80 protein-coding genes, 3 tRNA genes and 4 pseudogenes (2 of these 87 cut by a window edge) are annotated in these 115,343 nt (G+C 53.3%); 35 read left to right on the forward strand and 52 right to left on the reverse strand.

Annotated features, from left to right (window positions below; genetic code table 11):
* Together BN4609_RS00555 and pta are read right to left on the reverse strand one after the other, a co-directional pair.
* Positions 1-274, reverse strand: the start of a protein-coding gene (locus BN4609_RS00555; RefSeq protein ID WP_068854877.1) for an acetate kinase. The gene continues 923 nt to the left of window position 1, outside the view; the window shows 274 of its 1,197 coding nt (coding positions 1-274); its start codon is at positions 272-274; its stop codon lies off the left edge, out of view.
* Positions 275-374: 100 nt separating this feature from the next.
* Positions 375-1,382 (reverse strand): phosphate acetyltransferase, encoded by a 1,008-nt coding sequence (gene pta, locus BN4609_RS00560; RefSeq protein WP_068854878.1) that lies wholly within the window; start codon positions 1,380-1,382, stop codon positions 375-377.
* Positions 1,383-2,115: 733 nt separating this feature from the next.
* On the opposite strand from pta, the gene BN4609_RS00565 reads away from it, so the two are divergent.
* The 3 genes from BN4609_RS00565 (at position 2,116) to BN4609_RS00575 (ending at position 4,332) form a co-directional block, all read left to right on the forward strand.
* Positions 2,116-2,322 (forward strand): hypothetical protein, encoded by a 207-nt coding sequence (locus BN4609_RS00565; RefSeq protein WP_068854880.1) that lies wholly within the window; start codon positions 2,116-2,118, stop codon positions 2,320-2,322.
* A 111-nt stretch (positions 2,323-2,433) separates the two neighbouring features.
* Positions 2,434-3,354 carry a hypothetical protein gene (locus BN4609_RS00570; RefSeq protein WP_164071536.1) on the forward strand — a complete coding sequence of 307 codons (921 nt, stop codon included), beginning with the start codon at positions 2,434-2,436 and terminating at the stop codon, positions 3,352-3,354.
* A 114-nt stretch (positions 3,355-3,468) separates the two neighbouring features.
* A complete protein-coding gene (locus tag BN4609_RS00575; RefSeq protein ID WP_068854885.1) occupies positions 3,469-4,332 on the forward strand; it encodes a hypothetical protein in 864 nt (287 codons plus the stop codon).
* A 166-nt stretch (positions 4,333-4,498) separates the two neighbouring features.
* Here BN4609_RS00575 and cdaA read toward each other — a convergent pair whose 3' ends face one another.
* Positions 4,499-5,275 carry a diadenylate cyclase CdaA gene (gene cdaA / locus BN4609_RS00580; RefSeq protein ID WP_068854886.1) on the reverse strand — a complete coding sequence of 259 codons (777 nt, stop codon included), beginning with the start codon at positions 5,273-5,275 and terminating at the stop codon, positions 4,499-4,501.
* A 48-nt stretch (positions 5,276-5,323) separates the two neighbouring features.
* A complete protein-coding gene (folP, locus tag BN4609_RS00585; protein ID WP_068854888.1) occupies positions 5,324-6,175 on the reverse strand; it encodes a dihydropteroate synthase in 852 nt (283 codons plus the stop codon).
* 1,190 nt (positions 6,176-7,365) lie between these two features.
* Here folP and BN4609_RS00600 point away from each other — a divergent pair.
* Together BN4609_RS00600 and BN4609_RS00605 are read left to right on the forward strand one after the other, a co-directional pair.
* Positions 7,366-9,141 carry a translocation/assembly module TamB domain-containing protein gene (locus tag BN4609_RS00600; protein ID WP_164071537.1) on the forward strand — a complete coding sequence of 592 codons (1,776 nt, stop codon included), beginning with the start codon at positions 7,366-7,368 and terminating at the stop codon, positions 9,139-9,141.
* 22 nt (positions 9,142-9,163) lie between these two features.
* Entirely contained in the window at positions 9,164-10,570 is a 1,407-nt protein-coding gene (locus tag BN4609_RS00605) for a DUF5723 family protein (RefSeq protein ID WP_068854892.1), read from the forward strand.
* 158 nt (positions 10,571-10,728) lie between these two features.
* Here BN4609_RS00605 and BN4609_RS00610 read toward each other — a convergent pair whose 3' ends face one another.
* Complete coding sequence (locus BN4609_RS00610) at positions 10,729-13,998, reverse strand: S41 family peptidase (protein ID WP_068854893.1); 3,270 nt, start codon at positions 13,996-13,998, stop codon at positions 10,729-10,731.
* Between the two features lie 428 nt (positions 13,999-14,426).
* Here BN4609_RS00610 and BN4609_RS00615 point away from each other — a divergent pair, with 428 nt between their 5' ends.
* Positions 14,427-15,722, forward strand: coding sequence for a UDP-N-acetylmuramoyl-tripeptide--D-alanyl-D-alanine ligase (locus tag BN4609_RS00615; protein ID WP_068854894.1), 1,296 nt, complete (start codon positions 14,427-14,429; stop codon positions 15,720-15,722).
* Here BN4609_RS00615 and BN4609_RS00620 read toward each other — a convergent pair.
* Both BN4609_RS00620 and BN4609_RS00625 read right to left on the reverse strand, forming a co-directional pair.
* Positions 15,701-17,047, reverse strand: a complete 1,347-nt coding sequence (locus BN4609_RS00620) for an MATE family efflux transporter (RefSeq protein WP_068854895.1) — start codon at positions 17,045-17,047, stop codon at positions 15,701-15,703. The two genes, BN4609_RS00615 and BN4609_RS00620, sit on opposite strands and share 22 nt — an antisense overlap.
* Before the next feature lie 80 nt (positions 17,048-17,127).
* Positions 17,128-17,304: a DUF4250 domain-containing protein gene (locus BN4609_RS00625; RefSeq protein WP_021993561.1), complete on the reverse strand. Its 177-nt coding sequence runs from the start codon at positions 17,302-17,304 to the stop codon at positions 17,128-17,130.
* A gap of 301 nt (positions 17,305-17,605) precedes the next feature.
* On the opposite strand from BN4609_RS00625, the gene BN4609_RS00630 reads away from it, so the two are divergent.
* A complete protein-coding gene (locus BN4609_RS00630) occupies positions 17,606-18,490 on the forward strand; it encodes a mechanosensitive ion channel family protein (RefSeq protein WP_164071538.1) in 885 nt (294 codons plus the stop codon).
* Between the two features lie 1,167 nt (positions 18,491-19,657).
* On the opposite strand, the gene BN4609_RS00635 is transcribed toward BN4609_RS00630, so the two are convergent.
* The 3 genes and pseudogenes from BN4609_RS00635 to BN4609_RS00650 all read right to left on the reverse strand — a co-directional run bounded on the left by BN4609_RS00635 (position 19,658) and on the right by BN4609_RS00650 (position 28,017).
* The gene (locus tag BN4609_RS00635; RefSeq protein WP_068854896.1) at positions 19,658-22,363 is read right to left on the reverse strand and encodes a glutaminase family protein; all 2,706 of its coding nucleotides are present in this window, start codon (positions 22,361-22,363) and stop codon (positions 19,658-19,660) included.
* Between the two features lie 275 nt (positions 22,364-22,638).
* Positions 22,639-26,940: pseudogene (locus BN4609_RS16810) on the reverse strand (glutaminase domain-containing protein); the annotation flags it as partial.
* Between the two features lie 1,004 nt (positions 26,941-27,944).
* A tRNA-Phe gene (locus BN4609_RS00650) sits at positions 27,945-28,017 on the reverse strand.
* Between the two features lie 124 nt (positions 28,018-28,141).
* On the opposite strand from BN4609_RS00650, the gene BN4609_RS00655 reads away from it, so the two are divergent.
* Positions 28,142-28,214 (forward strand) — tRNA-Pro (locus BN4609_RS00655).
* A 100-nt stretch (positions 28,215-28,314) separates the two neighbouring features.
* Here the strand turns inward: BN4609_RS00655 and BN4609_RS00660 are convergent.
* Both BN4609_RS00660 and BN4609_RS00665 read right to left on the reverse strand, forming a co-directional pair.
* Positions 28,315-29,211, reverse strand: a complete 897-nt coding sequence (locus BN4609_RS00660) for a ComEA family DNA-binding protein (protein ID WP_068854899.1) — start codon at positions 29,209-29,211, stop codon at positions 28,315-28,317.
* A 39-nt stretch (positions 29,212-29,250) separates the two neighbouring features.
* The gene (locus BN4609_RS00665; RefSeq protein ID WP_021993678.1) at positions 29,251-30,612 is read right to left on the reverse strand and encodes a sodium-dependent transporter; all 1,362 of its coding nucleotides are present in this window, start codon (positions 30,610-30,612) and stop codon (positions 29,251-29,253) included.
* Positions 30,613-30,685: 73 nt separating this feature from the next.
* Here BN4609_RS00665 and BN4609_RS00670 point away from each other — a divergent pair, with 73 nt between their 5' ends.
* Entirely contained in the window at positions 30,686-31,090 is a 405-nt protein-coding gene (locus BN4609_RS00670; RefSeq protein WP_068854900.1) for a VanZ family protein, read from the forward strand.
* Here BN4609_RS00670 and BN4609_RS00675 read toward each other — a convergent pair.
* The 5 genes from BN4609_RS00675 to rpsT all read right to left on the reverse strand — a co-directional run bounded on the left by BN4609_RS00675 (position 31,041) and on the right by rpsT (position 35,198).
* Entirely contained in the window at positions 31,041-31,541 is a 501-nt protein-coding gene (locus BN4609_RS00675) for a CYTH domain-containing protein (protein WP_068854901.1), read from the reverse strand. The genes BN4609_RS00670 and BN4609_RS00675 overlap by 50 nt on opposite strands.
* Entirely contained in the window at positions 31,538-31,678 is a 141-nt protein-coding gene (locus tag BN4609_RS16355; protein ID WP_164071539.1) for a hypothetical protein, read from the reverse strand. Before BN4609_RS16355 ends, BN4609_RS00675 begins: the two co-directional genes overlap by 4 nt.
* Positions 31,679-31,740: 62 nt before the next feature.
* On the reverse strand, positions 31,741-32,862 hold the full coding sequence (prfB, locus tag BN4609_RS00680) for a peptide chain release factor 2 (protein WP_021993682.1): 1,122 nt from the start codon (positions 32,860-32,862) through the stop codon (positions 31,741-31,743).
* Between the two features lie 102 nt (positions 32,863-32,964).
* Positions 32,965-34,773, reverse strand: coding sequence for an AMP-dependent synthetase/ligase (locus BN4609_RS00685; protein ID WP_068854902.1), 1,809 nt, complete (start codon positions 34,771-34,773; stop codon positions 32,965-32,967).
* A 170-nt stretch (positions 34,774-34,943) separates the two neighbouring features.
* Complete coding sequence (gene rpsT / locus BN4609_RS00690) at positions 34,944-35,198, reverse strand: 30S ribosomal protein S20 (RefSeq protein WP_021993686.1); 255 nt, start codon at positions 35,196-35,198, stop codon at positions 34,944-34,946.
* 229 nt (positions 35,199-35,427) lie between these two features.
* Between rpsT and recO the strand changes: the two genes are divergently transcribed.
* Together recO and BN4609_RS00700 are read left to right on the forward strand one after the other, a co-directional pair.
* Positions 35,428-36,153: a DNA repair protein RecO gene (gene recO / locus BN4609_RS00695; RefSeq protein WP_068854903.1), complete on the forward strand. Its 726-nt coding sequence runs from the start codon at positions 35,428-35,430 to the stop codon at positions 36,151-36,153.
* A gap of 900 nt (positions 36,154-37,053) precedes the next feature.
* A complete protein-coding gene (locus tag BN4609_RS00700; RefSeq protein WP_084791296.1) occupies positions 37,054-37,839 on the forward strand; it encodes a 4Fe-4S binding protein in 786 nt (261 codons plus the stop codon).
* 356 nt (positions 37,840-38,195) lie between these two features.
* Here the strand turns inward: BN4609_RS00700 and BN4609_RS00705 are convergent, their stop codons facing one another.
* The 8 genes from BN4609_RS00705 to BN4609_RS00740 form a co-directional block, all read right to left on the reverse strand.
* Entirely contained in the window at positions 38,196-38,924 is a 729-nt protein-coding gene (locus BN4609_RS00705; RefSeq protein WP_068854991.1) for a 3-keto-disaccharide hydrolase, read from the reverse strand.
* 121 nt (positions 38,925-39,045) lie between these two features.
* A complete protein-coding gene (locus BN4609_RS00710) occupies positions 39,046-39,969 on the reverse strand; it encodes a sugar phosphate isomerase/epimerase family protein (RefSeq protein ID WP_068854904.1) in 924 nt (307 codons plus the stop codon).
* A 109-nt stretch (positions 39,970-40,078) separates the two neighbouring features.
* Positions 40,079-40,969, reverse strand: a complete 891-nt coding sequence (locus BN4609_RS00715; protein ID WP_068854905.1) for a 3-keto-disaccharide hydrolase — start codon at positions 40,967-40,969, stop codon at positions 40,079-40,081.
* Between the two features lie 34 nt (positions 40,970-41,003).
* Complete coding sequence (locus tag BN4609_RS00720) at positions 41,004-41,825, reverse strand: 3-keto-disaccharide hydrolase (RefSeq protein ID WP_021993692.1); 822 nt, start codon at positions 41,823-41,825, stop codon at positions 41,004-41,006.
* 41 nt (positions 41,826-41,866) lie between these two features.
* The gene (locus BN4609_RS00725; protein ID WP_021993693.1) at positions 41,867-43,339 is read right to left on the reverse strand and encodes a glycoside 3-dehydrogenase; all 1,473 of its coding nucleotides are present in this window, start codon (positions 43,337-43,339) and stop codon (positions 41,867-41,869) included.
* A gap of 76 nt (positions 43,340-43,415) precedes the next feature.
* Entirely contained in the window at positions 43,416-44,507 is a 1,092-nt protein-coding gene (locus BN4609_RS00730) for a disaccharide 3-dehydrogenase (protein ID WP_068854906.1), read from the reverse strand.
* 6 nt (positions 44,508-44,513) lie between these two features.
* Positions 44,514-45,356, reverse strand: coding sequence for a twin-arginine translocase subunit TatC (gene tatC, locus BN4609_RS00735; RefSeq protein ID WP_021993695.1), 843 nt, complete (start codon positions 45,354-45,356; stop codon positions 44,514-44,516).
* Positions 45,357-45,374: 18 nt separating this feature from the next.
* Positions 45,375-45,587 carry a Sec-independent protein translocase subunit TatA/TatB gene (locus BN4609_RS00740; protein WP_068854992.1) on the reverse strand — a complete coding sequence of 71 codons (213 nt, stop codon included), beginning with the start codon at positions 45,585-45,587 and terminating at the stop codon, positions 45,375-45,377.
* Positions 45,588-45,921: 334 nt separating this feature from the next.
* Here BN4609_RS00740 and BN4609_RS00745 point away from each other — a divergent pair, with 334 nt between their 5' ends.
* Positions 45,922-46,884 carry a glycoside hydrolase family 43 protein gene (locus tag BN4609_RS00745; RefSeq protein WP_241033157.1) on the forward strand — a complete coding sequence of 321 codons (963 nt, stop codon included), beginning with the start codon at positions 45,922-45,924 and terminating at the stop codon, positions 46,882-46,884.
* 720 nt (positions 46,885-47,604) lie between these two features.
* Here BN4609_RS00745 and BN4609_RS16815 read toward each other — a convergent pair.
* The 3 genes and pseudogenes from BN4609_RS16815 to BN4609_RS00760 all read right to left on the reverse strand — a co-directional run bounded on the left by BN4609_RS16815 (position 47,605) and on the right by BN4609_RS00760 (position 51,543).
* Positions 47,605-48,507, reverse strand: coding sequence for a glycoside hydrolase family 43 protein (locus tag BN4609_RS16815; RefSeq protein WP_241033158.1), 903 nt, complete (start codon positions 48,505-48,507; stop codon positions 47,605-47,607).
* Positions 48,481-49,440 (reverse strand): annotated as a pseudogene (locus BN4609_RS16820) (family 43 glycosylhydrolase); the annotation flags it as partial. The pseudogene BN4609_RS16820 and the gene BN4609_RS16815, both read right to left, overlap by 27 nt.
* Before the next feature lie 129 nt (positions 49,441-49,569).
* Entirely contained in the window at positions 49,570-51,543 is a 1,974-nt protein-coding gene (locus tag BN4609_RS00760) for a hypothetical protein (protein ID WP_438360812.1), read from the reverse strand.
* A gap of 532 nt (positions 51,544-52,075) precedes the next feature.
* Here BN4609_RS00760 and BN4609_RS00770 point away from each other — a divergent pair.
* Positions 52,076-53,362 carry a Gfo/Idh/MocA family oxidoreductase gene (locus BN4609_RS00770; protein WP_068854910.1) on the forward strand — a complete coding sequence of 429 codons (1,287 nt, stop codon included), beginning with the start codon at positions 52,076-52,078 and terminating at the stop codon, positions 53,360-53,362.
* Positions 53,363-53,434: 72 nt separating this feature from the next.
* A complete protein-coding gene (locus BN4609_RS00775) occupies positions 53,435-56,641 on the forward strand; it encodes a 3-keto-alpha-glucoside-1,2-lyase-like domain-containing protein (RefSeq protein ID WP_068854911.1) in 3,207 nt (1,068 codons plus the stop codon).
* A 287-nt stretch (positions 56,642-56,928) separates the two neighbouring features.
* On the opposite strand, the gene BN4609_RS00780 is transcribed toward BN4609_RS00775, so the two are convergent.
* On the reverse strand, positions 56,929-59,421 hold the full coding sequence (locus BN4609_RS00780; protein WP_068854912.1) for a TonB-dependent receptor: 2,493 nt from the start codon (positions 59,419-59,421) through the stop codon (positions 56,929-56,931).
* Between the two features lie 131 nt (positions 59,422-59,552).
* Here BN4609_RS00780 and BN4609_RS00785 point away from each other — a divergent pair.
* From BN4609_RS00785 to BN4609_RS00810, 6 genes and pseudogenes are all read left to right on the forward strand, one after another.
* Positions 59,553-59,627: transfer RNA gene (locus BN4609_RS00785), tRNA-Arg, on the forward strand.
* Positions 59,628-60,545: 918 nt separating this feature from the next.
* Complete coding sequence (locus BN4609_RS00790) at positions 60,546-61,139, forward strand: LemA family protein (RefSeq protein ID WP_021993033.1); 594 nt, start codon at positions 60,546-60,548, stop codon at positions 61,137-61,139.
* 11 nt (positions 61,140-61,150) lie between these two features.
* Positions 61,151-62,080 (forward strand): TPM domain-containing protein, encoded by a 930-nt coding sequence (locus BN4609_RS00795; protein WP_068854994.1) that lies wholly within the window; start codon positions 61,151-61,153, stop codon positions 62,078-62,080.
* Positions 62,081-62,193: 113 nt separating this feature from the next.
* Positions 62,194-62,763, forward strand: a complete 570-nt coding sequence (locus BN4609_RS00800; RefSeq protein ID WP_084791300.1) for a DNA alkylation repair protein — start codon at positions 62,194-62,196, stop codon at positions 62,761-62,763.
* Between the two features lie 220 nt (positions 62,764-62,983).
* Positions 62,984-63,181 (forward strand): annotated as a pseudogene (locus tag BN4609_RS17290) (transposase); the annotation flags it as partial.
* The gene (locus BN4609_RS00810; protein ID WP_068854915.1) at positions 63,165-63,431 is read left to right on the forward strand and encodes a DNA alkylation repair protein; all 267 of its coding nucleotides are present in this window, start codon (positions 63,165-63,167) and stop codon (positions 63,429-63,431) included. The pseudogene BN4609_RS17290 and the gene BN4609_RS00810, both read left to right, overlap by 17 nt.
* Positions 63,432-63,513: 82 nt before the next feature.
* On the opposite strand, the gene BN4609_RS00815 is transcribed toward BN4609_RS00810, so the two are convergent.
* The 17 genes from BN4609_RS00815 to mraZ all read right to left on the reverse strand — a co-directional run bounded on the left by BN4609_RS00815 (position 63,514) and on the right by mraZ (position 82,715).
* Complete coding sequence (locus BN4609_RS00815; protein WP_068854916.1) at positions 63,514-64,935, reverse strand: T9SS type A sorting domain-containing protein; 1,422 nt, start codon at positions 64,933-64,935, stop codon at positions 63,514-63,516.
* Positions 64,936-64,959: 24 nt separating this feature from the next.
* Complete coding sequence (locus BN4609_RS00820) at positions 64,960-65,598, reverse strand: O-methyltransferase (RefSeq protein ID WP_021993037.1); 639 nt, start codon at positions 65,596-65,598, stop codon at positions 64,960-64,962.
* Between the two features lie 40 nt (positions 65,599-65,638).
* Positions 65,639-66,076 (reverse strand): type II 3-dehydroquinate dehydratase, encoded by a 438-nt coding sequence (gene aroQ, locus BN4609_RS00825; RefSeq protein WP_068854917.1) that lies wholly within the window; start codon positions 66,074-66,076, stop codon positions 65,639-65,641.
* A gap of 264 nt (positions 66,077-66,340) precedes the next feature.
* Complete coding sequence (locus BN4609_RS00830; protein ID WP_021993039.1) at positions 66,341-66,790, reverse strand: GatB/YqeY domain-containing protein; 450 nt, start codon at positions 66,788-66,790, stop codon at positions 66,341-66,343.
* 12 nt (positions 66,791-66,802) lie between these two features.
* Positions 66,803-68,134 carry a cell division protein FtsZ gene (ftsZ, locus tag BN4609_RS00835; RefSeq protein ID WP_068854918.1) on the reverse strand — a complete coding sequence of 444 codons (1,332 nt, stop codon included), beginning with the start codon at positions 68,132-68,134 and terminating at the stop codon, positions 66,803-66,805.
* Between the two features lie 20 nt (positions 68,135-68,154).
* Positions 68,155-69,600 carry a cell division protein FtsA gene (gene ftsA, locus BN4609_RS00840; protein WP_068854919.1) on the reverse strand — a complete coding sequence of 482 codons (1,446 nt, stop codon included), beginning with the start codon at positions 69,598-69,600 and terminating at the stop codon, positions 68,155-68,157.
* 30 nt (positions 69,601-69,630) lie between these two features.
* Positions 69,631-70,533: a cell division protein FtsQ/DivIB gene (locus tag BN4609_RS00845; RefSeq protein ID WP_068854920.1), complete on the reverse strand. Its 903-nt coding sequence runs from the start codon at positions 70,531-70,533 to the stop codon at positions 69,631-69,633.
* Positions 70,530-71,906: a UDP-N-acetylmuramate--L-alanine ligase gene (gene murC / locus BN4609_RS00850; protein ID WP_021993043.1), complete on the reverse strand. Its 1,377-nt coding sequence runs from the start codon at positions 71,904-71,906 to the stop codon at positions 70,530-70,532. The genes BN4609_RS00845 and murC overlap by 4 nt, the downstream gene beginning before the upstream one ends.
* Before the next feature lie 25 nt (positions 71,907-71,931).
* A complete protein-coding gene (murG, locus tag BN4609_RS00855) occupies positions 71,932-73,050 on the reverse strand; it encodes an undecaprenyldiphospho-muramoylpentapeptide beta-N-acetylglucosaminyltransferase (protein WP_068854921.1) in 1,119 nt (372 codons plus the stop codon).
* 58 nt (positions 73,051-73,108) lie between these two features.
* Complete coding sequence (locus tag BN4609_RS00860; protein ID WP_068854922.1) at positions 73,109-74,413, reverse strand: FtsW/RodA/SpoVE family cell cycle protein; 1,305 nt, start codon at positions 74,411-74,413, stop codon at positions 73,109-73,111.
* Positions 74,414-74,453: 40 nt separating this feature from the next.
* The gene (gene murD, locus BN4609_RS00865) at positions 74,454-75,785 is read right to left on the reverse strand and encodes a UDP-N-acetylmuramoyl-L-alanine--D-glutamate ligase (protein ID WP_068854923.1); all 1,332 of its coding nucleotides are present in this window, start codon (positions 75,783-75,785) and stop codon (positions 74,454-74,456) included.
* A 30-nt stretch (positions 75,786-75,815) separates the two neighbouring features.
* Positions 75,816-77,084, reverse strand: a complete 1,269-nt coding sequence (mraY, locus tag BN4609_RS00870; protein ID WP_021993047.1) for a phospho-N-acetylmuramoyl-pentapeptide-transferase — start codon at positions 77,082-77,084, stop codon at positions 75,816-75,818.
* 64 nt (positions 77,085-77,148) lie between these two features.
* On the reverse strand, positions 77,149-78,615 hold the full coding sequence (locus BN4609_RS00875; RefSeq protein WP_068854924.1) for a UDP-N-acetylmuramoyl-L-alanyl-D-glutamate--2,6-diaminopimelate ligase: 1,467 nt from the start codon (positions 78,613-78,615) through the stop codon (positions 77,149-77,151).
* 34 nt (positions 78,616-78,649) lie between these two features.
* Positions 78,650-80,803 (reverse strand): penicillin-binding protein, encoded by a 2,154-nt coding sequence (locus BN4609_RS00880; protein WP_068854925.1) that lies wholly within the window; start codon positions 80,801-80,803, stop codon positions 78,650-78,652.
* Positions 80,796-81,308, reverse strand: a complete 513-nt coding sequence (locus BN4609_RS00885; RefSeq protein WP_068854926.1) for an FtsL-like putative cell division protein — start codon at positions 81,306-81,308, stop codon at positions 80,796-80,798. The genes BN4609_RS00880 and BN4609_RS00885 overlap by 8 nt, the downstream gene beginning before the upstream one ends.
* Positions 81,305-82,258 carry a 16S rRNA (cytosine(1402)-N(4))-methyltransferase RsmH gene (gene rsmH / locus BN4609_RS00890; protein WP_068854927.1) on the reverse strand — a complete coding sequence of 318 codons (954 nt, stop codon included), beginning with the start codon at positions 82,256-82,258 and terminating at the stop codon, positions 81,305-81,307. The genes BN4609_RS00885 and rsmH overlap by 4 nt, the downstream gene beginning before the upstream one ends.
* Positions 82,230-82,715 carry a division/cell wall cluster transcriptional repressor MraZ gene (gene mraZ / locus BN4609_RS00895; RefSeq protein ID WP_068854995.1) on the reverse strand — a complete coding sequence of 162 codons (486 nt, stop codon included), beginning with the start codon at positions 82,713-82,715 and terminating at the stop codon, positions 82,230-82,232. Before mraZ ends, rsmH begins: the two co-directional genes overlap by 29 nt.
* 290 nt (positions 82,716-83,005) lie before the next feature.
* On the opposite strand from mraZ, the gene BN4609_RS00900 reads away from it, so the two are divergent.
* The 4 genes from BN4609_RS00900 (at position 83,006) to BN4609_RS00915 (ending at position 87,561) form a co-directional block, all read left to right on the forward strand.
* On the forward strand, positions 83,006-83,311 hold the full coding sequence (locus tag BN4609_RS00900) for a hypothetical protein (RefSeq protein WP_068854928.1): 306 nt from the start codon (positions 83,006-83,008) through the stop codon (positions 83,309-83,311).
* A 228-nt stretch (positions 83,312-83,539) separates the two neighbouring features.
* Complete coding sequence (gene glsA / locus BN4609_RS00905; RefSeq protein ID WP_068854929.1) at positions 83,540-84,367, forward strand: lyso-glycine lipid O-acyltransferase GlsA; 828 nt, start codon at positions 83,540-83,542, stop codon at positions 84,365-84,367.
* 61 nt (positions 84,368-84,428) lie between these two features.
* Positions 84,429-85,421: a glycine N(alpha)-acyltransferase GlsB gene (glsB, locus tag BN4609_RS00910; RefSeq protein ID WP_068854930.1), complete on the forward strand. Its 993-nt coding sequence runs from the start codon at positions 84,429-84,431 to the stop codon at positions 85,419-85,421.
* 307 nt (positions 85,422-85,728) lie between these two features.
* Positions 85,729-87,561, forward strand: coding sequence for a glycoside hydrolase family 2 protein (locus BN4609_RS00915; protein ID WP_068854996.1), 1,833 nt, complete (start codon positions 85,729-85,731; stop codon positions 87,559-87,561).
* 164 nt (positions 87,562-87,725) lie between these two features.
* Here BN4609_RS00915 and dgt read toward each other — a convergent pair whose 3' ends face one another.
* Entirely contained in the window at positions 87,726-89,063 is a 1,338-nt protein-coding gene (gene dgt, locus BN4609_RS00920) for a dGTP triphosphohydrolase (RefSeq protein ID WP_068854997.1), read from the reverse strand.
* Between the two features lie 250 nt (positions 89,064-89,313).
* On the opposite strand from dgt, the gene dut reads away from it, so the two are divergent.
* The 4 genes from dut to BN4609_RS00940 all read left to right on the forward strand — a co-directional run bounded on the left by dut (position 89,314) and on the right by BN4609_RS00940 (position 94,108).
* Positions 89,314-89,751 (forward strand): dUTP diphosphatase, encoded by a 438-nt coding sequence (dut, locus tag BN4609_RS00925; protein ID WP_021992515.1) that lies wholly within the window; start codon positions 89,314-89,316, stop codon positions 89,749-89,751.
* 5 nt (positions 89,752-89,756) lie between these two features.
* Positions 89,757-91,535: a tetratricopeptide repeat protein gene (locus BN4609_RS00930; protein ID WP_068854931.1), complete on the forward strand. Its 1,779-nt coding sequence runs from the start codon at positions 89,757-89,759 to the stop codon at positions 91,533-91,535.
* 80 nt (positions 91,536-91,615) lie between these two features.
* Positions 91,616-92,500 carry a lipoprotein insertase outer membrane protein LolB1 gene (gene lolB1, locus BN4609_RS00935; protein ID WP_068854932.1) on the forward strand — a complete coding sequence of 295 codons (885 nt, stop codon included), beginning with the start codon at positions 91,616-91,618 and terminating at the stop codon, positions 92,498-92,500.
* Positions 92,501-94,108 carry a murein hydrolase activator EnvC family protein gene (locus BN4609_RS00940; protein ID WP_068854933.1) on the forward strand — a complete coding sequence of 536 codons (1,608 nt, stop codon included), beginning with the start codon at positions 92,501-92,503 and terminating at the stop codon, positions 94,106-94,108.
* Between the two features lie 144 nt (positions 94,109-94,252).
* On the opposite strand, the gene BN4609_RS00945 is transcribed toward BN4609_RS00940, so the two are convergent.
* Complete coding sequence (locus BN4609_RS00945) at positions 94,253-95,329, reverse strand: M20 family metallo-hydrolase (RefSeq protein WP_068854934.1); 1,077 nt, start codon at positions 95,327-95,329, stop codon at positions 94,253-94,255.
* A gap of 1,014 nt (positions 95,330-96,343) precedes the next feature.
* Here BN4609_RS00945 and BN4609_RS00950 point away from each other — a divergent pair.
* The 7 genes from BN4609_RS00950 to BN4609_RS00980 all read left to right on the forward strand — a co-directional run bounded on the left by BN4609_RS00950 (position 96,344) and on the right by BN4609_RS00980 (position 110,093).
* On the forward strand, positions 96,344-96,862 hold the full coding sequence (locus BN4609_RS00950) for a methylated-DNA--[protein]-cysteine S-methyltransferase (RefSeq protein WP_068854935.1): 519 nt from the start codon (positions 96,344-96,346) through the stop codon (positions 96,860-96,862).
* Positions 96,863-97,058: 196 nt separating this feature from the next.
* Positions 97,059-99,032: a DNA topoisomerase (ATP-hydrolyzing) subunit B gene (gene gyrB / locus BN4609_RS00955; RefSeq protein WP_068854936.1), complete on the forward strand. Its 1,974-nt coding sequence runs from the start codon at positions 97,059-97,061 to the stop codon at positions 99,030-99,032.
* 371 nt (positions 99,033-99,403) lie between these two features.
* On the forward strand, positions 99,404-99,889 hold the full coding sequence (locus BN4609_RS00960; RefSeq protein WP_164071540.1) for a T9SS type A sorting domain-containing protein: 486 nt from the start codon (positions 99,404-99,406) through the stop codon (positions 99,887-99,889).
* A 6-nt stretch (positions 99,890-99,895) separates the two neighbouring features.
* A complete protein-coding gene (locus tag BN4609_RS15490) occupies positions 99,896-101,896 on the forward strand; it encodes a glycerophosphodiester phosphodiesterase family protein (protein WP_084791303.1) in 2,001 nt (666 codons plus the stop codon).
* Positions 101,897-102,404: 508 nt separating this feature from the next.
* Positions 102,405-103,334 (forward strand): alpha-L-rhamnosidase N-terminal domain-containing protein, encoded by a 930-nt coding sequence (locus tag BN4609_RS00970; protein WP_068854938.1) that lies wholly within the window; start codon positions 102,405-102,407, stop codon positions 103,332-103,334.
* A 225-nt stretch (positions 103,335-103,559) separates the two neighbouring features.
* Complete coding sequence (locus BN4609_RS00975; protein ID WP_068854939.1) at positions 103,560-107,522, forward strand: glycoside hydrolase family 76 protein; 3,963 nt, start codon at positions 103,560-103,562, stop codon at positions 107,520-107,522.
* Between the two features lie 609 nt (positions 107,523-108,131).
* Positions 108,132-110,093 carry an alpha-galactosidase gene (locus BN4609_RS00980; RefSeq protein ID WP_068854940.1) on the forward strand — a complete coding sequence of 654 codons (1,962 nt, stop codon included), beginning with the start codon at positions 108,132-108,134 and terminating at the stop codon, positions 110,091-110,093.
* Between the two features lie 194 nt (positions 110,094-110,287).
* Here the strand turns inward: BN4609_RS00980 and BN4609_RS16825 are convergent.
* The 4 genes and pseudogenes from BN4609_RS16825 to BN4609_RS01005 form a co-directional block, all read right to left on the reverse strand.
* Positions 110,288-111,952: pseudogene (locus tag BN4609_RS16825) on the reverse strand (C10 family peptidase).
* A gap of 101 nt (positions 111,953-112,053) precedes the next feature.
* Positions 112,054-112,968, reverse strand: coding sequence for a Calx-beta domain-containing protein (locus BN4609_RS00995; protein ID WP_084791306.1), 915 nt, complete (start codon positions 112,966-112,968; stop codon positions 112,054-112,056).
* Between the two features lie 28 nt (positions 112,969-112,996).
* Positions 112,997-114,520 (reverse strand): RagB/SusD family nutrient uptake outer membrane protein, encoded by a 1,524-nt coding sequence (locus tag BN4609_RS01000; RefSeq protein WP_084791307.1) that lies wholly within the window; start codon positions 114,518-114,520, stop codon positions 112,997-112,999.
* Between the two features lie 39 nt (positions 114,521-114,559).
* Positions 114,560-115,343, reverse strand: the 3' end of a protein-coding gene (locus tag BN4609_RS01005) for a SusC/RagA family TonB-linked outer membrane protein (protein WP_068854945.1). 2,246 nt of this gene lie beyond the right edge of the window; the window shows 784 of its 3,030 coding nt (coding positions 2,247-3,030); its start codon lies off the right edge, out of view — the gene reads right to left on this strand; it ends in the stop codon at positions 114,560-114,562.

The raw sequence follows: 115,343 nt of genomic DNA on the forward strand, positions 1-115,343 counted from the left end.
TGCGGTGTCCTACGGCGTCAATCTCGTCGAGACTCTTTATCGCTCCTATCTCCGGATCGGTGAGCAGGCTGAACACGAAGTTCACTCCCTCCTTATGGTCGGGCATGTCGTGCATTATCTTTTTCTTCTCTCCATCGGGCATCGTCACCTTTACGAATGCCTCATCGAGCCCTATCCGCTCCGCTCCTCCGGCAGCCATGACCGAGTGGTCGTCCATGTTGTAGAGCTTGTATTTGATGGACGAGCTGCCGCAATTAAGTACTAATATCTTCATTTCTGCTTTTGTTGTAGTTTGAAAAATAAACCATGCCGCCCCGGGAAAGCGCATTCCGCACAGTGTAAGAGTGCTTTTTCCCGACGCGGCATGCTGATGTCTATTTGGCGTCTTGCGCCTGACAAGCCGTGATTGCCACCATATAATATATGTCATCGATGGAACATCCGCGGCTGAGGTCGTTCACCGGACGTGCGATACCCTGAAGAACAGGACCTATCGCCACCGCGTTTCCAAGACGCTGGACAAGCTTATACGATATGTTTCCCACCTCGAGGTTGGGCACAATGAGCACGTTGGCATGTCCGGCGATGGTGCTTCCCGGCGCCTTTTTCTCTCCCACGCTCGGCACGAGAGCCGCATCCGCCTGCAGCTCTCCGTCAAGATGAAGCTCAGGATCGAGCTCGTGGGCAAGCCGTGTAGCCTCCACCACCTTGTCAACATTCTCATGCTTGGCGCTCCCTTTGGTCGAGAAGCTCAGCATAGCGACCCTCGGGTCGGTTATTCCGGCTATGGTCCGTGCGGTCTGAGCCGTACATACGGCTATCTGAGCGAGCTGTTCGGCAGTCGGAACAGGCGTTACAGCCACGTCGCCCATTACGAATATGCCGTCCTCTCCATAGCGGTGCTCGTGCGTGATTACAAGCATCGCGCCGCTGACACATGTCACTCCGGGCGCGCACTTGATGATCTGCAGAGCCGGACGCAGCGTCTCACCCGTCGTGCTGAGTGCTCCGCTCACCTGTCCGTCAGCCTCCTCAAGCTTTATTATCATACATCCCAGGTAAAGAGGATTTCTCACCAGACGGCGGGCTTCCTCTATTGTCATGCCCTTGCTCTTACGTATCTCGGCAAGCTTTTCGGCATACATCTCGCTCTTGGGATTGTTCTCGGGGTCGATGATGGTGGCTTTCTGAATGTTGGAAAGTCCCCACTGCTGTGCAAGACGGCTTATTTCACCGGGGTTTCCTATTAGAATAATGTCGGCTATGTCGTCAGCCAGAACTCGGTCGGCGGCTTTAAGGGTACGCTCCTCAGTAGCTTCGGGGAGCACGATGCGCTGTTTGTTGCTCTTGGCATGCGCTACTATTTTCTGTAATAAATCCATGGTTATTCAGATAATATGTATTTTGTAATTTCTATTTTGCAAAATTAAGAAAAATAATCGGAACAGAACGATGTTTTTGCTCTGTTTTTTTCGCACTTTCAATGATGTGACACGCAAATGGCGTAACACGGACGGCGGAGCGGTGAAAAGGCTGTCCGCAACGCTAAGAATCAGACTGTTACATCATCACACACAGTGAGCCGCGCCCCCGTTCCGCCACCATCCGCGCACCGCCGACGACCGTCCGCAAGGCGACAAGGACAGCATGCCGCCACGCCATTGACCGCATTGGCGGCATACATACGGCACAATACAGCGTATGCGATACCGGCATACACGACGTGAAACGTCACGCCAAGCCGCATTGACCCACATACACCTTATTAATATATACACATCTGACGAAGCTCCGCAAACGACCAATGAAGCGACACATACGGAACACAAAATCCGTGTATTCCGCAACAAAATCCCACCGAGTCTTCAACGCTTTTACGCTTTGTTTATAACGTATGTCATATCAGCCTTAAATAACATGCAAAAAAGAACTTTCTTTCTGATTATTTGTATATTTTTGCCGTCCGCCGATAGAGAAACGGCTGTATGCAATCAGGTGTCTTTCAACACGAAACGCCGCAGCCGGTTTCCTCAGGCGCACAATTCAGGAACACTTAAAGACTATTGTATATACATTGTATTTAGGATTACAGATTATCAAACACGTCAGAGAATTATGAAACAAAACAGAAAAAGAGAATACATCTGTCCGCAATGCGCAGTCATACGGGTGGAGGGCGGCTCGCTGCTGGCAGGAAGTGTCAGGTTCGACGGCACTACAGAGAGCGGAGCCGACAACAGTCCCAAGGAGACAGAATGGGACAACCAGACCGTAGGAGGAGACGGATACGGCATTGGAGACGACAATTGGGACAACTTCTGACATCGGTATGCAAGAAGTGGTGAAACCTAATGTAAGAACAGCATCAATCGAACTAAGGACAAACATTAATTTAAGAAAGCAGACAAAATGATGAGAAAAGCAATCAGAAACATGATAGGAAGAATCCGTTTTCAGCGTGCGGCTGCCATATTACCGGCACTGCTGCTTGTCATGGCAGGCATGTCGTCGTGCTCGGAAAACGAAGATGTAAACGACGTTCCGGTGCCCACGGCTAAAGGCACGGGCGTGGAGTTCGCCCTGGGAATGGCAGGATGGAACGAGAGCGGAGCCGCACCGAGGCGCGCTCATGCCGCAGCGGCGCAGGCGAAAGGACCGTCTGACACGGAGACAAGGACAGCCGAGCTGGCTCCCGGAATATCGGCAAGCGTATGCATGACGCAGGAATACGCCACCGGCAAGGCGCGCGGACCAAGAAGAGCGGCTGCCACGAAGACACTAACAGCAGGTACATACACCATCATAGCCTATCAGGGAACGGCTGAACAGCACACTGAGAAGGCGAGGATGACGGCAGACTGGGACGGCACAGCGTTCACCCTGCACGGCTCAGGAGGCAAGAAGGCATACATGGAACTCGAACCGGGAGATTACACCTTCGTATGCTTCAACGACCGACTTGAGGAGAAGGACGGTGCGCTCGTCATAGCCAAGGACGGCACAACGCCCACATCCGACGACTACGCACAGGCTCTCGCCGGAACAGCCGCAGCCACAGTGAGCGACAAGAGTACGAAGGTGAGCCTCGTGCTGAGCCATCCGTTCGCAAGGGTGACGTTCAGGATAGTGGGCAACGGACTGAATGTCACAGCCAAGGACTATGACTACAGCGACGTGCAGAACCCCAAAGAGATAAGCTATACCACCAAGATAGGCACCAACGCATACCTGGAGTCAGCCACGGAGACGCTCGACCTGCAGAGGCTCAACCCTGTGAGTCTCTTGCCCGAAAAAGCCGATGCCTCCGCCCATACCGCCGACGGCGCAAGCGGCAAGCGTCCCCTCTCCTTCTGAGCGATAGCCACAGGAGCCACCGCAGACGCACCCGCAGCGTGGCTGAAGCAATTCCAATACGCGCAGAGCAACACCCTCTACTTCCCCGCCGGGACAAGTCTGAGAAACTATGACGTGATAGAGGACGGAGGCACGGCTACCATGATATACGGCAAGACGGTGAGTCTGGCAGATCTCTTCAGCACCGCCATGCCCGGCGGGACGCTTCAGGCAAACACCTCATACACCGTACTCATATACGTGTCTTACAACTTCAGATACCTCTTCAACGACGGCACCGTGGGCACACTCGCCGACAACTGGCGCACGAAAACGCCCATCGCCATTGTCACGAGCATGAAGGAGAAGGCGGCGATGGCGTTGAGAGACGCAGGAAACGCCACGTGGACGACCCGTGCAAAAGGAAAAATAAACAACAGCACATTCGGATATAACACCACGCCAATGTTCACCGACCCATACGGTTATGAGTATTCGTGGAATCCGGCATACTCATACGACGGTGTGACGGTGAAGGCGACAAGCGACGAGTTCCCCGCCTTCAAACTGGCGGCGCAATACAATCCCGGTGCGGAACTTACCGCAGAATGGCTCAAGAATCCGTCGGACAATGTGGATGAAAGGGCTGGCAAGTGGTACATACCGTCATTTGGAGAGATTCGCACGGCATATCAGAGCATAATGCACGGCAACTTCGCGCGCAAGAGCGGAAGCAAAATAGAGATAAGAGAGTTCACCCGAAGCGACTTCGATTACTACCTCTTCAGAGGCAATCTGCTCAACATCGGTTTCAGCCAGGCAGGCGGAAAGGCACCGGGCGGAACATACTGGAACAGTACGGAAGGCTGGTATTACGATACATCATATTTCGGTGCGATGTCGTTCGACCCTGGAACGCTCACATGCAGCACCCACGCCAGCGTGGCAGGCGGCAATCTGCAATACAAAAGCGTGCGTCCGTTCATCCACTTCAAATGACGTGAGACACACTCATATCTGCCGCTCCGGATCATATACGTCACCCGAACATCCTGCCGGATGCGTATGAGAGAGAGCGGCAAACGCGATAAACGCCACGAGGCGACGCCCGTAGGACACGATGTCCCGACAGGCGTCGCCTCGTCATATATATCCCGTCGGTGTCCTATCCGCTCATCTCGCGCGTGAGCAGGCTCTCGAGTTCCTCCGCCGACAGGCGCAGGCGGAAGTCGCCCTTTATAGCCACCGATATGCGCCCCGTCTCCTCCGACACCACCACGGCAATGGCGTCGCTGCTCTGCGATATGCCCAGCGCGGCGCGGTGGCGCAGACCCAGGTCCTTGGGAATGTCGTGGCTGTGCGACACGGGCAGTATGCATCCGGCGGCGCGGATGCGTTTTTTAGCTATGATCATGGCTCCGTCGTGCAGCGGCGAGTTCTTGAAGAAGATGTTCTCTATGAGTCTCTGGTTGATGTTGGCGTCTATCAGGTCGCCCGTCTCCACGATGTCGTCGAGCCTCACCGTGCGCTCTATGACTATGAGCGCGCCCACCTTACCCCTCGCCATGTCGATGCACGCCATCACGATGGGCATGATGGTCTGCTTGTCAGCCCCGGTCTCCTTCGAGCCGTTGCCCGAGAAGAAGAACCGCGTCACCATCTGGAAGCGGCGGTGTGTGCCGAGCGTATAGAGAAACTTGCGTATCTCTTCCTGGAAAAGCACGATGAGTCCTATCACACCGACGCTCACCAGCTTGTCCATAATCGACCCGAGGAGACGCATCTCTATAATCTGGCTCACGAAAAGCCATACTATCACGAAGACGATGATGCCTATGAAGACATTGAGCGAACGGCTCTCCTTCATGAGGCGGTAAACATAATAGAGCATCATCGCCACAAGGACGATGTCCACCACATCCTTTATTCCGAAATCTATCATTGCTGTCGGTTCTTTCAGTTATACTTCATTACATGTCCGCACTGCCTGTCAGAGGTCAGAAGAGCCGTCCGCACGCATGGCTCCCACTATCCTCACAGCCTCCACACACTCCCTCACATCGTGCACGCGCAGTATGGACGCGCCCTTGAGCAGGGCGATGGTGTTGAGCGCGGTGGTGCCGTTGAGCGCGCCGGAGGCATCCGTATGGAGCAGTCGCGATATCATGCTCTTGCGCGATATACCCACGAGCAGCGGCAGCTCAAGCTCGTGCAGGCACTCCAAAGAGCCCATTATGCTGTAGTTCTGCTCAAGCGTCTTGCCGAAGCCGAAGCCCGGGTCGAGTATCACGTCCTTCACGCCAAGGTCGCGCAACTGCTGCACCTCCTCCGCGAAAGCCTTCATCATGCTGTACAGGTCGGGCTTTACAGACATCAGTATGTAAGCCACGCCGAGGCGCGCCACAGTCTCAAACATGCTTTCCTCCTCATGTATCGGCGTGTTGACAATGCCCGTTATGCCACCCTCCGACACGTCGTTTATGATGTCGGCTCCGAACTCCTCCACGCACATCCGCGCCACCGAGGGACGGTAGGTGTCGACAGACAGTACGGCGTCGGGCTGTTCGCGACGCACTATGGCGAGCGCGCGTCGCAGCCGTCCGGTCTCCTCCCGGCAGCTCACCTCAGCCGCCCCCGGACGTGTGGAGAACGCGCCCACATCAATTATCTCTCCGCCCTGTTCCACTATCTCGTTAGCCCTGTCGGCTATCTCCGCCTCCGTCTGCCGCCGGCTTCCCTCAAAGAACGAGTCGGGTGTGGCGTTGAGGATGCCCATCACCTTCGGTTCGGACAAGTCGAGGAGTCTTCCTCCCGCGTTTATTGTGTATGTAAAAGCTTTCATAACTTCTGTTTTTTCTGATATATAATGCCTGTCATATGCAATGACAGTGCAAGGCGAGTGCAGCAACAAGGCGGGAAAACGGAGTTTTACCAGACTTGATACTGCCGAGCCACAGCCTGTCATATGCAATGATAATGCAAGCGATGGCAATGAGAGATTGCTCTCATATTGCCGAGTGCAGCTTATCATATGCAATGACAGTGCAAGGCGAGTGCAGCAGCAAGGCGGGAAAACGGAGTTTTACCAGACTTGATACTGCCGAGCCGCAGCCTGTCATATGCAATGATAATGCAAGCGAGGGCAATGAGAGCTTGCTCTCATATTGCCGAGTGCAGCTTATCATATACAAAGATAATATAAAATACTTTATCCTACTCCTCCCCTAATGTTATTTTCCCATAAAACTCCCGACTCACTCTTTATGCCAGCCATTAATGCGACAAAAACCTTCCGCAGACCCGGCATCGCTACCCCTCTTATGCGAAAAACATACTATTATTCACGCACTTACATCATGTCCCAACTCGGCGAGAGTGCCGCCGGAATGAAAAAAAACATCGGCGGCTGCAAATACGCGATTTTTCAGCGTTTTGCATAACACTCTGATATACAGCCATATACACAAGTCCGGCAGTCCGAACGGTTTTTCTGACGATGCGGAAGAGCCTTTTCCGCGCTGCCGGAAAGCCTCTTTCATGGCGCAAGACATGCTTTTCCACAGTCCGGAACAGCCTCTTCAGGCATGCTGGAGAGCCTTTTTTTCACATTGAGAAAGTGAGAACCGGATGATTATACATATTTTTCCGACTTTTATTCACGTTTCAGCCACGTCGTCACTCTGTTTCAATAATTCCGTCTGTCAAAATATTTTACTTTCCTATATGCATGCTTGCATAAAACAAACTGCGCCCGGCAATATGAGAGCAAGCTCCCATTGCGCCCACCGGCGTTGTTATTTTTCACCCCGAATAACCCCGTGATGCGGAGCGCGTACATCCCCTTGCGGATGGCGGAAAGCAGCAACGGCATTACAATTTTAATAATATTCGGCTTTGGATATATATTTTTTGAATTATTTTATTTATTTTTGCACAGCGTTATTACACACACTCCAGTTTATAGGAAATTTGGAATAGCGATACCAATAATTCTCTATAATATTCACATAAATCAAACATCAAAAGTTAACAATGATTAAGAAAAACATTAATGTTTTAGCTGCCGTCGCTTTGATAGCGACAGGTGCTATCGTCGCCGGAGCGTGTTCCGACAGCGATTATGATTTCGACGAAATCGACAGCACGGTAGGCATCGGCGGAGAACTTACCATTCCGGCAAGCACCACCGACACAATCAGACTGGAAGACGTGCTCGACCTCGACAACAGCGACTGCGTGACAGTGAAGGACAACGGCGACTACGTGTTCGAACAGCAGGGCGGAGAGATTGACGTAACGGAAATCAGAGTGGAAGGTTTCACCATTATGGAAAAACTGACAAGCGGACAGGCTTTCGTCATCGACCTTGAAAGCCTTGCCGGACAGAACGCCAAGGCGCGTGCAAACACACGTTTCTCAAACACACAGCGGATAAGACGCTTCACCTACGACGGCCATTCGGACGACGTGGTGGACCTCACGCGCGTGAGCATCAACCCCGCCTCGATGGACCTGAGCGTGCAGTTCCCCGACGGACTGAGCGCCGTCATGCCCGTGATAGACAGGCTGCAGCTCTTCCTGCCGGGCTATATTGTCGTGACAGACGTGAGGGGCAACGGCAACGGAACGCTCTCGCACAGCGGTCCGGTCATCACTCTGACAGGCGTGAACACATCGCACGACCTATCGCTCACGGTGACGACAGACGAACTCGACTTCTCCGCGGGCAACATGGAGAACGGTGAGCTGAGCATAGAGAACGGAGACATAACCCTTACAGGAGACATAGACATGAGTCTGGACGCCACGCTCGACATCACAGGCGTGCCCTCGCAGACCCGCTTCGAGATAAACAACACGTTCAGTCTGGACACGTTCCGTCCGGTGTCGGCGTCGGGACGGTTCAACCCCTCAATCAATCTTAACAGTCTCGGAAACATAGAGATAACCGGCATACCGGAGTTCCTGACCGACGGCGACGTGCGTGCCGACCTCGACAACCCGAGGATAATGGTGTCGATAGACAACACAATGAACGCCACGGGACTTGTTTCGGGCACCATCATCGCCACAAAGGACGGACACGAGAGTGCAAAAGTGACCGTGCCGCAGATGACCGTCCATCCGGCAACGACCACCCACATATGCATCTGCCGCAAGAAAACGGCGGAGATAGAGGCTGAGTATGGCAGCAACGCATATGAGGTGCCGGACCTCTCGACACTCATAGAGAAGATACCGGACAACATATCCTTCGACGCGAAGGCGATGGCGGACAAGGACAGGGAAAGCGAGTTCATGCTCGACCACACCTATACCATCAAGCCGAGCTACACCGTGGAGGCTCCCATAGCGTTCGCGGAGAACGCCAGCATCGTGTATAAGGACTCGCTCGACGGATGGCACGAGGACCTGGAGGACTACGACCTGAGCGACGACGCAGCCGTATGCGTGACCGCAACGATAGAGAACCGCGTGCCGGCTTACCTCACACTGACAGCCACTCCCATCGACACGGAGGGCAACGACATCAGTTCTGACGTGAACGTGGAGGTTTCCAACACCGTCATAGCGTCGCCCGACGGGGAGAACTCGGCATATACGCCGCTCACGATAAACATCACCAAGAAGACGGCTGACGCCATGAGAAAGATCGACGGTCTGCGTCTCACCATTCAGGGCAAGGCAAAATCGGACGACGGAACGGAAAGCGTGACGGGAAAGACGCTCAATGCGAAGAAGCATTTCCTCATCGCACGCGACCTGAAAATAAAGATTACAGGCAAAGTGATAGCCGACTTCAATTAACCAACAAACCAACGACAGAAAAATGAAAACCATATACAGAAACATCCTCACGGTGATAATCGTGATGACGGGATGCTGTGCCACGGCGCAGACCCTCAACTCGGCATACTTCACAGACGACTACAAGTACCGCCACATGCTCAACCCGGCGATGGGAAACGAGCAGGGCTACGTGTCGCTGCCGGCACTCGGAAACATCAGCATCAAGCTAAGCGGCAACTTCGGCTATCAGGATGTCATCATGCACAACCCCATGTATCCGTCGCAGAGCGGCAAGAAGATGACCACGTTCATGAATCCATACATATCCGCAAACGACGCTCTGAGCGGCTTCAGCAAAGGAAACAACCGCATAACGGGCGACATCGGGCTGACCATACTGTCGGCAGGATTCAAGGCTTTCGGCGGATACAACACCTTCGAGATAAACTCCAAGAGCACTGTGGGATTGTCGCTGCCGTACGGTCTGTTCGAGTTTGCCAAGAACATAGGCAACAAGACGTATGACATAGGCGACATAAACGCGCACGCGCAGTCGTATGCCGAGATAGCGCTCGGACACTCCCGGCAGATAAACGAGAAGCTCCGGGTGGGCGCGAAGGTGAAGGTGCTGGTGGGTCTGGCACGCGCCGACGTGAGAATGAAGAACATAAAGGCTGACCTTGCGGGCGAGGACAAGTGGTCGATATCGGGCGAGGCTGCGGCTGACGTGTCGATGAAAGGCTTCTCCTATGTCTCTGAGGAGAAGGAATATAATGTGGAAGGCAGCGGCACTTACGAATGCGTGAACGACGTCGACGTCGATGGCTTCGGCGTGGGAGGCTTCGGTATGGCTGTCGATCTGGGCGGAGTGTACGAGATAAACGACGACTGGACGGTCAGCGCGTCGGTTCTTGACCTCGGATTCATCAACTGGTCGAACGACATGGCAGCCGAGAACAGGTCGAAAAGCTTCATCTTCGACGGTTTCCACGACGTGTCGGTGACATCAGACCACGGTGAGGAGCTCGACGTGAAGGCTGACCGCTACGGAGACCAGATGGCTGACTTCGCCAACCTCACGGACATGGGCGACAAGGGAGGACGCACCACCGGCATAGGAGCGACAATCAATCTGGGCGCGGAATACACACTGCCGGTATACCGGAAGGTGTCGTTCGGCGCGCTGTGGTCGTCGCGCATAAAAGGTCCCTATTCATGGACGGAAGGACGGCTGAGCGCGAACTACGCTCCGCTGAAGTGGCTCGACGGAGGCGTGAACTTCGCTGTGAACAGCTTCACGGCAAGCATGGGATGGGTGCTCAACATCCATCCAAAGGGCTACAACCTCTTCATCGGAATGGACCACATACTGGGCAAGACGAGCAAGGAGATGATTCCGCTCAGCTCAAACGCAAGCATCACTCTGGGAATGAACATCGCCTGGTAAGCGGGCACACATAGGAAAGCGGACACGCAAGGCTCTCCGTCACCGCCATAACGCGGCATATACGGGTCAGCCTGTGCGTGTCCGCTTTATTTATATATGTGTGTCTGACTTATTTATATATATCCGCAGGAGACCGGACGTCTCCATACGGATGCATATCATTTCTTTATTGTCCCGAGCATAAGCCTCACAGCCTCCTCAAGCTGTTTGTCCTCGCCTCCGAGCTGTTGCTCCGGTGTGTTGTAAACCTCCACGTCCGGCTCCAGCTCCTGGTTCTCCAGATAGTGTCCCTGCATGTCTCTCACACCCACCTGAGGTATTCCGAACACGAGCGAGGGGTCTATCTGGGTTTCCCACCACACCGCTGTCATGGTGCCGGGAACAGGCGCGCCCACGAGCTTTCCTATGCCGAGAGTCTTGTAAACCCACGGGAAGCCGTGCGCGTTGGAGTAGTTGTCCTCGCAGACAAGCACGCATGAAGGCTTGCACCACTTGTTATACGGATCGCTGCCGATGTATTGTCCGCGCGGCGCAAACTGCTGATACTCCTTTCCGCTGAGCAGTGTGGCGAGGTCGTCGTGCAGCCATCCGCCGCCGTTATGGCGTGTGTCGACTATCACGGCTTCCTTGTTGCGGCAGCGGCCGAGCACCTCCGAGTAGACCTCACGGAAGCTCTCGCTGTCCATACCCTTCACATGCACATATCCTACCTTGCCTCCCGACAGCTCGTCCACCTTCTTACGGCAGTTCTCAACCCACCGTTTGTAGAGCAGATTGCGCTGCGCTCCGTAGCTGATAGCCTTCACCTGCTGCTCGAAACGCTTGCCTGTGGCAGGGTCGTATACAGCGAGCAGCACTTTCTTTCCGGCTTCTCCGGCAAGCAGCGGATAATAGTCCTCACCGGCTTTTATCTCCTTGTTGTTTATCTTCTCTACTATGCAGCCCGCCTTTATCTTCGAGTCTGCCCTGGTGAGCGGTCCTCCCGCTATCACCTCCACTATCTTCAAGCCGTCTCCCTCATACTTGTTGTCGTAGAAAGCACCGAGACATGCCGTCTGCTGCGCGGCTCCCGTGCCGCCGTAGCGTGCCCCTGTGTGTGAGCCGTTCAGCTCGCCGAGCATCTCCGAAAGCATCTCCTGGAAGTCGTAGTTGTTGTTGATGTAAGGCAGATAACGCGCGTACACATTCTTATATCCATCCCAGTCCACACCGTGTATGTTCGGATCGTAGAACTTGTCTTTCACCTGCCGCCACACGTGATTGAATATATAGTCGCGCTCTTTTGCCGGACGCAGGTCGAACTCCGCCCTGAACGAGATGTTGCTCACCTTGTTTCCGGCGGTCTGTATCTTCTTCATCTGACCTCCGGTGCACAGATACAGGTTCTCGCCTTTCTTGTCCTGAATCATGCTTCCGCCTCCTATGCCCTTTATTATGAGCTTTGTGGAGTTCTCGCGGAAGTTGCGTTCCCAAAGGTCGAAGCCTCCCTCGAAAGCCGCGCAGTAGTAAAGCTTGTCGCCCTTTGGCGTGAGCACGGCGTCGCCCATGCGCGATGAGTTTATCGTAAGACGCATTATCCTGTCGCGACGGTTGGCAAGATCGAAGACAAGGTCTTTCTTCTTGTCGTCCTTCTTGTCCTTTTTGTCTTTCTTTTTCTTGCTGTCTTTCTTCTTGTCAGCGTCGTCCTTCTTGTCCGCGTCTCCGTCTTTCTTCTCGTCGGAATCCTTGTTCATCTCCTCCTCGAGGGCGAGTTCTTCCTTGTTAAGACGGAATTTGTCGTAGGCTTCGGCATCGAAGAACATGATGTAAGTGTCCGACTCGGCGCCCCAGCTGCCGTGACTGCGGTAACCGGCACGGTCGGACGACCATATCATAGCCTTTCCGTCGAGCACCCATTTGGGGTTGCCGTCGGTATATCCGCTCTCAGTCAGATTGGTCACCTCGCCGCTTCCGTCAGCCTTGACGAGCGCGATGTCGGTGTTGTTCCATCCTCCCACGCCTATATAAGAGGTGAGAAACCACTTGCTGTCGGGCGACCACTGGTAGTTCTGGTCACCGTCGCTGTATGAGTAATTGAACTTTCCGTCGAGCACAGTGCGCACTTTCCTGCTCTTGAGGTTTATCACACGCAGCGTGGTACGGTCTTCGAGGAACGCCACCTCCTTGCCGTCGGGCGAGTATTCAGGCTGGAACGACGGTTTGTCGGTCACGACAAGAGGCTCTTCCTTCAGCTCCTGCGCATAGGTGAAATACTTGTCTTCCTTGCGCACGAGGCTGCTCTGGTATATTCCCCATACACTGTCGCGCTCGGCGGAATATACGAGCGAGCGTCCGTCGGGGCTGAAGCTGATGTTGCGTTCCTGCTGCGGCGTGTTGGTGATCTGGCGTGTCGTCTCGTAGTCAACCGACGTCACATACACGTCTCCGCGCACTATGAACGCCACCTCCTTGCCGTTCGGCGACACAGCCATGTCTGTGGCACCGCTTCTGAAGGTGCGGTTGAGCACGTCGTTCTCAACCCGGTCGGTGACAATCTCCACCTTCACTTTCGACGGCTGTGCCCCTTCGCGCATGGTGTATATCTCTCCGTCGTAGCCGTAACACAGTGTTCCGTTGTCAGCGACAGTGAGAAACCTCACCGGATTCTTGGTGTGTTGTGTGACCTGGCTGTGGTTTCCGTCAGACAGACTGTATTTGTAGACATTGAAACTTCCGTTCTCCTCGCTCAGATAATAGAACGAATCACCGTCCGGCGCCCACACCGGATTACGGTCTTCACCCCGGAATGACGTCAGTTTCCTGTAAGAACGGTTCTCTCCGAGAGTGCACATCCATATGTCGCGGGTGATGGACGACCGGTGATGCTTGCGCCAGTTGTCCTCATATCCCTTCATGTCGTGATAGAGAAGTCTGCCTCCCGACTTGTCCAGAGAGAGATTCTGCATGACCATCGACGAGAACATCACAGGTCTGCCGCCGCTTGTCGGCACGCTGTAAATCTGCGAGAACTGACCTCCCGGAAACTGTATGTCCCTGTAGTCCTGCTGTATCGACGCGGAGAAAAGCACGTGCGTGCTGTCCGCGAACGTCTCCGGATACTCGTTGGCAGAATGTGTGGTGAGCCTCGTTGGGGCTCCTCCGTAACGGCTCATGATGAAAACGTCGAACCCGCCGTTGCGGTCTGACGCGAAAGCAATCTGCCTGCCGTCGGGCGACCATACCGGTCGCGTGTCGTGGGCAGGGTGTGTCGTGAGCTGTGTGGCGCGTCCGCCGTCTGCCGGAACGGTGAATATGTCACCGCAATAAGTGAACGCGATGGTCTTGCCATCGGGCGAAATGGCAGGATAGCGCATCCATAACGGACCGTCCTGAGCCTGTGCCGCCCCCGCCGCAAGCAGCACTGAAGCCATTAGTAAAAGTCTTTTCATACCATATGTTGTTTTGAATAGTGTTATTGCAATTACCGTCCGCCCTCGCTTAAAGGATTAGCATGATATACAGGCGCGGACTTTCCGAAGCGTCACACCGGCTCTCCCGGCATGCAAGAGAATGATGTCAATTCATTCAAATATCAGCAAATTTACACATTTTTTTTAGTTTCCGACGTCATTGAAACCTATTTTTCAACATCACACAATCATAATGTCAGTCCACATCCACGCCTCCACCGACTCGTCCCCCGGCACGGGCAGCAGTGCGGAAGAGGGCGCGGAGACTCACGCTACGGCACCAATCATCGCACAAATGAGACTGCTCTGACAAGCGGACGGGACGAATTTGTTGTACCAAAAACGCGCGTAATCCGAACATTTTGTGTAAGTTTGCACCGCATTTTTTATATAATAACGTACAAGTCATGGAAATAGAACATCTGTACAGACTATTCTCTGAACATCAGACTGTAACGACCGACAGCCGCGACTGTCCCGAAGGCTCCATCTTCTTCGCCCTGAAGGGAGAGTCGTTCGACGGAAACAGGTTTGCCGAAACCGCCCTTCAGAAGGGCTGTTCCTATGCAGTGATAGACGAACCGGAGTATGCGCGCGACGAGAGATACATCGTCACGGACAACGCGCTCGCCACTCTCAAGCAGCTGGCACGCCACCACCGCCGGCAGTTCGACATACCCGTGATAGGCATAACGGGCACAAACGGAAAGACAACGACCAAGGAACTCGTGGCTGCCGTGCTGTCGAAGAAGTACAAAGTGCTGTATACCGAGGGCAACTTCAATAACGACATCGGTGTGCCCAAGACTCTCCTGCGCCTGAGAAAGGAGCACGAGATAGCCGTGATAGAGATGGGCGCGAGCCATCCGGGCGACATCAAGACGCTCGTGGAGACCGTCGAGCCCGACTACGGACTGATAACCAACGTGGGGAAAGCCCATCTGCAGGGCTTCGGGTCGTTCGAGGGAGTGGTCAGGACAAAGGGAGAGCTGTACGACTTCCTGCGCCACCGCAACGGCTCGAAGGTGTTCATAGACGCCGCCAACAGACATCTGGCAGGCATATCGGGAGGTCTCGACCTCATAAAATACGCATGCGAGCCGATGGACGGACTGTATGTCGAGGGTGAGGTGACGTCGTGCGCGCCGCTGCTGTGCTTCAGATGGCGCGGCGGGGAAGGCGGTTGGCACGAGGTGGAGACGCACCTCATCGGCACCTACAACCTGTGCAACATGCTCGCCGCGGCAAGCATCGGACTGTATTTCGGTGTCGGCGACGATGCCGTAAGCGACGCTCTGGCGGGCTACATACCGAGCAACAACCGCTCACAGCTCGAGACCACGGAGCACAACAGGCTGATCGTGGACGCCTACAACGCCAACCCTACGAGCATGGCGGCGGCGATAAAGAACTTCAGCGACATGCAGGTGAGCCGCAAGATGGCTATTCTGGGCGACATGAGGGAGCTCGGCGACTCCTCGGAAGAGGAGCACCAGAAGGTGGCGGACATGCTGGAACACGCTGGCATAGACACCGTATGGCTCGTGGGAGAGGAGTTCGGCAAGACGCGATGCGCGTTCCGCAAGTTCGCAGATGCCGAGGAAGTGAAAGCCGAACTGAGAAAGAACATGCCCGAAGACCACTACATTCTTATAAAGGGAAGCAACGGAATGAAGCTCTATCAGCTTCCCGAACTGCTGTAGGAACGTCTGAACCGCAGCCACATCATCACCCCGGCTGCGGTCAGACCGAACGGGAACGCCATCCAGATGCCCACAAGCCGCATGCCGAGAACGAAGCCGCAGAAGTAGCCTACGGGCAGCGACACCACGAAATAGGCAATGAACGCGATGACCATAAGTGACTTCACGTCAGACGTTCCGCGCAAAGCGTTGGCGAAAAGAATCTGTAGTCCGTCGCCAAACTGATATATAAGGAACGGCAGCATGAGCGACACCACAGACGAGGCTACCTCCAGACTGTCGGTGAACCAGCCTCCGAGCTGATGGCGCAGACAGAACACTATGCCGGACAACACTATCTCCAGAGCAAGCATGAGGCGGAAACCGGCACTCACGGTAAGGCGTACGCCGTCACGGTCGGACTGTCCGTGGAAGCTGCTCACACGTATGGCGACAGCCGCTCCGAGCCCGTAGTATATCATGAACGTGAACTGCGAGATGGTGAGCATCACCTGATGAGACGCCAGAGCCACCGTGCCGAGCCAGCCCACCATGACCACACTCAGGCTGAAAGACGCCGTCTCCATGCCCATCTGCAGCGCGACGGGCCAACCGAGTGCATTGAGCCGTCTCACCATGCCGCGCGACCAGCCCAACGCCACAAACCCCGCACGGTAGCGACGGTAGCGTCGCGAGCGCGCGAAAATCACCATGAAGACCACCACCATCATTATTCTCGAGAACAGGGTGCTTATTCCCGCGCCCAGCACTCCAAGCTCCGGAAAGCCCATCTTGCCGTATATGAGCAGGTAGTTGCCGAAGATGTTGAGCACGTTTCCGCCGAGAAGGATCCACATAGACACCCGTGTGTCGGTGATGCCGTCGGCAAACTGTTTGAAGGCATTGAAGAGCATGACAAACAGCAGGGACACTATGAGCACAAGGAAATAGGGACGTATGAGTGGAAGAAGCTCCGCGGGTTGACCCATGCGGTGCACATTGAAGTAGACGACGAGCATAAGTGCCGACATCATAACAGCCACCACGGCGTTTGAAAGAAGGCTGCAGCGCAGTGCCTGACCTGCTTCCGCCTTGTGCCCGGTGCCGAAAAGGGCTCCCACGACAGGCGTAAGTCCGTAGGAGAAACCCGTGCCGAAGATGATGACCATGTTCATAATGTTGTTCACGAACGAGGCTGCGCCAAGGTCGGCGGTGCTGTGGTGTCCCACCATCATGGTGTCGGCGAAACCGAGGATTATAACCCCGAGCTGACCTATCATTATGGGCAGCCCGACAGAAAGCAGCGACTTGTAGTGCTGCATGTATTTAGCGTCTGAAAGATTCATAGTATACAATAATATATGCCTGCGCCAAGCACGCCGCGACGCATGCCCGACCGGAAAGGAACAGCCTGCGCTCCGGAGGCTCACCAGAAACGGTTGGCGGCGGAGTCGTACTCGAAGCCCGCCGCGGCAAGCTTGCAGACGATGGCTTTCTTGTCTACATTCATATCATCACAAAGACTGTCGAGCGATGCGTAACAGTCTCTCAGTTTCATGTTGATGACGCTGAACAGCATCATCGGATCATCAGGCAGATTCATAATAAAAATAACTTTTTGACAGCCGACATCATCAGTATGTGACGTCAGGCGGAAGAGACAGCCCTGCTGTTTGCGGGTGCAAAGATACAATAAATAAAGCAGACAATTCGTCAGATTGCTTTTTTTCTTGTACTTTTGCATAAGACAGGCTGCGCAGGCAGCCCAAGACAAGTCTCTCATTTCATCATGTTCGCACTTTAAAAAAGCATATACCACGTGTCACCGGCAGTAACGCCACAGCATGTCTGCTGCCCGTAAGCACGTCAACGGTAAAAGAAAAACAACAAAAGGAAAATACTATATGGACATAGAAAAGATTATGGAAATGAGCCTCTTCGGCATAAGCATACACGCGGTGCTGAGGTTCTGCATCAAGGCGGCGATAATATACTTGTTCGTACGCATTGTGACTGGTCTCGTGAAATATTTCTTCAACCGCTCGCTAAAGAGGCAGGGACGACTCGTCACGCTCGATGAGACGAGGACAAGCTTCATCCGCCAGATGGTGGTGGCGGCTGTATACATCGTCGGCTGCGCGGCTTTCCTCTCGCTGATACCGGGTATGGAGAAGATAAGCAACTCCATTCTCGCCAGCGCGGGAATCCTCGCCATGGCGGTGGGTCTTGCCTCGCAGGAGGCTCTGTCTAACATTGTGAGCGGTCTGTTCATCGTGTTCTCAAGACCGTTCAAGGTGGGCGACTTCATCAACGTGGACGACATAGTGATAGGAACGGTGACGGAGATAACGCTGAGGCACACCGTCGTACGCAACGCGGAGAACAGAATGATAATCATACCGAACAGTAAGATAAGCTCGAGCACCATCATCAACTCGTCGTTCGGGGAGGAGGCGACATGCGCCTTTGTGGAGGTGGGCGTGTCGTACACCACCGACCTCGACTTCGCCATGGACGTGATGCGCGACGAGACGATGCGTCACCCAATGCTCATAGACCACCGCAGCCCGAAGGAAAAGACCGACGGCACACCGCAGGTGGTGATAAGGGTGACAAACCTCGGCGACTCTGCCATCACTCTGAGGGCGTGGGCGTGGGCTGCGACACCTGGAAACGCCTTCGTGATGAAGTGCGATCTGCTGAAGTCGATAAAGGAACGGTTCGACAGGGAGAACATCGAGATACCTTATCCTTACTTCAACCAGATTGTGACAACACAGAAAAGCTGAGCCTCAACGACAGCTTTCATCGGAAAGTTCCCGCACCATGACAGTGGTGCGGGAACTTTTTTTATAGTCCTGACCGGCGGACCGGAAACGTCGCTCAGGCTTATGCGCCATTTCACATAAATGACACGGAATGCGAACAACAGCACAACGTCAACCGTGCGAGAATCGCGCAGAGTCATCCGCAAGGCAATACGCCTGCAAATACGCGGTTTTTCGGGCGTTATCATAACTTATTAAAGCACAGTCATTTACACCGGACAGTCCGCCAATCATGCCTTTATCATCATGCGAAAGAGCCTTTTCCGCAGTGCCAAACGGGCTTTTTCGTGTAATGAAAGAGCCTTTTCCGCATCATAAAAGAGCCTGTTCCGCTCATAGAAATACCTTTTCCGTAACGTGGAACGGATTTTATCACAGTAAATAAACAGTGAATCCGCAACATAACAGGGCTTTTACCGTCATCCCTATCCACCTCCGCCATGCCGCAGGAACATTTTCAGTGCAAGTCCGTATCCTGTTTTGCAGATTATGACTGTCAAAATTTTTTACTGCCATAAAGCAAAAAGGCAGCAGCCAATCGCACATTGAGAAACATCCAGGACGCACCGCCACCGCGCCCGCACAATCACTTTCGCAATATAATATCGCTGCCTCCCTAAAGTAGAGACGCAAAATCTTGCGTCTCACAAGCAAAGAACGCAACCCTCATAAGCATATACCCATCGGTTCTCTTTGCACTTACCTTCTCGGGAGACGCAAGATTTTGCGTCTCTACAGGCTGACGCCATCGCGCCCACACAACTACTTTCGCTACATGATATCGCTGACTCCCTAAAGTAGAGACGCAAAATATTGCGTCTCACAAGCAATAAACGCAGACGTCATAAGCATATCATCACCGGCTCTCATTGCGCTTATCTCATCGGGAGACGCAAGATTTTGCGTCTCTACAGGCTGACGCCAACATTATTCTATCACGAATATGCGGAGGCAACACCGCACTAACAACACACTCACCACACCACACTTCTCCTCCCACTGACACCGCACCATCCACGCACCGCCACATCTCCGCCTCATCAGTACAAACAAAAAAACGCCCGGCAGGCGCAATGATGCGTCTCCGGGCGTAGTTGTCCACGACGGGTAAAAGCCGATGCCGTGTTTTTATTCCATCACAATCTTACGGGCATCTCCCTTATCGTCCTTCACGATGTTCACTCCCTTGACAGGCGCGGACATCTTGACACCGTTAAGGTTATAGTATGACAGATGTCCCGAAACATTGTCTGTGACTGCCGACGAGATGCCTGTAGAGGGCACCTTTGTCTTGTCGAAGTTGTCCATAAGCACCTTCATCCAGTGTCCGCCGACAACAGAACGCGCCTTGAATCCGACCATATTACCTGTCTTCGTGTTGTAGTAGTCGCTGATGGGCACACGTGATGACGTCTCGTTGATGTACTTATAGAGCGGTCCGACAAACCTCAGGAAGAGCTCGTCTGTGTCCGCCATCGCAGCCGACCACATTATCCAGTCGGTCTTCGAGATGTCCGAGCGGCTGTCGAGCGGCAGTCCGTAGGTGTTCTGCTTTCTGAGATAGTAAGCCACCTCACGCTTCATGGCGTTGTTGGGTATGAGGTTCAGCCCCCAGAGCTTGTCCCACACCATGTTGTATTTCTGCCCCCACGTGCCTTTCCTGTCGTATGCCAGGCGGTAGTGGTCGCCGTCGTTAGCCATCGACTCCCATTTTTCCGCCATCTCCTTTGCCTTTGCCATGTACTTGTCGGCGGTCTCGATGTCGCCCTTCATGCGCGCCATCTCCGAGAAACCGGCAATACCCATGATTGCCTTCATGGACAGATTGGCGTTGTGAGCCCAGTGTCCTGCGAAGTCGTCGGTGCAGAGCTGGTTCTCCGGATCCTGTCCGTTCTCCACGAGATAGTCAGTCCAGAGCTTTATGGTGTCCCAATACTGGTCGGCGAAAGAGGTGTTGCCGTCGAGCATCGAGAGCATAGCGCAGAGCGTGACCATGTTGCCCGACTCCTCCAGAGGCATGTTTCCTTCAAACCCGCCGTCCGCGTTGGGTCTGGTGATGGAGTAACGCTGTCCGTTGGCATGCGGATAGATGCCGAGGTCGTGAGCCGCGAAGGGGAAGCCCCAGCGGTCGGAACGGCAATACTCGAAGATGCTGCGCATCATCGCCTTCTGCAGTTCGGGGTTGTAGAGCAGGAAGAGCGGCGACTCGGGATAGGTGAGGTCCACGGTGTTGACGAATCCTCCTGAGTTGTTCTCCTTAGAGAAGAAGTAGAGGTTTCCGTTCGGTCCCTCAAACAGCTTGTGTGCCGCGATGCAGTGGCGGTAGGAAGCCGAGAGTATCTCCGCATACTCCTTGTTGCCCGAAGCGAGCGCATCGTCGTATATGCGTTTGTCCAGTTCGCGGCACCGTTTCATAATGTCGGTGTAGTTGTCGCGCAGTTCCTCGAACGCCTGATAGATGGTCTTGCCGTTCCGCGCCCAGTATCCCTTGTAGCGTTCGTTAAGATATTCAATGTCCCAAATCTCATCATAGCCTATCATTGCGAAGTTTGTGCCGGTCTTGACGCTGCCGAAGTCGTACATGAAAGCAAGTGTGGGATACTTCGACTTCTTCGCTCCCGCCATTGAAACCTTTGTGCGCGGCAGCTTGCCTTCGCTTGCAAACGTGTTCTCAACCTCAAGAGTGGACGCCAGACTCACCTCTCCGTTGATCTGAGGCAGATACACATAGCCCCAGTCTATGCATATGCCGTCGGAGCCTCTGCCCAGAATGGGCTGCGAGGTTGTGCCTCCGCTGATGTATCTGATGCCGTTCTGAGTCTTCAGCGACGACATTGTGGGCTGGTTGGTCTCGTTCACCGCCAGCTCGGGCGTTGTTGCGAGATAGAACTGCACGTCGTGTTCCTTGTCGTCGTTGGAACGCACCTGATAGGAGATGTAGTTGATTGGAGTGGACAGAAGGTCGAGATCGTCCATGAGCATCGGTGCGGTGAACACCACGTCGAGCATCACCGGACCGCACTCAAACGTGTAGTAGGTGTTTGTGGCAAGCACGTCCACCGACTTCTGCACAGCCTTCTTGATGTCCGCGTTCTGCGTCTTTGTATTGACATAGAGTCCGTAGTCCACATAAGCTCCGCCAGTGGTGTTGTGGCAGTGGGCTGCGATGACGTTCTCGCCCTCCTTGAGATAGCCTTTGGCAATGTCGGAGAGCTTTGCTGTCTCGCCCTGAAGCCATGTCTCACCCGTGCTTACCACAAGGTTGCCATTGATGTAGAGCTTGAACACATCATCGTGTGAATAGACCACATAAAGGTCTTTCGCGATGTCCTCGGCGGTGAGATTGACCTTACGGCGTACGTAAATGTCAGAGTTGGCATCAGTCCACGGTGTGTTGACATTGGGATACTCACCCGGCGAACCGAACGCTCCCTTCTTGGTTTCCCATCCGCTGTCGTCGAAGTCAGGTTCTGTCCAGGCAGTCCCATCCTGCTTTGTGGTGGTGGCTTTTGCCTCCCATATCTCCTCATCTGTCATTGGCATGAGTGTCTCATCGAGCACATACTCGCGCCCGACACCCATGAACCGGTATGTCACTCCGTCCACGCGGAGCAGTCCGTCAAGCGGTTTCTCGGCGTTGGTCCAGTGGCGCACGCTTCCCTCATTGAGCTCGTCGTAAGGCGACCAGAACGACACGTAAGGGTCGTTGACGAATATCGGCACCGAAGGAAGGCGCAGATCGGTCGTCTTGTACGGCTGGAAGAAGTCAGCAGACTGTGCTCCAGCAGACAATACTACGGCGATAGAAGCCGCAAGTGTCATGATTTTCTTCATATAAAAACTGTTTTGTTATTGATTATAAATAGTTGTCCTGTAATCCGCATATAACGTAAAAACCACCCGGCAGACACTTTGCGTGCCACCGGGCGGTGTGTCTTTTGACGTCAGCATCACTTCACGATGAGCTTCTTCACCGTTCCGTCAGAGTATCTTACGATGTTGAGTCCCTTGCTGTTCTTTGACACCCGCTGTCCGCCGGCGTTGTAACGGCATGTCTCCACGGCTGTTCCCTCCTGAGAGGTGATGTCCTCTATGCCCGTCGATGTGCCGAGTATGGAGGCGAGCTTGTCGTTTGCCGCCTTCACCTTTTCGGCATCCACCTTGAGAAGCTTGCGGTCGTAGGTCATCAGTCCGTTCATTTCGGTCTCCACATCGGTTATCTGCGTATAAACCGAAGCGGAGAAGTCCTTAGCCGCGTCAGACTTGGCGAGAGCGGCGATGCGTCCTGCCAGAGTCACGTAGGCATCGGTGAGAGCGTCTGTTCCGGTGTAGTCGGTGGCGGTATAATCAGGATCCCAACGGTAGCCCTCGACGTTATACTTGAGTCCTCCGTACTCTCCGAGCACCGTCGGACGGGTGGAGTCGTAGAGATAGACAGACGGTTCGGCGTTGTAGTCGTGCAGGTCGAGCAGGTCGCCAACGCCTTCATGATGGTTTCCGCCGCTCGCCGCGTCGATGAGACGGGTAGCGTCCTGACCTCTCGTAGTGCTCACTACAGACGACGTGAGGAACTGTCCCCATGCCTCGTTGAACGGAGTCCATACCACGATGCAGGGATTGGAATAGTGCTGGCTGATGATGTCGGTCCACTCCTTCGTGTAGTTCAGGCGCGCTGTTGTGGTGGGTCTGCCGTCCGTTCCGGTGTACCAGCTGCCGCCGTTCCACTCCTCATACGACTTGCCGAGTGCCGGCATGTCCTGCCATACGAGCATTCCGAGGCGGTCGCAATGGTAATACCAGCGTGCTGGCTCTACCTTCATGTGCTTGCGTATCATGTTATAGCCGAGGCTCTTGGCTGTCTCTATGTCGTAGCGGAGAGCCTCGTCGGTGGGTGCGGTGTACAGACCGTCGGGCCAGTAACCCTGATCGAGCACTCCGTTCTGGAAGAAGTCACGGTTGTTGAGCTGCATTCTCCATACTCCGTTCTTATCCTGTGCCACCGAAATCTTGCGCAGTGCGGAATAGCTGTCCACACGGTCGGTCTCCTCACCGTCGCATGTCAGGGTAAGCTCCATGCCATAAAGGTGAGGCGACTGCGGGCTCCACAGCTTCGGAGCAGCAACATTCAGCGCAATGTCAGTGCCCGGAGCGCCCTCGCCTGTAGCCACGACGTTGTCACCGTCCATAAGTCTCACAGTCACGACAGCGTTGCTTCCGTCCACGCCCTCCGCCGTAGCGTTCACTACAAACCTGCTGTTGTCCACATCAGGTGTGGTGGAGACGTCGGATATGTATTCGCCGCTTACCGGCTCGAGCCATACGGTCTGCCATATGCCGGAGACCGGAGTATACCATATGCTGCCGTTTCCGTCGGCGTCCTTACGCTGTTTTCCCACAGGCTGGGTGTTCTCGTCGGTGTTGTCTATCACCTTGACCGTAAGTACGTTCGTACCGCTTTCAGACAGGAAGTCGGTGATGTCCGCACTGAACGAAGTGCTTCCGCCGGTATGAGAAACGACACTCTCGCCGTTGACATATACGCTTGCGTTGTAGTCGCACGCCCCGAAGTTGATGATGACGCGCTTTCCCGACCATGCCTCAGGCACCGTGAACTCACGTCTGTACCACAAAGCGTTGTTCTCGACCATAGGACGCATCACGCCCGAAAGGCTCGACTCGATGGCAAACGGAACGAGAATCTGACCGTCGTACATTTCAGGCTCGCTCGCCGAGCTTGCCGAATTGAATCCGAACTCCCACAGTCCGTTGAGGTTCATCCATTCGGAACGCTCCATGAGAGGACGCGGATATTCGGGCAGGACGTTGTCAGGCGTAACCTCATCAGCCCATTTTGTCTTTATCTTTTCGCCCGCCGGAGCCCACTCGTTTACCGGTGGCTGCAACGTGCCAATCTTATCCATGAGCACCTTCATCCAGTGTCCGCCGATGACGGAACGTGCCCTGAAGCCGCGCATATCGCCCGAGTTGGTCCAGTACCAGTCGCTGAGAGGCACGCGCGAGCGTGTCTCGTTGACATACTTATACACAAGGTCGGAGAACTTGAGGAACGTCTCCGTGTCGGGAGACATCGATGCCGTCCAAAGAATCCAGTCGCTCTTGGTGTAAGCCTCACGGCTGTCGAGCGGCAGACCGTATGTGTTCTGCTTTGTGAGATAATACTGTATCTCGCGCTCGGCAGCCCTGTTGGGGAAGATGTGTATGTTCCACAGCTTGTCCCACACCATATTATACTTCTGGCTCCAGGTGTTGCTGCGGTCGAAGGCGAGGCGGTAGTGGTCGCCCTCTCTTGCCATCGACTCCCATATGCGGGCCATATCCTTTGCCTTGTTCATGTATTTGTCAGCCGTCTCCGTGTCGCCCTTGATGCGCGCCATCTCCGAGAATCCGGCTACACCCATTATGGCTTTGATGGAGAGATTGGCGTTGTGAGCCCAGTGTCCGGCGAAGTCGTCGGTGCAGAGCTGGTTCTCCGGGTCCTGTCCGTTCTCCACAAGATAGTCTGTCCAGAGCTTTATGATGTCCCAGTATTTGTCCACATATGCCGTGCTGTTCTCGAGCTTGCATATCATTGCGGCAAGAGTGATCATGTTGCCCGACTCCTCCAGAGGCATATCTCCGCCGTAGACCTGTCCGTTGGCGATGGGATATGTGCCGAGATCGTGCGCCGCGAACGGCTTTGTCCAGCGTCCGGTGTAACTGTACTCGAATATACTTGTCATCATGCCTTTAAGCAATTCGGGGTTGTAAAGCAGGAAAAGGGGAGCCGACGGATAGGTAAGGTCGACGGTGTTGACGCATCCGTTGGAGTTGTTCTCCTTGGAGAAGAAGAGCAGGTTGCCGTCTTTGTCCTCGAAGAGCTTGTGCGCCGCGATGACATGACGGTATGAGCCGGAAAGCAGCTCGGCGTATTTGTCGTTGCCGGCAGCGAGTCCGTCGTCGTAGATACGCTTGTCAAGAGCGCGGCAGCGGGTCATTATGTCAGTGTAGTTGTCGCGCATCTCGGCGATTGCCTGCTGTATTGTCTTGCCGTTGCGCGCCCAGTAGCCCTTGTATTTCTGTCCCATGTAAACGATGTCGTACACCTCGTCGTATGCCAGCATGGTGAAGCTTGACGCGGTGTTGACGCTGCCGAAGTCGTGCACATAGGCAAGTGTGGGCATCGTGGACTCGCTTGTGCTTGTGGCACTGACAAGAGTTCTGCCAAGATCTCCGGTGGAGGCGAAGTTGCTTTCAGCCGTGTATCCGGTGGAAAGAGCCACATCTCCGTTGATGCCGGGCATATAGAAGAAGCCCCAGTCTATGCATATGAGGTCGCCGGCTTTCTCGAGCTGCGGCTGTTCGGTGGTACCGGTCTTGAGGAACTTGTAGCCTTCTGACGACACGTTGTATGTTGAGGACGTCGCCTGCGTGTTCTGGTTGACGGCGAGCTCGGGCGTCGTGGCGAGATAGAACTGCACGTCGTGGTCGGCTCCGTCGTTGGAACGCACCTGATAGGACACGTAGTTCACCGGTGTGGACAGCAGTTCGAGGTCGTCGATGAGCATCGGAGCGGTGAACACGAGGTCGAGATCGACCGGTCCACACTTGAACGTGTAGTAGGTGTTTGTGGCAAGCACGTCCACCGATGTCTGCTCAGCCGTCTCAATGTCAGCCCCTTCGGTCTTCACGTTACGGTAGAGCCCGTAGTCGATGAGCGCGCCTCCGGTAGTGTTGTGACAATGGGCTGCGATGACGTTCTCGCCCTCCTTGAGCAGTGCCTTGTGCGCGGCGGTGAGATGTAGTGTCTCACCCTGCAGCCACGTCTCGCCCGTCGAGATGACCTGCGTGCCGTTGATGTAAAGCTCGAAAACGTCGTCGTGCGAATAAACTATGTAAAGATCGTCGGCTATGTCGTCCGCCGTAAGGTTCACCGTGCGCCTCGCATACACGTCGGTATTCTCAACATCCCAGTTTGTGTGTACGTTGGGATATTCGTCGGCAGAGCCTATCGCGCCCCTCTCCGTGCCCCATGAGGAGTCGTCGAAAGCGGGATCAGCCCATCCGTCTCCGGGATATGTGCGGCTCGTCTTTGCCGTCCACGCGCCCTCATCCGCCATAGGAAGGATGGACTTGAGCACATACGGCTTCTCCACACCCATGAAGCGGTAGGTCTTTCCGTCCACGCGCAGCAGTCCGTCGATGGCTTTCTGCGCGTCGGTCCAATGACGTGTGGTTCCGTCGGTAAGCCTGTCATAAGGCGACCAGATAGAGAAATAAGGGTCGTTAACCACAAGAGGTACTGACGGCAGACGCAAATCCACTTCCTTGTATGGCTCAAAGAACTCCGCATTCTGCGCACCGACAGTCATTGCCGCGACCGCGGCAACAAGAGACGTAAACATTCTTTTCATTTGGTTTAAGTGTTAGTTATAATCTTATATATATTTGGCGGAAAAATAAAAAACAACCTCAATATACGTTGCAAAGATATAGGATTGAATCGACAAACCAAACAATAATTAGTTAAAAAAGCAGAATGGGTCTTTTAATGAAACTTTCCCGCATCGCGCCCCCATCTCCGCCGCGCCTCAGACAGCATGCCATATGCCGCGAGAAAAACCCGGCGCGCGCACTCATGGCGGCACTTCGGGAATGTATATTTATGCAAACAGGAAGTAAAATATTTTGACAACGCTTTTTCTCAAAACAGAAACGGAAGGATGCCGATGAACGTATGAAAACGGCATAAACATTCCGCCACGACCCGGCGACAATGCCCGAAAAGGCTCTTCCGCACTCTCATACGGTGCGGAAAAGACCGTATCGCCGCGCGGAAAAGTCCATACTGCACTGCCGGAAAGGCTCTTCGGTGGTGCGGAAGAGGCTCTTCCGCAATGCAGAAAAGCCCGTTTCGCAACGTAAGAAAAGCCGGTCTGGCAGACGAAACGGCATAAACGAGTGACTATCAACACATTACCATAACGTCGCAAAACTCGCGCATTTGCGCCCGAAGAGCTTTCCCGCCGCAAATACGAAGCTCTCGCTGAGTTGACGATGGATGAATATGCGGAAACGGAACGCATATATGCATAATTATAAACATCCGTTAAGATTCAACCGCTATTATAAGATTAATTATTTGTCGGCTATATCCTTGCCGACGTCTTGCGCGCTTTTCAGAAGTGCCTTACAACGTATCATCGGCAGCACGGCACACTACACTCACTCATCGGAGTATGAAATGCATCTCCGGACAGCACACAATCTGACGGCAAATGATTCATAACATCCTTCCACAATGACACTGCCGCCTTACTGACACAGCCGCGCGGCACGCAGGAGGATGAGGAAACAAAAACTCCCGGACTCTCTTCGAGCCCGGGAGAACTGATTTTGTGAGTGATAAAAAAATGGGTGGTGCCAACGGGAATCGAACCAGTGACACAAGGATTTTCAGTCCTTTGCTCTACCAACTGAGCTATGGCACCAACTGCTAATCTTGTTTTGCGTGTGCAAAGATAGACGTTTTTTTATATATCAGCAAATTTTTTGGAAGAAAATTGCACGTGTTTCAAAAATTTGATGTACCTTTGCACTCGCTTAAAAGCAATGCGGGATGTAGCGCAGTTGGTAGCGCACTACGTTCGGGACGTAGGGGTCGGGCGTTCGAGTCGCCTCATCCCGACAAGAGCGGAAGACAAGAGACAATGTCTTCCGCTCTTTTTTTGTATATGACAAAGACTTTGGCGCGGTAAGACGGCATTGACGTCAGCACTCAGAACGTGTCAGAACTCCACGTAAGGACGCAGCCTCTCGATGTCGCGCTGTGAGAAATCCTTCAGCAGACGGAGGTCGTCTATGCTGTGGAGCGGTCCTTTCAGGCGGCGGTAGTCTATGATGCGGCGCGCCTGATAGAAGTTGATGTAAGGATGGTGTTTCAGTTCGTTGAGCGTGAGCCGGTTCAGGTTGAGTTTTCTCACCGCCCCTCCCGTCACCTTGAAATAGGGAAGCGCAGACTCGGGGATGCCCTCAATCTCTGACAGCTGAGCCACCGACACATATCCGCCCAAGTCGTTGCGGTATCTCACAATACGGGAAGCATAATAGCGTCCTATGCCCGGCACCTTCCTCAAAGACGCGGTGTCGGCGTCGTCGAGCGTCACATACTGCCCCGGCTGGAGCTTCACGGGATAGCGCAGAGTGTCGCGCCCGCTTCTTACAGCGTCTGTCCTGCCATACACCTCAGCCGCCGGCTTGTATTCATCGGATATGTGTATGTAAGGCAAAAGTTCTTTATACTGCTTCACCGTGAGCCCGTAGAGTCGCGCGAAATCAGACGGCTGACGGTATATTCCGCCTTTGGCACGGTATCTGTAGATGCTCCGCACCTGCCACGGCTGTAGTCCAAGACTCAGCAGCAGGGTGCTGTCGGCGGTGTTGGGGTCGAATGCGGACAGCTTGCGACGCACGGTCTCCACATTATAAATATATTGTACGCCACGGCGCACGGCGGCTTTGCGTATGGAGCTGTCGGCGGTCAGGCTGTCAGTACGGGCAAGCTGAGAGGACATGCCGCCCTTGTCCATGATGCCCACAACAACCGCTGACAGCACGACGACCGCCAGAAGGAATATCATCGCCCTGCGGTCGCTCTTGGGAAAATAAAAGAACTCTTTTATCATATGTATATTGTCATGCCGCACACAGAGCGCGGCTTTACGTCAGATGACACCGAACTGATGAAGGAATATCAGCAGGATGCACAACGGACACACGAATCGCACGCAGAAAAGATATGTCCCGAAGAGCGCGCCGCGCAGTGTTCCGTGGTTGGTGAACTGGTCTTTCACAATCGTCTTTGGCACATACCATCCGAGGAAAAGACAGGTGAGCAATCCTCCTAAAGGCAGGAGTATCTGCCCGGTGAGGAAATCGAGCGAGTCGAAAAGCGGTTTTCCGAATATGGAAACCTGCAGGTCGGTGTGTCCGAGCGACAGCGAGCAGAACGCGCCGATGACACAGGTGATTACCGTAACGAGAGTTGCCCCGCGCCTGCGCGATATGTTGAACTCCTCAAGAAAGAACGCCGTGCACACCTCGTGGAGCGATATGAGCGAGGTGAGAGCCGCGAGCGATAGCAGCACATAGAACAGGACGGACACCACGTAGCCCAGGAACGGCACATGACCGAAGGCAAGCTGGAACACGTTGGGCAGTGTCATGAAGATGAGAGAGGGTCCGCTGTCGGGCGCGATGCCCACGGAGAACGCCGAGGGGAATATCATCAGTCCGGCAAGAACAGCCACCATGGTGTCTACAAGGGATATGTTCACCGCCGTACTCAGCAGCTTTGTGCGACGGCTGAAGTATGAGGCGTATGTGCAAAGGCATCCCATGCCGATGCTGAGTGAATAGAACGCCTGCCCGAGTGCGCCGAGAAACACTCCGCTGTCCACCTTGGAGAAGTCGGGCTTGAGCAGGAACTCCACCCCGGCTCCGGCTCCGGGAAGATTGCACGAGGCGACAACTATGACGAGCAACAGCACGAAAAGCGTGGGCATGAACATCTTGGAGGCTTTCTCTATGCCGCCGCGCACACCGCGTATCACGACAAGATGGGTTATCACCAGTATGGCGACAGTCCACAGCACGGGCTTTACGGGCGATGAGGAGAATCCGGCGAAGTAATCGGCTACGTATTTCGGGTCGCCCCGAAGCTCACCGGCGGCAGAGGCGAAGATGTATTGCAGGCACCAGCCGGAGACCACGGCGTAGTATCCTGTTATCATAAAACCGGTGACAACTCCCATGAATCCGATGTATTTCCATGCCGTCCCGTTAGACAGTCTCGTATAGGCGCGCGCGGTGTTCGACGCTCCCTCGCGCCCGATGACAAACTCGCTGACCATGCAGGGAATGCCGAGCAGCAGCACACAGCCGATATATACGAGGATGAAAGCGGCTCCGCCGTTGTTGCCGGTCATATAAGGGAACCGCCAGATGTTTCCGAGTCCCACCGCAGAACCGGCTGTGGCAAGTATCAGTCCGAATCTGCTTCCGAATTTAGCTCTATCGTTTGACATAATAAAATAAAAATAACTGAATCACTGCAAAAGTATAAAAAAATATCTACTTTTGCATTAAAAAAGAAAGCAAATGGCAAGATTACTGCATCATCTGACATCAAACTACCCGATTTCCTGCCTGTATATGGCATTCATATGGGTTCTGTGCTTCATGGATGTGCCTCATACGCCGCTGGACAACATCACCCTTATCGACAAATGGACACACATACTGATGTATGCCGGCACGTGTGCGACGATATGGTATGAATATTTGCGCAGGCATGACAGCATAGTCCGGGCGCGCGTCTTTCTGCTTGCGTGGCTCGCTCCGCTGGTCATGAGCGGACTGATAGAGATTCTTCAGGAGTACTGCACAGGCGGAAGACGCAGCGGAGACTGGCTCGATTTCGCGGCAAACGCCATCGGTGTGACGCTCGGCAACGTCATCGGTATTCTTCTGGCAGCGTATCGCGCCAGGAAGAGAAGGGGTTGACCAGAAGACAAGAATTGTAGAATCGTCTGTCGCCCGTCACCTCCATGCCGATGAAATCCGGCTTTTCGAACTGTTCGTCCGCGCTCCCCAGCTCCACCTCAGCCATCACAAGACCTTCGTTCTCACCGTAGAACTCGTCCACCTCAAAGGTGTGCCAGCCGCTCTTGACGAGATAACGGCACTTGTCTATCGTGCCTCCGCGACACAGACTGAGCAGATGGAGGGCGTCGTCGGGCGTAATCTCTGTCTCGAACTCATAGCGCGTGAGCCCTCCGTCAAGCGAATGGCTCTTGATGGTGAGATAAGCCTTGTCGTCGCGCAGACGCACTCTCACCGTGGCGTCGGCGCAGTCCATGTAGCCCTGCCTTATCCTGCTGCATGAGAAGGCGGCGCGTTTGAACGCCCCGCCCTTCCTTACAAGGAACTTCCTTTCTATCTCCAGACCGCTCATTGTGCCACAACTATCCACACGGTATACATCACGGCGAGCAGTATGAGAATCCAGAATATGACCTCAACCACCCTCTTCGCCTGTTTCTCCTGTTGTGCTTCGCGGCGCGCGCGGTTCAGTTTGCTTTTTTGACTCATAGTTGTAATATTTTAGGTTATATATGTCTGTGGTTGCCGACAGGGCTCTCCTGCCGGTCCGTTCATTGTTCGTCGTTTACCGGAAACTCCATGAGATAAGCCTTGATGAAGCCGTCTATCTTGCCGTCCATCACTCCGTCAACGTCAGTTGTCTGATAGTTTGTGCGGTGGTCTTTCACACGCCGGTCGTCAAACACGTAGCTGCGGATCTGGCTTCCCCACTCTATCTTCTTCTTTCCAGCCTCAATCTTCGCCTGCGCCTCGAGTCTCTTCTTCATCGCGCGGTCGTATAGCTGCGACTTGAGAAGCCTCATCGCGTTGTTACGGTTCTCAAGCTGCTTGCGGCTCTCGGTGTTTTCGATGAGTATCTCCTCCTCTTCTCCAGTGTCGGGATCGACATACTGATAGCGCAGGCGCACTCCTGTCTCCACCTTGTTGACGTTCTGTCCGCCGGCGCCGCCGCTGCGGAAGAGGTCCCAGCTTATCTTCGACGGGTCGACAAACACCTCGATGGTGTCGTCGACAAGAGGTGTCACGAACACGCTGGCGAAGCTCGTCATGCGCTTGCCCTGCGCGTTGAACGGCGACACGCGCACAAGACGGTGGACTCCGTTCTCGCTTTTCAGGAATCCGTAGGCATACTCTCCGCCCTCAATCTCCATCGTAACGCTTTTTATTCCAGCCTCATCGCCCTCCTGAAGGTTGCTTATCGTCACCTTGTGACCGTGAGCCTCAGCCCACCGCATATACATGCGCATGAGCATCTGAGCCCAGTCCTGGCTCTCCGTTCCGCCGGCGCCGCTGTTTATCTTGAGCACGCAGTCCATCGGATCTTCCTTCTGCCGCAGCATGTTCATCAGCTCCAGCTTCTCTATAGCCTGTATTGCCTTGCTGTAATCATCGTCCACTTCCTCCTCCGTAAGCATGTCGTCCTTGTAGAAGTCGAACGCAAGCTTCAGCTCGTCGGCGCACATGCGCACCTCCTTATAGCCGTTGATCCACTTCTCGAGAGCCTTAACCTTCTTCATCTGTTCCTGTGCCCGCTGCGGATCATCCCAAAAGTCGGGTGCCTGCGTGCGCAGTTGCTCCTCTTCAAACTCTATTTTCTTTGCGTCGATATTGAGATAGTGATGCAGTGCGTCGGCACGTTCCATCACGTCTTTCAGCTGATCTGATGTTATCATTACGAATGTTGTTGTTATTATTATAATGTATATACGGCTGCCGGCACGCGCGTTCCATCACCGCCGGGGGACTCTTCCGCACACCCGTCGGGGCGGTGCCTGTCAGTCGGCATACATCTTGTCTATCACGTCCTTAAAGTTCTTGTAAATCACCGGACGCCTCAGTTTGAGCGTATTGGTAAGCTCTCCCGACTCCATCGAGAAATGATGGGCGATGAGAGTGATGCGTTTCACCTGCTCATAATGTGCGAGCTGCTGCTGGAGAGTCTCCACGCGCTCCATCATCATGTCGTGTATGCGCTTGTCGGCACACAGGTCCTCGCGGCTCTCGAACTTTATGTTGTGGTCGCGGGCGTACTCTTCGAGGAGGCGGAACTCGGGAACAACCAGAGCGGACACGAACTTATATTCGTCCGCAACGACCACCACCTGGTCGATGTACTTGTCCACCAGAAGCATCGCCTCCACCATCTGGGGCGCGATGTACTTGCCGTTGGATGTCTTGAACAGGTCTTTTATGCGGTCTGTAAGGAACAGCTCACCGTTCTTCATATATCCCGCGTCGCCAGTATGGAAGTATCCGTCCTCGTCGAACGCGGCTGCGTTGACCGCATCACGCTTGTAATATCCGCGCGTGATGGTAGGTCCTTTAAGCATAATCTCGCCCGTTTCGGATATCCGGATGTCTATTCCGTCGATGGGACGACCCACCGAACCGATTGTATAAGGCTTGTTCTTATGGTCGCACGACACTGTGGCGAGGCTCTCCGTGAGCCCGTATCCCACAATCATGCAGATGCCCACAGAGTGCACGAACCGCTCCACTTCGGGCGACACAGTGGCTCCCGCGGTGGGGAATATATTAGGATTGACGAGTCCTATCTGATGGCGCACTATCCTGAGAAGCGTCTTGTCGATGAGCTTGTATTCAAGCGCGAGAGCGAGAGACGGGCGTTTCCCACGGGCGAGACATTCTACGTTATGGCGTCGTCCCACCTCCAGCGCGTGGCGGAATATCTTCTGCTGCATCGGCGTGGAGCGGTCTATCTTGTCCTTTACCGCCTGATACACCTTCTCCCAGAAGCGCGGCACTGCCGACATGCATGTGGGATGGGTCTGCTTCATGGACTCCTGTATCTCGCGCGGGTCGGTGTTTATGATGAGCTCCGCACCCTCAGAGAGACACAGGTATGACCATCCGCGCTCGAACACATGCGTGAACGGCAGGAAATTGATGACCCTGTCCTTATCCGTAACAGGCACGCACTTGTCGTTGGCAACAAGCGCGGCGGCATACTGACCGTACGTGAGCTGCACGCCCTTGCTGTCTCCTGTGGTGCCGCTGGTATAAAGGATGTTGCACAAATCGTCGTCGGAGGCAGCCCGCCACAACGCCTCCACCTCCGCCTGACGGGGAAGTCCGGCTCCCAGAGCGACGAAATCGTCGAAATAGAGAGCGTGCGGGTCGTGCGAGCTTATGCGCACACTGCGGTCGTAAATGATGATGCGCTCGAGCGAGGGACACAGAGCGAAAATGCGGTGAGCCTTGTTATACTGCTCCTGTTCGCCCACAAACACGAACCTGACCTGCGCGTCGTTTATCATGAACTGTATCTGCTGCTCGCTGCTTGTGGCGTAGAACGGTATTGTGACAGCCCTTACTCCATATGCTCCGAAGTCCGTATAGAGATACTCAACGCAGTTCTGCGAGAACACGGCGAGATTGTCCTGCGGTCTGACACCCAGCTCGAGCAGGGCGTTGCTCACCTGTTTCACTCTCTGCGAGAAATGTTCCCACGACACACTTTCCCACGTATTCTTTCCGAAAAGTCTGAACGTGAGCGCGGTCCGCGACCCGTATTTCCTTGCCTGTTCGTGTATAAGAACCGAGAGATGACACTTTGTCTGCATAAGCGTTAGTTTTTTAATTATTGCAAAAATAGTGCAATTATGCCAAAACTCAAAACAAATCGGGGATTAATTTTCACCGCACCGCCAGTCAGGAACGGCAGAACAAACAAAAGCCACCGTCTTCACAGACAGCGGCTTTCACCTATGGAAAAACATTAAGTTTAGTTTAATTAAGCCAAATTATTGATGTGGTTGCACAAGCTTGACTTCAAGTTTGCGGCTTTGTTCTTATGAATGATGTTGGTTTTTGCCAATCTATCAAGCATCTTCTGTACAGAGGGGTAAAGCTTTACTGCCTCTTCCTTGTCAGTGAGAGCGCGAAGCTTGCGTACAGCATTGCGCATTGTCTTTGCATAATATCTGTTGTGCAAATTCTTTACCTTTGTCTGACGTATTCTTTTTAAGGATGATTTGTGATTTGCCATCTTTATTATTATTCTTTACTTTGTAGTATATTATCAGTAGTCCCTAGCAGAATCGAACTGCTCTTTAGAGAATGAAAATCTCTCGTCCTAACCGATAGACGAAGGGACCATGGGTGTCTTATTTGCGGATGCAAAGGTAGCTGTTTTTCAGTAATCCACCAAATATATTTCCGTTTTTTTTCAAAACAGCGCATTTTTCGTACTTTTGCGTCATAAAACGCACGAATTTATGCTTACAAAGACAAAAGCGGTGGTGTTGCGGACGCTGAAATACGGTGACTCTCAAGTCATAGCCGACATGCTCACACAGACACACGGACGGCTGTCATTCATACAGCGCATACCCAAGACAGCGCGCGCCGGAGTGAGGAAGCAGCTGTTGCAGCCGCTGTCGGTGCTCGACCTGGTGTTCGACTACAGGCAGAACGCCAACCTGCTGCGCATAAAAGAGGCTTCCATGGCATACCCTCTCTCATCCATTCCGCTGGATGCCTACAAGCTGTCAATAGCGATGTTCGTGGCTGAGTTCACCCATTTCGCCACACGAAGCGAACAGGACAACGCGCCGTTGTTCCAGTATATCACGAACAGCATAATGTGGCTCGACGCATGCCGGGGCGCGTTCTCCAACTTCCACATTGTGTACATGATGCATCTCACGAGGTTTGTGGGCTTCTACCCCAACCTCGACAACTGCGCCGGCAACGCATACTTCGACCTGAGGAGCGGATGCTTCACGGCAGGACAACCGTCTCACAACGACTTCCTGAAGCCCGACGAGGCGTCAAGAATAGCCACGCTCATGCGAATGAGATATGAGACCATGCACCTGTTCTCATTCTCGCGGAACGAGCGCAACCGCTGCGTGGAGCTGATACTGAAATACTACCGGCTGCACGTTCCCGACTTTCCGGAACTGAAGTCAACCGGTGTGCTGCAGGAACTCTTTGTCTGACATACGCCACGCGACGCCGCCACGGGGAACGGAGAGGGGCGTGTCACATGTGGAGTACCGCCCTACAGAATGCATATTTATGCAATTCCGGTTTGACTTTATTTTGACAAAAGAAATCCGCGAAACAGAAACGGGAAGGCGGAAAAACATGAATGAAAAGCGCATATAGCAGCATCAGCAGCCACGAAGTTTGCCCGGAAAGATGCGGAAAAGCCTCTTCCGCCTCACGGAAGAGCACATAACGGCTCGCCGGAAAGCACGTCCTGACATGCGGAAGAGCCTTTTCCGCAACACAGGAAAGGCTCTTCCGTAAGGCGGAAAAAGGCTTTCGTTCTCGCAATAATGTATAAATCGCTGGCTGTCAGCGGCTTGCCGAAAGTACTGAAAACCGCCGTATCCGCGTCAGAATGCGCTCCGCCGCTGAATAACGTCCGTATTCTGATTTGACGGTACATACTCATGCGGCAGCATATACGGAAAAACGCATAAATATACATAAACCACACCGCAAAGCCAATACCACCATAACACTATATGAAGTCCTGCGACTCTGCATGCGACGCATACGAGGATGCAAGTCCTTACTCGCCGCTATCGGAGACGGACAGGTTATGACAGAGGGACGAATATAATAATATTCCGCTTCAGACATGATAAGATTCCGTCTCAGTCAGGCAGATGTTCTAAATTGATTTCCATCATATTGTGTGTTGTTCAGGAGTTTTATTCCAGCCAATTATAATATTTTTCCGACATCATGACAATAATATCACGTAATCATTATTATATATATAGGAAGCATTATAATATTTTTCCAGTATCATGACGGTGGCGGCAGACGGCAGGAAACGCATGGCGTGGCACCTGGTTCTGAAAACATCACACTAAAACAGACAGCATATGAAAATAAGGAAAATCACAGTTGTATACTTCAGCGCGACGTACACCACACGCAAGACGGTGATGGCACTGGCAGAGTCGTTCGGATGTGAGGTGACGGAAACAGACGTGACGGACAGCATGCCGGACCCAATGACAATAGCGGCAGGCGACGGCAACCTGCTCATAGCGGGCATGCCGGTGTACGCCGGACGGATACCGCAGCAGGGAGCGAGGGCTTTGAGAATGATAAAGGGCAACGGAACGCCTGCCATAGCGGTGTGCGTGTATGGCAACAGAGACTATGACGACGCGCTGCTCGAGATGTGTGACCTGCTCGCGGAGGGCGGATTCCGCACGATAGCCGCCGCTGCATTCATAGCGCAGCACTCCATTTTCACGCGGCTCGCGGCAGGACGGCCCGACAAGACCGACATGGCGGCACTGGAGGAGTTCGGGAAGGCGTGCAGGGAAAGGCTTGAGGCGTGGCACGAAGGCGACCGCACGCCCCTGCCCGACGTGAAAGGCAACAGACCGTACAAGGACGCGGCGGCTGTGCCACTGCATCCTCTGGGCGACAGGGATGTGTGTGACGGATGCGGCACGTGTGCGCGGCTGTGTCCCGCAGGAGCCATCGTTGAGGACGAGCCGTGTGCCACCGACAGCGGCAGATGCATATCGTGCGGACGCTGTGTGGCTGTATGTCCGCAGCATGCCCGGCACTTCGGAGGGACACTCTACGACATGGCGGAGAAAAAGATAGTGGAAAACAACATGGAAAGGAAAGAGCCCGAATGGTTCATATGACGGAGCACCGGGCTTGAATCCGTATCGGTCATCAGACCGTCAAAGCATTTTTTCCGTTGATTGCCGGTTTGTTGGTTTATCTTCAACATTGCTGCCGTCATCTTGTTTTGCGCTTTTTCCACATGCAACCAGCTTCATCTCCGATAAAAGCACAGACCAACCAGACCGGCATAAGCAAGAAACAGGAATGAAGAATGACAACCGGTTAGGGACAGAACAGATGTCCAAGACCAACAGACCAACACCGGACATCAGCCTGAAATTACAGCCGCCGTGCACGGCATGCCGCTTTCCACATCATGGAACAGCGCGGCATGCGGCACGGCGGCTTTACGTCTTGTCTCACGCGACCTGTGTCAAAGCTTGCGTATCCATATGTTGCGGAAGCTTATAGGCTCGCTCGGGTCGCCGTGACTCTGCAGAAGAATCGGACCGGCACCGTGTGCACGCACCTTCGGGAAACCGATGTACTCGGTCGTTCCGATGATTGTGGTGTTGTTCTGTACGAGCACTCCGTTCTGTATAACGGTTACACGGGGGAACGAACGGTATGTTCCGTCCTCCTTGAACACCGGAGCCGTGTAGATGATGTCGTACACATTCCACTCTCCCGGCTTGCGCATGGCGTTCACGAGCGGTGCGGTCTGCTTGTAGATACTTCCAGCCTGACCGTTGACATAAGTGCTGTTGTTGTAGCTGTCGAGCACCTGAAGCTCATACATACCCTGCAGATAGACACCGCTGTTGCCGCGTGCCTGTCCCTCACCGTGGATGTTCTCCGGTACGCGCCACTCTATGTGGAGCTGGAAGTTGTCGAACTTCTCCTTGGTGCGGATGTCGCCCTTGCTCTTGTCCACGGTCATCACGCCGTCGGCTACAGTCCATTCGGCAGGACCGCCCTGAGAGTTCTCCCATGCCGAGAGGTCGCTGCCGTCAAACAGCACGATGGCATCCGACGGAGCTGTGAAGCCGCCTCCCTGCAGATCGGTGCCCGGTGCGACAACCGTAGTGACAGGAGTGTAGAACTCAGACATTTCCGGGCGCATGCCTTCCTGGGCACTCGCGCCGCCTGCCGCGGCAAGCATCAGAGCCGCCGCGCATAGTTTTCTTGCGTCATTCGTCATAATCATATGTTTTATTATTTGTATATGTATATAAAAAAAGGACGCCCGTCATGAGAGAACGGGCGCACTATTGCAAGTATGCTTACTTTTTGTTGTAGGAATAAGAAGCCTTTACGAACGGGGCGTCCTGCAAATAGCGCAGGCTTTCTTCCACACTCTGCTCAACCGGCATGGTGTATTGCTCTATCTCGGCTACGATTGCCTGCACTCCGGCAACATCAGCGTTGCGGAATATGGCGTCATAACCCACCATGCCGCTCTGACCTATCTCCTTGTCGTCTTTCACATGATACATCTTGAAACGACCCGGATAGCGTTTGAAATAAGCTACCGGACTGCATGCGCCACGTACCACCCAGTAGAGGTCCATCTGGAAGAACACATATTCAGGATTGGTGTTCTCGAGCATGTAATCGTACATTACCTTGTCCTCCACCTTCTGGAACTCGTGCGAATGGTTGTGATATCCGAACTGCATTCCGGCTTCCTTGCACATCTTGCCCACCTCGTTGAAGTAACGGCAGTATGTCCCGAGGTCCTTCAGAGTCTTGGGAACTTCCATCCACGGGCATACTATGTACTTCATTCCGGCAGCCTTATGGTCGGCGATACACTTGCTCCACCACTTCAGCGCGCCTGAGAAATCGCCCGAGGCAAGCTCCTCCGCACTGAGTCCGTGACCCACATGAGAGGACAGGACCTTCATTCCGGCTTTCTCCACATCCTGCTTGAACTGTGCCGGAGTGCGTCCGTAGAACGTGCCGCGACCCTGATCGTAATTGGCAGCCTCGACACTTGTGTATCCCATCTTTGCCAGTTTGTTGAGTATGTCGGTGTATTTCTGGTCGGCATTCCCGTCCTTGTTCACTCCGTCAAGAATGCTGCGGACGGAATAAAGCTGTATGCACACCTCTTTCTTTGCATGTCCCTTTGCCGAAACTGCGGTGCCTGCCGTGAACGAAAGCAGCAATGCGAGCAGCAAAGGTATATAAAATCGTGTTCTCATAATCGTATTGTCTTTTTGAAGTAATAAAAAAACTGCTCCGGCATTCCACATCACCGACGTTTCAGACCGGAACAGTTTTCGATGTCTTTACACTATATCACGATATGTGTCATTTCAATATCTTCACACGGATATTGCGGTACCACACGTCGTCGCCGTGATCCTGGAGTCCTATGTATCCCTCATGCTTGTCGCCGCCCATATTGTTGAGCAGTTCATAAGCTATCGGGAAGTCACCGTTCTCCTTGAATTTGCTTGCCTGAAGCATCTCGGTCCACTTCGGTGTCCAGAGGTGATACTCCACTACATTCTGACCGTTCTGACCGTGGATGACCGTTCCTTTGTAAACCATAATCTTTGCCGTGTTCCACTCTCCCGCCGGTTTTGCGTTCTGAGGTTTGGCTGGAATCATGTCGTAAAGAGAACCGGACATGCGGTTTCCGTCCTGTCCGAGCTTGGCGTCCGGATGTCTGTCGTTGTCGAGAACCTGATACTCAGAAGCCGACTGCCATATAGGCAGGTATGCTTCCTTGCCGTTCTCCTTCGCCATCACCTCCTGGGCAAGATAGAAGATACCGGAGTTACCGCCTTCGGAAATCTTATACTCCAGCTCAAGCTCGAAGTTCTGGAACTTCGAAGCGAAGATAAGGTCACCGCCGCCCTCAACCTGAGCCTCGCCCGTACCGGAGCCTTTCAGCTTGATTGCGCCGTCCTCGACAGTCCAGCTCTTGGGAGGCGTGTCCATGCCATAGCCGCGCCAGCCGTTGAGAGTCTTGCCGTCGAAGAGAACGATGTATCCGTCCTTGTCGACAGGGAACTTGGAGATGTCGACGTTTTTATTGTCAACAACCCTGTAATCGAGTTTTGCCTTGTCTGCAGGTTTGTCCTGGTTGCATGTGCAGCCGGGGCATGGGCAGTTGCAATCACACTTGTTTGAATTGTTGGCACATGATGCCGCCATAAGCAGCGCGCCTGCGAACACTATCGATAATTTATTCATAGATTCTGTGTCTTTGTTAATTTGGTTTGTTGAATTAGTCGAGAACCTTCACGCGGATGTTGCGATACCATACGTCGTCGCCATGATCCTGAAGTCCTATATAACCGCTGTGGAGAACTCCGCCGCAGTCGTTGAGAAGGATGAATGCCTGAGGCCATGCCTTCTCGCTGAACTTACTCTCCTGCAACAGGTCTGTCCACTCCTTGGTCCAGAGTCTGTATTCAAGCACCTTGACGTCGTTCTGATAATGCGAAACGACACCGTCCTTGACAACAATCTTAGCCTTGTTCCACTCGCCGTAGGGATTTGCGTTCTGCGGCTTTGCCGGAATCATGTCGTAAAGAGACGCAGCCTTGCGGTTGTTGTCCTTTCCGAGCTTCGCGTCGGGATGGTTCTCGTTGTCAAGAACCTGATATTCCGGTGCGGAGATGAATATCGGCTCCACATTCATCTTGCCGTCGTTGCCTATCGTGTAGAACTCCTGCGCGAGATAGAAGATACCGGAATTGCCGCCTTTGGCTATCTTCCACTCCATCTCAAGCTCAAAGTTTCTGAACTTGTGGGCAAAGATCACGTCGCCGCCTTCCCTTCCGTTGCTTCTCGAGAACTTAAGACATCCGTCCTCAATCTTCCAACAGTCGGGCATGTAACTCTTCGCATAGCCGCGCCATCCTTTGAGAGACGTGCCGTCGAACAGCACGTAATAGCCCTTGTCCACAGGCACGTCAACAGTCACATTCTCCGCCGCGCCCAACGAAGGGGATACCTCCATCTTGGCGACCTTCATTCCGCCGCTGCACGACATGAGCGTTCCTGCGAAAGCGATGCCTGCCAATGAATAAAATACTTTCCTCATATTATAATATGATATCCTTTCTTTTTATTGTCGTTTATATATTAAGGCATATCCGGAAGTTTCCATCCGTCACGATAAGTGTGCTTGATGAGCTCGTTGGCAAACTGCTGGGCGTTCACCGGATCGGTCCATGTTTTGTTGAATGACGGGTGTCCGTTGTGGATTGTGAAACCGTCTTTCACGACAGTGCGTATAGTCTCGTTGGCGCCGATATTGGTGAAACGCATGTTCTCGCCGTCCCATTCCAGAGTCTTGTGAAGAGCCTGCAGACGTATTGCGAGCACTCCCATGACCACCATCTCGTTGAACGGACCAGCCTCAGAGAAGTCTGAGTTTGTCTTGACACGGTTCTCCTTGCTTTCTTTGCAGGCACGAACCCAGTCCATCTCATGAGATACTTTCACGCGGCGGGCAACCTGCGGAGCGTTCGGTTTGCGTCCTGAGAGCAGCCAAGGCTCCTGTCCGTAGCAGCCGCAAATAAGCGTATCCTTTGTTCCATGGAATATGGTGAGACCGCCACCCGACTGCATGAGTTCCTTACCCTGCGGGAATCCGGCTGGACGGTCTGGCATCATACCACCGTCATACCAGTGTACCTCAACCTCAGGAAGCGCGAGCTTAGGCATGTTCTCACGTGCCGGGAATGTCAGTTTGACATGCTGTGCCTGCGGAGCGCAAGCGTTAAGAAGCAGCGTTGAAGAACCTTCCACCTTTGTAGGGTAGCCGAGTTTCAGTGCCTTGAACGGCTGATGCAGGATGTGGCAAGCCATATCGCCGAGCGCGCCTGTACCGTAATCCCACCATCCGCGCCAGTTCCAAGGCTGATAGAGAGCACTGTACGGATTGAGTTTTGCCGGTCCTGTGAACAGATCCCAGTTGAGAGTGTCGGGTATCGGATCCACTTTTTCGGGGGCGTTGAGTCCCTGCGGCCATATAGGACGGTCGGTGGCACACTCCACCTTTGTAACCTCTCCTATCTCTCCGTTCCATATCCAGTCGCACACCTGCTGTGTTCCGTCCCACGAAGAACCCTGGTTACCCATGGAGGTTGCCACACCTGTAGATGCGGCGAGCTTCGTCAGAAGACGCGATTCGTACACAGAGTGCGTCAGAGGTTTCTGACAATACACATGCTTACCGAGTGTCATGGCATCCGCAGTGATGATAGCGTGGGTATGGTCTGCCGTTGCTATTATCACAGCATCGATGGTCTTGTTCATCTCCTCGTACATCTTACGATAGTCCCAATATCTCTTTGCGTTGGGGAACTCCTCAAAAACACCCTTTGCATAATCCCAGTTCACATCACAGAGAGCAACGATGTTTTCGGTGTTTTTCACTGCATTGATATTGGCATGTCCCATACCGCCGATACCAACAACGGCGATATTCAGCTTGTCAGACGGAGCTTTGTGTCCGTGACTTTTGCCCAGAATAGAACTTGGAGCGATTGTGAAACCGGCTATAGCCGCCGCTCCTGTTTTAAGAAAATCTCGTCTTGAAATGTTCGACATGATTGTTTTGTTTTTAAGAGTTTATATATTAGGTTGGCTTTAAATATATTTCTGAATGAAGGCAGGGCGGCGGCTGTCAGTCGTCCGCCCATTTGTTCTGTCCCAACAGACCGTATCCGTTCTTGATGGTACGGCGCCGCTGGAGTATCTCGTCCAGTGTTTCAAGGTTTCCTATTGCCGGAAGGTCGTGGTTCTTCGTGTCCATGAAGAACTTCCATGCATACTCGGAGGCTATCGCCGAGTCACGGAACGTGGGGAGCTGCGGGTCGAGCCGTCCCTTCTCGATGCTTTCGGCAAAGAGCCGTCCCATCACATCGATGTTCTTCGCGCCGTAAGGCAGCTCGGTTATCTCAGTCTTGGTGACGCCCCTGAGCTCAACAACGGCAGTCTTGAAATCATGGTGCATGCGCACGATTCCCTTCGTACCGATAAGGTCGACATACGAGTTGTGTGTCTGGTCTTTAGACAGCTGTCCGTAGACGAAGCCTTGCGTGATGTCGAACACCACACCGTTGGTGAACGTGCCATGGCACTGCACCCACCACGGGTCCTTATAGTTCCACATCCTAATGCCCTGTGCGTTCCACGTCTTATACTCCGCTCCGGCATACCATCTTGTGATGTCCACATAGTGCATGCCGCAGTCGTGGAACGCCGGTCCCTCATATTCGTGTCCCTCTCCGGGCGCAAGTCCGGGCGTCATATGGCACACCCGTATTATGGCGAGCTCGCCTATCTCCCCTTCGTTTATGTATTGCTTCATCCGGTTGTGATACCACGAGTTCCTGAGATAGAGGTTCACGGTAGACAGCAATCCCGAGCCTTCCACACAGTTCACCACAGCCCACTCCCTTTCAGGTGTGTCCGCGATAGGCTTCTCAGATATTACGTGCTTGCCGCGGCTTACCGCTTTCTCAATCTGTTCCTTGCGCATGTTCGCCAATGTGGACAATATCACGCACTGAACACTGTCGTCATTGAATATCACATCCTCGTTGTCCACCACCCTCGACTCCGGAGACAGTTTGCGTGCCATTGCCCGTGCCTCCGCGTCGACGTCGCAGATGTAAGAGAAGTGATACTTTCCCGTTGTGTTGAACTTGCGCAGGTATTTGCTGCCCATCCTGCCAAATCCTATCAGTCCGACGTTTATTTTAGAGCTTTCCATTATTATTTATTTTAGCGTTTCAACTTCCTTCTCGCTTTCTTCCTCCTCTGTGTCATCCTCGGGCGGGGCCGGTTTCACAAGGAATGCGCTCAGTTCCCACAATATATATATAGGTATGAAAACCGCCATCAGTGTGAACGGGTCTGACGAAGGCGTTATCACAGCTGCCACGAACATCAGTGCCACTATGGCGTGCCGCCTGTATTCAGAGAAGAACTTTCTGTCGAGGAATCCCAGTTTTGACATCAGCATTGCCACCAACGGCAGCTCGAAGATAATGCCCATCATGAAAATGAGCATCAGGAAATTGTTCATATACGAGTCTAACGACAGCTGGTTGGTCACGAACGAGCTTATCTCGTATGTGTAGAGAAACCTGAGCGTCAGAGGGAACACCACCGAATAGCCTATAAGACATCCGAGATAGAACATCACAGTGCCGAAAAGGAAGGTGAACCTAACGCCCTTCCGCTCGTTGTCATACAGCGCGGGGCACACGAACTTCCACACTTCATACACCAGATAAGGGAACGCCACGAGCAGCGCGAGCCACAGTGAGAGCGATATGTGAAGGAAGAACTGCGATGAAAGCTTTATATTGATGATGTCTACATGAAACGGTTTTGTGACCTCACCGGGAATCACCGGAGCCATACTGCTTATCTTAGCAAGAAAGCGGTAGAGGAAGAAATCGTTGCGGCTCGGTGCCATCACCACCTTGTCAAAGATGTAGGGGACGAACGCAAAGCCTCCGACAAAGAAGATGCCTATTGCCGTAAACGACCTCACCAACGTCCAGCGCAACGCCTCAAGATGGTCCCAGAAAGTCATGTCCGCCCTTAATGCCATTATGGGATACGCTGTTTGTTAGTTTTTCTTCTTGTCGTCGGCAGACACGTCAAGGTCTGCGTTCAGATCCTTTTCAATTCCGTTCACTCCGTCCTTAAAGCTTTTCACACCCTTGCCCAGGCCTTTCATAAGCTCCGGTATCTTCTTTCCGCCGAACAGGAGCAGCACAATGAGCGCGAGTATGATCACCTCCGGCATTCCTATCGAGCCTAAAAATAACAGTTGAGAAATAGTCATAGCAAAAAAATATTGTTTTTATATGTTTGTAAGATATGTTTTCCACACTTTTACTAAAGCACGTCAAAGTTAAGGTTTTTACGCGGAGCAGTCAAATAATTTCACAAATAAATCAATTAACAGCTTTTTTTTTAACTCTCATTAAAATCTGAATTCTTTTTTTATATCATAATTCCTATAATGACAAAATATATGTTCAAGACCGCCCGATTCCTATCACAATATTTGCGGAATATACTTTTTTTTAATACATTTGTCCCCAACTAAGACTCAAACCCAACAAAAACAACAATCCAAGACAATGAGAAAGCTATTACTTACATCCGCTATGATTCTTGCAGTAGCCGCAGGAGCGCAGGCAGGAACGAAGAAGACAAAGACCAGCGGCAACCCTATCTTCAAGGGATGGTATGCCGATCCGGAGGGCGCGGTGCTCGACGGAGCCTACTGGATTTTCCCTACCTACTCGGCTGAATACGACGAACAGACGTTCATGGACGCATTCTCGTCGAAAGACCTCGTGAACTGGACCAAGCACCCGCGCGTGCTCGAGAAGAAGAACGTGAGCTGGGCGCGCCGCGCAATGTGGGCTCCGGCTATCATACATGCCAACGACAAGTATTATCTTTTCTTCGGAGCGAACGACATCCAGAACAATAACGAGACGGGAGGAATAGGCGTAGCCACAGCCGACAAGCCCGAGGGACCATACAAGGACGCGCTCGGCAAACCGCTCATCGACAAGATCATCAACGGCGCGCAGCCCATCGACCAGTTCGTTTTCCGCGATGACGACGGTGAATATTACATGTATTACGGCGGATGGGGGCACTGCAACATGGTCAGGATGTCGCCCGACCTGCTGAGCATCAGACCGTTTGAGGACGGTACGACATACAAGGAAGTGACGCCCGAGAACTATGTGGAGGGTCCGTTCATGCTCAAGCGCAAGGGCAAATACTACTTCATGTGGTCTGAAGGCGGATGGGGCGGTCCCGACTATTGCGTGGCTTACGCCATAGCCGACTCGCCTTTCGGTCCTTTCAAGCGCGTGGGAAAGATTCTGCAACAGGATCCCGAGGTCGCCACAGGTGCCGGACACCACTCCGTAATTCAGGTTCCGGGCAAGGACGAATGGTACATAGTGTATCACCGCCGGCCGCTTACCGAGAAGGGACGCGACAGCCGCGTGGTGTGCATAGACCGCATGTACTTCGACGAGAACGGATACATCAAGCCGGTGAAGATAACCTTCGAGGGCGTGAAACCGGTAAAGGCTCCGAAGAAATGACATATTGACAGCATACGATAAGACGCATGGCTCCACAAGGTGGCATGCGTCTTATTTTTTTATCAGGACCGGAAACAGGTCTGCCGGAGATGTTTTTTCAATAGACTTCAGCCTCTTCCGTACGTCACCGGACACTCTTTCCGCAGCATTTCACGACGGCACAGGTTGCCAGTCTTACCCCGTACACTGTCAGACAAATATCTTATTGAAAAGGCGTTTCAGTATAACGGTAACTCCGCGAGAGCCGCGTCTGCGCAAGAAATAACAAGAACAACCGTAAAAACGCGGTTTTTCAGACATAAGCGTAAAGCTTTATGTAACAACCACTTACACAAAACGACATCTTAATAACATATGTCATGTGACGCGGAAAAGGCTCTTTCATGATGCGGAAAAGGCTCTTCCGCGTCACGGAAGAGCCTTTTCTGTGCCCCAATACGGCACGTTCCGAAGTGAGAGAACCTCTGTCTCATCACACTGAACAGTATGATTTGTGTCTCCGGACAGACAGAAACGGACAATGCCACCAGTTTCTCAGCCATAAGGAAAAACCGCCGCGCGTCTCCCACACCGTCTCTCCTCCTCTTCCGTTTCTGTCTGGCAGATTCACGCTGTCAATATTTTTTACTTTCCGGATTGAGCGGACACACCGTCGAGACTGTCCTATCTGGCACACCCGCGCGCCTGCCGACAATGCCGTCAGCATGCTTGCCGCGACGACTACCGGGTGACATATCTCAGCGAACCGGGCACCATCTCAAACTTCTTACCCTTCTTCACGAGCTCCACCATCGCCGTGCGGCGCGGGCTCACCTTCGAGTTGCTGTTGTGAGTATGCAGCACATACATCCAGCGTCCGTCCCCGTCGCGGAACAGGTCGCCGTGTCCTGTGCCGTTCTCGCCCGTGAGATGGCGCGACACAATCGGTTTCTTGTGCTTCTTCCACGGTCCGAGCGGCGACTTAGCCGTGGCATATCCCATGGCGTAGTCGATGCTGCGGAAGTCGTTGCACGAATAGAACATGTAGTAGGTGCCGTCGAGTTTCACCACCGTAGGACCCTCGCTCACGCCCCACTTTCCTTCTGCGGTGTTCTCCCATCCCTTGTCGTTCACCGCGATACACTCCCTTGCGGTCTCCTCCTTCATCGAGCGCAGGTCGTCGTTCATCTCCGCCACATATATGCGGTTGCCTCCGATGAGGCGCACGTGATACATGTATGTCTTGCCGTCGTCATCGTGGAACACGAACGGATCTATCTCCTTGGTCTTTGCCGGAATCATTGCGGGCTCGTCCTGGACGAACGGTCCGAGCGGACTGTCAGCCCATGCGATGGCTATCTGTTCGTTGGCGGTGTAAGCCATAGCGTACCGTCCGTCCTTCTTAAACACTTGCGGGGCCCAGAATCCCTGCGTTCCGTAGGTGTTGCCGCGCAGCGCGTAGCCGTCCACCGCTCCTGCCGGACCGCTCCAGTGTTGCAGGTCGGTGGACGTGTACACCCAGAATCCGTTGTCAGAGACGGGCGATGTGCCGTACAGATAGTATGTCCCGTTGTCGCAGAAGACGGTCGGGTCAGCCAGATGAATCTGTCCTAAGCTCGGCTTTACGTTCTCTTTCTCAGGCACACTTCCCGCTACCTCGGGCCAGCCGTCCTTCCAGTCGACGCGGCTGAGGAACACCACGCGGCCGTCGTCTGCCTCCGCTTTCTTGTAGCCATGATACAGTATCCAGTCCTGACCGAGGTCGTCGGTCACGAACTCCGCATTGTGTCCGGTGCCCACAAACGTGTCATCGCCGTGTAGCATCACCTCGTAGTGGTTGTCGAGCAGCCGCTGTCCCTTCTTGTCCACGTACGGACCGAAGAGGTTCTCTGAGCGTCCGTACGTCACGCGATAGGTGCTCCGCGCGCCCTCGCAGCACGTTCCGGCAGAGCCGAACAGATAATAGTACTTTCCGCGCTTGTGTATGTAGGTGCCTTCCATGAATGTTCCCGACACCTGTTTCTTCACAGCCCCCGACTTCACTGACAGTCCGTCGTCAGACAGCTCTATGCCGTATATGCCGTGGAACGAGCCCCAGAAGAGATATTTGTGGCCGTTGTCCTCGATGTAGAACTGGTCTATGCTGTTCCTGACACCTATCTCGCTGCTTATGAAAAGCGGTCCGTGGTCGGTGAACGGACCCTCCGGGCGGTCGGCTGTAGCGGCTCCTATGCCGCACGTCCATTCCCCTCCCCACTCCGACTTGGAGTAGTAGAGCACATATTTGTCGCCTATCTTGTTTATGTCGGGTGCCCACATGTTGCCCTTCTTGTTCCATTGCGGACGGGTATCGTCGGTGAACGCCGTGCCCACAAACTGCCAGTCGGTGAGGTCGCGCGAGCGGTATATCGGCAGATTGCGTATGTCTTCCGTGGCGTAAAGATAGAAATAGCCGTCGTCGGCGCGTATCACCGTCGGGTCGGGAAGGCTTGTGTTTATCACAGGATTGGTGTAAGTGTCGCCTGCAAACGTACATACGGATGCGGACAGCAGCAGGGATGCTGCTAAGATTCTCAGTTTTCTCATTATTATATATATGTTTATCATGACCGGAGGCGAGCATGCATGCGTTTCTCCGCAGTGTGTGCGCGGAATCCGCGGCATGCCGTGCGTCCGGTCATGATGACTGTTATGGTTTCTTATGTGTTATTTTTTTGTAAGGAAATTCACCGTGCGCTCAGGCGAATAAAGCTCCCAGAGCGACGCCACAGTCCATCCCGGAGCGAATATGTCGTTGTAAAAGCCCTTGCCGTTGCGACCGTAGTCCCATGTGGTATGCTGCACCACTTCGGGATAGAAACCCTCCACGCCGATGCCGCAGAGACGCTCCTTTACAGGCAGGAGCTGGTTGAGCGATGTGTAGATGACGTCGTATATCTTTCCGAAACGCGGTTCGCCGAGCTCCTCGCCCAGCCATTTCACGATGTGCGGCAGCTCGAATACGAACACGTCGATGTGGTTGTTCTCCACCGACACGTTGCCCCAGCCGCGGCTCTTGAAGCCGAGGTCGCCCAGCATCTGCCCTTCGGCGAACGGCACATCCCACAGATAGTACCACGAAAGGGCGAAGTATGACGCCTTCTTACACAGGTCGATGTAGTGGCTGCGCTGCTTTCCCTTGGTAGCCATAGCCATGTAGTAGGTGGCGGTGACGGCGCTTATGGCAGCCTCCTTGTCCTCGCAGTTGGCGTCGAGCGTTGAAGAGAAGTAGTCGCTCTTGGATATGATGTTCGCCTCAAGATAGTCTACGGTGCGCGCGGCAGCCTTCAGATACTTCTTGTCTCCGAAGTATTTGTATCCCATGACGAGTGTCGACGTTGCCGAAGGTGTGCTTCCGCCGCTGCCGTCAACCACCGATCCGTCGTCGCGGAACTTGCGCGCGAAACTGCCGTCCTCGTTGAGCAGTGTGAGGAAGTTGTCGAGAAGGGTGCGTATCTTCTGCTCCCACTCCTTGTGTGAGCGTCCCTGTTTCTTCTCATATTTCAGATAGTGCATCACCGCGTATGCCGCTTCCGACTGCTGGCGGATGGAGTGCACCACGTCCTTGTCGGCAGGCATGGGGTTGCGCATGTGCAGATCGTCGTAGAAATATCCCTTTGCCGTGAGTCCGTTGGCAAGGAAACTGTCGAATATCTCGTTCCCTATTTTCACGAGATCCTGCTGTCCTGTCGCCTCGCCATACTCTATTGCGTTGAACGCGTTGAGCAATACGCGCCCGCAGAATCCCACCTGCACGTGGTCCACGGGAACGCAGTCGGAGCAGCGCAGACCGTGACCGGAGTTGAACTTCAGCTTATAATCGCTCACATACGACTTGCGGAAGTAGTTAGCCATGACGGCTTTCATCTTCTCGGGAGAATAGAGCGGAGTGACGGGCTGCGGGTTCAGACGGTCGAAACAGTATTCCCATGTCTTTCCCACAAAGCCGCCGTAGTCTGCCGACTTCACCTTGTGTATGCGCCAGCTCACGCTCTTCGTCTCGCCCTTCTCCAACTTAACAAATGCCTCCACGGCAGGCGCGAGGGTGAGCTTGCGTATATAGCGGCGCGGTGTCTCGATGTAAGGATAGCCGAAAGTGAGCTTCGCCGTGCCGCTCTCGTTGTCGAATCCGAGGTAACCCACCGACGTGTTGCCCGACAGAATTATCTCTCCCTCACCGGCGGTAGCAAGCGCGTCCGTGCCCTCAGCGTCCAGACGGAGCACTGTGGTGCCCTCTGCGGAAGCGGCGTTATAGGCTCCTGTGAGCGGTGAAGACAGACGGTCCTCACGGAAGTTCCAGCTCTTCGACGTGTGGAACGACGGCGCTTCCTTCGGTGAGCGGAGGTTGCGGTGATACCAGAAGCCAGGCATGTAGAACTCGCATCCGTCCGTGTCATAGCCCGTATTAAGCTCCGCACCGAAGTTGAAGTATGTCGTTCCCGACGCGGTGAACGTGATTGTGACCACCTCGTCGGCTCCCTCGCTGCTCACGCTCTTGCTTATCGTGAGCGGAAGAGCGGCATCGGCAACCAGCCTGTCGCCCTGTTCCCTGAGCTGATAAGTCACTGCCTGATTGCCGGGTTGCTTGACGCTGACATGCGTCACGATGTCGGCGGCATACGCGGTCTGCGCACCCGCCATCACGAGAGCGCACACTAAAGTCTTTGAAAAAATTCCCATTACTTTCTTTGTTATATTATTATTCATTGTCTATGTCAGTAAGCTATGGCATGCCTTCTCCTCCACAGGCATGCGGCACACGGTATGTTGTCGCATTGCGATTATGCTTTACAAAAATAGATATTAATTTGCGAAAAAGAGACATACTGCATGTCAAAAAATCAAAAACACACAATATTACGGTCTCTCACACTCTTTTTACTGTCACTATGGACAAAATCACCATACAGAGTAGACGTTTTTACAGACCGGTCAAGGCTTTCCGGCACCAGGAAAAGCGAATTCAGGCAACGGAGAAAGGCGTGCCGTGCCGGAAGAGACCCGACGTTCACGGCAGTCACCGCACCGTAACGGAAATGGTATTATCGCCACTCACACGAAAAAAAAAAGCCGTCAGGCACCGTGTTACGATTTTTATTATTACATTTGTACAACTGACCGGACCGCCGCAAACGGCGGAACGAACAATCCGTCATCTTAACAACAAACCGTAATGAAAACTGACAGACGCTCTTTTCTAAAGACGATGGGCTCCATAGGACTGTTCTCCATCGTCCCGCGCAACGTGCTTGGAGGCAACGGACACATAGCTCCGAGCGACCAGCTCACAAAAGCCATCATCGGAACGGGAGGCATAGGACGCTCTTCCTATCATTTCACAAGCGACAGGCAATGCCGTCTCATCGCGCTCTGCGACGTGGACAGCAAGCATCTCTCGGACGCTGTCGGCATGGCGAAAAGCCGGTTCAGGGAGGACGTGAGGGCTTACCACGACTTCAGAGACCTCATTTCAAATCCCGACGTGGATGTGGTGCACATCGCCACCCCGCCCCACTGGCACGCCATCATGGCTGTCGAGGCAGCCAAGGCAGGCAAGGATATATGGTGCGAAAAGCCCATGACACGCACCATAGGAGAGGGCAAACGCGTTGTGGAAGCGGTGAGACGGTATAACAGGATATTCCGTCTGAACACGTGGTTCAGGTTCACCGACACCTTCTACGGGCTCGGAACGCCTGTCATGCCACTCAAGAAGCTCGTCGACAGCGGGCTCCTCGGGTGGCCCCTGAAGGTGGTGGTGTCGGGCACGACGGGCTTCGCGTGGAAGTTCTTCTGGACAGGCAGGGAGAATCTTGAGACTCAACCGGTGCCCAGAGAGCTCGACTACGACTTCTGGCTCGGTCCGGCTCCGTTCAAGCCATACAACGTACACCGCACCCACCAGACCTTCCGAGGATACTGGGACTACGACGGCGGCGGACTCACCGACATGGGACAGCACTATCTCGACCCCGTGCAGTACATACTGGGAAAGGACAACACGTCGCCCGTAAAGGTGGAGACAGACGCCGCCCAGCAGCATCCCGACGCCGTGGGGATATGGCGCAGGATAACATATACGTATGATGACGGCTGCCAGATAGTGCTCGAGGGCGAAGGATATGAGAGCGGAGGGAAGACAGCATACATCGAGGGACCGCTCGGAAAGGTGTATAAAGGATTCGAATGCACCATCCCCGACATAATGAACAGGCTCGCCGAATATCCCGATCCGGTGCCGCAGAACACCGATTTCTACGAATGTCTGCGCACAAGAAAGAAGTTCGCGCTGAACGAGGAGAACGGTCATCGCAGCTGCACGCTCGTGAACATCGGTGCGGTGGCACTGAGACTGAACCGTAAGGTGCTTCATTTCGACCCGAAGACCCAGCTGTTTGTCGGCGACGACGAGGCAAACGCGCTCATCGACCAGCCCATGCGCGGTCAATGGCACATGTGATGTCGTGTCATGAAAAAATGCTTTACAACTCAAAACCATAATGTAACTGTACTTTATACAACAAAAAGAAAGATGAAGAAATACCTGATTATACTGATTGCGGCAATATTCTTCGCACAGGCGCAAAGCCTCGCACAGACCGACAGCAGGAACAGAACGCCGGAGACTGTCATAGCCGACGCCCTGGCTCAGATGCCTGCCAAGGACAGCAAATCGTATTCCCTGCTCATGGGAGAGATGGCTTCCACGGGAAGCGCGGGCATATTGCAGATTGCCTCGACGATGAACTACGGCGACGGGAAAGCCTCAGCCGGCGAGTACGCGCTGCAAGGTCTGGCAAGCTACGTGATGACTCCGGAAGGCGGCAGACACCGGGACGAGGTGCGGAAAGGGCTGAAGCTTGCCATAGGAAGAAGCGGTGACGTGCGCAAGAAACGCTTTCTCATCGAGTCGCTCGCGCTCTGTGCCACGCCAGCCGACCTGCCCGACCTCATCGCCATTGCCAATGACAAAAAGCTGGAAGACGCCGCCGTCGCCGCCATAAGCGGCATGAAGGACTCCGGCGGAGCCATCGCGGGTTTTGTAAGGACGTCTGACGCGGAGCGCGCCGTGCTCGCAAAACTCATAAAATCGTGCGGACTGACAGAATGCAGCGACCTTCTCGCGTCATGGACAGACGGTGCCGACGACGCCACAAAGGCTGCGATATACGACGCCATAGCCGCCGTCGCTCCGGCAGACATGCTTCACATCCTTGCGGAAGCGGCTCAGGCGGCAGGCTACAAACCCGAGGGCACACGCTCGACAGACGCATACATCAAGATGCTCGAGCGCATCTGCGATGACGACAAAGCCGTTGTGGACAAAGAGGCAAGACGCCTCATGAAATCAGAGACATCCGCCATAAGATGCGCCGGACTGCGTCTGGCACTCAGAGCCGAAGGGAACGACGGCATAAAAACATTCATAAAGGCACTGCGCGACAGCGATGCCGCATACCGCAACACGGCTCTTGAATACGGACCGGAATACTGCGGACCCACCGCTTTCGACGCTATGGCAAAGGCGATGGCACGTCTTCCTTATGACGCACAGACCGACGTGGTGCGCCTGATAGGCGAAAGCAATGCCGTGAACTATACGGACGTGGTGCTCAAGACACTGAAGAAAAGCAGCGGAACACTGCGTTCAGAGGCGATGAAAGCCGCCGCCCGGCTCGGTGGAGAGCAGTCGCTCGAGGCTCTCACCGCCTTTCTCGGCACACCTGACTCCGAGGAGGCGAAGGCTGCTCTGCTTTACTTCAACGGCGACATGAGGGAAGCCATGGTGCAGGCACTCGACTCCGACGACGGCAATGTGGTGAAAGACGTGCTGCAGATTGTCTCTGCAAAAGCCATGCGCAACGCTTTCGACAAGGTGATCGCGCTCACCTCATCACCCGACAAGGAGATAAGCTCCGCCGCATACGACGCTCTCGGCAACGTGGCTGGCACTGACGAGCTCAGCCGGATGTACGCATTGCTCGACAAAGCCGGTGCCGGTGATGCCGCAAGACTGCAGGACGCGATAATCAGGACAAACAGCAGGACTGCTCCGGAAAAGGCGTTCGAGACTACGAAGAAGGCGATGGAGGCGTCTGCAAAGCCCGGACTTTACTACCGCATACTGGCAAACACGAACTCCGCCGAGGCGATAGATATTCTCCGGAAAGCCGGAACGAAAGAGGCGCAGGCTGCCCTGCTCGAGGTGAGAAACGTAAAGATGCTGCCCATAATGCTCGACATGGCGAAAGACAAGCGTCAGGGTGAGGCGCGCGACAAGATACTGTCACGCTATCTCGACCTCGCTTCCACGGTAGAGGCGACACCCGTAGAGCGTTATCTCATGCTCGTCGCAGGAATGGAGAGCGGCGCGTCAGAGTCGCTCGGCAACCGTTTCCTCAAAGCCATAGGCAACACACAGACCCTTCAGGCACTCGGCTACATGAGACGGTATTACGACTCCGACGAATATGCCGACGTGGCGGCGGAATGCATAAAGGACATTGTCGCCTCGCACGACGACCTCAACGGAGGCAGACACGTGAAGGAAATGCTCGAGCAGAGCATAGCCACATACGTACGGCAGGTGGAGAACCACGACGCGCTCTATGCCGTCGACCAGATTAAAGGCTTGCTCGCCAAACGCTCGCCGAGAGGATATTCGCTGTCGACAGGCAGGACAAAGATGAACCGCCGAGGCTACTGGAAGATGAAAGAGAAGTTCGAGAACTTCAACCTTAGCTTCGACTGGAAGAGCGGCGACGACCTTGAGGTGAGCCTGCGCGACATGTCCGTGCTTACGTTCGACAGGGAAAAGGGAGTGAGACTCTACGGTGAGAGCCAGCAGTGGCACCCTTACAGCGACGTGGGAGAATGGAACTCAGCCGACATAAAGGTCGTTGACGACCGCGTATATGTAAGCGTCAACGGCAAGGAACTCATAACCAACGCCGTCCTTACAAACCCTAAGGAAGGCAAAAGCCTCAACAACGCCGGAGGCATAGGCTTCCAGGCGGGCAACGACTCGCTCATTGTGAGATACACGCGCATACGCAAACTGCCGGGCACCCCAGTGTTCATACTGCCCGCCGAAGAGCGTGAGGAGGGATATGAGGTGCTGTTCGACGGACGCTCGCTCGACAAATGGCAGGGCAACACCACCAACTACGTGCCGAAGGACGGCAACATCTACGTCACGGCAGACTACGGCGGAAGCGGCAATCTGTACACCAAGAAGAAGTACAGCGACTTTGTGCTGCGCTTCGACTTCCGTTTCGACCGCCCGGGAGTGAACAACGGAGTGGGCGTAAGGACAAACATCGGAACAGACGCGGCATACGACGGCATGGAGATACAGATTCTCGACCACGACGACCCGATATACAACGGCTTGCAGCCCTACCAGCAGCACGGCGCGGTATACGGCATAATCGTTCCGGAACATTTCAGGTTTGACAAGCCGGGGACATGGTATTCTGAAGAGATACGTGTAAAAGGCGACCGCGTGAAGGTGACGGTGAACGGCAAGGTGATACTCGACGGCGACATACGCAAAGCATGCAAAGGACACAACGTGTCGCCAGACGGCAGCGGGCACAACCCCTACACCGTGGACCACAAGAACCATCCGGGACTCTTCAACAAGGAAGGCTACATCAGCTTCTGCGGTCACGGACCGGGCATAATGTTCAGGAACGTGCGCATTCTCGACCTGAACAAGAAACCGAAAAGACGCTGACGTCACACAGAAAAAGCAAAGCCACCGGAACACTCGCGCGTGCCGGTGGCTTTTTCATATATAACGTATAAAGCGAATTAAACCCGAATCGGTCTTTAGACCGCCTGTATTTTTATTTCATTTAATATTACGCTCTTCATCACTCTTACGCACTGCCGCCGCCATATTGCTTCCCGCTTCCGCTCGATGTAGCCCGCTACATCTTCGACAAAAACGGAAAACAATCTGTCTGACAGCAGCGCGAAACTCTGATGAAGTCTAAAAACTGATTCGGAGTTGACCCTCCATCACATTTCACCGCCTTCACCGCCATACTGCTGGCCTCCGTAATCTGGCATGCCGCTTTCCTTCTGAGGCTTCTTCTTAGCCTTCATGTTGCCGAAGTTCCATGTCACCGTGAGATTGACATTGCGTCCTCCGCGCTTGTTCATCTGGTATCTTGTGAACGTGTCGCTCTCGGTGTAGTTCACCCATTTGCGTGAGTTGAGCAGGTCGCGGCAGTTTACAGCCACGGTGAGAGCCTTGTTGAAGAAGTTCTTACGTGCTCCGAGGTCAACGCTGTAGTTGGCTTTGCGGTGTCCCTGCGTTATCACCTGACGCGCGTTATAGCGTCCGGTAGCCTGCACCGATATGTCGTACGGCAGGATGAGGCTTGCCGTCATGCGCGCGTTCCACGTGAAGTTGTCGTTGCCCTTGCCCGTAACGGTCTGCCCGTCTATGTCGTAGCTGAATCCGTTGAGCTTGTAATAATAGGCGTTGGCGGTCGTTGTGAGGTCGAGAATGCGGAACAGTTTGTTCTTCAGCACCACCTCGAGACCCGAGCTGAGACTCTTCGCCACGTTCACACTCGTGGAATACATCAGTCCGTCGGTGGAGCTCTGATAGTTTATGCGCTGTATAACGTCGCTCGTGGGGCGGTAGTATGCGCTCACGAGAAGCGAATGGTCGTTCCATGTCTTGAGATAGTTCAGCGAGAAAGAGTTGCTGAACTCAGGAGTAAGTTCGGGGTTTCCGAACGACACCATGGTAGCGTCGCGCGTGTCGCGGAACGAGTTGAGCTGTCCGCCCCACGGACGGCGGAGCCTCCGCGTGTAGTTAAGCTGGAGCTGCTGCGTCTCCGTGAGCTGATAAGAGAGGAACAGGCTGGGGAACAACTGGAAGTAGTCCTTCTTGAACGCGGGGTCGCGCTTGGATGCGTCGTGCTCCTGTTCCCACGTGTAGCTTTCGGTGTTCACCTTCCAGTACTCGCCTCTCAGACCTCCCATCACGCCCAGCTTGCCCAGCTTATAGCTGAACGTGGCATACAGCGCGTGCAGGTCCATGTCGTAGATGAACCTGTTGAAGTAGTCCTTATCCTCCACACTGTTGGCTCCGTCCCAGCTTGTTTCGTCGACGAACGACTCCTGCGGACTGTTCTCATGCGAGAAGTTGCCCTGATATCCAGCCTCCACCTTCATGCGGTCGTTTATCTGATTCTCGTAGTCGAGCTTCATTTCCCAGCGGTTGTTGTTCATGTACATAGGGCGGTACTGGTAATCATACTCCGTGGGACGTTCCTCGCTGTAGTACACGGTGGAGTCCTGATAGAAGTTGTCGTTGTCTCTTTTCCACTTGTTGGCGTCTATGGTGAAGTCTATGAAATGCTTGTCCGAGAAGTTGTGGCGGTAGTTCAGTTCTCCGTAGAACATCCTCATGTCGTCCTTGCTGCGCGTTCTTCTGAGCATCATCCGCGAGTCCGACCCGTCGCCCACGGTTCCGTAGCGGTACGGTATGTCGCTTCTGTTCTTTCCGCCGCCGAACATCATCATTCCGTTGAACGAGATGTCGTCCTTGTCTGTGGCGTGCCACGTGATGCCGGCGCGTGTGAACAGGTTGTTGCCCATGTTCTTGCTCGTGCCCCGGTAACGCTGGTACTCGCCCGTGTTGGTGAACACCTGGTCGCTCTCCGAGCGTCCGTCATTGGAACGGTGACGGTAGCCGATGTTGGCGTATGCGTCGAGTTTGGAGCTGTTATAGTTTATATTGAAGCTTGTGTTTGCTCCTCCGCGCGTGCCTCCGCCCGCCTGCAGCGAGCCGTAATAGCCCGCCTTGCGGTTCTTCTTGAGCACAATGTTTATTATACCAGCCGATCCCTCAGCCGAGAACTTCGCCGACGGATTGTCTATCACCTCTATCTTCTCTATGCTCTCAGCCGGAAGCTGCTGCAGAATCTGCGCCCTGTTGTCCGACGTCAAGCCGCTCGACTTGCCGTTTATCCACACCTCCACGCTGCTGTTTCCTCTGAGCGACACGTTGCCGTCGTTGTCCACTTCCACCGAAGGAATGTTGTCGAGCACGTCGCTTGCCGCCTCTCCGCTGTTTGAAATGAGCTGCGTGACGTCGAACGACTTACGGTCCACCTCCAGCTTCATTGTAGATTTCTGCCCCGTGATGGTCACTCCGGCAAGCTCGTTTCTGTTTTCCGACATATATATGCGTGTGAATGTTTTCTTGGGTGAGTCTGCCGTAAGCTCAAAGTCGCGCGTCTCTTCCTTGTATCCCACGAACGTGAGAGTAAGCACATAGGCTCCGTTCTTCAGGTTCTTCACCGTGAAGTTGCCCTCGGAATCGGTCATCCCGCCTCCCACAAATGCTCCGGAAGCCTTCTGCGTTATCCTTACGTTGACGAATCCGAGCGGTTCGGAATTCTGCTTATCCAACACTTTTCCCTTAACAAATCCCTGTGCCGATAGAGTGCTCACACTCATACACAGCAATAAAAAGATTAAAATTCGCTTCATAACGGTCTTTTTGACGTAACAGGCACGAGGAGGTTTAATTCTTTAACATAAAAAAATATCTTATGAAAGAATGTCTGTGTAATTTTAATGTTATTCTCCGAAAAAATTGTAACTTTGCATCCTGAAAAGCGGCTCCCATAGTTAAATGGATAGAACGGAGGTTTCCTAAACCTTTGATCCGGGTTCGATTCCCGGTGGGAGTACCACAGGCAGAGCGCCGGACACACTTGAGGTTTTGCGTGATTGTACAAAACCGGAAGTAAAAAATCAAGACAAAACAAATCAGCGAAAGAGAAACTACAGCACACCGGAGACTCGTCCGAAAGGCGCGATAATGCCTTTTATGGCGACATTCCGTACACTCCGCACTGCGGTTCAGCCGTATGCACAGCGCGGAAAAGGCTGTTCCGCGTTGCAGGAAAGTGTGTTCCGCACCGCGAAAGAAGCCTTTCCGTCATCCCGAAAAGCCCGTTTGGCAATGCGGAAAAGCCCGTTTGGCAATGTAACGGAGTATGTTTTTCGATGGCATATAATATAAAAGGCTGACAGACAAAGCATTAGCAAAATCACCGAATACTCGCGAATTTGCGGTCAGAGAGACGTCCGCATGCAAATAACACGTACATGCGGAGTTGACGTTGGATGAATGTTCCGAGGCAATGGTACGTAACACATATTCATTCCGGGCATCCCCCGGAACGTCACAGCGTGCATACAACATTGGTACACTAACCAAGTAGAGACGCAAAATCTTGCGTCTCACAAGCAAGGAGCGCATATATCATAAGTATATCATGCTATTACTCATTGCGCAAACTCCCTTGGGAGACGCAAGATTTTGCGTCTCTACTTTTGGGGGACGGCGATTATATAGGGACAGGACGGCATCGCGGCTCATACGGCATGACGTGTCAGATTATAGCAAACGGCACGAGTTTTGTTACTAAAAAAACTAAAAAGATGTGCCGAGCTTAGGATGTAACAGTATAATATACGTATCTTTGTAGAAGACAACCCGCGTCACGTACCAAGCCCAACAATTAAATGACGCACCGGAAGGCGGTATTTTTTCAAACAAAAAATATATCAGTAATAAAGCAAAACCAACAAACAGAAAAATAATTATGAACTTCAAGAAACATTTAGGATGGATTATCGCAGGAGCAGTGGTGCTGCTTCTGGTTGTGTGGTGTGTGACAGGATACAACGGACTTGTGTCTATGGACGAGAAGGTGAACGGCAACTGGGCAAACGTGGAGACTCAGTATCAGCGCCGCGCCGACCTCATTCCAAATCTGGTGAACACGGTCAAGGGCTACGCAGCGCACGAGAGCAGCACGCTCGAGAACGTGGTGAAGGCGCGGAGCGAGGCAACACAGATGAAGCTCGACGCCGACAACCTCACTCCGGAGAAGCTCGCCCAGTATCAGAAGGCGCAGGGCAATATCTCGGCGGCACTCGGACGTCTGCTCATGGTGGCTGAGAACTATCCGCAGCTGAAGGCAAACGAGAACTTCATCAACCTGCAGGAACAGCTCGAAGGCACGGAGAACCGCATCACAGTGGCACGCCGCGACTTCAACAACTCGGCGAAGGAATACAACGTGGCGATACGCCGCTTCCCGAAAAACATTCTCGCCGGACTCTTCGGATTTGACAAGAAGAGTTACTTCGAGGCTGAGGAAGGCTCGGAGAAAGCACCTGAAGTGAAATTCTGACAATGCAGGCAATGAGGCACATATTTATATTAATGGCATGCATCATGGCGTGGGTGACGCCATCGGCGGCACAGGACAGCGTGCGTGCATACAAGGTTGAGAATGTGCCCAACGTCAGACTGACCGACACGCGGCTGCACGTGAGCGACCCTGAGGGCATTCTGTCGCCTGCCGCACGCGACACCATCAACGCCTTGTTCAGCCGTCTGGAGAACGAGACAGGCATAGAGGCGTGCGTTGTGATGCTGCCGTCGATAGGCGAGGACAATCCGTTCGACTTCTCACACCGCCTTTTCCGCCACTGGGGCGTGGGCAAGAAGAAGAGCGACAACGGTCTTCTGATACTCTTCGTTGCCGACCGTCACAGCATACGTTTCACCACAGGATATGGTCTGGAGGGCGTGTTGCCCGACGCGGCATGCAAGCGCATACAGACACGCCACATGATTCCGGCTTTCAGGAAAGGCGACTGGGACACGGGCATGACGGCAGGCGCGAAAGCCGTGTACGCAAGACTGAAGGACAGCATGAAGCCTGACGCACCCACAGACGATGGTTTTCCAGTAGGAGGGGTGATTTTTCTGATTATCGCCATAATCTTTGTGATAATCATGCCCGGAATAATCAACCGCCGCACACGCAGATGTCCGCGCTGCGGCAAGGCTGGGCTGCGCAAGATGTCGAGCGACATCTTCAGGGCAGAGGACGGCGGACGGGTGAGAAAGGACGTGTTTGTGTGCGACAAATGCGGGCATATCACCGTGAGGCACACACGTCTTGACGACGACGGCGGAGACAGTACGGGGGCACTTCTAAACGGCATTCTCCTCGGCTCGCTGCTCGGGCGCGGACGCGGAGGAGGCTTCGGAGGAGGCGGATTCTCAGGCGGTGACTTCGGTGGGGGTGACTCGGGAGGAGGCGGAGCAGACTCCAACTGGTAGGAATGACATGAGACAATGACATCACGTTGCAGCGTTCTGACATCATAGGAGAAACGCTGCAACTTTTTATTTTAACCCGGACCGGTCCGTGGTTAGACAAAACCGTAAGAACAATGCGAATAACGACAATGGACACTGCAGCCGAAGTGACGGCACGCATGAAGGCTATGGCAGACGAAAGACAGCGCGAGACGCTGATGAGATTCTTCAAGACCGCCCCGGGAGAGTATGGCGAGGGCGACGAGTTTCTGGGCATACGGGTGCCGCAGACACGTAGTGTGGTTGCCGAGGCGGCAGACATGGAGATGGAGGAAACGGAGAAACTGATATACTCGCCATGGCATGAGATAAGGCTGTGCGGACTGCTCATACTTGCCGAACAGATGAGACAGCTGACTCTGCGCGGCATGACAGACAAACCGGCAGGCATGAAGGAGCGCGAGAGAATTGTGAGGTTTTATCTCAGACACGCACGTCAGGCTAACAACTGGGACCTTGTAGACCTTTCCGCAGGAAAGATAACGGGACTCTGGCTCGTCACACCGGCTGTGTCGACGGAGGAGGAAAAGACAGCCGTGATGGACCGTCTTGCTGACAGCACGTGCATGTGGGAACAGCGCATAGCGATGGTGTCGACCATCGAACCGACACGCAGGGGCGACTTCGGGTCAGTAGAAATTTAGTGGGGATAAATTTGTAAGAAAATCGAAAAGTCCTTTACTTTGCAGTATGGAAAAAGATTATTTGAATATGTTGGCCGGTATCGTACTGCCCACACAGATATTGGATTACTTTTCGATAGTTGGCATTGAGCAAACCACCGGAGAGATACACATCAGCCTGGACGAGAAGATGAATCCGGAACTAGGCAATGACGCGCACTTTGAGTCCAAAGGTTTNTTCCACTCATTTGATGTTATCGCAGCCACCTTCTATGAGCATTATGATGAAATCCTCAACTTCTACAACAACCGTTCATCAAATGCGCTCGCTGAATCATTCAACGCTAAAATCAAACTCTTCAGAGCGAATCTCAGGGGAGTTGTTGACAAGAAGTTTTTCTTATTCCGTATTGCTAAACTGTATGCCTATCCCCACTAAAAATCTACTGACCCGCGACTTCAGATATGTGCTGCGCTATGCGGAGAGACTGAAAAAACATCCCCACGACCTTATGCACAAAGCCGTGGGGTGGATGCTCAGGGAAATGGGAAAGCGCGACATGAACATGCTGCGCGCTTTTCTGAAAGAGAATTATGACGGAATGAGCCGCACCACCCTGCGCTATGCCATAGAGCGTATGGACGAAAGAGAGCGCAAGCAGTGGCTTGCCATGTGTCCGCAGCCTTGACGTGACTCAGGGCATGTGGCTTTCACGCCCGGAGACACCTGTGCGCAGGCTCCGGAAAAAGTGCTTATGCCGACGCAGACTGTCAGCGTTTCAGCACCTTTGCCGAACCGTTGGCAGCCTTCACCACATACAATCCAGCCGGAAGCGACGCCACTGACAGCTCCGCACTGCCGTCAGCCGACACCGCAGTCTCACACACCTTGTCGCCTGCCACACTGTACAGTTCCACCTTGCCGGCTGCGGCTCCGCTCACAATTACGGCAGTGCCGTCCGCGCCAAGGCTTGCCGCGAGTGCGTCGGAAGCGTCTGCGTCAACGCCGCCTATGCCTGTACCGACAGACTCTATCTTCATAGAGCACACACGGTCGTTCCACTCAGTACCTATCCATGAGCTGCTTTCGGTGAACGTGACTGACGCTCCGTCGAAGTTGTCGCCCGAATACATCGTCACCTTATAGCCTGACAGAAGCTTGAAGGAAGTGATGTCGTTGGCGCGTATGCCGTAAAGCGCCATCTCCGTCCGGCTGAAAGAGCCTTCCGGCAGCGTAACCGAGTATCCTCCGTAGTTAATGTCCTGATAGAAGCGCGCGGCAGCCTTGTCTACCGTCTTTGTGGGGAATATGCGGTTGATTGCCGTCGCCCACTCATTGACATTGCGCGCCTCGCTGTTATAGTTCCACAGGAATCCGCCCTGAACACCGTCCGCGTCGCGCCAGTTCTTGAAGCGGCTCTCCATCTCGGAGAGGTTTCCGCTTGCCTCACAGTCGTAACCTATGTACATGGGAATGTCTCCGAACACCTTCCAGTCGGACGGATCGTTGCCCGCACCGCCGCCGTATGTCTGCAGATAAACGAGGTCGCAGGTGCCCGGCACTTCGTTAAGGCGTCTGACAAGCACCTGCCAGTAGCTTCTGTTCATGTAGGGAGCGACAGTTGTCTTGTATCCTATATCGGCGAGCATGCGGTGGAACTTCACGGCAGTCTCGACGTCGTAGTCCTGCTCCTGGTCGTTGTTCACAGCCTCAATCTCCGGTATCATTTCCTTCAGAGCCTTGAAGTTCCTGTAGAGCACGGTCTCCTCGCCCGTCCCGTAACGGTTGATAAAGTCGCGGATGTTGCCGTATGAGCCGTTGCCCCAGCCTCCGATGCATATCTCCAGACGGCTTATGGTGGTGGGTTGTGTGACGAGCGACTTGATGTCGTCCACATAGTGGGGCTGGTATCTGTCGAACACATACTCGCCGTTCTGGCATATTATGCCTCCCGCCTCGGCGGCAGTCTGTGTGTCCCAACTGAAGTCTGTAGTGAGCGAACCGTCTTTCTCGACGTTCACATTGAAGAGGATTGCCGTGGTGTAGCCCGAGTTCTTCAGATTGGTTATTGCTGTCTCGCGTGTGCGTCGTATGTGTCCGCATGCGTAGATTGCCGACTGTGCGTAGAGGTCTGCGGCTCCGGCAACGAGCAGCGACAGCATGATTGCAGTCTTGGTAATGGTTTTCTTCATAATGATATAATAGTATGGTTTCTGTTATTCGCTTATTTTCCTTATTATGGTAAGTCCGTCGCGCAACGGAAGTATCACCTTCTCCACACGCGGGTCGGCTGCGACATGGTCGTTGAAACGGCGTATGCCTGCCGTCTGACTGTCGCGGTCGTAGGCGTGGTCGGTCACATGACCGTCCCAGAGAGTATTGTCGGCGATGATGTATCCGCCCCGCCGCAGGACAGACATCGCCATCTCGTAAGTCTCGACGTACGTGCGCTTGTCGCCGTCGACAAACGCCATGTCGAACACAACGCCCAGACTGGGAGCCATGGTTATGGCATCGCCGATGATGAACTTTATCTTGTCTGACACGGGCGAGCCTTCTATCCACGGGCGGGTGAAGTCTTCCTGTTCGTCGTTTATCTCGAACGTCCACACCTTGCCGCCTTCCTCAAGTCCCTCCGCCATGCAGATGGCACTGTAGCCGCTGAACGTGCCCACCTCAAGAATGTTGCGCGGACGTATCATTGTGACAAGCATCTTGAGCAGACGCCCCTGCAGATGTCCGCTCGCCATGCGTCCGTGGATGGTGTGGATGTTGGTGGCACGGTAGAGACGGTGCAGGTAGTCGCCCTCCGGGTCGATGTGGCTGAGTATGTATGATTCGAGTGTGGTGTCCATTTCCTTATTGTCTGATATCTGCATAAAAGCCGTTCCGAGCCTACGTTCCTTTCTGACGGGCGATGCCTATCAACGCTTCCACTGCAAGACGGTAGGAGTCGAGACCGAAGCCGCAGATGACTCCGGCACACGCGCACGAAATCATGGAACGGTGACGGAACTCCTCCCGCTTGTGGACATTGGATATATGCACCTCGATGACGGGTGCGTCGAGCGAGCGTATGCAGTCCTGCAGGGCTATGCTTGTGTGGGTGTAGGCTCCGGCGTTGAGCACTATGCCGTCGCAGGAGAAGCCTGTCTGCTGCATCATGTCGATGAGCTTGCCCTCTATGTTGCTCTGAAAATAGCCGAACTCCACATCGGGATAAGCCGCGCGGAGCGTCTGTAGCCAGTCCTCGAACGCGCGGTTGCCGTATATGCCGGGCTCGCGTCTGCCGAGCAGATTGAGGTTGGGACCGTTTATAATCTGTATTTTCATAATGTCGTTTTTTGGGTCAGAGTGTCGTCGGGATGTGAATAAAGGCATGCAAAAAGGCATGATGCACACGGCGACAGTTATGATAATGCAAAAATAAGGAAAATAATTCTGAATATCACAGGCACAGTATGCCTTTTTAGGATTATAATGCAAATATATCCGTAAAGTATATGATAAAAGACAAGCCTGACGGCATGTGAGACAAAGAAAAGCTCCGGCACCGCGTGACAGCGACCGGAGCTTGCATTCTGTTGCGTAAGACAATCAGGCGAGCAGACGCTTCACCACAGCCGAGATGGCTCTGCCGTCAGCGCGTCCGGCAAGCTGCTTAGAGACAATGCCCATGACCTTGCCCATGTCTTTCATGCTCTGGGCACCGGTATCGGCGATGACTTTCCTCACCTCAGCCTCTATCTCGTCCTCGCCGAGCTGCTTCGGCAGATACTCCTCTATGACTGCCGCCTGCGCGAGTTCGGCGTCGGCAAGATCCTGACGGCCGTTGTCTGTATAAGTGCGGGCTGACTCCCGTCCCTGCTTGGCAAGCTTCTGGAGTATCTTGAACGCATCGGCGTCCTCGAGAGTGTCGTTGGCTCCCGGAGCTGTCTTTGCCTCGAGGAATACCTTCTTTATGTTGCGCAGCGTCTCAAGACGCACCTTGTCGCGGGCTTTCATAGCCTCTTTTATGTCTTCGCTTACTTTATCGAAAAGTGTCATAATATGTTGTTTTTAAGTAAAACTTATCAATCCCTGTATGGGTTCGCCGCTGTCCTTCTCGTCGCGCACGGGAGCCTTTGCCACCAAAAGCTGGCGTATCTCGTCGAGTTTCTGGCGGGTGCGCTTGTATGTAGGCGTGTTCTCGACGGCAAGGATGATGTCTTCGTTGTCGAGACTCTCCGGTGAGAAGAGGAAGATATGTGGTCTGCGCTTGTTCTGCATGTTGCCTCCGTCACGTCCGTAATAGCGGTCGCGCCGGTTGGCAAGCGCGATTTTGTTGTCTTCCTCACGTGCGAGGCGGTCCACTTCTTCCTGAGTGTGTTTCTTCAGATGTTTGTTCATGCCGTCCACATTCTCTATTCCGAATCCGGTGGCAAGAATGGTCACCTTCACCTTTTTACCCAGTTCGGAGTCTATGCCCACACCCCACTTTATCTCAAAATCGCTGCCGAAACGCTCCATGAAGTCGTTGACATCATTCATCTCCTCCATCATAAGACCGGAGTTGTCACCGTTCTCGTTGCAGAAATTGATGCTGAGCAGTATCTTCTTCGAGTTGAACACATCGTTGTCGTTGAGCAATGGCGAGTTGAGGGCGTCCTGAATGGCTTTGCGCACACGTCCTTCGCCTTCACCGTAACCCATACTCATGATTGCCACTCCGCCGTCTTTAAGGACAGTCTTCACGTCGTTGAAGTCGAGGTTTATCAGTCCGTGGTTGGTGATTATCTCGGCTATGCTGCGCGCCGCTACGCTCAACGTGTCGTCAGCCTTGCCGAACGCCTCGAGCACAGGCAGTTCGGGATATATCTCGCGCAGCCTTTCGTTGTTGATGACAAGCAGCGCGTCGACATGCTTTGCCATCTCCTCGACACCGTCAAGAGCCTGGTCTATCTTGCGCGCGCCCTCGAAACGGAACGGGATGGTTACGATTCCGACAGTGAGGATGCCGAGTTCTTTTGATATACGCGCTATCACCGGAGCGGCGCCGGTGCCTGTTCCACCGCCCATACCGGCAGTGATGAACACCATCTTGGTGCCGTCGCTGAGCATGTTCTTCACGCTCTCTATGCTCTCTTCGGCTGCCTGGCGTGCCTTTTCCGGTTTGTTGCCTGCTCCGAGTCCCTCCTTGCCGAGCTGCAGACGCACCGGAACGGGAGAGTCGTTAAGAGCCTGATTGTCGGTATTACAGAGCACAAACGACACATCGTGAATGCCCTGGCGGTACATATGATTGACAGCATTGCCGCCGCCTCCGCCTACACCGATTACCTTTATAATCGTATTTTCCTTCGTGGGGAGTCCGAAATCCACCATCGGGGAGCTTGTATTATTGTGATCCATAATATTTTGTTTTATCCGGTTTACTGATCTTCAGGAGCCACAAGCGACTTGAAGAACTTCTTCATTGACTCCTTGAACTTATTGGTTGACGAGTTTTTCTTCTGCTCCTCGCGCTCGAGCCGTTCCTGCTCAGCCTTCTCTTCCTGAGCCTTACGTTCCTCTTCCTCCTTGCGGCGGCGTTCTTCCTCCTCCTTGCGGCGACGCTCCTCCTCTTCCTTACGGTTGATGACACCACCGCCGGGAGCGGAAGGCTGACGCTGCGCACTGTTGCTTTGGGCATTCTGCTGCGCGCTTCCGAATATGTCGTCTGATATTGCCTCGCCTGCACAGTTCATGTCTCCTTTAAGAAGAAGTCCGCATATGGTGTTCATCGTTCCGTCGTGCGGTATGACCGTCTTGGGCGATGAAGGCGTTATGCTTGCATGCACGAACTTGGCGACACGCACTTTCTCGATGTGTGTTGTCTGCCTGAAGACAACGTCGATGTTGGTCATATTGGAGCCTCCTCCTGTGAGGATGATACCTCCCAAAAGCTTGTCGGAATATTCGTTTGGCACCTGCGCCCATACGTTTTCCACTATTTCCTTGACCCGCGCCTCGACAATCTCGACGAAGGTGCGGTTGTCTACAGAACGCTCCGCGTCGATAGGAAGCATCAGGGTGTTGTCTATGTCGGCGTTGTCGGTGTATGCGCTGCCGTATTTAAGCTTCATCCTTTCCGCCTCAGCCTCATCCATCTGCAACGACTCGATGTCTTTCGTGATGTTGCCGCTGCCGAGAGGAATGACCGCAATGTGACGGAGTATGTCGCGATAGTATACAGATACGGTGGTCGTGTCGGCTCCAATGTCAACGAGCATGCACCCTGAGCGTTTCTCGGTCTCTGTAAGCACAGCGTCAGCCATGGCAAGAGGCGAGAGATACATTTCAGCTATCGCGATGCCGGCATTGTCGAAGCATTTGTTCAGACTGCGGTAGAACGACTTCCGCCACAGTATATTGAGGAAGTTGCCCTCAATGTGTGAGGACTGTATGCCTACGGGGTCAATCTGGTATTGGGAATCAACCTTGTATTCGAGCGTTATGGCATCGAGTATCTCATAGTCGGGATAAGTCACTCCACGGTTGATGTCCATTATCTCATTGACAAGATCCTGCGACACAATGGTGTCTGAAGGCAGGTCTTTCTGTATTATATTACGCACGCTGTGGATGCTCCTTCCTCCCACTCCGACATATACCTGAGCCACTTCCGTCTTGAGAATCATCTTCAGCTTGTTGATGATATTGGTCAGGCATAGGGCTGTTTTGTCAATATTATAAACGACACCTTTGCGTATGCAAGAGGCGGCATCCTCCTTCACGGCAGCAATAACGGATATGCTACCGTCGGAGTTTTTCCTTCCTGCCATGCCGGTCATCTTGGATGATCCAAGCTCTATTGCTACTATAAATTCATTTGCCATACGTTATAATGTTTTTTTCTTGTGTTCGGTTTATTGCTGTTTCTGAGTCCTCTCCTGCCGTCCGGCAGCCGGCTTGACGGTTGTTTCCGAAGGATGGGCATTGACGGTCTGAGGTGCCGGATGGGGCTTGTAGACTACCGTCCTGTGCGGACGTTTCTTGCAGATTATCTGATTGTCGAACTCGAGATTGACGTAAGAGTACCTGTTCCAACCGGCATGTGAGAGTCCGTACTTGTAGAACTTGACCAGCCGTGTCATCTTGTTCGAGACGTAGTCGGATATAAGTTTCTCATGACTTACGCCTTTCTGAAAATCCGGAAGACGTCCGATGTATACGATATGGTCGCCGACGCGCGGGACGAGTTCGACACCGCCTCCAGGAAGAACATGTATCTGTTCGACGAGATTACGCCACACATCGTTCGCCATAAGCGTCTTTCCCATAGGGGATATGTAGTTTGTCGCAAAACCGGGAGTGATACTTCCGCTTGCGATAATAAGGTTGCTGACGTACGATGAGTTTGGCATGACGCTGTTCTTGTCGTCAACATAATAATCATCACCGTTGTCCGCCTTTATCCGTATGACCGGCAACAGCTGCGTGATGTTGATGAACACCTGCCCGTCCTGAGTCTTGTAGCACTCGGCTGTCTTCACAAACGGACTCATCTTCAGGCGTTCCTCTATCTTGCGGGCGTCGACATAGCGCAATGGTTGTCCCTTTGGATAAATGCCACCGGCGACAAGACGCTTCTTTATTTCGGCGACAGTTATAAAGCCGTTGTTGCTCTCATCGGCTATTGAAATGTTCACACGGGTGCATTTCTTAGCCGTTTCATCGGGCTTGTTGAACGCGGTGAAAGCGAGAACGATATAAATGCCAAGCACTACATCGGTCAGAATGATGAATGTTCTTTTCCAGTTCAGCTTCACTTGGACTCAAGTATCTTTGTGATTTGCGGCACGTAATTGTCCAGATCTCCGGCTCCGAGAACAACCAGCACATCGAAGTCACGGCTTTTGACAAGGTCAAGCACGTCCTCCTTGTGTATCATGCTCTTTTGCACTCCGGGCTTCAGATTGTCGTAGATAAGCTTGCTCGTGACTCCGGGTATGGGTTGTTCGCGCGCCGGATAGATGTCACAGAGTATCACTTCATCAAGCTGGCTCAGCGCATCAGCAAAGTCTTTGTAGAAATCACGGGTACGTGTGTAAAGATGCGGTTGGAATATCGCCGTTATCTTACGGTCGGAATACAACTGCCGTATGCTGCGCGCGCTCTGATAGATTTCCTTCGGATGATGTGCGTAATCGGAAAGGAAGACAAGCTTGTCGGTCTTTATCTTGAAATCGAAACGCCTTTCCACACCACGATAGGTCTTCAGTCCGTACTTCAGTTCCTCTGCCGTGCATCCGCAAAGCTGCGCCATCGCCATTGCGGCTATACTGTTTTCAATATTTATCGGTACAGGCTGTCCAAGCCCGATATTACTCACATTCTCTATCGGAGATACGAAATCGAACGTTATCTCTCCGTTGCCGATTCTTACATTCTCGGCATGAAAGTCTCCGGAATCAAGGCTGTATTCGTACACTCTCACACCTTCCTGCACCTGCTGCCGCATCTCAAGACCCTTATGTATGATAAGGGCGCCGCCCTGCTGTATAAGAGTCGTATAATGTCTGAAACTCTCGAGATACGCCTCTTTGGTTCCGTAAATATCGAGATGGTCAGGGTCGGTGGCAGTGATGACGCTTATCCATGGACGCAGCCAATGGAAAGAGCGGTCGAACTCGTCTGCCTCTATCACTACATAATCGCTGTTGCGTGAAAGAATATAGTTTGTTCCGTAGTTTTTCAGAATGCCTCCGAGGAACGCGTTGCTGTCAAGATGGCTCTGATGCATGATGTGCGCACATATTGCAGACGTCGTTGTCTTGCCGTGAGTTCCGGCTACACACAATCCCTTATGGGTTCTTGTAAGTGTGCCGAGGACCTGTGCGCGCTTTTCAATCTCAAAACCATGCTCGCTGAAAAACACCAGCTCTTTATGCGTGGAAGGTATTGCCGGAGTATAAACGACAAGGCATGACGAAGCATTGCGGCACGCCTGAGGTATTGAGTCGACATCTTCCTCATAATGAAGAAGCATGCCTTCCTTCTCAAGTTGGGCTGTAAGCGCGGACGGTGTCTTGTCATAGCCAGCCACGACAACACCCTTGTGCATAAAGTAACGTGCCAAGGCACTCATGCCAATGCCTCCGGCTCCGATGAAATATACAGATTTTATATCCTTAAGTTCCATATTCTTTTATGTTAAAAGACAGTGTTCAGCTTTCCGCAAGCCTTATCACCTCATCAGCGATGACTTCCGCCGAGTTCTCCTTTCCGAGTTTGCGGATGTTCGCACTCAGCCTTGAAAGGAGGTCGGAATCCTTGACCGTGTCGACAGCCAATGCCAACAAGGAATGCGGAGCGTCGGCATCCTTCACATAAAGAGCCGCATCTTTGTTTACAAGAGCCATCGCATTCTTTGTCTGATGGTCCTCCGCCACATTGGGGGAAGGCACAAGGATGACCGGTTTTCCTATAAGGCAGAACTCACTGATGGAGCTTGCTCCCGCACGGCTTATCACCAGGTCGGCAGCCTTGTAAGCCGCACCCATGTCGCTGATGAAGTCTGTCACCTTCAGCATAGGCATCTCTTTATGCGCGCCAAGCTGCTCCATAATGGCGGCGTTATAATACTTTCCGGTCTGCCATATGAACTGCACGCCACTGCTCTCCACCAAGTCAAGATGCTGCATGATGCTTTCGTTCACCGTACGTGCGCCGAGACTGCCTCCCACAAGAAGTATTGTCTTCTTCTGAGGATCGAGTCCGAACGACCTGACAGCGTCCTCCCGGCTCATGCTGTTCTCTATAAGCGACTGCCTGACAGGGTTGCCGGTGATTACTATTCTGTCTGCCGGAAAGAAGCGGTCCATGCCTTCATAAGCCACACAAATACGCTTTGCCTTTTTCGCGAGAAGCTTGTTTGTGACACCGGCATAAGAGTTCTGTTCCTGAATGAGGCACGGAATACCCATTGAGGCACACTGGTTTAATGTCGGACCGCTTGCATATCCGCCGACACCCACAGCCGCCATAGGTCTGAACTCCTTTATTATCTTACGCGCCATGCGCTGACTTTTCCATATGCGATAGAGCACAATGACGTTGCGCAACATGTTCTTGCGGTCGAAACCGCATATCGGCAAACCTTTAATATCGTATCCTGCCGCCGGCACGCGCTGCATTTCCATCCTGCCCAAAGCACCGACAAACAGTATCTTCGCATCCGGACGCTTTGCCTTTATGGCGTTGGCAATAGACACAGCCGGAAATATATGTCCGCCTGTTCCGCCTCCGCTTATTATTATTCTAAGTTCTTTCTGCTCTCTGTCCATTTTGATTCACCTCTTTCAAATGACAAAATTAATCATTTTCTCACAATAATAGAATTCATCACGCGGTTTTTATTCCGCGCCGCATCACATCGTCCACCATCGCACCGGCTGCTTCCGGTTTCTCTTCCTGTTGCCCTCTGCGCTTTGCAGAACGGCTGATGCTCAGAATGGCTCCTATGTATACACAATTTATAATAGTAGAAGTACCGCCCTTGCTTATAAGCGGAAGCGGCTGGCCAGTCACCGGAGCGAGTCCCACGGCAACACACATGTTGAAAAGAGCCTGCGTCACAAGCAGGAGCGCAAGCCCCATGGCGAGGAACGCCGGGAAGTTGTTCTCACACCGGTTGGCTATCCGTCCAGTCCTGAACAATAATATAATGTATAGCATCGCCACGAACACCGCACCGAAAATACCCGTTTCCTCTATTATGATGGCATAGATAAAATCAGAGAACGCCTGCGAAAGGAAATCGCATTCCTCAGAGTTTCCCGGTCCCTTACCGGTAATGTTGGATGACGCTATCGCTATATTGGCATGTGCCCACTGCCCGTCTTTGTCAAGATCCACCTCCTCCGCTTTAAGCGGTTTGTTGTATATGAAATCATCTATACGTGCCTTCCACGTGTCGAAACGGTGGAACACCTTCTCCACCACTGACTCCTCCTTATCGTTTTCGGCGACAACCTGCGTCGTGTCAACGTCGGACACGGAATTCTCCCTTTGCCTGTCCGTGCCGAAAAACATGACCATTGCGAAGACACCGGATATGAAAAGAGTAGTTATTCCGAGCAGTTTCCCGAGCTGTGTAGCAGGCACACGTCCTATGAGCATCATCATGAAAACCACTATACAAAGCAATGCCGCCGTGGAAAGATTCTCAAGCATGATGAGCGGAATGAAGAACATGCATACTGTCAATATATATCTGAAAGCCTGCTTGTCGGCTCCTTTCTCGGTCTGCATCGCACTCAGAATCTGCGACACAGCCAGTACAAGTGTGCCCTTGGCTATCTCAGACGGCTGGAACTGAATGCCCATCACCGTCACCCACCGGTGTGCCCCGTTGGTCATCTGCCCCACTATATAGACGCTTATGAGCGCCACGAATGACAGACCGAGCATGAGCGGCAGGACGATTCTGAAATACTTGCACTTTATATTAAGCGTCACCACCATGAAGAAGATGCCCATCAGCAGAATGCTTATGTGCTTCAGGACAGGCGCGACATAGTTTCCGCCTTTGTATGTCAGCTGCGAAGAGGCAGAATAAACCTCTATTATGCTGATGATACAAAGGAAAAAGAAGACCATCCATATCACCTTGTCGCCTTTGAATATGTTTCCAAAAGTCTTGTTCATAGCCGATTTCTTTTGTTTGTTTCAATCCTATAACGCCCGCCTACAGTGCCCGTACAAGAGCCTTGAACTGCTCGCCGCGGTCTTCCATGTTCCTGAACAGGTCAAAACTTGCGCAACACGGACTCAGCAGGACAGTGTCTCCGGTATGTGCCAGCTCACGGCACGCCTTCACACAATCACTCATGTTGTCGGTGTCGCGTACCGGAAGACCCAGTCCGTCGAAGAATTTGTGAAGCTTGGTGTTGTCCGCTCCGAGATACACCAACGCCCTGCACTTCCTCAACACCATGTCCTTTATCTCGTTGTAGTCATTGCCCTTGTCCTTTCCACCGATGATAAGAACCGTCGGAGCGGTCATGCTTTCAAGCGCATACCAGCATGCGTCCACGTTGGTTGCCTTTGAGTCGTTGATATACTGCACACCGTCTACAACTGCAACCTTCTCCAAACGGTGCTCCACTCCGGGGAAGTCACCCAGACACTTGCGCAGTGTCGCGCCGTCGATTCCCGCCGCCATGGAGGCAATACCGGCAGCCATGGAGTTGTACATGTTGTGTTTGCCTCTGAGCGACAGCTCTTCCTGCGGCATGGCGAAATGCCCCGGACTCACTATCTCGTATGTCCCGTTGTCTATGAATGCGGCACATGCGTCGTTCCTTGTCTCTGAGAAAGCATATTTTGCAGCCTTGACGTCATACTTGGGCAGTTCCTTCGTCACCACAGGATCGTCGTTCCAGTATATGAAACAGTCGTCTTCTGTCTGGTTGCGCAGTATGCGCATCTTGGCGTCAATATAATTCTGCATGCAATTGTCATAACGGTCGAGATGATCGGGCGTTATGTTCAGCAATATGGCGATGTTGGCACGGAAGTCGTACATGTCGTCCAGCTGGAACGAGCTAAGCTCTATCACGTAGCAGTCGTGCGGATCCTCAGCCACCTGCAAGGCAAGCGAGTTGCCTATGTTTCCTGCCAGTCCCACGTCCAGTCCGGCTGTCTTGAAGATATGATAAATCAAAGACGTTGTAGTGGTCTTGCCGTTGCTGCCCGTTATGCACACCATCTTCGACGACGTGTAACGTCCTGCGAACTCAATCTCACTTATTATTCCGATGCCCTTCTCCACGGCTTTTCTCACCATCGGAGCCTCTTTAGGTATGCCGGGACTCTTTATTATCTCGTCGGCATTCAGAATCCTGTCCTCCGAATGCTGCTTTTCCTCCCATTCTATGCCATGGTCGTCGAGCATCTTCTTATACTTGTCCTTTATGGCGGACATGTCACTTACAAACACGTCGAACCCCTCTTTTTTCGCCAATACGGCTGCGCCGGCTCCACTCTCTCCGGCTCCCAGAACTACGATTCTACTCATATCATGATGGTTGAGACGTCAACCGCGTTTTTATCTTATTTTCAGTGTTATTATAGTCATTGCCGCCAGGATTATCGATATAATCCAGAAGCGTATTGTTATCTTTGATTCATGAATGGCACCTTTGGGCTTTTTCATGAGATACTTGCAGTCCGGGTCGAGCATTTCCTGCTGTGTACGGAAGTTGTCATGGATGGGTGTGCGCTTGAATATGCGCTGTTTCACCCCGTGACGTTTTCCGAGTTTATAGTAATAAACCTGCAGGATGACACTCAGGCTCTCCACAAAGAATATGCCGCAGAGTATGGGCAGCATGAGCTCCTTATGTATTATGATCGCCGATACGGCTATTATGCCTCCGATGGTGAGCGACCCCGTGTCTCCCATGAACACCTGTGCCGGATATGCGTTATACCATAAGAATCCGATGAGCGAGCCCACAAAGGCACACATGAAGACCACAAGCTCCTGCGAACCGGGGATATACATTATGTTAAGATAGTTCGCGAACTCCATGTGACTGCTCACATAGGCGAGTATTCCTATCGTGACGCCGATGATGGCAGAGTTCCCCGCGCACATGCCATCCATCCCGTCGTTAAGGTTCGCACCGTTAGACACAGCCGTGACGACAAATATCGTCATGATGACAAAGAGTATCCACCCCGCCGCGGTCTTGTATTTTCCGCAGAAACCCATGATGTGCGAGTAGTCAAGATTATGTCCCTTCACGAACGGTATGGTGGTCTTGAGCGACTTGCGGGCTTCAGTCCGGTGTTTCACCACTATCTCGCTGCCCTGTTTCTCGATGGCGAGATTCTCGTTCATCTTCACGTCCGGCGACATCCACAGCACCAGTCCGACAATCAGTCCGATGCTCACCTGCCCCACAATCTTGTACCGTCCCTTCAGTCCTTCCTTGTTACGGCGGAATATCTTGATATAGTCGTCAAGTCCGCCGAGCAGTCCGAGCCACACCGTTGTCACTATCATGAGAATGAGATAAATGTTGCGCAGCCTGCCGAGCAGCAGCACCGGCACGAGAATGGCTACTATTATTATCACTCCTCCCATCGACGGCACGCCTATCTTCTGCACTCCGAACGGGTCCACATCAGCCGCGCGCTGCGTCTCGGTAATCTGTTTCGAGCGCAGATATTTTATGAATCTCTCGCCGAACCATGCCGAAATAACAAGCGACAGCATCAGTGCCAGAAGCGACCTGAACGATATGTATCCCCAGAGATGGGCTCCGGAAATGCCATATTCTTCAAGAAATCTGAACAAATAATATAACATTTGCTTTTCGTTTTATTGTTTTTTCGCTTTTACTTTGATTATCTCCCCAACGCACAGGAGTCTGTCAGGATTTCTTCTCTTCCGTCCCGATGAACTCCCTCACAACCTCGTGGTCGTCGAAATGATGCTTTACGCCCTTTATCTCCTGATAGTCCTCATGTCCCTTTCCGGCTATAAGGACCACGTCGCCCTTGCCTGCCATCATGCAAGCCGTGCGTATAGCCTCCCTCCTGTCGGCTATGCTTATCACCTTCTTCATCTGTTGCGCGTTCAGTCCGGCAAGCATGTCGTTGATGATATCCTGCGGTTCCTCAAACCGCGGGTTGTCGCTTGTGATGATAACCTTGTCGCTCTGAGCCACAGCTTCCTGCGCCATGAGCGGGCGTTTGCCCTTGTCGCGGTTGCCACCGGCGCCGCATACGGTAATCAGATGTCCTCGTCCGTCCAGCACCTCATGTATCGCGCCGAGCACGTTTTTAAGGGCATCGGGCGTGTGGGCATAGTCCACAATAGCCGTAAAGCCCTCCGGCGAGTGTATTGGTTCGAGCCTTCCGTTCACGCTGTGCAGTGTGCTGAGCACCAGCAGTACGTCCTCCGGTTTCTGTCCGAGCATCACCGCCGCGCCGTAAACGGCGAGCAGGTTGCTCAGATTGAACTTCCCGATGAACTGCACTCCCACTTCCCTGCCGTCTATCTCGAGATACATACCCTCGAAATGACACTCCAGCAGCCTGCCTTTGAAGTCTGCCATGGAGCGCGTGGAGTATGTCTTCACCACAGCCTTGGTGTTCTGCACCATCACCATTCCGTTCTTGTCGTCGGCGTTGGTTATGGCGAAAGCCGTCTTGGGCAGCCCGTCGAAGAACGCCTTCTTGGCATTGCGGTAGTTCTCGAACGTCTTGTGGTAGTCCAGATGGTCGCGCGTGAGGTTGGTGAACACTCCTCCCGCGAAGTGCAGACCGCCTATGCGCTTCTGCGCGATGGCATGCGAGCTGCATTCCATGAACGCATACTCACATCCTGCCTCCACCATGCGTGCCAGCAGGGCGTTGAGTTCTATCGGGTCGGGCGTGGTGTGGTCGGCTGGAACCTTCTCGTCCACGATATAGTTGCACACCGTAGAGAGCAGTCCGCACTTGTAGCCCAGCTTTGTGAACATATTATATAATAAGGTGGCGATGGTGGTCTTTCCGTTCGTCCCTGTCACTCCCACGAGCTTCAGCTTTTTTGAAGGCTCGCCGTAGAACACTGTCGCCACCTTGCCCGCGGCGTCTTCCGTAGACTCCACCTGTACGTAGGTCACACCGTTGTCAAGCTCAGACGGCAGTTCCTCACACATCACAGCGACGGCTCCGGCTTCAACGGCACCGCCGATGAACCGGTGTCCGTCCACCTGCGTTCCCTTCATCGCGATGAACAGGTTGCCCTTGCCTATAAGGCGCGAGTTGATGTTCACGCCTGTCACGTCTATGTCCTCGTTACCCTTTATGGCAACAGGCTTTATGTTTTTCAGAAGTTTTCTCAGTTCCATATATTATTGTTTTTGTCGTTTTCTTCACTATACGCTAACTCAGCACGAGCTCGCACACCATGCCCTTGCGCGTGGAATGACCTGCGGGAATGCTCTGCTGCACCACCTTGCCGCGTCCTTTGAGCCTCACTTTCAGCCCCCGGCTTTCGAGGATGTACACCGCATCGCGCGCGCCCATGCCCTTCACGTCGGGCATTCCCGGCAGGTTGCCCACCTTCTCGCGTGTAAGGCTTACGCCGGCTTTGCCTTTTTCGGCTTTTCCCCATATGGGATTTCCGTCGGCATAAGAACCGCTCCAGTCAGCCCTCGGCTTGAAACCGAGATACTTGAGCACATAGTCGGCGGCAAGGATATTGCCGTTTTTCACGTCGGGCACAAGCACAGAGGTGGAGTCGCGTGCGTCCCGCACATCCAGCTTGATGTCCTGCGCCATTATGCCTTCGGCTATGTTGTGGAACACCAGTCCGCTCATTCCGCCTCCGGAAGCAGGAAGTCCCGACTTCTGTATGCACACTATGCAACTGTAGCGAGGGTTGTCGGCTGGGAAATATCCTGCGAAACTGAGCAGATAGTTCACCGTTCCGCTCTTATATCCTGCCGCTCCCTGCGATATCTGGGCAGTCCCCGTCTTTCCAGCCACCTTGAAAGAGCGCGAGCCCGCCTTCTTTCCGAGTCCCTGGCTCACCACCTTTTCCAGTATGGTCTGTATCTTGCCGAGCGTCGACGGCTTGCATATTCTCTCTCTCATCACCTGCGGCGGATACTCGGCTATCACCTTTCCGTCCTTCACCACCGCCTTCACGAAGCGCGGCCTCATCATACGTCCGCCGTTGGCTATGGCGTTATAGAAAGTCAGGGTCGATATGGGCGGTATCTGGGTCTCGTATCCTATGCTCATCCACGGCAGTGCCGTCTTGCTCCAGTTCACATACTGCCGTCCTTCCTTCCGTGGCATTCTTATGCGTGCCGGAGACGCTCCCGCAAGCGGAATCTTCAGGTCGTCGGCAAGTCCGAGACGGTATATGCCCTCCACAAACTTCTCCGGATTGTTCCTGTAATGGTCGTCTATGATGCGGCTCACTCCCACATTAGAGCTCACCATGAGCGTCTGCGGCAGCGTGAGCATGCCGTAGCCTCCGCGTCTCCAGTTGTGGTCGCGCATCTCCCTTCCGTACATGGGCCACACGCCTCCGCCTGTCTCCACACGCGCCGTGGTGTCCACCACTCCGTCGTCGAGTGCCACCATTATCGAGGCGGTCTTGAACACGGAGCCCGGTTCGAGCAGATCGCTCACGGCATGGTTCTTCCTCTCTCGGTACTCTCCGTCTCCGCACTTCTCCATGTTCACTATCGCCTTGATGTCGCCCGTGGCTACCTCCATGACGAGAGCCACTCCCACATTGCCGTTTATCTTCTTCAGCTCGTCGATGACCGACCTCTCCGCAAGGTCCTGCATGGACACGTCTATCGTCGTCACGATGTCCGCGCCGTCGACAGGCGGGGTGTCCATGATGCTGAGAAACTTGTTGAGCACCTTCCGGCGGTGGGTTATGCCGTCCACGCCGCGCAGCACCGAGTCGTAAGAAAGCTCCAGTCCGTAGCGCGCCGAGTCCTTCGCCCCGTAAAGCTCACCGAGCGTACGTCCGGCGAGTGAGCCGTAGGCACGTTTGCGGGCGTTGTATTCCTCGACGTGGAAGCCGCTCCTGTACTTCAGCTTCATGTTGAACACAGGCAGCGACCTCACCTCCACATAGGTGTTATAATTGATGCGCGAGGGCCATATCGCCCAGTGGCGGCTCTGCTTCTCCCTGCCTTTCTCCAGATGAGCCCTGAACTCCGACGCCTTTTTCTCCGGGAAGATGGCGTTCAGACCTGCCGATATGGAGTCGAGCTTGCTTTCCCAGAGCGAGTCGTTGCCTGCCTCGCGCAGAGCCCTGAAGTCCATGAACACCTTATATTCGGGCAGCGACGACGCCATGAGCAGTCCGTCGCAGCTGAGTATGTTGCCTCTCGTAGGCTTCACCGTCACGCTGTCAGCCTTCACCCTGTCAGCCACATCGAGCCAGAAGTCGCGCTTGGCGGTCATGATGAACATCGCCCTGCCCACCACCGACACTGCCACAAACATGAGTACGATGGCTATGAAACTGTAACGTGGGGTTATCTTCTTCGAATCAAACTTACTCATTTTCCGGAACGTTTATTATGTATGGAGGTTGTTTGGATATATGCAACGTGCTGTCCTTGCTCACCCTGAGCTGTTCGAGCACCCTGCTCTCGCGGCACATCTCGGTAAGCAGACTGGTGCTCGAGAGTGCCTTGTATTTGGCGTCCTTCAGTTCTTTGTCCAGATTGTCTATCTGTATGAGATACTGCTGGCAGCTGTATCTGTTGGATATATATATCACCGCAAAAAGCGTTATGAGCAGAAACACTCCTATCTGCCGCCTTATCGGGGCGGTGTTGAGGATGTCGCCGCCGAGTATTTTTCCCAAGGTGAAACTGCGTGAGAGCGGTTCCTCTCCTTCGATGGCATGCTCTCTGATGACATCGGCGAGAGTCTCCGGCTTCGCCTCGTCCTCCTTCACGGCGCCGCTGTCCTGTTCAGTCTTGTCTGACTCGGGCTTACGCTCCTTCAGGTTCATCAAGACCTCCACGGGGTCTGTCTCTTTTTTCTTCTCTTCTTCGCTCATATCTTCTCTGCTACTCTCAGTTTTGCACTACGGCTGCGTGGGTTGGCAGCCTGCTCCACGTCAGAAGGCACCGTCATACGGCAGCCTGCCGGACGGAACGGCGTGAGCCTGCGGCCGAAGAAGTCCTGCTCCACACGGCCCTCGGCGTTGCCCGATTTCATCATGTTCTTCACAATGCGGTCTTCTATCGAGTGATAGGTTATGACCGACAGCCTGCCGCCCGGACGCAGCAGACGTGCCGCCGAGACGAGCATCTCACGCAGGGCGTCAGTCTCGTGGTTCACCTCTATGCGCAACGCCTGGAACAGACGTGCCATGTCTTTCTTCTCCCTTCCGCGGGTCATGAACGGCTCTGCCACCTTCAGAAGGTCGCCCGTGGTGACCAGCGGAGCCTCTCTGCGCGCCTTGACGACGGCTGCTGCTATGCGCCTCGACTGCCGCAGCTCGCCGTACATGTATATCACATCGGCGAGACGTGCCTCGTCGTAAGAGTCAAGAATGTCGGCGGCGGTAGTGCCCGAACGCTTGTTCATGCGCATGTCGAGCGGCGAGTCGAACCTGAAAGAGAATCCGCGGCTCCCGTCGTCAAGGTGATGCGACGACACTCCGAGGTCGGCAAGCAGTCCGTCTATATGTTCCACACCGTAATAGCGCATCCAGTTCTCGAGATAGCGGAAATTGCTCCGCACGAAAGTGAAACGGCTTCCGGTGTCCGTGATGTTGCGTTCGGCGTCGGCGTCCTGGTCGAAGCTGAACAGCCTGCCGCCCTCGCCGAGGCGCGAGAGTATCTCTCTCGAATGGCCGCCACCGCCGAACGTCACGTCCACATACGTGCCGTCAGGGCGTATGGCGAGTCCGTCCACGCTCTCCTTCAGCAGCACCGGCACATGGTATGTGCCCGCCACAACGGGCTTGCCGTCCTCATCTGTTATCTGTCGTATTGCTTTCATCTGTACTGATTGACCCGCCGTGCATAAGTGTCTCGAGCGCGGCGCCAAACTCGGTGCTGTCCATGAACGGTGTCTGAAGGCTCTCGCTGCTCCATATCTCGATGGTGTCGCCCATGCCGATGAACCTCACCGACTGGCTTATGCCTGCCATCGCAAGATAGCGGCGCGGCAGAAGTATGCGTCCGCTGGCGTCTATGGTGAGTATCTCGGCGTCCGACACGAACTGGCGGAATATCTGCTGGTGGGCGGCGTTCCAGCGGTTGAGTCGCGAGCGCAGCACGTCCATCTGCTCGTTCCACACCGATGCGGGATAGAGCACAAGGCATGGCTGGAATACGTCCTTGCGCAGCACAAGTCCGTCGTCCGACACCGGCTGCAGCTCCTTACGGAATACCGCAGGCAGGAAAACGCGCCCTTTGGCGTCGGTTCTGGCTTCTATGTTACCGATAAAACGCACTTTCACCTAATTAAACGTTATCAGGCTTCAAAGATACACAAATTACTCCACATTCACCCACTATTCTCCACAAAAGTTTAAATAAATTTTTACAATCTCCCCGCAGGCTCGTCCGCGCGCCATTCCGGACGCCCAGCCGGGGCGGCTGACGGTGATTTTATAATTGACATATTGTAACTACAGAAACGCTTCTGTTAAACGACAGACCCGGCATAGCCGCGAATCCGCGCACGAAGAGGGGTTTTCTCTCAAAAAGAGCGGAAAATCCGTGCATATCCGTTAGTCATTGTATGTCAGCCCAATACACACCGTCGTGCGGTTCTCTTCAGAAAAACAGTGTCGCGGGAAAGCCTGTTCCGGCTCGCGGAAGAGCCTCTTTCGCACTGCCGGAAAGGCTTTTCAGCACTGCCATAAAGGCTTTCTGGCAAGCCCGAAGAGGCTTTTTCATGCTGCAAAATCCGTTTTCCGGTCCGTCAGACAGCACCATCCTGCACCACAACACCGATGAAATGGACAAAAACAGCATATTCTTCCGCCTGCACGCATATGCTTTACCAACATGCGACAAAGGCTTTTCCGCGCAACAATTAACTTAAAATTGTTAAACAGAACAATCGGAATCAGCCTGTCCGTAACTCTCCCGTGCGTATCAGCACACCCGCGTGCCGTACCCGTCACGGTGTTTTTCAAAATGAAGTCATAACCCATCAGCCGTTTTACATTGTCATGTCAAAAACACATCAAAGTGAACTTTTTTATACAAAAATATGAGTATATTAAAAAACTTATAATAACTTTGCACCACATTAATGTAATTTATACGCATGCTCGAAACAACAGAGAGAACCATAGATCTTGACAGAATCATCCGCGAGAAGATGGGCACGAAAGCCAGATATGTGCCGTCGGTCGCCGTGAGATGGCTGAAGCACATCATACATCAGGACGAGGTGAACAGGTTTCTGTGGGAGAGCCGCGACAAGAAGGGCACGGAATGGCTCGAGGAATGCACCAGATATCTCGACATGACGCTCGACATCGAAGGGCTGGAGAACCTGCCCGACAAGAACGACGGGCGGCTTTACACGTTCGTCTCCAACCATCCGCTCGGAGGAGTAGACGGTGTCGCGCTCGGCGCAATCATCGGACGACACTACGACGGACGCTTCAGATATCTCGTGAACGACCTTCTAATGAATCTGCCCGGGCTCGCGCCGCTATGCATCCCCATCAACAAGACGGGGAAACAAAGCCGGAGCTTCCCCGAGATGGTGGAGGCGGGATTCTCCGGAGACAACCATATACTGATGTTTCCGGCAGGCATCTGCTCACGCAAGATTGACGGACAGATACACGACCTGCCCTGGAAGAAGACGTTCATAACGAAAAGCGTGGAGACGAAACGCGACATAGTGCCCATACACTTCGGCGGGCGCAACTCCGACTTTTTCTACGGTCTTGCCAACGTATGCAAGGCTCTGCACATCAAGTTCAATATTGCCATGCTCTTTCTCGTAGACGAAATGTACAAGAACGTGCACAAGTCGTTCCGCGTGGCGATAGGAAAACCGATACCGTGGCAGACATTCGACAAGTCGAAAACAGCGATGGAATGGGCGAAATATGTGCAGGACATGGTCTACAGACTATGACGTGCGACTGCCGCGAAGCGTATAAACATGAAAAGAAAAATCCATATAATAAACTAACAAAATGGAAGAAGCCATAATCCAACCTATCAGCAAGGAACTCATCAAAAGCGAGCTCACACCTGAGAAACAGCTGCGCATGACGAACAAAAGCCACAACGAGATATACGTCATCACAGCGAACAACTCGCCGAACGTGATGAAGGAAATAGGAAGACTGCGCGAAATAGCGTTCCGCGAGGCGGGAGGCGGTACGGGAAAATCAATGGATATTGACGAATTCGACGTTGGTGAGAACTGCTACAAACAGCTTATCGTATGGAATCCGGAGGCGGAGGAGATAATAGGAGGCTACCGCTACATGCTCGGAACAGACTGGAAACTGAACGCGGACAGGCAGCCCATACTCGCCACCAGCCACATGTTCCACTTCTCCGACAAGTTCATCGACGAGTATATGCCTTACACCGTGGAGCTGGGACGCTCGTTCGTGTCGCTCGAGTATCAGAGTTCGAGGATGGGTTCGAAGAGTCTTTTCGCCCTCGACAACCTCTGGGACGGACTCGGGGCACTGACCGTGATAAGGCCGAACATAAAATATTTCTTCGGAAAAATGACCATGTACCCGTCGTACATCAGACGCGGAAGGGACATGATTCTCTATTTCCTGAAAAAGCATTTCGACGATAAGGAGAACCTCATCATACCGATGAAACCGCTGAAAATAGAGACTGACGAGAGCGAACTGAAGGAACTTTTCTGCGAGGATGACTTCAAGAAGGACTACAGAATACTGAATCGGGAAATCAGGAAACTGGGATACAACATCCCGCCGCTCGTGAACGCGTACATGGGACTGAGCCCGACGATGAAGCTCTTCGGCACTGCCATCAACTACGGATTTGGAGATGTGGAGGAGACGGGCATTCTGATAACCGTCGACGAGATTCTGGAAGAGAAGCGCATACGCCACATCGACTCTTTCATAAAGGAGCACCCGGAGGCTCTGAAGATAACAAGCGGCGCGAGTCCTGTGATATACAGGGAAAAGGAATGACTCCCGCACCGCCGCAAGAGCCTGCCCAGGGACTGCGGGAAGGGCGCGTCACACCGGCTCGCCAATGAGCGACAACCTGACTGTCCTGGCACTTCCGTGCCGGGGCGGATGCCGCAATGCCGAACAATACCATATCCGAGATACAAAGAGAAAGCGCGCACGGCGCGCATATGTCCGTAAAAGACGGAGACGCCTCGTCACACGCCGCAGGCAGACAGCCGTACTCCGGATTCTGCGGACACACCTGAATGATTCATTCAAACAACCTATATTATCAACTAAACAGTAAATACAATTTATCATGAACATCAAAAAGCTTGTATCTGCTTTTGCATTGGCTGCGACAATGTTGTCTGCCGGCACTACCGCAGAAGCACAGACACCGAGACCGGAGTACCCGCGCCCGCAGTTCGAGCGCAGCACATGGATCAACCTGAACGGAACATGGACCTACGCGTTCGACTTCGGAAGGACCGGTATGGATAAGGGATGGAACAAGACAGAGGGCTTCGACGGAAAGATAACCGTGCCGTTCTGTCCGGAAAGCTCGCTCTCGGGAGTGCAACACACCGACTTCATCAACTCAATGTGGTATCATCGCAAAATCAGCATACCGGCAGACTGGGACGGAAAGAAAATACTCCTCAACTTCGGAGCAGTGGACTATGAGGCGCACGTATTCATCGACGGAACTGTCATCGGACGCCACTACGGCGCCGGATCGTCGTTCTCCATGGACATAACAAAATATGTGAAGGCTGGTCATCAGCACAACCTCGTACTGATGGTGAACGACGATCTGCGCGGACGCAAGCAGCTCGGAGGAAAGCAGAGCCTCGGTTTCTACTCGGGCGGATGCAACTACACTCGCGTGACGGGCATCTGGCAGACTGTCTGGATGGAGGCTGTGGCAAAGGAAGGACTGAAGTCTGTATTCGCCACTCCGGACATCGACCAGAAGCAACTCGTCATCTATCCGCAGTTCTATAATGAGAGCAACACCAACAAACTGGTTGTCACAATGTACGACGGAAAGAAGGCTGTGGCATCAAAGACAGTCAACTGCACCAACAACTCGGTCATCGTGCTGCCTGTGAAGAACATGAAGCTGTGGAGCCCGGAGTCTCCTTTCCTCTACGACATCACATACAAGGTGGTGAAGGACGGCAAGACGATAGACGAGGTGAAGTCGTATGCCGGCATGAGAAAGGTGCACACGGCTAACGGATACTTCTATCTGAACAACAAGCCTTACTTCCAGCGTCTCGTGCTCGACCAGGGTTATTATCCTGACGGAATATGGACAGCACCATCGGACGAGGCTCTCAAGAAGGACATCCAGCTTGGAAAAGAAGCCGGTTTCAACGGCGCGCGCCTGCACCAGAAGAGCTTCGAGGAGCGTTATTACTACTGGGCTGACAAGCTGGGATACCTTACATGGGGCGAATCGGCAAGCTGGGGACTCGACGTGAACAACGAACTGGCAGCGCGCAACTTCCTCTCTGAATGGACAGAGCTCGTGGAGCGCGACCGCAACCACCCGTCTCTCGTCACATGGACTCCGCTCAACGAGACATGGGACGCCAACAACTCGGGCGTATACACACACTTCGTTGAGAACATATACAACATCACAAAGGCTATGGACAGCACACGTCCGGTGAACGACGCCAGCGGTGACTGCCACGTGAAGACCGACATCTGGAGCGTGCACAACTACGAGCGCGACCCGCAGAAACTCAGAGAGGCATTCACATTCGAGCACGGCAAGGAGCCTTACCGCAACACTTGGGGCGGCAAAGAGTGGCTCGCACACTACGACGGACAGCCCTACATGGTCGATGAATTCGGCGGTCTCGCATGGATACGCGAGTCTGAGCGCAAGGGCAACTCATGGGGTTACGGCTCTGAGATAAAGTCGATGGAGGATTTCTACAAGATTCTTCAGGACGAGGTGGACGCTCTGAAAGACAGCAAGCATGTGGTGGGCTTCTGCTACACCCAGCTCACCGACGTGGAGCAGGAGCAGAACGGAATCTACTATTACGACCGTACGCCGAAGTTCGACATGAAGCGCATCAAGGCGATATTCGAAAGAATACCTTCCATAATAGAGAATCCGCAGGATCTGAGCTATTGATATAGCATCACCATAAAGAAAAACCGGAGTCGCCCGACGCGCTCCGGTTTTTTGTGTCTGTATATGTTCGGGGTTGGAACTCGTTCTGTGCCGGAAGTCCTAACATGCGTTTTTCCGCCATTTCATCGGCATTTTCACGCAACGGCTCACATGCTGCCGACACGTCAGACAATCGGCAGCGACGTGCCGTTTATCTTCTGATAGATGTCGAGAGCGAACACGTCGGTCATCCCGCTGACGAAATCTATCACCGCCATGACACGTGTCTCAAGGTCGTCGCTGTTGATGTCGTACTGGCTGCTGAACCGTTTGCGCAGCTGACCGGAATGGAACTTCTCCGGACTGAGAGCCGCCTCGATGAGCGTTTCCATCAATGTCTCTATTATCCTGTAGCCGCTCAGCTCCACGTCAAGCACCGGTTTGCTGTTGTAAATCCTGTCGCTGCTCAGTCGGGCACAGGATCTGTAAGCGTCGCGCACAAGCGGATCGGTATGGTCGATAAGGCTTCCTTTTAGCGTACCCGACATTATCTCGTCCTCGTGCTCCACAAAAGCGCGGGTGCACTCTGCCACAAGTTTCCCTATCACACGGGCACGCATATACACCACTTTCTCGTTATCGTCGGTCACATCCTCGTCCACTATGCGCCTGAGAATGTATTTTCTGGTGTCCTCATCGAAGAATCCGAGCAGCAGACTCTCGGTCTCGCCGTATGTGAGAATCTTCAGTTTGTGAGCGTCCTCGATGTCCATTATCTCATAACATATGTCGTCAGCCGCCTCAACGAGGTACACCAGCGGATGGCGGGCGTACCTTATCGGCTCGCCGGGTGCCGACAGCCGTATTATGCCCAATTCATCGGCTATACGGCAATAAGCGTCTGCCTCAGAACAGAAGAAGCCGTACTTGCCGTGAGAACCGGCGCAGCTGCTCGAGAACGGATACTTCACCACACTCGCAAGAAGTGTGTATGTCATGACAAAACCGCCTATGCGGCGTCCCCGGAAACGGTGGGTGAGCAGACGGAACACGTTGGCGTTGCCCTCAAAACGTATGATGTCGTTCCACATCCCGGGACTCACAAGATCTTTCACACGCTGTCCCGCACCGTCGGTAAAGAACGCCTGGATAGCTTTCTCGCCGCTATGGCCGAACGGAGGGTTGCCCATGTCGTGGGCGAGACATGCCGTGCTGACGATGGTTCCTATCTCCTCAAACAGCGTTCCGGCAAGTGTCGGGTCGCGCCTGATTATCTCCTGCGCCACATCATTGCCCAGCGACATTCCCACACTCGCCACCTCAAGGCTGTGGGTGAGCCTGTTGTGCACGAAGATGCTGCCCGGAAGCGGAAACACCTGTGTCTTGTTCTGCATGCGGCGGAACGGTGCGGAGAATATCAGACGGTCGTAGTCGCGCTTGAACTCCGACCTGTCGTCATGCCGCCGGGCGTGCCGCTCCTCCTGCCCGAAGCGTTTGTTGGAAATCAGTTTGTGCCAGTCCATTCTCATATATAGTGCTTTTGATGTCTTTATATAGTACTTTTTACGTCTTTACGGCACAAAATTAGGCTATTTTATTTCCCCTTCCAAAAATATCATTGCTTTTTTGTCACACAGCGCGGACACGTGTGTCATCATGTGATAAAATGTCCGTCATACAGCCGTCCTGCCTGTCCGGAAGTATTATTTAATGCTAAAAATTAAGTTATGTGAATATAATTAGTTATTTTTGCAGACTAAAACAATGACAGAGATGATTAAAATCAAAGTAGTGAACAAGGGTAACCAGAAGTTGCCGGAGTACGCCACACCGCTCAGCGCAGGCATGGACCTGAGGGCAGACATCGCTGAAGACATCGTGCTGAAGCCCATGCAACGGCGCATAGTGCCCACAGGACTCCACATAGCCCTGCCTGCCGGATATGAGGCACAGGTAAGACCGCGCAGCGGACTCGCCCTGAAACACGGGATAACCGTACTCAACAGCCCCGGAACAATAGACGCCGACTACCGCGGCGAAATAGGTGTGCTGCTTGTGAATCTGTCAGACAAGGACTTTACAATCACCTCCGGAGAACGCATAGCACAGATGGTGATAGCACGCCACGAGCAGGCTGAGTTCGAGACAGTGGACGAGCTGGACGCCACCTCGCGCGGTGAAGGAGGATACGGACACACAGGAGTCAAGTAAGAAAAATGTCTAAAACACCGATAAACAAACTTCCGCTCATCATAATATCGGCAATATTGCTCGGCGCGATATTGCCCATGACGGTGCGCGGCAACAGCGACGCCGGTACGCCGGCGGCTTCAGGCGACAGTCTCTCATACAACGACAGACGCCGATACGACTACTTTTTCATCGAAGCGATACGCAAACAGAATGCCGGAGACTATGCCGCGGCGTTCGACCTGCTCAACCATTGTCTTGAGATAAAGCCCGACGCAGCCGAGGCTTACTACGCCAGAGCATCCTATTTCTCAGAGATGCAGAACGACTCTCTGGCTCTGCGCGACATAGAGAAAGCCGCAACGCTCAGTCCGGGAAACGACACCTATCAGGAACGGGTGGCACAATATTACATCGGCTCCGGCAACTACGACAAGGCAATAACGGCATATGAAAACCTGTTTGAGCACCACAAGGACCGCAGCGACGTGCTCAACATTCTTGTACAGCTGTATAATCAGAAGAAAGACTATAAGAACATGCTCGGCGCGATAGAACGCATCGAGCAGATAGAAGGAAGCAGCGACGAGCTCACTCTTGCCAAGATGAACGTCTACGAGATGAAAGGCGACACGAAAATGGCTGAAAAGACGCTCAGATCTCTGACCGAGACGCACCCCAACGACGCCATATACAAGGTGATGTACGGCAACTGGCTGCTGCAGAAAGGCAAGAAGGAGGAAGCCTACGGCATGCTGTCCGCAGCACTGAAAGACGATCCTGACAACGAGGCGGCGCAGAGCTCGATGTACGACTACTACCGTTCCGCCGGACAGGACTCGCTCGCCATAATAGCGCGCGACGGCATTCTTATGAACAGAAAGACCTCTTCCACGACCAAGATATCGATGCTCAACCAGCTGATAAAGGAGAGCGAGAGCTCCGGAGGAGACAGCACAGCCATACTTGCACTGCTCGACAAGGTGATAACATCAGACAAGCCCGACGCCGACATAGCCTCACTCAAAGCGGCATACATGGAGCTAAAGAAGATGCCGGAGGACTCGGTGAACAACGCTTTCAGGTATGTGCTAAGCATAGCACCCGAAAACACATACGCCACAAAGAAGCTCATAGAGTCTTACTGGAACAGACAGAGGTGGGACGACATAGTGAGTCTGTGCTCGCAGTCGGTTCTATACAACCCTGAGGACATGACTCTCTATTACTTCATGGGGCTCGCCTACTTCCAGAAAGACGACGATGACAACGCCCTCGACGCGCTTAAAAGAGGCGTGAGCGAGATAAACGACGAAAGCGACCCTGCCATTGTGTCAGACTTCTACGCCATTATGGGCGACATACTATATAAGAAAGGAAAGCCGGAAGAGGCTTTCGCAGCCTACGACAGCTGCCTTCACTGGAAGGAGGACAACATCTCCTGCCTCAACAACTACGCCTACTACCTCAGCGAACTCAACCGCGATCTCGACAAAGCTGAGCAGATGAGCTACAAGACAGTGAACGCCGAGCCGAACAACGCCACCTATCTCGACACCTACGCATGGATTCTTTTCATGAAAGGACAGTACAGTCAGGCAAAGAGTTTCATTGACCAGGCACTGGAGGCGGAGTCTGACAGCACCCTCGGAGCAGTCGTCATAGAGCATGCCGGAGACATCTACGCGATGAACGGGGACATCACCAAAGCCGTGGAATTCTGGGAAAAGGCTCTCAAACTGGGCGGAGAGAAGGCCATACTCAACAAGAAGATAAAGCAAAGAAAATACATAAAGAAGAGGTGACCGGTGCACGGCATGCCGCCCTACCGCGCAGAATGCCGTGCACGACAGCACGCACCGCACAACAACAAACCACTCACAATATGAAAGCATTCAGACTGATACTTCCTCTTCTGCTCCTTCTCGCGTCGTGCGCAAGCAAGAAATCCGTAGTGAAGGAGAACATGCCGGAGATCGCCGGAGCCGGAACCGAAAAGCGGCAAGCCACAGTTGTGGAAAAGCTCACATTCATGCAGAAAGTAGCCGACACCCGTGTCTACACAAAGAACATCGTGGGCGACATGACGTTCAGCGTCCGCACACAAGGCGACGACATCTCCGTGCCGGGGTCGGTGCACATGCGCGAGAACGAGATAATCAGACTACAGATATTCATACCGTTGCTCGGCAGCGAGATAGGACGCATAGAATTCACTCCCGACCACGTGCTCATAATGGACCGCATGCACAAGGAGTACATACAGGCAGGCTACGACCAGGTGTCGTTCCTCAAAAACAACGGCATCAACTTCTACACTCTTCAGGCACTGTTCTGGAACAGTCTGTTCCTGCCGGGGCAGGAGAAGGTGAGCGAGTCGGCACTGCGCAGCTTCGAGGTGGACACCGACACCGCAGGAGAGACGCTGCCCATAACATTCACCAACGGCGACATGACCTTCACATGGCATGCCGGCAAGAGCGACGGACTGATAACCGAAGCCGACGTCAACTACCGCAGCGCGGCGCACGGGACATCATCGCTCAACTGGAAATATGCCGACTTCAGGAGCGTGGGAGTGAAACTCTTCCCCGCACAGCAGACATTCACGTTCACCACAACAGCCACCGGACGCCGCCGGCAAGTCACCGTGACCATCGGGATGAACGAGGTGAAGAACGACTCAAAGTGGGATACGGAGACAAAAATATCGTCCAAATACAAGAAAGTGGACACCGACGAAATAATAAAAAAACTATTGAGCCTTTAAATGAAACGACTTTTCTCCATCATTCTCGTCATAGTGCTGGCGTCAACAATGTCGGCACAGACCAAGCGCACCACCCAGACGAAGAAGACAACGACCACCGCCACAAGAAAGAAGTCGTCGTCCAGGGCGTCGTCACGGAGCAAGAAGAAAACCACGGCAGCCAAGAAGACCGCGCAATACAGCAACGCCTCGATAAAGGGACTGCAGTCCAAACGCTCCAAACTGCAGAAAGACATCAGGCAACAGGAGAAAGCCCTGCGCAACAACAAGGCGGATGTGCAGAAGCGTCTGAAGAACCTGATGACCATAAACAGCGAGATTGACAAACACGAGAAGAACATACGGCAGATTGAAAGCGAGATAAAGACGCTCGACAACAATATCAGAATACTCAACGCACAGCTCAAGACGCTCGAAAGCCAACTCAAGGAGCGCAAGGCAAAATACATCAAGTCCATGCGCTACATCACACGCCGGCACACCGTGCAGGACCGTCTGATGTTCATATTCTCGGCAGAAAGCTTCACACAGATGTACCGCCGCCTGCGCTTCATACGCGAATATGCCGAATATCAGAAGGCACAGGGCGAGATGGTGAAGGCAAAACAGGAGCAGGTGAGAGAGAAGCAGACACAGCTGCAACAGGCGAAGAACCAGAAGAACAGCCTCCTTGGAAAGGGACGGAGAGAGCGCGAGGCACTCGAAGGACAGAAGGAAGAGCAGCAGAACATAGTGAAAACGCTACAGAAACAGCAGCGCACCATACAGCAGCTCATAGACAAGCAGCGCAAGGAGGACGCTGCGCTGAACGCCCAGATAGACCGTCTCATAGCCGAGGAGGTGGCAAAAGCCAAGGCGCGCGCCGAGGCTGAGGCAAGGCGAAAGGCTGAGGAGGCGGCGAGAAAGAAGCGGGCTGAGGAACTGGCACGCAAAAAGGCGGCAGCCGAAGCGGAGGCAAGGGCTAACGCCAAACGCATTGAAGAGGCGCGCAAACGTGAGGAGAAGATGAAGGCAGCGGCGGAGAAAGCCGCCAGACGCGACAACGAGCGGGCACGGGAGAAAGCCCTTCAGAAAGCGCGCGAGGCGACGGCGGAGCGTGAGGCAGCCGAGCGCAAGGCGGAAGCCGACAAACGCCGCAACCGCGAGGAAATGGAACGCGAGAGGCGACGCGCCACAGCCGACGCCACGATAAGCAGTGTGGACAGGAAGCTGAGCGGCAGTTTCGAAGCCAACCGCGGGCGCCTTCCGATGCCGATAACCGGCACCTACCGCATAGTGAGCCACTTCGGACAGAACAATGTGGAGGGACTGAAGGGCGTGACCATCGACAACAAGGGCATCAACATCCTCGGAAGCCCGGGCTGCAAGGCACGAGCCATATTCAACGGAGAGGTGAGCGCGGTGTTCGGATTCGGAGGCTCGATGGTCGTTATGGTGCGCCACGGCATATACATCTCCGTATACTGCAACCTCAGTTCGGTCAGCGTGCACCGCGGACAGAGCGTATCGACAGGACAGCAGCTCGGCACCGTGGCACGCGACAACATCCTCCAGTTCCAGCTGCGCCGCAATCTCGAGAAGCTGAACCCTGAGTCGTGGCTCAGATAATGGCAGGAACAGAGTGGCAGGACAGCACGGAGTGTTCTTACGGCAAGAGCCAAATATTACGTGATACATTCATAGACACAAGAATCCCCACACCATGCGGTATGGGGATTTTTTCATACTTATATACCTGACGGCACAGTTACGTCAGACGTCAGAAGCCCTGAGGTCGAGCCCGTCGAGCATTCTGACATACGTGTCTATGGCTTCCTCTATCTCACTCAGGCATATATACTCATCCGCGGAGTGCGATCTTGCCGAGTCACCCGGTCCGATCTTCAGCGAGTCGAAGGGCATGAGAGCCTGGTCGCTGAGCGTAGGCGAGCCGAAAGGCGTCAAGCCCAGCTCCACGCAACGGCGCACGAGAGGATGGCTCTCGCTGATACCGGAGGAATGGAGACGGAACGACCGCGCCGTCACATCGCTCTTCAGATGGCTGCGCACAATGTCGTACACCTCCTCGTTGGTGTAAAGCTCGTTGGTGCGCACGTCCACAACCATAGTGCAACGGTCGGGAACGACATTGTGCTGCGTGCCCGCGTTTATCACCGTGACGTTCATCTGCGTAGGTCCGAGAAAGCGGCTCACCTTCTCAAACCTGTATCCGCGCATCCAGCACAGGTCGTCCAGAGCCTCGTATATGGCGTTCACACCCTCACCGCGTGCGGCATGTCCCGACTTGCCACGTGCCGTGACGTCGAGCACCATCAGCCCTTTCTCAGCCACGGCGGGCTGCATCCGCGTAGGCTCTCCCACTATCGCCACATCTATCCGGGGCAGCATAGGCAGCACCATGGATATGCCCGAGGCGCCGGACACCTCTTCCTCCGCCGACGCCAGATACACCATGTTATAGCTTCTGTGCCTTCCCGCCATGATGCGGAACACCTGCAAAAGCGTCACCAGTCCGCCTCCGCAGTCGTTGCTGCCCAGTCCGTAGAGTCTGTCGCCCTCCACCTGCGGGTCGAACGGGTTGCGCGTCCACGAGTCCACCGGCTTCACCGTGTCGATGTGTGCATTGAGCAGCAGTGTTGGTCTGCCGTCATCAAACGCCTCATCGGTCACCCACACGTTGTTGCCCTCGCGCCGGCATGCCATGCCCCACTCTTTCAGCGCGTCCTCCATCACGTCCGCCGCCCTGTCCTCCGAGCGGCTCAGCGACGGCACTTCAATCAGTCTTTTGAGCAATCCGACAGCATCACCGGAATAATCAGTATAGTTCATAATTATAAAAATAAGTCGCAGCCGTCGCGGCATAATGTAAGTCAGCATACGGCAGACTGCGATGTGATATATAAAAGAGTCATGCAAACGAGAGGAAAGAGAGCTTGTCCCGATTTCCCTGAGTGCAGTTTATCCTGTGCACAAAGATAACGCAAGGCGAGTGCAGAAGCAAGTTGGGAAAACGGAGTTTTAACAGACTTGATACTGCCGAGCCGAAGCTTATCTTATACAAAGATAAGACAAAATGATGGAATAATGAAATGACGGGGCGGATATTGCCGTGTATTCGACGGGAGACGCAATATTTTGCATACATATAAGGCTTGCGCCATATTCCCTAAAACGGTATGCAGGATCCGTCTTACCGCCTTTGCGTGATGCGAAATGCTGAAAGCGTATATTTCATAGGATAACGTATAAATATTCATTCTCATAATACCGTTTATGCATATTTATGTTGCCTGAACTCGCTGAGAATCGTCCGGAGACAAGGCGGAGCACCTTTCGTGTGAAATACGCGGATTTTCGGCACTTTGTATAATACATTGACTAACAGTCATATAGGCTTTCCCGTGACACATTATGACTTTTACGGCTATGCGGAACGGGCTTTCCTGCCTTCCCGAAAAGGCTTTTCCGTAAGGCGGAACGCCCTTTTCCGACATATGATAAGGCATGTATGGTGAGACGGAACAGCCTTTTTCGTAATGTACATTATGCGTAACCACGTTACAGATGTATATATATGATGTTTTTATACGCATTCATCAGGACTCCCGATTCCATTTTACAAAAATCAGTTGTCAATATTTTTTACTGCCGGAATTGTATTTTTATGCAACGGATTATAATGTAATGAGACTGCGCCTTTTGCTTTGTATCGCAATGGCGCAAGCCCTGTATGGTTGTAAAATCTTGCGTCCCACGTCGAATACATGGCATTATCCGCACCGTCATTTCATTATTTCATCACCTTTCATTACTTTTGTACCCAAACACAAAAAACTATCCTATATGAAAATAATAACCTCCATCTACCACGCCCCGTGCTCAACCATAATGCTGGGCTCGTATGACGGGCGGCTGTGCCTGTGCGACTGGACGGGCGGCTGGCACAGCGACTCCAACTACCGCCGCCTCTTCCACATGCTCGGCACAACGTTCGAGGAAGGCGCGTGCGACGTGAACAGTAAGGCGGCGGCGCAACTCGACGAGTATTTCGGGGGCGTGCGGCGGCAGTTCGACCTCCCGCTGCTTCTCTGCGGCACACCGTTCCAGAAAGAGGTGTGGACAGCCCTGCGGCATGTAGGCTACGGTTCCACCATGAGCTACGCACGTCTGGCTGCCACGATAGACCGTAGCAAGGCGGTAAGGGCGGTGGCTAACGCTGTCGGGGCAAACCCCATGTCTGTCATCATACCGTGCCACCGCATCACCGGAAGCGACAACAGTCTTACGGGATATGGCGGCGGACTCGACGTGAAGCGTTACCTGCTCGCGCTCGAGCAGGGCTGCCGTGCGGAGCCGTTCTGACAATGGCGGAGCGCGCAAAACACCGGCAAGCGACGCCATTGCACCCCACAGCCGGCGCCAATGTCAGCCGGCGGTAAGGCAGAAGCCAGAAAACACACGCGGCGGAAGCCCGAAAGTAGGTTATTTTAAGATTAAAAATTTCTCCCGACAAGTTTTTTTTACTAAATTTGCATGTTATATTTTTTCATGCAAGAAAATGACTGATACACAAAACAACGCAAGCAATTACTCCGCCAGTAACATTCAAGTGCTCGAAGGACTTGAAGCCGTGCGCAAGCGACCGGCGATGTATATCGGCGACATAAGCGAGAAAGGATTGCACCATCTGGTGAATGAGACCGTGGACAACTCCATCGACGAGGCGATGGCAGGATATTGCACCGACATAGAAGTGACCATCAATGAAGACGAATCCATAACCGTCCAGGACAACGGACGTGGCATCCCGGTGGACGAACACAAGAAACTCCACAAGTCGGCACTTGAAGTCGTGATGACAGTATTGCACGCAGGAGGAAAGTTCGACAAAGGTTCATACAAGGTGAGCGGCGGTCTTCACGGTGTGGGTGTGAGCTGCGTGAACGCCCTATCGTCACATATGAAGTCGCAGGTGTTCCGCGACGGCAAGATATATCAGCAGGAATATGAGAAGGGAAAGCCACTCTATCCGGTAAAGGTTGTCGGCGAGACCACCCTGAGAGGCACACGCCAGCAGTTCTGGCCCGACCCCACCATCTTCACCACCACACACTACCAGTGGGACATCGTGGCACGGCGCATGCGCGAGCTCGCCTACCTGAACGCCGGCATACGCATAACGCTGCGCGACCTGCGCCCGGATGAGGACGGCAAAACGCGCGAGGAAGTGTTCCATGCCAAGGACGGACTGAAGGAGTTCGTGCGTTATGTCGACCGTCACCGCACTCCGCTGTTCGACGACGTGATATATCTGAAGACAGAGAAACAGGGCGTTCCCATCGAGGTAGCCGTGATGTACAACACCGACTACAGCGAGAACATCCACTCCTACGTCAACAACATCAACACTATAGAGGGAGGAACGCACCTCACAGGATTCCGCGCCGCGCTCACACGTACGCTGAAAAGCTATGCCGACGCCGACCCCGTAATATCAAAGAACATCGAGAAAGCGAAGATAGAAATAGCCGGAGAGGACTTCCGCGAGGGTCTCACGGCTGTCATATCAATAAAGGTGGCAGAGCCGCAGTTTGAGGGACAGACCAAGACAAAGCTCGGAAACAGCGAGGTGGCAGGTGCTGTCCAGCAGGCGGTAGGTGAGGCTCTGACCGACTATCTGGAGGAACATCCGAAGGAAGCGAAGCTCATCTGCGACAAGGTGATACTCGCCGCTACCGCACGAATAGCAGCACGCAAGGCACGGGAGAGCATACAGCGCAAGAACCCCATGACCGGAGGAGGACTCCCCGGCAAGCTTGCCGACTGCTCGAACAAAGACCCGAAGGAGTGCGAGATATTCCTCGTGGAGGGCGACTCCGCCGGTGGCTCCGCCAAACAGGGACGCGACCGCTACACACAAGCCATACTGCCGCTGCGCGGAAAGATTCTGAATGTGGAGAAGGTGATGTGGCACAAGGTGTTTGAAAGCGAGTCGGTGATGAACATCATTCAGAGCATCGGCGTGCGTTTCGGCGTTGACGGCGAGGACGACAAGGAAGCCAACATCGACAAACTGCGCTATGACAAGATAATAATCATGACCGATGCCGACGTCGACGGTTCTCACATCGACACGCTCATCATGACTCTGTTCTACCGATTCATGCCTAAGATAATACAGGAGGGGCATCTCTACATCGCCACTCCGCCGCTCTATCTCTGCACATATAAGAATAAGGTGAAGGAATATTGCTACACCGAGCAGCAGAGACAGGCGTTCATAGACCGCTACGCGGAAGGAAAGGAGGACAACAAGAGCCTGCACACGCAACGCTACAAAGGTCTTGGCGAGATGAATCCGGAGCAACTCTGGGAGACCACAATGGACCCCAAGCGGCGTCTGCTCAAACAGGTGACCATAGAGAACGCCGCCGAGGCTGACGAGATATTCTCAATGCTGATGGGCGACGACGTGGAACCGCGCCGCCAGTTCATAGAGAAGAACGCCACCTACGCAAACATCGACGCATGAGAAAACGACATGACATACCACTCTCAAGGCTGTGCCGCAACACCACGTCACAGCCTTGAACATTATGACAGCAGCCGTCTCATGACATCATCAGGACAATATGCACGGGCGCGGAAAGACGAACGGAAAACACATCTTTATAATAATACGGCTCCATTTAAGTGAAAAAAGCCCGGAATGGACAATATTCACCTGAATCGTGAACAATCTTACCCGACGCATCCACGCTCTTTGCATAAATTTGCCGCATAAGAACAACCAAGGAAACACAAATGACCTGAACAACGGACAAACGTAGAATCCTTATATGTTCCATGTAAATGCGCATTACACAACAACCAAATAAACAAACAATCAAACCGGATAATGTAATGAAAAAAACACGAAAATTACTCATGACTCTGCTGTCAGCCATGCCGATAGCAGCGATGTACGGTGCAGACGTACGTTTCATCAACAACACAGACGGTGTCACCGCCGCACGCTTAAGCAACGTAGTGAAGATTGTCCTCAACCAGAGCGCAGCCGAAGTGACGGCATCCGACGGCAAGACAACCCGTGTGGAAAACTCCGCATTCAACTGTTTCACAATAAACAAGAATGCAGGCACCACATCTATCGACACGGCTCACGGTGACGGAATGACACTCTCCATAAACGGGAACATCCTTACCGCCACATCAGCGCAGGGCGTGGACCGCATGGAGCTCATCACTCCTGACGGACGGACAGTGGCTGCATACAGCGGCAGAAGCAGGCAGGCGGCGATTGACGTAGGCAGCTGCCGCGCAGGCATATATATTGTAAAGGCAAGCTCAGGCAAACATACAACAACAAAAAAGATAATTATAAAATAACCGGAAATGAAAACCACACAATCTATCAAGGCGGTCATCATGACTGTCATGGCATCGGTTGCCATGTCCGCAGCAGCGCAGACAGACAAACAGGAAAGCATTATTCTCTATAGTTACGGACAAGTTGTATTCTCCGACCTGTCTGAAAACATAGACAGTGTCGCCCTCGAGAACTCGAGGAAGCAGGTGAGTCTGTACGACAAACAGAAAAACAAGGTGTTCAGCATAGGAGCCAACTTGCTCGACAGCATAAAATTCCACAGCGCGCCGAAAGCCGACATGTTCGACGTGGAATTCAGAAACGACGGCTCGGCTGCCGACATCTCACCGATGAAGAACGCCATACAGGCAGGCAGTCAGGCACCGGAGACATACTATGACGCGGCTTTAGGGCGCTTTGTGGGCAGGTTCTCGAATGCCTGGGGCGGCGGCAACAGCTACTGTTATTACAGGATGGACTATGGCGACAACCAGACCTTCATGGACAATCTTGCCGACGGACACACACTCGAAGCACTTGTCAGACCTGAGTATGAGGGCGGGATAAAAGACGTGGAGTGCAAGTTCTTCGCCTCACACGAGGCTGGCGGAACCGGACTGATGGTGTGCAAGAAGGACAGAGGACTCAACGGCGGCAACGAGCTGACCTTTCTTCCCAACGTGTCGGAGAACGGACGGAGCTCCTGGCAGTGGGGAGTGAGCGGCGTGACTCCCGAGAGCGGCAAGTGGTATCACGTTGTCGGAGTGTACGACAAGGCTAACGGAAAGATTCACGTATACGTAAACGGCATACTGAGAAACTCGGTTTCAGTCAGGGGTTCCTACGTATTCCAAAAGCCGGAGTACAGATGGTTCTGCATAGGAGCTGACGCCGGTCCCACCGGACAGATAGGTTGGAGAGGCGAAGTAGCCTTGGCAAGGATATACAACGCACCACTCACCGCATCGGACGTGAGCGCACTGTGGAACAACGTGAAAGACAAGGTGAGCAAGGAAAGGCACGACCTTGTGAGCGGAGTGTCCTATCTGAACGCTTTCCCCGTAAAGGGCAGCGCGCAACTGAGCATCAGCGGCAAAGGCTTCGAGCAAGGCGACAAGGTGAGAATAAGCAATGTGAGCAACGACGGAGGCATTGACGAGACCCTCACCGCCACCATCACATCCGACGGCATAAGCGTTAGACTGCCGGAAGGGATGACAGACGGACGCTACAGACTCATGCTCATACGCGGCGAAGAGATGCAGGATCTCGGGACAATCACCGTGAACGCAGTGCAGACAATGCCTCATCCGGCACATACCGTGGCTCACCGCGGATACTGGAACACTGAAGGCGCGGCGCAGAACTCGCGCACGGCACTGCGCAAGGCGATAGAAGCAGGCATGTATGGTGTTGAGACCGACATATGGCTTAACGCCGACGGAGAGCTCTTCATCAACCATGACCCGTCGTTCAACGGTGTCACCATAAAGAACGCGACATCCTATCAATGTGAGAACCTGACTCTTGGCAACGGTGAGAAGATGCCGCGTCTGAGCGATTTCTTCAACATAATGAAGGAAAAAGGAGGCAAGACAATACTCGTAATCGAAATAAAGGACCACGGCAGTGACGCTCTCAACAAGGCTGCCGCAAGCGCAGCGGTAAAGGCGGTAAGAGAATCCGGACTGCGCGACAGGTGTGAGTACATCTCCTTCAGCAGCGTGGCTTGCGAACAGGTGGTGAAGGACGACCCCGAGGCAAAGGTGGCTTACCTCAGCGGAGACAAGTCGCCTGCAGAGCTTCACGAGAAGGGCTACACCGGCATAGACTATCACCAGAATGTCATCACCTCACATCCGGAATGGGTGGAGGAGGCTCACCGCCTCGGCATGACGGTGAACGTATGGACCGTCAACGGGACGGAGGACATGATGAAGCTGTGTTCCATGGGAGTGGATCTGATAACGACAGACAATCCTGTGGCTGCTTCTCTTCTTGAGAAATATCTCGAGGACAACAAATAGACTTACATCTCCGCATGCGCACGACGGCATGCGGAGATGTTTTTCTCATGCCATCGGCTTACAGCACAAGCCATTCCGGCAGCCGGAGGATAAAAAACGGGACAAGGCACCGCTTTCTTTCCATGATTAAAACAAGCTTACTTAAGGACTTACTTTAATCTTCTTACATATTATTCAGTGCAAGAGCACACTGCCACTGACAAACCTCACATCACCCGCCACATACATAACAACCGATAAAAAAGACAATCATCGTTGCCGTTATTCGTTTTTTTATTTATCTTTGCATAAGATATGCTGCACTCGGGAAACCAATATAAAGCTCTCATTGCATCCCCTTGCGGCATCATCACAAACAGGATGAGCGGCACATGTGCAAAAGACCGGCAAGTGTCCAGACACATGTGATGACGCATCTTTAACTGAAAAGCGTGGACGTCAGGTGCCTGTCAGCCACGGAAAAATATGATTCACACGACCTAAGCCTGCAACTATCAATATACAGATTATGTCTGTCGGCAAATATCTTACCATAATCGCACTGATTGTCATATATATATCAGAGACCAAGGCAAATCCTTACCAGATGCAGTGGATGGCATACCCGCACCCCGACGACACCGCCCAGGTATGGTTCAGAAACTCTTACGAAATAGCCGAGAGACCGGTAACCGCCCGGATAACCATCGCATCGACAGGATATTTTGAGCTTTACGTCAACGAGCGCAACGTCACAGGCGACGTCCTCACGCCTCTGAGGGAACGGTGTTCTGCCAATGCCATAGCGGTGACATACGATGTGACAAGGTTCATGCGTGTCGGAACAAACACCGTGGCGGTGTGGTACTCACCGTCGTTTCCGCACCCGGAGAGCAGGCAGATAGCCCTGTCGTTCTACGGAAGAGCCGGGGACGGCTCACCGCAAGTATTCGACAACGACAGCAGCTGGCTGTGCAGGAAAGCCGTGAACACCCTCAGCTCGGAGGGACATGAACTGCTCGGAATGGAAGAGAAAGAGCCGAGATGGAACGCGGAAGACATTGACGTGGCGCGCTGGCTTCCCGCCCGCATCGTCGGGGACAATGAGTGCGTGCCCATAGAACACCGCTCAAGGATGTACGAGGCTACAAGAATAAGCCGGATAAGGCAGCAGAAATACTTCGACATAGAGGGCGACAGCGTGGTGTACGACTTCGGTGAGGCTTTCGTAGGACTCGTAAGGGTGACGCTGCGCGACGCAGTGAAAGGACAGAACATGCGGATAGGCGACATGCGTTATGTGTGTTCGGGCGAGGCTGACGAACAGGCTATACAGCGATTCACCACGACAGACTGCCGCAGGCTGCTCATATCGGGCGACGAAAATTTCGACAACGCGCAGATACAGAAGGTGGAGGCTCTCGAGACAGAGACCTACACAAGGGATATGAAAGAATAGGACAGCGCAAAGGAAAATAACTGTCACACGTGCCAGACATAAATATATACATATAACATAACGTCAACAAACGCTGCGCAAGGAGCATCCGCGCAGCACACAGCGAAGTTTTGACAAGACACCCGGCGCAATGACGCGCACACGATGAGACCGGTGTCTTCATACGATGAGTACGGATCGTTCCTTTCTTACGTGTATATTACTTAACTACATATAAAACCGCAAATGAAGAAACTATTACTTACTGTGCTCATGTCCGGCATCACCGGCATGGCATCTGCCGACATCGTTCCGGGAAAAACCTACCGGATAGCGTCCGCAGCCAACGAAGAGAGAGTGATGTTTGTGGACAACTCGTCGCTCGCAAACAACACGTCAGTCGTAGTATGGACCGACACTGAGGTGCCGGCACAGCAATGGGAGGCAATAGCCAACGGTGACGGGACATTCTCTTTCATGAATGTCTTCACAGGAAAATATCTCGCAAGGAACTCGGCACTTATATCCGCATCGTCCAAAGTGCTGCAGACAGCCAAAGCAAGCAACATGGGACAATGGAGCGTGGACGCCGTGAGTGGACGCGACGGATACTATGTCATAAAACAGTCGTCGGCATCAAACACCTTCATACTCCAGACAACGGCATCCGGCGACGGTCAGACAATGACGTTCCAGGCATGGAGCGACGGCGGCACACCGACAAAGGAGCAGATGTGGAAGTTTGAGGAGGTGGAGCCGATAAGCAGTTTCACCGACACACAACGCACACAGATGATGGACGCATGGCTCGCGCAGCACCTGCGCGACCGCGGGAGCAACGGCAAGACCTTCGGCAACGGAGGAGGATGGGGCGATGCCGAAATGCTGGAAACAATACTCGATGCCTACGAGACAACAGGCAGGGAGGAATATCTGGACGTGTTCAGAAGCGTGTTCAACTATTTCAAATGGGCTGTCGGAACAGACTGGCTCAAACTGAAATATGATAATGACTACAAATGGTACGGGCACGATTTCAACGATGATGTGATGTGGATGATAATAGCGTCGGCACGCGCCTACCACCTCACGGGCAACACCATGTACCGCAGCTACGCCAAATCAAACTTCGACAGGATATACGACCGCGCCTACAACCAGTGGGGAATGATGCGATGGGCTGAGCAGAGCGGAAACAAGAACGGAACAAACTCATGCATAAACGGACCGACGGAAGTGGCTGCATGCTACATCGCCATGGCGCAGACCGACGAGAACGAAAGGGAGCAATACTACGAGGTGGCGCGCAGCCTTTACGAGAAACAGAGGTTATACCTTTTCAATCCGCAGACGGGAGAGGTGTACGACAGTTTCACATGGGACGAGAGCACCAACCTGCCCGGCGGATACAACTACTGGGTATCCACCTACAACCAGGGCACTATGCTCGGAGCCGCACTCATGCTCTACAAGCACTACGGTGACGAGATGTACAAGCGCGACGCCGAGAAAATAGTGGAGCGCACGAAAGAGAGCCTCTGCAACAGCGACGGAATAATAAACGTATGCCAGACAGTGGACGGAGACCTGTGCGGATTCAAGGGTGTCCTCATGCGCTATCTGCGCCGTTACGTGGTAGAGATGCGAAAGACCGAGGACGTGGAATGGATGAAAGACAACGCCTTCATGGCATTCAACAACCGCAACTCATATGGCATCACATCGTCGGCATGGCTCACCAAGTCGAACGAAAACTGGCTGTCGGACACCGAGAAAGACGGGAACGGCAACTTCAAGAGCTTCCAGAACCAGCCGTTCGGCAACTCCACCGCCATCTCGGCTGCCTTCAACGCTCCTCTGAGCACCTCCTTCATCGGGAGAGACGCCTACTCCACCATCGAGGCTGAGAACTTCAACACCCTGCGCGGAGTATATGTCACGACGGGCACAGGAGGCAACGCCGCCGAGATAACCAACATAAGAAACGGTTTCTACACATGTTACGCCAACGTGGACTTCGGCACCCGACCTGCAAGGACGGTAGAGATAAGAGTGTCCGACTCGTCTACGGCAAACGCAAAAATAGAAATAAGGCTCGACAGAGCGGACGGAACGCTCATCGGAACGGCTGACGTTCCGCAGGACGGCGGATGGAAAACCGTGACAGCCGACATCGCTCCGACAGACGGAACGCACGACATCTACCTCGTATACCAGCCGGGCAGCTCGTCGGCAGGATGCTTCAACGTGGACTGGCTGAAGTTCACCACCGACGCGATGGAGCTCCCGGGCGACATAACAAAGAACGGAGGCGTGCTCACATCGTCTGTAGACGGAACGCAGACAGGGGCTCTCACCGACAACAGTCTCACATCGGCGGTAAGCGTTCAGGCAACAGCCGCACAGTTCACATACCGTTCTCCGGTAGCCGTTACGCTCAAAGGCTACTCCATAGGCAGCTCCGCAGCCGACGCTTCATCCGACGCAAGAAGCTGGACTCTGTCCGCATCGAACGACGGTTCCACATGGACCGTGCTCGACGAACAGACCGACCAGACATTCGCCACACGCTGCACACTGCGCCGTTATGACGCCGCAGCCGACAAGGCATACACAATGTTCCGCCTCGACGTGACGAAGAACAACGGCGGCTCAGCACTGGCGGTTAGCGAGTGGCAGCTCCACGGACTGGCAATATCGGCTACAGACATCACCGCCGACGGCGGCGCGCTCAACGAGGGTGACAAGTCTGCCACCGACAAGAACGCCTCTACAACAGCCGTAATCGACGGAGAGACAAACTCCATATTCCGCTACAACAGCAAGGCTCTCTACAGACTGACATCCTACAGCATCACTTCCTCAGCCGCAGGAAACGCTCCCAAGAGCTGGACTCTGTACGGATATGAGAACGCTGAATGGATACCGATAGACTCAAGGAGCAACCAGCAGACAGCCTACAACGGATGCACACAGTTCTACAAGGTGACGACGGACAAGACATACCAGAACTTCCGCCTCGTGATAAACGACACGGAAGCACGCGCGGAACTGGCTGAGCTGCAGCTGTTCGGTGACATCGCTCCCAACGGAGAGCTTTACAACGACATCACCGACAACGGAGGCACGCTGCTCGCATCCGACAACGCCGGTGAGACCGCGCTCCGTCCGCTCATCGACAACGACGCCAACACCACATACACCCTGCCGTTCGACGGCGAGGCTTGGGTTGAGTACCGTTCCGAGATACCCGTAAGGATAACCACACTGCGCGTCTGCGCGGGATATGACACCGACCGCAGCCCGAAGAACTATACTCTTCAGGCGTCTGACGACGGCTCGTCATGGACAACGCTTGCCAACGTATCGAACGCACGCTTCAACACCAAAGGGTCGTTCAAGAATACAAGCGTATCCAACAGCAACACCTTCAAACGCTTCCGCATCACCTTCACACAGGCGTCTGACAATGCCGCCGACGCTATCGTGATGGGCGACATACAGATACACGGCATCTGTCTGTCGGACAATGACATATTCTCCAAAGGAGGCGTAATGACATCGCAGATAAGCAACGACAACGCCAAAGAGAATCTCGACAAACTGTATGACGGCACGGCGGACACCAAGTTCGTGTTCGACTATCTCGGTAATCCGTGGATAGAGTTCCAGGCTGACGAACCGGCGGCGGCAAACCTGTACAGCATAACGTCGGCAAACGACGAGGCATCGCGCGACCCGATGGGCTGGGAATTGCAGGGCTCGGACAACGGAAGACGCTGGACGACAATAGACACACGCACCGGACAGAGCTTCTACGCACGCAAGAACACCCAGTTCTACAGCTTCGACAACGACCACAGCTACCGCTTCTACCGGCTCGTACTTACCGAGAACGGAGGCGCGCGTCTGGCTCAGATGAGCGAATGGCAGCTGTTCTACAGCGAGAAGATAGCCACCGGCATCGATGACATCACTACGGGCGAGATACGGCTCAACGTATATCCCAACCCGGTAAGCGACGTCCTGCACATAGACATGCCTGCCGACGGAACAGTGACCATATACAACACAGGAGGTCAGGCAGTGGCTGCGCTAAGCCTGAACGCAGGAGTGAACAGCATACCTTTCGCACAATACGGTGCAGGTATGTACATCGTGAAAGCCAAGGCGGGCAACAGCACGCTCACGGCAAAGGTTGTGAAATAAACAGAATACACATGTCATAGGAAATAGCGGAGACTGTATGTTGCCTCCGCTATTTCTTTTATATCCGCCCATTTCATCGGGCTTTTCGCATGTTCCATGTTATTTATCAAGAGCTAAGATGCGGCGGCACCAATCATATTTAAACAAATAACGCCTGCGGCAGGGTGATTATCCCGACCAGGTAATATGCCACTCAAAGATTTCCTTTTACCTGACAGTCCGCCCTTTTTCACCCTATATCGCAATGGCGACAGCCCTGTAGAGACGCAAAATCTTGCGTCTCACGTCCTGCACACAGCAACAAACACATACAAATAAGGTATTGACGATATTGGCCTTACCCACTTGTGAGACGCAAGATTTTGCGTCTCTACTTTTTAGACAGCGAAATAATGCAGAGCCTTTTGCCCTGTAGAGACGCAAAATCTTGCGTCTCACGTCGAATCCATGGCAATATCCGCGCCGTCATTTCAATATTCCGTCATTTTATTTTATCTTTGTATAAGACAAACCGGCACACTCTGGGAAGTAAGGACCGCACTTTCTTTTGTCTCGAACTATAATAAACTATAAACAGAAAATAATCATATAAAAACCTGAATAAAAACTATGCAATGGAGGAATTTCATTTTTCTCGCCGCGATGGCGGCATGCGCGTGCAGCCGTCAACACACGGTGAGCACGGCAGGATGGCAGTTGAGCTTCGGCGATGGTGTGGATATAGTATACCGAGGTGACACCATAGCGGAAGGCACTTGGGCGGAATACGCGTTGGACGGAGACACGATGAAATCGGGGAATTATGAGCATACCGCATTCAGGAAGGAGCACATAGCCGACCGATACGGACGCGGCGTGCGCTGGACGCTTAGAATGAGCGGTGACTGTATGCCGCAGCTCGTGAGGACATTCAGACTGTATGACGGGTTCATGCTTACAGACATCGCTCTGGAGTCAGACTCCGCCATAAGCACATCATACATGGCTCCGCTTGTGACGCGGAACACCGGAAAGATTATAAAAGATACGATGAAAAGGGCGATTTTCGTACCTTACGATAACGATGCATGGATAAGATACGGTTCTTCAACACGTGCGGAAGACTCACTGAGAAGTTATGAGGTGACATGCGTGTACAACCCGGAAGGAAGGAAGGGAATAGTGGCAGGAGCGATAGAGCACGACACATGGAAAAACGCGGTGGAACTGACAGACGGACGCAGGTCGATGAAACTCTTCAGCGGTGTAGCCGACCCTCTCACGCGCGACATGAAAGGTCACGGGGCGGTGGAATCGGCTCATCCGCACTCCGCAACGATGATGCTGGGATGCTTCGACGACTGGCGCGAAGGTATGGAGACGTATGCCGGACTGAACGCAAAGACGGCTCCGCCACGAAGATGGGACGGTGCGGTGCCTGTGGGATGGAACAGTTGGGGCGCGCTTCAGTTCAGTGTGAACCACGACAACGCCACCGAGGTGGCATGTTTTCTTGCCGACTCACTTATGCCCCGCTCGTTCCATAACGCTGACGGTCTGGTGTACACCGGGCTCGACTCGGGCTGGGACAGTTTCAAGGAGGCAGAGCTGAAGGACTTTGCCGACCGGTGCAAGTCCATGAGGCAGGTGCCGTGCATATACTGGACACCGTTCACAGACTGGGCAAAGAACCCGGAAAGAAAGGTGGACGCCATGCCCGAATACAGATATAAGGACATATACCTCTATGCTGACGGCAAGCCGCAGGAGCTCGACGGAGCGTATGCCATCGACCCTACGCATCCGGCGGTGAGAGCGATGATGGAAAAGACGGCAAGCCTGTTCAGACGCTGCGGCTACAGGTATGTGAAGATGGACTTCATGACACACGGACGCATGGAGGCAGACTCATGGCACCGAAAAGACATAACCACCGGCACACAGGCGTACAACTACGGCATGCATCTGCTCGACAGCATATTCAGCGACATGTATATCAATCTGTCCATTTCACCGCTCTTTCCAGCGCAATACGCACAGTCGAGACGCATAGCGTGCGACGCGTGGAACAAGATAAAGGATACGGAATACACGATGAACGCCCTGACGTGGGGCTGGTGGCTCGACAAGGTGTACAGCTACAATGACGCCGACCACGTGGTGATGCGCGACGCCACAGAGGGAGAGAACCGCGCGAGGGTGACGTCTGCCGTAATCACGGGCATGTTCATCACCGGCGACGATTTCAGCAGCAAAGGAGACAGTACGGCAAAGGCTCGCGCCGTGAGGATGCTCGCCAACGAACGGGTGAACGCTCTCATAGACGGCAGAGCATTCCGACCGCTCAACGCTGATGACGACAGGAGCGAACATATGTTCGTACGCACAGAAGCGGACGGCAGGATATGTCTGGCGGTGTTCAACTATGGCGACAATCAGGCATCATTCACTCTTCCCACAGAACGCATGCCGATGCGCAAAGGCACGGAATACAGTGTGGACGAGCTGTGGAGCGGAGCACGCATAGACAGCACGTCGAGTCTAACACTTCCGCCCAAGGACGCGATGATATTCATGTTCAGTCCGGAATGAGCACAAGGCAAGGATTTCCGCATCCGCAGGACTCCTGCGGATGGTTTGCTTCATACGGTGAAGGAGGTTTGCCTGGAGGTGCCCCATGGACATCAGAGAAGAGAAAACGGTTATACGGACATGCGGAACGAATAAAGGCGGGCACATGATGATGCCAGCCTTTTTCAGATAAATTTATTATTGGAAGAATACCGTTATCTCATGAATTTCTTACCATTCATGATGTATATGCCCTCTTTCAGCGCGCCAGCGTCGGTACCGACACAGCGTCCGTCGATGCTGTAGATGCGGTTGTCGGCAGGTTTGTCGACAACCGGTTCAGTAATAACACCGTCAATGCCCGTGGTTATTGTAGCCTTGCCACCGGAAACACTAAGCAGATAAGCACCGTCAATTGTCTCGTTGAAATGCACCGGTTGCCAGTCGGTCTCCGTATATGCCTTTGACGCGAGATATATCCTGTATGTGCCGTCACCCAGCCTTGACACATCAACCATGACACTATAATCGGAGGCGTTTGCCGGATACACCTGATTATAAGCGAAGTTGTTGAGATTCTCCGACCTCAGAGTAACCACACTTCCGCCTTCCACCGGTTCCGCCATCAGTGCCAGATTGCCGCTGAAGCCCTCCACTCCACAATTGATGAGATTGGAGCACACGCACATAAGCTTGGTGCCAAGAAGGCGTGCCTCGAACTTTCCCTTCGTCTCAAAAGTCTGTCCGCTGCCAGATACCCACGTTATTGAAGGCATTATGCCCCACTGTGACACATACGGTAAAGCAGGCGCGTCGGCTGTATGCATCAGAATCATGTCCTGCCCGTATGAATAGCTTCCGGTGTTGGAATTGAGCAGAGCCACCTCAAAATATCCGTTGCCACTGCCACTCCATCCCCAGTTGACGTGCACAAGACCCTCCGCGTCGTAACCGTCGAACACAAACGCATGACCGGCATTCTGCGCCGTAACTCCGCCATAGAGAATCGGGCGTCCGTTGCTTATCTAGTCGAAAATGATGTCCATCCACTCAGCCTTGGTGTAAATGTCGCGCGAGTAAAGTCTGGAGTCATATTTGAAATACTCGCTAAGCGCAAGAGTGGCGTCGTTGCTATAAGAGCCGCTGCCGCTGAGACCATAGGTCATGTCGACGGCAACACCGCAATGCAGCATAAGCTTTGCCACAGCGTCAGCCTGCTCTTCGGTGTAGTTGTTGCCTGAATAGACATCAAGCATCCTGTCATATCTGTATGTAGTGTTCTCAAAGTCGTAGTTGCCGTTCTTGCCGTCAATGGCATATCCCTTGTAACCCTGTCCTGTCGAAGGGTAAGAATGATACTTCATAATCTGCGCCATGGCAGTAGCCATACATCCGGTGGGATAGCTCTTGCCGGTGATTCTCACAAGCTCCTTGTTGAAAGGCATTGACTGGTCCCATCTCGTTGTAAGGAGCTCGTCGACAGACTCAGGATATTTTCCATCCCTGAGTTCGGCAGTCGGTGTCACCTCATATCCGTTGTCGAGAGCCGTCTGAAGCGCATGCTCAGCCATGTCCATCCACCACTGCATGGCGGGCGGCATGCCGTCTGCCGTGAACTGTGTGTCGGAATAGCCCAGCACCGGCGCGAACTTGTCGTCAGAAGCAATGACAGCGAAGCCTCCGTCCCTATAACCGATGACGTTAAGCATCTGTCCTTTCTTCAACACCTCAAGGCTGCGGTTCTCCTTTACGGCGTGTGACGAAGGACGATGTCCTATTACCTTACGTGCCGCCTCCATCATATCCTCCACGCTGCGAGGACCTCCAAACACGGAGACTGTCATCAAAGACAGCACAAACAATGATAAAAATTTCCTCATAATATATCCGATTCAGTTTTTAAAGATTCGTGTTTAAAAAAGAAAAAGACAGGGCATATCCGTCAGAGAATATGCCTTGTCTTCGTATATGCACATGAATGTCAGTTTCTTGTCAGAGTGACGTTGCTGTAGATGTCCATGTATCCGCCCATGCCGTCGTCGGTCTGCACATACAGCCAGATGTCGAAAGCAGGATCGAGAGTAAGCGTGTCGGGAATGGTTCCTTCCTCTGTAAGTTTCCAGTCTATCGGGAACACGCCCTGATACACATTCTGTCTGTTGCCTGCCTCGCTGAAGAGCCACATCAGGTGATAGCCGTAATCAGGCATGTAGCAGATTTCCTCTCCGCATACAAGTCCAAGCTGTCCAGACAATGTCTGCTGGTCGAACATGTATTCAAGTTTCCACGAATAAGTCTCTCCGGCACCGAGAATGCTTGCAGCCTCACACGTGAGAACCTTCTCGTAGTCGGAGCTGCCCTCGGCTGCGGCTTTTATCGTAACCGGGAACGAAGTCTTCATACCGTCTGCGTTTATCGCGGAGAAGGTCCATTCTCCGGCAAATGCCTTATAGAAGTTGCCGTCGTTGTCTGAGATGGTGACGGTTGTCTGCTTTCCTGTTATCTCCGCACCGTCGGCAGACACTATGGTCAGTGTGAACTGACGGTCGTTGTTTATCTCACTGTCGTCGATTATCCTCAACTCCACATTTATCGTTCCGGCACTGAGAGTGTCGCTGTTGAGATTCAGAGTCTTGTCGGTGACGGCATAGTTCTCGCCATCTACGGCTCCATCCTCGCCTACGGCAGCCGACTCTATCTTCACGCGCACAGGTCCGTTGCGGTGTCCGCTGACTGTTATAGGAATCTGGACATAACCTGCCGTTTCGTCTACGGTAATGGCATCGCTTGAAAATCCGACCGTGCATTCCCTTGTATTCACGTCATCATCATCAGAGCACGAAGCGAAGAATGGCAGGGCTGCCAACATAAGCATTAATAATTTTATATTCTTCATAATCGTATTTTTTCTTTAAATAGTTGAATTAATAACCCGGATTCTGAACCATCTTGGGATTGGTGTCCATCTCATGAGTAGGTATAGGCCATACGAAGTGGTAATCGCCGGCAGGTACGCTCAGTCCTGTGGAATAGTCGGCACCTGGCATGGCGCAAATGTCTTCCTGCTGGGGAGTACCTCGTGTGACGCCCAGATTCCAGCGTTTGAGGTCGAGCAGACGCATACCTTCACCGATAAACTCACGATGACGCTCGTTCTGTATCTCCGTCATTATTCTGTCAACTGAAGAGAAACTCTGTGTCTGATAACCTGCAATACGCTTTGCCTTGAAATCATTGAGATACTGTGAGGCGTTTCTCAGGTCACCTGACATGGCGTAAGCCTCAGCTGCGATGAGATACATCTCGGAGATGCGGATGAGCTTAGGCTCGATGGTGAAGCGCGCATAGTCGTATGAGCCACCGGTAGCCTGATATGGATAAGCCTTCTCCGGATACTTGTTGAATGCAAGCACATTGCCTACAACACCGGTGCTTGTCTGGAATGTAACAGGGGTGAAAAAGACACTCTTGCGATAGTCATTGTCAGAATAAAGGTCTATTGCTGTCTGGGTAGGAACATAGCTTGGTATGCCGCCGGAGGTATAGGGCAGATACTGCAGACCAGTCTGTGAAGCCAGCTGGTCGGTTTTGCTCGCTGAGAGCTTGAATATACTTTCCGTGTCAAAGTTGCCAGCCCACATCTGGTTGAGTCTGTCGGCAGAACCGGCGAGTGTGTAAGTGCCTGTCCCGATAATCTCGGCAGCCAGTTCAGCCGCAGTGGGATAATCGTCCATGGCGAGAGCCACACGTGCCTTAACAGCCTTCACAGCATCAATTGTTATGTAATAGCTCGACTGTTCTCCTGACACATTGACATAGAGAAGCGCGCTGTCAAGATCGTCGGTTATCTGCTTGTAAGTCTCGCGCAGAGTCTTGCGTCCTGGATAGGTGGAGGCGTCTGACGACGGATAATAGTCGGTGCGGTATGACACTCCGCTGTTTTTCTCGTCGGCATTGCTCTCGTCATAATCCGCACAGAAGAACTGGACCAGATTAAACAGGAAGTAAGCGCGTGTGAAGAAAGCCTCACCCTTAACGTTTCTCACTGTAGCCATTACCTCATCAGTGAAGAGAGTTTTGTTGGACATGTCGCACTTGTTATAGCCGTCGATGATGAAGTTGGCGCTTGCTATCATGCTCTGGCAGCTTGAATAGAGGGCATCTCCCGAGCGCAGACTTGCGTTGAAGTCCCAGCGGTGAAGGTCGCTTATGCCTGCGCCGGTGGTGGCGTTGAAGTCGTCGCTCTGCTCGTCAGGACCGGTGCAGAAATAGCTGCTGCCGACAAAAGAGCGCATGCCGGTATAGAGCGGAACACTCATGTTCTTAAAATCAGTAGGCGTCATAAGAGCCTCATCCTCGGGAATTGCATTATAAGGATTCTTGTCCATGTCGCAGGATGCGAGTGTAAGCGTTAATGCAAGAACCGGTAATAATATATATCTGTTCATTTTTATGTTTCCTTTATTTTGTTTGTTTACGCCTTATTATCAGAATGTAAGCTGTGCACCGATAGAGTACTGGCGCGTGTTGGGATAGTTACCGAATGTCTTTGTGCTGTTGACCTCAGGATCGTAGCCTTTGTATCCGGTGAAGGTGAGAAGGTTGCGGCCTACGAGGAACACTTTGGCACCCTTGATGAATCCGGTCTGGTCGAGCCAGTTCTTCGGAAGAGTGTAAGATAGCTGCAGGTATTTCAGACGTACGAACGACGCGTCCTCAAGCCACATTGTGTCTGCCTGACGCACGGCATTGGCTGCGGGTATGGCAGTCTTGTCGCCCGGCTTCATCCACATGTCAAGCATGGAAGATGCGAGATTGTATGTTCCGTTTGCCTGCGGGTCTTCAAGCCACATGCGCTCGTTGTTGAACATGTAGCGGTCGAACATTCCTGTGAACTGCACGTCGAGCTGCAAACCCTTCCATGCAACAGTTGTAGAAAGTCCGCCAGACCAAGGAGCCACCCAGCTCTTGCCTGTCTGCACACGGTTGGCTTCCGAATATATCTTTGTGTAGTTGCCGTCCTTGTCGAGCCATACGCTCTGACCGTCAGCCGGATCGACGTGGCTCCAGCGCACCATGTAGTATTCTCCCATATCGTGACCGACCTCAAGCATCTGGAAATCGCCGAGAACGTAAGAGTCAAGTCCCTGGAATAGTTTCGTAACCTTGTTCTTGTTGTAGTTTCCGTTGACCTTCACATTCCAGTACCAGTCTTTGTTCTTTATTATGTCCACACCTATTGTGAAGTCGAAACCGCGGTTGTACATCTCT

Source organism: Leyella lascolaii (assembly GCF_900079775.1).
In the GTDB taxonomy this organism is placed as follows: Bacteria; Bacteroidota; Bacteroidia; order Bacteroidales; family Bacteroidaceae; genus Prevotella; species Prevotella lascolaii.

Coding starts and splice junctions, on each gene's coding strand:
- BN4609_RS00995 (WP_084791306.1), bottom strand. CDS start 112,968: ATGAAGAATATAAAATTATTAATGCTTATGTTGGCAGCCCTGCCATTC.
- BN4609_RS16355 (WP_164071539.1), bottom strand. CDS start 31,678: ATGAGTCAAAAAAGCAAACTGAACCGCGCGCGCCGCGAAGCACAACAG.
- BN4609_RS00605 (WP_068854892.1), top strand. CDS start 9,164: ATGAAAACCATATACAGAAACATCCTCACGGTGATAATCGTGATGACG.
- BN4609_RS00980 (WP_068854940.1), top strand. CDS start 108,132: ATGCAATGGAGGAATTTCATTTTTCTCGCCGCGATGGCGGCATGCGCG.
- prfB (WP_021993682.1), bottom strand. CDS start 32,862: ATGATAACATCAGATCAGCTGAAAGACGTGATGGAACGTGCCGACGCA.
- BN4609_RS00775 (WP_068854911.1), top strand. CDS start 53,435: ATGAAGAAATACCTGATTATACTGATTGCGGCAATATTCTTCGCACAG.
- BN4609_RS00570 (WP_164071536.1), top strand. CDS start 2,434: ATGATAGGAAGAATCCGTTTTCAGCGTGCGGCTGCCATATTACCGGCA.
- BN4609_RS15490 (WP_084791303.1), top strand. CDS start 99,896: ATGAAAACCACACAATCTATCAAGGCGGTCATCATGACTGTCATGGCA.
- BN4609_RS00730 (WP_068854906.1), bottom strand. CDS start 44,507: ATGGAAAGCTCTAAAATAAACGTCGGACTGATAGGATTTGGCAGGATG.
- rpsT (WP_021993686.1), bottom strand. CDS start 35,198: ATGGCAAATCACAAATCATCCTTAAAAAGAATACGTCAGACAAAGGTA.
- folP (WP_068854888.1), bottom strand. CDS start 6,175: ATGAAAGCTTTTACATACACAATAAACGCGGGAGGAAGACTCCTCGAC.
- BN4609_RS00860 (WP_068854922.1), bottom strand. CDS start 74,413: ATGAACAAGACTTTTGGAAACATATTCAAAGGCGACAAGGTGATATGG.
- ftsZ (WP_068854918.1), bottom strand. CDS start 68,134: ATGGATCACAATAATACAAGCTCCCCGATGGTGGATTTCGGACTCCCC.
- BN4609_RS01000 (WP_084791307.1), bottom strand. CDS start 114,520: ATGAACAGATATATATTATTACCGGTTCTTGCATTAACGCTTACACTC.
- BN4609_RS00880 (WP_068854925.1), bottom strand. CDS start 80,803: ATGAGTAAGTTTGATTCGAAGAAGATAACCCCACGTTACAGTTTCATA.
- BN4609_RS00700 (WP_084791296.1), top strand. CDS start 37,054: ATGAAAATAAGGAAAATCACAGTTGTATACTTCAGCGCGACGTACACC.
- BN4609_RS00790 (WP_021993033.1), top strand. CDS start 60,546: ATGAACTTCAAGAAACATTTAGGATGGATTATCGCAGGAGCAGTGGTG.
- BN4609_RS00720 (WP_021993692.1), bottom strand. CDS start 41,825: ATGAGGAAAGTATTTTATTCATTGGCAGGCATCGCTTTCGCAGGAACG.
- BN4609_RS00975 (WP_068854939.1), top strand. CDS start 103,560: ATGAAGAAACTATTACTTACTGTGCTCATGTCCGGCATCACCGGCATG.
- gyrB (WP_068854936.1), top strand. CDS start 97,059: ATGACTGATACACAAAACAACGCAAGCAATTACTCCGCCAGTAACATT.
- BN4609_RS00630 (WP_164071538.1), top strand. CDS start 17,606: ATGGACATAGAAAAGATTATGGAAATGAGCCTCTTCGGCATAAGCATA.
- BN4609_RS00620 (WP_068854895.1), bottom strand. CDS start 17,047: ATGAATCTTTCAGACGCTAAATACATGCAGCACTACAAGTCGCTGCTT.
- recO (WP_068854903.1), top strand. CDS start 35,428: ATGCTTACAAAGACAAAAGCGGTGGTGTTGCGGACGCTGAAATACGGT.
- BN4609_RS00705 (WP_068854991.1), bottom strand. CDS start 38,924: ATGCTTGCCGCGGCAGGCGGCGCGAGTGCCCAGGAAGGCATGCGCCCG.
- BN4609_RS00970 (WP_068854938.1), top strand. CDS start 102,405: ATGTCTGTCGGCAAATATCTTACCATAATCGCACTGATTGTCATATAT.
- BN4609_RS00900 (WP_068854928.1), top strand. CDS start 83,006: ATGTCAGCCCAATACACACCGTCGTGCGGTTCTCTTCAGAAAAACAGT.
- rsmH (WP_068854927.1), bottom strand. CDS start 82,258: ATGAAAGCAATACGACAGATAACAGATGAGGACGGCAAGCCCGTTGTG.
- BN4609_RS00770 (WP_068854910.1), top strand. CDS start 52,076: ATGAAAACTGACAGACGCTCTTTTCTAAAGACGATGGGCTCCATAGGA.
- BN4609_RS00670 (WP_068854900.1), top strand. CDS start 30,686: ATGGCAAGATTACTGCATCATCTGACATCAAACTACCCGATTTCCTGC.
- BN4609_RS00960 (WP_164071540.1), top strand. CDS start 99,404: ATGAAAAAAACACGAAAATTACTCATGACTCTGCTGTCAGCCATGCCG.
- BN4609_RS00715 (WP_068854905.1), bottom strand. CDS start 40,969: ATGAATAAATTATCGATAGTGTTCGCAGGCGCGCTGCTTATGGCGGCA.
- pta (WP_068854878.1), bottom strand. CDS start 1,382: ATGGATTTATTACAGAAAATAGTAGCGCATGCCAAGAGCAACAAACAG.
- BN4609_RS00665 (WP_021993678.1), bottom strand. CDS start 30,612: ATGTCAAACGATAGAGCTAAATTCGGAAGCAGATTCGGACTGATACTT.
- aroQ (WP_068854917.1), bottom strand. CDS start 66,076: ATGAAAATACAGATTATAAACGGTCCCAACCTCAATCTGCTCGGCAGA.
- BN4609_RS00940 (WP_068854933.1), top strand. CDS start 92,501: ATGAAACGACTTTTCTCCATCATTCTCGTCATAGTGCTGGCGTCAACA.
- BN4609_RS00710 (WP_068854904.1), bottom strand. CDS start 39,969: ATGAGAACACGATTTTATATACCTTTGCTGCTCGCATTGCTGCTTTCG.
- BN4609_RS00875 (WP_068854924.1), bottom strand. CDS start 78,615: ATGGAACTGAGAAAACTTCTGAAAAACATAAAGCCTGTTGCCATAAAG.
- BN4609_RS00815 (WP_068854916.1), bottom strand. CDS start 64,935: ATGAAGAAAACCATTACCAAGACTGCAATCATGCTGTCGCTGCTCGTT.
- BN4609_RS00800 (WP_084791300.1), top strand. CDS start 62,194: ATGCGAATAACGACAATGGACACTGCAGCCGAAGTGACGGCACGCATG.
- lolB1 (WP_068854932.1), top strand. CDS start 91,616: ATGAAAGCATTCAGACTGATACTTCCTCTTCTGCTCCTTCTCGCGTCG.
- murD (WP_068854923.1), bottom strand. CDS start 75,785: ATGAGTAGAATCGTAGTTCTGGGAGCCGGAGAGAGTGGAGCCGGCGCA.
- murC (WP_021993043.1), bottom strand. CDS start 71,906: ATGGAACTTAAGGATATAAAATCTGTATATTTCATCGGAGCCGGAGGC.
- ftsA (WP_068854919.1), bottom strand. CDS start 69,600: ATGGCAAATGAATTTATAGTAGCAATAGAGCTTGGATCATCCAAGATG.
- BN4609_RS00745 (WP_241033157.1), top strand. CDS start 45,922: ATGATTCTTGCAGTAGCCGCAGGAGCGCAGGCAGGAACGAAGAAGACA.
- mraY (WP_021993047.1), bottom strand. CDS start 77,084: ATGTTATATTATTTGTTCAGATTTCTTGAAGAATATGGCATTTCCGGA.
- BN4609_RS00780 (WP_068854912.1), bottom strand. CDS start 59,421: ATGAAGCGAATTTTAATCTTTTTATTGCTGTGTATGAGTGTGAGCACT.
- BN4609_RS00635 (WP_068854896.1), bottom strand. CDS start 22,363: ATGAAGAAAATCATGACACTTGCGGCTTCTATCGCCGTAGTATTGTCT.
- BN4609_RS00885 (WP_068854926.1), bottom strand. CDS start 81,308: ATGAGCGAAGAAGAGAAGAAAAAAGAGACAGACCCCGTGGAGGTCTTG.
- BN4609_RS00760 (WP_438360812.1), bottom strand. CDS start 51,543: ATGGCGGGTGCGCAGACCGCGTATGCCGCCGACATCGTGACGCATGTC.
- BN4609_RS00615 (WP_068854894.1), top strand. CDS start 14,427: ATGGAAATAGAACATCTGTACAGACTATTCTCTGAACATCAGACTGTA.
- BN4609_RS00610 (WP_068854893.1), bottom strand. CDS start 13,998: ATGAAAAGACTTTTACTAATGGCTTCAGTGCTGCTTGCGGCGGGGGCG.
- cdaA (WP_068854886.1), bottom strand. CDS start 5,275: ATGATAGATTTCGGAATAAAGGATGTGGTGGACATCGTCCTTGTGGCG.
- glsB (WP_068854930.1), top strand. CDS start 84,429: ATGGAAGAAGCCATAATCCAACCTATCAGCAAGGAACTCATCAAAAGC.
- BN4609_RS00600 (WP_164071537.1), top strand. CDS start 7,366: ATGATTAAGAAAAACATTAATGTTTTAGCTGCCGTCGCTTTGATAGCG.
- BN4609_RS00675 (WP_068854901.1), bottom strand. CDS start 31,541: ATGAGCGGTCTGGAGATAGAAAGGAAGTTCCTTGTAAGGAAGGGCGGG.
- BN4609_RS00930 (WP_068854931.1), top strand. CDS start 89,757: ATGTCTAAAACACCGATAAACAAACTTCCGCTCATCATAATATCGGCA.
- BN4609_RS00660 (WP_068854899.1), bottom strand. CDS start 29,211: ATGATAAAAGAGTTCTTTTATTTTCCCAAGAGCGACCGCAGGGCGATG.
- BN4609_RS00565 (WP_068854880.1), top strand. CDS start 2,116: ATGAAACAAAACAGAAAAAGAGAATACATCTGTCCGCAATGCGCAGTC.
- tatC (WP_021993695.1), bottom strand. CDS start 45,356: ATGGCATTAAGGGCGGACATGACTTTCTGGGACCATCTTGAGGCGTTG.
- BN4609_RS00725 (WP_021993693.1), bottom strand. CDS start 43,339: ATGTCGAACATTTCAAGACGAGATTTTCTTAAAACAGGAGCGGCGGCT.
- BN4609_RS00820 (WP_021993037.1), bottom strand. CDS start 65,598: ATGGACACCACACTCGAATCATACATACTCAGCCACATCGACCCGGAG.
- BN4609_RS00830 (WP_021993039.1), bottom strand. CDS start 66,790: ATGACACTTTTCGATAAAGTAAGCGAAGACATAAAAGAGGCTATGAAA.
- BN4609_RS00810 (WP_068854915.1), top strand. CDS start 63,165: ATGCCTATCCCCACTAAAAATCTACTGACCCGCGACTTCAGATATGTG.
- BN4609_RS00950 (WP_068854935.1), top strand. CDS start 96,344: ATGAAAATAATAACCTCCATCTACCACGCCCCGTGCTCAACCATAATG.
- dut (WP_021992515.1), top strand. CDS start 89,314: ATGATTAAAATCAAAGTAGTGAACAAGGGTAACCAGAAGTTGCCGGAG.
- BN4609_RS00795 (WP_068854994.1), top strand. CDS start 61,151: ATGAGGCACATATTTATATTAATGGCATGCATCATGGCGTGGGTGACG.
- murG (WP_068854921.1), bottom strand. CDS start 73,050: ATGGACAGAGAGCAGAAAGAACTTAGAATAATAATAAGCGGAGGCGGA.
- glsA (WP_068854929.1), top strand. CDS start 83,540: ATGCTCGAAACAACAGAGAGAACCATAGATCTTGACAGAATCATCCGC.
- BN4609_RS00685 (WP_068854902.1), bottom strand. CDS start 34,773: ATGCAGACAAAGTGTCATCTCTCGGTTCTTATACACGAACAGGCAAGG.
- BN4609_RS00625 (WP_021993561.1), bottom strand. CDS start 17,304: ATGAATCTGCCTGATGATCCGATGATGCTGTTCAGCGTCATCAACATG.
- dgt (WP_068854997.1), bottom strand. CDS start 89,063: ATGGACTGGCACAAACTGATTTCCAACAAACGCTTCGGGCAGGAGGAG.
- BN4609_RS00945 (WP_068854934.1), bottom strand. CDS start 95,329: ATGAACTATACTGATTATTCCGGTGATGCTGTCGGATTGCTCAAAAGA.